The organism is Negadavirga shengliensis, from assembly GCF_042652345.1.
GTDB lineage: Bacteria > Bacteroidota > Bacteroidia > Cytophagales > Cyclobacteriaceae > Negadavirga > Negadavirga shengliensis.
In genome coordinates this window covers 115344-230686 of record NZ_JBHSJJ010000005.1, presented here as the reverse complement: position 1 = coordinate 230686, position 115343 = coordinate 115344, and the positions used below count along the sequence as shown (strand labels likewise).

The 115343-nt window shown below is 44.4% G+C and carries 96 protein-coding genes (2 of these 96 cut by a window edge); 35 read left to right on the top strand and 61 right to left on the bottom strand.

Translation table 11 applies throughout. The features are described from left to right. The 4 genes in view from ACFPFU_RS10930 to cas6 (ACFPFU_RS10915) are tightly spaced (at most 7 nt apart) and all read right to left on the bottom strand, a layout consistent with a single transcriptional unit that may run on beyond the window. A protein-coding gene (locus tag ACFPFU_RS10930; protein WP_377064402.1) for a hypothetical protein crosses the window boundary here: on the bottom strand, positions 1-244 show its 5' portion. The gene continues 1076 nt to the left of window position 1, outside the view; only the first 244 of its 1320 coding nucleotides appear in the window; the start codon lies at positions 242-244; its stop codon lies off the left edge, out of view. Continuing rightward, a complete protein-coding gene (gene cas3, locus ACFPFU_RS10925) occupies positions 241-2388 on the bottom strand; it encodes a CRISPR-associated helicase Cas3' (protein WP_377064400.1) in 2148 nt (715 codons plus the stop codon). Before cas3 ends, ACFPFU_RS10930 begins: the two co-directional genes overlap by 4 nt. A 3-nt stretch (positions 2389-2391) precedes the next feature. Then, positions 2392-2973 (bottom strand): hypothetical protein, encoded by a 582-nt coding sequence (locus ACFPFU_RS10920; RefSeq protein ID WP_377064398.1) that lies wholly within the window; start codon positions 2971-2973, stop codon positions 2392-2394. A gap of 7 nt (positions 2974-2980) precedes the next feature. Next, entirely contained in the window at positions 2981-3637 is a 657-nt protein-coding gene (gene cas6 / locus ACFPFU_RS10915) for a CRISPR-associated endoribonuclease Cas6 (RefSeq protein WP_377064396.1), read from the bottom strand. Between the two features lie 178 nt (positions 3638-3815). Between cas6 (ACFPFU_RS10915) and ACFPFU_RS10910 the strand changes: the two genes are divergently transcribed. Continuing rightward, positions 3816-4097 carry a hypothetical protein gene (locus tag ACFPFU_RS10910; protein WP_377064394.1) on the top strand — a complete coding sequence of 94 codons (282 nt, stop codon included), beginning with the start codon at positions 3816-3818 and terminating at the stop codon, positions 4095-4097. Between the two features lie 32 nt (positions 4098-4129). Further along, positions 4130-4300, top strand: a complete 171-nt coding sequence (locus tag ACFPFU_RS10905) for a hypothetical protein (RefSeq protein ID WP_377064392.1) — start codon at positions 4130-4132, stop codon at positions 4298-4300. 126 nt (positions 4301-4426) lie between these two features. On the opposite strand, the gene cas6 (ACFPFU_RS10900) is transcribed toward ACFPFU_RS10905, so the two are convergent. Further along, entirely contained in the window at positions 4427-5221 is a 795-nt protein-coding gene (cas6, locus tag ACFPFU_RS10900; RefSeq protein WP_377064390.1) for a CRISPR-associated endoribonuclease Cas6, read from the bottom strand. A gap of 416 nt (positions 5222-5637) precedes the next feature. On the opposite strand from cas6 (ACFPFU_RS10900), the gene ACFPFU_RS10895 reads away from it, so the two are divergent. The 10 genes from ACFPFU_RS10895 to ACFPFU_RS10850 all read left to right on the top strand — a co-directional run bounded on the left by ACFPFU_RS10895 (position 5638) and on the right by ACFPFU_RS10850 (position 20910). Beyond that, positions 5638-6390: a GntR family transcriptional regulator gene (locus ACFPFU_RS10895; RefSeq protein WP_377064388.1), complete on the top strand. Its 753-nt coding sequence runs from the start codon at positions 5638-5640 to the stop codon at positions 6388-6390. A gap of 72 nt (positions 6391-6462) precedes the next feature. Next, entirely contained in the window at positions 6463-7401 is a 939-nt protein-coding gene (locus ACFPFU_RS10890) for an ROK family protein (RefSeq protein WP_377064387.1), read from the top strand. Further along, entirely contained in the window at positions 7402-9162 is a 1761-nt protein-coding gene (locus ACFPFU_RS10885) for a class I mannose-6-phosphate isomerase (RefSeq protein ID WP_377064385.1), read from the top strand. It abuts the gene before it with no gap. Positions 9163-9237: 75 nt separating this feature from the next. Further along, complete coding sequence (locus ACFPFU_RS10880; RefSeq protein WP_377064383.1) at positions 9238-10632, top strand: sugar porter family MFS transporter; 1395 nt, start codon at positions 9238-9240, stop codon at positions 10630-10632. Next, positions 10625-10780, top strand: a complete 156-nt coding sequence (locus tag ACFPFU_RS10875) for a hypothetical protein (RefSeq protein WP_377064381.1) — start codon at positions 10625-10627, stop codon at positions 10778-10780. Before ACFPFU_RS10880 ends, ACFPFU_RS10875 begins: the two co-directional genes overlap by 8 nt. A 49-nt stretch (positions 10781-10829) precedes the next feature. Then, the gene (locus ACFPFU_RS10870) at positions 10830-12017 is read left to right on the top strand and encodes a DUF4185 domain-containing protein (protein WP_377064379.1); all 1188 of its coding nucleotides are present in this window, start codon (positions 10830-10832) and stop codon (positions 12015-12017) included. A 400-nt stretch (positions 12018-12417) separates the two neighbouring features. Next, positions 12418-15585, top strand: coding sequence for a SusC/RagA family TonB-linked outer membrane protein (locus ACFPFU_RS10865; protein ID WP_377064377.1), 3168 nt, complete (start codon positions 12418-12420; stop codon positions 15583-15585). Between the two features lie 27 nt (positions 15586-15612). Beyond that, a complete protein-coding gene (locus tag ACFPFU_RS10860; protein WP_377064375.1) occupies positions 15613-17082 on the top strand; it encodes a RagB/SusD family nutrient uptake outer membrane protein in 1470 nt (489 codons plus the stop codon). Between the two features lie 81 nt (positions 17083-17163). After that, positions 17164-18006, top strand: coding sequence for a hypothetical protein (locus tag ACFPFU_RS10855; RefSeq protein WP_377064373.1), 843 nt, complete (start codon positions 17164-17166; stop codon positions 18004-18006). A 162-nt stretch (positions 18007-18168) separates the two neighbouring features. Continuing rightward, complete coding sequence (locus tag ACFPFU_RS10850; protein WP_377064371.1) at positions 18169-20910, top strand: GH92 family glycosyl hydrolase; 2742 nt, start codon at positions 18169-18171, stop codon at positions 20908-20910. On the opposite strand, the gene ACFPFU_RS10845 is transcribed toward ACFPFU_RS10850, so the two are convergent. The 6 genes from ACFPFU_RS10845 to ACFPFU_RS10820 all read right to left on the bottom strand — a co-directional run bounded on the left by ACFPFU_RS10845 (position 20907) and on the right by ACFPFU_RS10820 (position 28522). Continuing rightward, the gene (locus ACFPFU_RS10845; RefSeq protein ID WP_377064369.1) at positions 20907-22064 is read right to left on the bottom strand and encodes a DUF4221 family protein; all 1158 of its coding nucleotides are present in this window, start codon (positions 22062-22064) and stop codon (positions 20907-20909) included. The genes ACFPFU_RS10850 and ACFPFU_RS10845 overlap by 4 nt on opposite strands. Before the next feature lie 374 nt (positions 22065-22438). Next, complete coding sequence (locus tag ACFPFU_RS10840) at positions 22439-24586, bottom strand: prolyl oligopeptidase family serine peptidase (RefSeq protein ID WP_377064367.1); 2148 nt, start codon at positions 24584-24586, stop codon at positions 22439-22441. Between the two features lie 426 nt (positions 24587-25012). Next, positions 25013-25774, bottom strand: coding sequence for a copper resistance protein NlpE N-terminal domain-containing protein (locus ACFPFU_RS10835; RefSeq protein ID WP_377064365.1), 762 nt, complete (start codon positions 25772-25774; stop codon positions 25013-25015). A gap of 281 nt (positions 25775-26055) precedes the next feature. Continuing rightward, positions 26056-26301, bottom strand: a complete 246-nt coding sequence (gene atpC, locus ACFPFU_RS10830) for an ATP synthase F1 subunit epsilon (RefSeq protein ID WP_377064363.1) — start codon at positions 26299-26301, stop codon at positions 26056-26058. 57 nt (positions 26302-26358) lie between these two features. Next, positions 26359-27861 (bottom strand): F0F1 ATP synthase subunit beta, encoded by a 1503-nt coding sequence (gene atpD / locus ACFPFU_RS10825; RefSeq protein ID WP_377064361.1) that lies wholly within the window; start codon positions 27859-27861, stop codon positions 26359-26361. A gap of 184 nt (positions 27862-28045) precedes the next feature. Beyond that, entirely contained in the window at positions 28046-28522 is a 477-nt protein-coding gene (locus tag ACFPFU_RS10820; protein WP_377064360.1) for a C40 family peptidase, read from the bottom strand. A 273-nt stretch (positions 28523-28795) separates the two neighbouring features. On the opposite strand from ACFPFU_RS10820, the gene ACFPFU_RS10815 reads away from it, so the two are divergent. After that, entirely contained in the window at positions 28796-29041 is a 246-nt protein-coding gene (locus tag ACFPFU_RS10815) for a hypothetical protein (protein ID WP_377064359.1), read from the top strand. A gap of 9 nt (positions 29042-29050) precedes the next feature. On the opposite strand, the gene coaE is transcribed toward ACFPFU_RS10815, so the two are convergent. The 7 genes from coaE to ACFPFU_RS10780 form a co-directional block, all read right to left on the bottom strand. After that, positions 29051-29659: a dephospho-CoA kinase gene (gene coaE / locus ACFPFU_RS10810; protein WP_377064358.1), complete on the bottom strand. Its 609-nt coding sequence runs from the start codon at positions 29657-29659 to the stop codon at positions 29051-29053. Then, positions 29652-30617 (bottom strand): YbbR-like domain-containing protein, encoded by a 966-nt coding sequence (locus tag ACFPFU_RS10805; RefSeq protein ID WP_377064356.1) that lies wholly within the window; start codon positions 30615-30617, stop codon positions 29652-29654. The genes coaE and ACFPFU_RS10805 overlap by 8 nt, the downstream gene beginning before the upstream one ends. A gap of 12 nt (positions 30618-30629) precedes the next feature. Then, on the bottom strand, positions 30630-30950 hold the full coding sequence (gene yajC, locus ACFPFU_RS10800) for a preprotein translocase subunit YajC (RefSeq protein ID WP_377064354.1): 321 nt from the start codon (positions 30948-30950) through the stop codon (positions 30630-30632). Between the two features lie 2 nt (positions 30951-30952). Further along, positions 30953-31495 carry a DUF1573 domain-containing protein gene (locus ACFPFU_RS10795; protein WP_377064353.1) on the bottom strand — a complete coding sequence of 181 codons (543 nt, stop codon included), beginning with the start codon at positions 31493-31495 and terminating at the stop codon, positions 30953-30955. Positions 31496-31736: 241 nt separating this feature from the next. Then, complete coding sequence (locus tag ACFPFU_RS10790) at positions 31737-32045, bottom strand: YtxH domain-containing protein (RefSeq protein WP_377064351.1); 309 nt, start codon at positions 32043-32045, stop codon at positions 31737-31739. 14 nt (positions 32046-32059) lie between these two features. Then, positions 32060-33244 (bottom strand): transcription antitermination factor NusB, encoded by a 1185-nt coding sequence (nusB, locus tag ACFPFU_RS10785; protein WP_377064349.1) that lies wholly within the window; start codon positions 33242-33244, stop codon positions 32060-32062. 149 nt (positions 33245-33393) lie between these two features. Beyond that, a complete protein-coding gene (locus ACFPFU_RS10780) occupies positions 33394-34494 on the bottom strand; it encodes a Glu/Leu/Phe/Val family dehydrogenase (protein ID WP_377064347.1) in 1101 nt (366 codons plus the stop codon). A 142-nt stretch (positions 34495-34636) separates the two neighbouring features. On the opposite strand from ACFPFU_RS10780, the gene ACFPFU_RS10775 reads away from it, so the two are divergent. Then, a complete protein-coding gene (locus ACFPFU_RS10775; RefSeq protein WP_377064345.1) occupies positions 34637-36433 on the top strand; it encodes an ABC transporter ATP-binding protein in 1797 nt (598 codons plus the stop codon). A gap of 183 nt (positions 36434-36616) precedes the next feature. Here ACFPFU_RS10775 and ACFPFU_RS10770 read toward each other — a convergent pair whose 3' ends face one another. Both ACFPFU_RS10770 and ACFPFU_RS10765 read right to left on the bottom strand, forming a co-directional pair. Continuing rightward, the gene (locus ACFPFU_RS10770) at positions 36617-39004 is read right to left on the bottom strand and encodes a ribonucleoside-diphosphate reductase subunit alpha (RefSeq protein WP_377064343.1); all 2388 of its coding nucleotides are present in this window, start codon (positions 39002-39004) and stop codon (positions 36617-36619) included. Between the two features lie 30 nt (positions 39005-39034). Further along, entirely contained in the window at positions 39035-40015 is a 981-nt protein-coding gene (locus ACFPFU_RS10765; RefSeq protein WP_377064341.1) for a ribonucleotide-diphosphate reductase subunit beta, read from the bottom strand. 612 nt (positions 40016-40627) lie between these two features. On the opposite strand from ACFPFU_RS10765, the gene rplU reads away from it, so the two are divergent. Both rplU and rpmA read left to right on the top strand, forming a co-directional pair. Then, entirely contained in the window at positions 40628-40939 is a 312-nt protein-coding gene (rplU, locus tag ACFPFU_RS10760; protein ID WP_377064339.1) for a 50S ribosomal protein L21, read from the top strand. A 28-nt stretch (positions 40940-40967) separates the two neighbouring features. After that, positions 40968-41228: a 50S ribosomal protein L27 gene (gene rpmA, locus ACFPFU_RS10755; RefSeq protein WP_377064338.1), complete on the top strand. Its 261-nt coding sequence runs from the start codon at positions 40968-40970 to the stop codon at positions 41226-41228. 166 nt (positions 41229-41394) lie between these two features. Here the strand turns inward: rpmA and ACFPFU_RS10750 are convergent, their stop codons facing one another. Further along, entirely contained in the window at positions 41395-42564 is a 1170-nt protein-coding gene (locus ACFPFU_RS10750; protein WP_377064336.1) for a baeRF7 domain-containing protein, read from the bottom strand. 137 nt (positions 42565-42701) lie between these two features. On the opposite strand from ACFPFU_RS10750, the gene ACFPFU_RS10745 reads away from it, so the two are divergent. Continuing rightward, positions 42702-43010: an HPF/RaiA family ribosome-associated protein gene (locus tag ACFPFU_RS10745; protein WP_377064334.1), complete on the top strand. Its 309-nt coding sequence runs from the start codon at positions 42702-42704 to the stop codon at positions 43008-43010. Positions 43011-43039: 29 nt separating this feature from the next. Here ACFPFU_RS10745 and ACFPFU_RS10740 read toward each other — a convergent pair whose 3' ends face one another. The 6 genes from ACFPFU_RS10740 to lipB all read right to left on the bottom strand — a co-directional run bounded on the left by ACFPFU_RS10740 (position 43040) and on the right by lipB (position 48754). Beyond that, on the bottom strand, positions 43040-43669 hold the full coding sequence (locus tag ACFPFU_RS10740; protein WP_377064332.1) for a rhomboid family intramembrane serine protease: 630 nt from the start codon (positions 43667-43669) through the stop codon (positions 43040-43042). Positions 43670-43676: 7 nt separating this feature from the next. Then, entirely contained in the window at positions 43677-44663 is a 987-nt protein-coding gene (locus ACFPFU_RS10735; protein ID WP_377064330.1) for a polyprenyl synthetase family protein, read from the bottom strand. Next, positions 44656-46815, bottom strand: coding sequence for a ribonuclease R (rnr, locus tag ACFPFU_RS10730; protein WP_377064327.1), 2160 nt, complete (start codon positions 46813-46815; stop codon positions 44656-44658). The genes ACFPFU_RS10735 and rnr overlap by 8 nt, the downstream gene beginning before the upstream one ends. Before the next feature lie 66 nt (positions 46816-46881). Continuing rightward, entirely contained in the window at positions 46882-47613 is a 732-nt protein-coding gene (locus tag ACFPFU_RS10725; protein WP_377064325.1) for a 3'-5' exonuclease, read from the bottom strand. A gap of 6 nt (positions 47614-47619) precedes the next feature. Continuing rightward, on the bottom strand, positions 47620-48021 hold the full coding sequence (locus tag ACFPFU_RS10720; RefSeq protein ID WP_377064323.1) for a hypothetical protein: 402 nt from the start codon (positions 48019-48021) through the stop codon (positions 47620-47622). A gap of 4 nt (positions 48022-48025) precedes the next feature. Then, positions 48026-48754: a lipoyl(octanoyl) transferase LipB gene (gene lipB, locus ACFPFU_RS10715; RefSeq protein WP_377064321.1), complete on the bottom strand. Its 729-nt coding sequence runs from the start codon at positions 48752-48754 to the stop codon at positions 48026-48028. Positions 48755-48878: 124 nt separating this feature from the next. Here lipB and ACFPFU_RS10710 point away from each other — a divergent pair, with 124 nt between their 5' ends. Next, on the top strand, positions 48879-49235 hold the full coding sequence (locus ACFPFU_RS10710) for a YraN family protein (RefSeq protein ID WP_377064319.1): 357 nt from the start codon (positions 48879-48881) through the stop codon (positions 49233-49235). Here the strand turns inward: ACFPFU_RS10710 and ACFPFU_RS10705 are convergent. Next, positions 49232-50086, bottom strand: a complete 855-nt coding sequence (locus ACFPFU_RS10705) for a toxin-antitoxin system YwqK family antitoxin (RefSeq protein WP_377064317.1) — start codon at positions 50084-50086, stop codon at positions 49232-49234. The genes ACFPFU_RS10710 and ACFPFU_RS10705 overlap by 4 nt on opposite strands. 538 nt (positions 50087-50624) lie before the next feature. On the opposite strand from ACFPFU_RS10705, the gene ACFPFU_RS10700 reads away from it, so the two are divergent. Together ACFPFU_RS10700 and ACFPFU_RS10695 are read left to right on the top strand one after the other, a co-directional pair. Continuing rightward, positions 50625-51827 (top strand): pyridoxal phosphate-dependent aminotransferase, encoded by a 1203-nt coding sequence (locus ACFPFU_RS10700; RefSeq protein WP_377064315.1) that lies wholly within the window; start codon positions 50625-50627, stop codon positions 51825-51827. Positions 51828-51885: 58 nt separating this feature from the next. After that, the gene (locus ACFPFU_RS10695) at positions 51886-52593 is read left to right on the top strand and encodes a glycosyltransferase family protein (protein ID WP_377064313.1); all 708 of its coding nucleotides are present in this window, start codon (positions 51886-51888) and stop codon (positions 52591-52593) included. A 3-nt stretch (positions 52594-52596) separates the two neighbouring features. Here ACFPFU_RS10695 and ACFPFU_RS10690 read toward each other — a convergent pair whose 3' ends face one another. Then, complete coding sequence (locus ACFPFU_RS10690) at positions 52597-53391, bottom strand: glycosyltransferase family A protein (RefSeq protein WP_377064311.1); 795 nt, start codon at positions 53389-53391, stop codon at positions 52597-52599. Between the two features lie 687 nt (positions 53392-54078). Between ACFPFU_RS10690 and ACFPFU_RS10685 the strand changes: the two genes are divergently transcribed. The 4 genes from ACFPFU_RS10685 (at position 54079) to ACFPFU_RS10670 (ending at position 62026) form a co-directional block, all read left to right on the top strand. Continuing rightward, complete coding sequence (locus tag ACFPFU_RS10685; RefSeq protein ID WP_377064309.1) at positions 54079-55068, top strand: DUF4421 domain-containing protein; 990 nt, start codon at positions 54079-54081, stop codon at positions 55066-55068. A 491-nt stretch (positions 55069-55559) separates the two neighbouring features. Next, positions 55560-58991, top strand: coding sequence for a SusC/RagA family TonB-linked outer membrane protein (locus ACFPFU_RS10680; RefSeq protein WP_377064307.1), 3432 nt, complete (start codon positions 55560-55562; stop codon positions 58989-58991). A gap of 34 nt (positions 58992-59025) precedes the next feature. Continuing rightward, a complete protein-coding gene (locus ACFPFU_RS10675; protein WP_377064305.1) occupies positions 59026-60684 on the top strand; it encodes a SusD/RagB family nutrient-binding outer membrane lipoprotein in 1659 nt (552 codons plus the stop codon). Between the two features lie 85 nt (positions 60685-60769). Further along, positions 60770-62026 (top strand): hypothetical protein, encoded by a 1257-nt coding sequence (locus tag ACFPFU_RS10670; RefSeq protein WP_377064303.1) that lies wholly within the window; start codon positions 60770-60772, stop codon positions 62024-62026. A gap of 75 nt (positions 62027-62101) precedes the next feature. On the opposite strand, the gene ACFPFU_RS10665 is transcribed toward ACFPFU_RS10670, so the two are convergent. After that, positions 62102-66079 carry a hybrid sensor histidine kinase/response regulator transcription factor gene (locus ACFPFU_RS10665; protein WP_377064301.1) on the bottom strand — a complete coding sequence of 1326 codons (3978 nt, stop codon included), beginning with the start codon at positions 66077-66079 and terminating at the stop codon, positions 62102-62104. A gap of 326 nt (positions 66080-66405) precedes the next feature. Here ACFPFU_RS10665 and ACFPFU_RS10660 point away from each other — a divergent pair, with 326 nt between their 5' ends. The 8 genes from ACFPFU_RS10660 to ACFPFU_RS10625 all read left to right on the top strand — a co-directional run bounded on the left by ACFPFU_RS10660 (position 66406) and on the right by ACFPFU_RS10625 (position 80123). Continuing rightward, complete coding sequence (locus ACFPFU_RS10660) at positions 66406-69504, top strand: SusC/RagA family TonB-linked outer membrane protein (RefSeq protein WP_377064299.1); 3099 nt, start codon at positions 66406-66408, stop codon at positions 69502-69504. A 19-nt stretch (positions 69505-69523) separates the two neighbouring features. Continuing rightward, complete coding sequence (locus tag ACFPFU_RS10655; RefSeq protein WP_377064297.1) at positions 69524-71050, top strand: RagB/SusD family nutrient uptake outer membrane protein; 1527 nt, start codon at positions 69524-69526, stop codon at positions 71048-71050. 100 nt (positions 71051-71150) lie between these two features. Further along, positions 71151-72164: a glycoside hydrolase family 43 protein gene (locus tag ACFPFU_RS10650; RefSeq protein WP_377064295.1), complete on the top strand. Its 1014-nt coding sequence runs from the start codon at positions 71151-71153 to the stop codon at positions 72162-72164. A gap of 24 nt (positions 72165-72188) precedes the next feature. Next, positions 72189-73349 (top strand): glycoside hydrolase 5 family protein, encoded by a 1161-nt coding sequence (locus ACFPFU_RS10645; protein ID WP_377064293.1) that lies wholly within the window; start codon positions 72189-72191, stop codon positions 73347-73349. 156 nt (positions 73350-73505) lie between these two features. Continuing rightward, positions 73506-76355 (top strand): family 43 glycosylhydrolase, encoded by a 2850-nt coding sequence (locus ACFPFU_RS10640; protein ID WP_377064291.1) that lies wholly within the window; start codon positions 73506-73508, stop codon positions 76353-76355. Positions 76356-76632: 277 nt separating this feature from the next. Continuing rightward, the gene (locus tag ACFPFU_RS10635; RefSeq protein ID WP_377064289.1) at positions 76633-77775 is read left to right on the top strand and encodes a glycoside hydrolase family 43 protein; all 1143 of its coding nucleotides are present in this window, start codon (positions 76633-76635) and stop codon (positions 77773-77775) included. 40 nt (positions 77776-77815) lie between these two features. Further along, positions 77816-78874, top strand: a complete 1059-nt coding sequence (locus tag ACFPFU_RS10630; protein WP_377064287.1) for a glycoside hydrolase family 43 protein — start codon at positions 77816-77818, stop codon at positions 78872-78874. Between the two features lie 58 nt (positions 78875-78932). Further along, complete coding sequence (locus ACFPFU_RS10625; protein ID WP_377064285.1) at positions 78933-80123, top strand: glycoside hydrolase family 18 protein; 1191 nt, start codon at positions 78933-78935, stop codon at positions 80121-80123. A gap of 342 nt (positions 80124-80465) precedes the next feature. On the opposite strand, the gene ACFPFU_RS10620 is transcribed toward ACFPFU_RS10625, so the two are convergent. From ACFPFU_RS10620 to ACFPFU_RS10515, 22 genes are all read right to left on the bottom strand, one after another. Further along, positions 80466-84314, bottom strand: coding sequence for a hypothetical protein (locus ACFPFU_RS10620; RefSeq protein WP_377064283.1), 3849 nt, complete (start codon positions 84312-84314; stop codon positions 80466-80468). A gap of 126 nt (positions 84315-84440) precedes the next feature. Next, the gene (locus ACFPFU_RS10615) at positions 84441-84908 is read right to left on the bottom strand and encodes a JAB domain-containing protein (RefSeq protein ID WP_377064281.1); all 468 of its coding nucleotides are present in this window, start codon (positions 84906-84908) and stop codon (positions 84441-84443) included. Between the two features lie 267 nt (positions 84909-85175). After that, positions 85176-85553, bottom strand: coding sequence for a hypothetical protein (locus ACFPFU_RS10610; RefSeq protein WP_377064280.1), 378 nt, complete (start codon positions 85551-85553; stop codon positions 85176-85178). Between the two features lie 51 nt (positions 85554-85604). Beyond that, the gene (locus ACFPFU_RS10605; protein WP_377064278.1) at positions 85605-86672 is read right to left on the bottom strand and encodes a DUF932 domain-containing protein; all 1068 of its coding nucleotides are present in this window, start codon (positions 86670-86672) and stop codon (positions 85605-85607) included. A gap of 439 nt (positions 86673-87111) precedes the next feature. Further along, positions 87112-87360, bottom strand: coding sequence for a hypothetical protein (locus ACFPFU_RS10600; protein WP_377064276.1), 249 nt, complete (start codon positions 87358-87360; stop codon positions 87112-87114). A 41-nt stretch (positions 87361-87401) separates the two neighbouring features. After that, the gene (locus tag ACFPFU_RS10595; RefSeq protein WP_377064274.1) at positions 87402-88226 is read right to left on the bottom strand and encodes a hypothetical protein; all 825 of its coding nucleotides are present in this window, start codon (positions 88224-88226) and stop codon (positions 87402-87404) included. Between the two features lie 2 nt (positions 88227-88228). Beyond that, a complete protein-coding gene (gene traN, locus ACFPFU_RS10590) occupies positions 88229-89095 on the bottom strand; it encodes a conjugative transposon protein TraN (protein WP_377064272.1) in 867 nt (288 codons plus the stop codon). A gap of 29 nt (positions 89096-89124) precedes the next feature. Beyond that, on the bottom strand, positions 89125-90420 hold the full coding sequence (gene traM / locus ACFPFU_RS10585) for a conjugative transposon protein TraM (RefSeq protein WP_377064270.1): 1296 nt from the start codon (positions 90418-90420) through the stop codon (positions 89125-89127). Positions 90421-90461: 41 nt separating this feature from the next. Beyond that, the gene (locus ACFPFU_RS10580; protein ID WP_377064268.1) at positions 90462-90722 is read right to left on the bottom strand and encodes a hypothetical protein; all 261 of its coding nucleotides are present in this window, start codon (positions 90720-90722) and stop codon (positions 90462-90464) included. A gap of 7 nt (positions 90723-90729) precedes the next feature. Then, the gene (gene traK, locus ACFPFU_RS10575; RefSeq protein ID WP_377064266.1) at positions 90730-91347 is read right to left on the bottom strand and encodes a conjugative transposon protein TraK; all 618 of its coding nucleotides are present in this window, start codon (positions 91345-91347) and stop codon (positions 90730-90732) included. Positions 91348-91366: 19 nt separating this feature from the next. Continuing rightward, positions 91367-92374: a type IV secretion system protein gene (locus tag ACFPFU_RS10570; RefSeq protein WP_377064264.1), complete on the bottom strand. Its 1008-nt coding sequence runs from the start codon at positions 92372-92374 to the stop codon at positions 91367-91369. Positions 92375-92385: 11 nt separating this feature from the next. After that, entirely contained in the window at positions 92386-93009 is a 624-nt protein-coding gene (locus ACFPFU_RS10565; RefSeq protein ID WP_377064262.1) for a TerB family tellurite resistance protein, read from the bottom strand. 17 nt (positions 93010-93026) lie between these two features. Continuing rightward, the gene (locus ACFPFU_RS10560) at positions 93027-93668 is read right to left on the bottom strand and encodes a hypothetical protein (protein WP_377064260.1); all 642 of its coding nucleotides are present in this window, start codon (positions 93666-93668) and stop codon (positions 93027-93029) included. Next, complete coding sequence (locus ACFPFU_RS10555) at positions 93658-94335, bottom strand: conjugal transfer protein TraI (RefSeq protein WP_377064258.1); 678 nt, start codon at positions 94333-94335, stop codon at positions 93658-93660. The genes ACFPFU_RS10560 and ACFPFU_RS10555 overlap by 11 nt, the downstream gene beginning before the upstream one ends. Next, entirely contained in the window at positions 94332-96833 is a 2502-nt protein-coding gene (locus ACFPFU_RS10550; protein ID WP_377064256.1) for a TraG family conjugative transposon ATPase, read from the bottom strand. Before ACFPFU_RS10550 ends, ACFPFU_RS10555 begins: the two co-directional genes overlap by 4 nt. Beyond that, entirely contained in the window at positions 96830-97147 is a 318-nt protein-coding gene (locus tag ACFPFU_RS10545) for a DUF4133 domain-containing protein (protein ID WP_377064254.1), read from the bottom strand. The genes ACFPFU_RS10550 and ACFPFU_RS10545 overlap by 4 nt, the downstream gene beginning before the upstream one ends. 77 nt (positions 97148-97224) lie before the next feature. Beyond that, positions 97225-98052 (bottom strand): hypothetical protein, encoded by an 828-nt coding sequence (locus ACFPFU_RS10540; RefSeq protein WP_377064252.1) that lies wholly within the window; start codon positions 98050-98052, stop codon positions 97225-97227. Between the two features lie 79 nt (positions 98053-98131). Further along, positions 98132-103630: a helicase-related protein gene (locus ACFPFU_RS10535; RefSeq protein WP_377064250.1), complete on the bottom strand. Its 5499-nt coding sequence runs from the start codon at positions 103628-103630 to the stop codon at positions 98132-98134. Continuing rightward, the gene (locus ACFPFU_RS10530) at positions 103630-104079 is read right to left on the bottom strand and encodes a DUF1896 family protein (protein WP_377064248.1); all 450 of its coding nucleotides are present in this window, start codon (positions 104077-104079) and stop codon (positions 103630-103632) included. The genes ACFPFU_RS10535 and ACFPFU_RS10530 overlap by 1 nt, the downstream gene beginning before the upstream one ends. Positions 104080-104094: 15 nt before the next feature. Further along, the gene (locus ACFPFU_RS10525) at positions 104095-104427 is read right to left on the bottom strand and encodes a DUF4134 domain-containing protein (protein WP_465263030.1); all 333 of its coding nucleotides are present in this window, start codon (positions 104425-104427) and stop codon (positions 104095-104097) included. 109 nt (positions 104428-104536) lie between these two features. Continuing rightward, positions 104537-104971, bottom strand: a complete 435-nt coding sequence (locus ACFPFU_RS10520) for a hypothetical protein (protein ID WP_377064246.1) — start codon at positions 104969-104971, stop codon at positions 104537-104539. A gap of 140 nt (positions 104972-105111) precedes the next feature. Then, positions 105112-105573 carry a hypothetical protein gene (locus tag ACFPFU_RS10515; protein WP_377064244.1) on the bottom strand — a complete coding sequence of 154 codons (462 nt, stop codon included), beginning with the start codon at positions 105571-105573 and terminating at the stop codon, positions 105112-105114. 214 nt (positions 105574-105787) lie between these two features. On the opposite strand from ACFPFU_RS10515, the gene ACFPFU_RS10510 reads away from it, so the two are divergent. Continuing rightward, positions 105788-106387 (top strand): RNA polymerase sigma factor, encoded by a 600-nt coding sequence (locus ACFPFU_RS10510; RefSeq protein WP_377064242.1) that lies wholly within the window; start codon positions 105788-105790, stop codon positions 106385-106387. A 9-nt stretch (positions 106388-106396) separates the two neighbouring features. Here ACFPFU_RS10510 and ACFPFU_RS10505 read toward each other — a convergent pair whose 3' ends face one another. The 9 genes from ACFPFU_RS10505 to ACFPFU_RS10465 all read right to left on the bottom strand — a co-directional run bounded on the left by ACFPFU_RS10505 (position 106397) and on the right by ACFPFU_RS10465 (position 113534). After that, the gene (locus ACFPFU_RS10505) at positions 106397-107062 is read right to left on the bottom strand and encodes a nitroreductase family protein (RefSeq protein ID WP_377064240.1); all 666 of its coding nucleotides are present in this window, start codon (positions 107060-107062) and stop codon (positions 106397-106399) included. Next, positions 107062-107661: a 7-cyano-7-deazaguanine synthase gene (locus tag ACFPFU_RS10500; protein ID WP_377064238.1), complete on the bottom strand. Its 600-nt coding sequence runs from the start codon at positions 107659-107661 to the stop codon at positions 107062-107064. Before ACFPFU_RS10500 ends, ACFPFU_RS10505 begins: the two co-directional genes overlap by 1 nt. Beyond that, on the bottom strand, positions 107648-108859 hold the full coding sequence (locus tag ACFPFU_RS10495; RefSeq protein WP_377064236.1) for a PfkB family carbohydrate kinase: 1212 nt from the start codon (positions 108857-108859) through the stop codon (positions 107648-107650). The genes ACFPFU_RS10500 and ACFPFU_RS10495 overlap by 14 nt, the downstream gene beginning before the upstream one ends. Further along, positions 108856-109182, bottom strand: a complete 327-nt coding sequence (locus ACFPFU_RS10490) for a hypothetical protein (protein ID WP_377064234.1) — start codon at positions 109180-109182, stop codon at positions 108856-108858. The genes ACFPFU_RS10495 and ACFPFU_RS10490 overlap by 4 nt, the downstream gene beginning before the upstream one ends. 3 nt (positions 109183-109185) lie before the next feature. Further along, entirely contained in the window at positions 109186-110022 is an 837-nt protein-coding gene (locus ACFPFU_RS10485; protein ID WP_377064233.1) for an 8-oxoguanine DNA glycosylase, read from the bottom strand. After that, positions 110022-110222: a helix-turn-helix transcriptional regulator gene (locus ACFPFU_RS10480; protein WP_377064231.1), complete on the bottom strand. Its 201-nt coding sequence runs from the start codon at positions 110220-110222 to the stop codon at positions 110022-110024. The genes ACFPFU_RS10485 and ACFPFU_RS10480 overlap by 1 nt, the downstream gene beginning before the upstream one ends. A 422-nt stretch (positions 110223-110644) precedes the next feature. Next, positions 110645-110905 (bottom strand): hypothetical protein, encoded by a 261-nt coding sequence (locus ACFPFU_RS10475; RefSeq protein ID WP_377064230.1) that lies wholly within the window; start codon positions 110903-110905, stop codon positions 110645-110647. Between the two features lie 306 nt (positions 110906-111211). Continuing rightward, positions 111212-111487: a hypothetical protein gene (locus tag ACFPFU_RS10470; protein ID WP_377064229.1), complete on the bottom strand. Its 276-nt coding sequence runs from the start codon at positions 111485-111487 to the stop codon at positions 111212-111214. Next, positions 111474-113534, bottom strand: a complete 2061-nt coding sequence (locus ACFPFU_RS10465; protein ID WP_377064227.1) for an AbiJ-related protein — start codon at positions 113532-113534, stop codon at positions 111474-111476. Before ACFPFU_RS10465 ends, ACFPFU_RS10470 begins: the two co-directional genes overlap by 14 nt. A gap of 28 nt (positions 113535-113562) precedes the next feature. On the opposite strand from ACFPFU_RS10465, the gene ACFPFU_RS10460 reads away from it, so the two are divergent. Together ACFPFU_RS10460 and ACFPFU_RS10455 are read left to right on the top strand one after the other, a co-directional pair. Next, complete coding sequence (locus ACFPFU_RS10460) at positions 113563-114594, top strand: FecR family protein (protein WP_377064225.1); 1032 nt, start codon at positions 113563-113565, stop codon at positions 114592-114594. 346 nt (positions 114595-114940) lie between these two features. Next, positions 114941-115343 carry the 5' end (the start) of a SusC/RagA family TonB-linked outer membrane protein gene (locus ACFPFU_RS10455; protein ID WP_377064223.1) on the top strand. Its footprint extends 3044 nt past the window's final position, so 403 of the gene's 3447 nt are visible here — the first part of the coding sequence; its start codon is at positions 114941-114943; the stop codon falls past the right edge of the window.

Below are 115343 nucleotides of genomic sequence, written 5' to 3'. Positions count from 1 at the left end.
CCTTTCCTGCTTTTTCATAAAGCGCTTCAAGTTTTTCAATCCGTTCTTGTTCATTCAGTAAATGAGGCTTTTGTCCGGACTTCATCTGGACAAAAGGCGAATTTGTGACCCATTGCATGTATTTAGAGTGGTTATAAAATAATTCCCAATATTCTTTCTCGAAGAATTCTTTCGGGGAATAGTATTTCCTGTACTTTTCGTTATAGGCACTCAAGAATGTTTTTCCAACTACTGAGGTGATCATAACATTTGGTTATTAGCGTTAAAATTTGATTCACTGACTAATTTTAAGTCCAAGCCTGATTCGAAGCTGTACGCTTCGTCAGGTATAATGAAGGGGCGGTTGCCTTTTTGCGATTGCCTCATTTCCCGAACACTGAAGTACCTCACGGGTATCTCCATGTTTAGCCTCGTTTCAAAGTAAGAGTTATCATAGGCCTCCTCGTCACCCTCGGTGATGCAGGAAACGGAATCGATATCAAGCAACTCAAAAAGAATCGATTTACTCCTATGTGTTAACAGATCAATATGGACACTTCCATCCGCTTTGAAAATTGCATGTTCCTCTATGTTCATAAAATCTATCTCAGGGAAAACCTGGTCAATCTTCTTCTGCAGGTGCCGTTCTTTTAATACTTCTCCATCAGGAAGCACTTCAAATGTCCGGTTCAGTACCACCAGGTCATAGGGTTTGGCTTCGCGCTCATTTTCAGGTGGAGCGACGACATATACTGGCTTGGTTTGCCCGATAGTTTCTTTGGATCGTTTGCGGTTGATACGGCCAAACCGCTGGATCAACGCATCGATGGGAGCGCATTCGGTGATCATCACATCAAAGCTGATATCCAGGCTCACCTCCACTATTTGAGTGGACACAACGATACAGGCCTTATCGCTGGTGTTGAACCGCCCAATATGGTTACCCTCTTCATCCAGACCTATCAATTCCTTTTCTTTTAAATTTCTGTCCCCTCGTTTAAAACGACTGTGCAATAGCAAGATATCAATGTTTGAATATTGCTCGGTTAGTGAGCGATAAACCTCCTGTGCCTTCGCTACTCGGTTACAAACTATCAGTACCTTTTCTTTATCTGCCACAGCCTGATCTATCACCGTATCTGCCACTGCAAAACTTTGTACTTTGTGCACGATATGTCTGTCAAACTGATCCATTTCTTCATCTGAAAGTTTGACTTCCTGTACATCCTCCCCCAACAAATCAAGGATTTTCTGGTACAGTGTAGAAGGCATAGTGGCGGTACCGATGTGTATGCGGCAACCAATGGATTGGAGAATTTCCACAAGTTTTAAAACGATGGCCTGAGAGACGCCTGTGTAAGTGTGTATCTCATCCAGAATGATATCACTACCTTTCAAATCGAGCAGTAGTGACTCAAAGCCTTTCATTCCAAAAGCAATGGCAGCCAATTGATGCGGAGTAAGTATCTTGATAGAGGAACCAAACAGCGGCTGCAATACGGCTTCTTCTTCCAACCCATTTCGTTTCACCACGCTGGAAGATGCATGTAATACCCGTATGTCCAAATCAGGGTTTTTGTCTTTCAGATCTTTCGCTATCCGCTTGTACATCGCATTGATGGAAGCCTGAAAAGGCAGGGTATAGAAAACCCTTCCATGGGTACGTTTGAAAAGGAAATCTGTCTTGCCCGCTCCCGTACAAGCTACTACCAGAGTATGTTTTTTCCCCGAAAAGGTAACTTTTTGCGAGAGCGGGTAAAGTTCATGAGCACGGTTGAAAAAACGGAGGTCCGGAGTTTTGAATGTCCTTGTGAGGCTATGGTCGGTCTGATGGATCAACGCGGATGCAAAATGATCCGCTCCCATCAGAAGTCCCCGCCACGCTGAATAGCCCCGCTCTTTGGTCTTCCTCTTACAATAGCGAATTACCAGAGCCAGATTGTCTCTGGCCATTTCCTCATCAAATGAAGAGCAGACTATGCCCATTTCGTTCAAAAGATCAAAAGCTTGGGGACTCCATATTTCCCATTTTCCAATATGAAAATCTTCATAATCGTACCCATCTTCTAAATCGAGTAACCCTTTTCCCCCCGCATCCCGGCGAACAGATTTATGGTGTCCCACGACCATTTCGATCAAAGCCTCATAATCAGCTTCGGGGAAGACTGATAAAAAAAGAAGGGAAGTGATTTCATGACGAAGCACAGTACCGTTGCTGTCTTTTTCTTTCAGCCGCTTCTGGAATCGTGGGTGAGCTTTTCCAATATCATGCAGTATTGCACCTTTGAAAGCCAACTGTTCATCCATATTCAAATGTCTGGCAAACGTCTGAGCAGCACTGGCCACATGCAACAAGTGATCCTTCAAAGGCGTCCATTCAGGGGCGGATTTGGCAAAGAGCTGTTCCATTGGTTAAGCGTTTACTGGTTGTCCAACTACTCTAATCCATCCATACATCGGCTGAAGGTTTGTTCTATGGTGTCCAACTAAAAAGGATCTGTCATTTTTTTCAAAAACGAGCTCGTAGCCAGAGAAGAGTTCTTCATTGTTTTCGAATTGATCTTTTGTGGATTCAATTATTTCATTTGGAAAAAGGATATCTTCATTCCGGCACAGACATACATGCTGTGAGTATGCTGACTCGGCCTCCTTCATTGAACCAAATGCTAGATGTAAGACCGGGTTTTGCAATATTCCACGTTGTAATACAGCAGTTGGTCTATCAAATAGAAATTGTTTTCCCTTTCGTGTTGAATTCCACCCTCTAGTTTGAATTACTTCTTGCTGATTGGTGATCTGGTCGTATGACAATCGGTGTCCCAGTATTTTTTGGATTCCCGAAGACGTAATAAGAAACGGAAACAACTTCTTTTCGATCCCTTCCACAATCGAAGGCGTCAGGAACTGTTGACTAAAAGTTTCACTGTCTCTAACGGCTGTCCAAGGCTTGATAAAACCAAATGGACCAGCGTACTTTACAACATAGTATTTCATTTCAAAATCATTTTAAAGCGCCAAAACCTATTCCTGTACTGTTTCCAATCCCAACATTCCAGGCAAAGGCTATTTGCTCCGAAGTTCCTTCTATAATCACAGGACAATAGCTTGCTTTGCAAGCAATACCATTATAAACAATATGTTTCGTTTTGGGAGAGGGGTATGATCTGTCAAAATAGACCTGAACCCCTTTATGGGAAACACCTGCTTTCTTCATTTTGGTCTGAAGTGTATGCGTCATTAACAGATCGGTTTCCTCAGTATCAAAAAGGTAAAATTTTATTTTTCCCGCTTCAGCTCTTTTTACGAAAATCGGACTGGCCAAATAGAATTTTTCTTTATGGGCAAATTTTGGTTCCTCACAAATAGATATACTTTCCACTGCCATTCCAAAATTGACCTCGGGATCTTTCTGAATATTCCTAATCAGAATTTTTAATAATGCAAGGTCGAAGGCAGCAATATTCCAAGTCGCTCCGTTTCTGAATTCCAACCCTCCTTTTACTCCTCTTCCCCCAATTAACCAAGAAAGGGAATAAAGAGATGTCTCATCATGAATTTGATTTTCTCCAAGCCACTTGTGAAATGTCCCAACGAGATTCCTTTGATAATTATATGGAACCAAACTGGTGTTGGGGGTTAGATGAATTATTATTTTCATTGTATTTCCTTTAGTACTGTAAGTTGTACATTTAAATTATACATTTTTATTTATATTTACAATTGAAATCTAAGGGAATTGAAATTTAGTACTGTAGGTTGTTGAAAAACCTTTAATCGCACCAATCTGGATTTCCCAGGGGGCCAACCCCCTGGTTCTATTTGAAAATCAATTTGATATGGATATTGACTTGGATTTTTCTGAACTGTACCACAATAGAGGAGATTACCCGGATAAAATTTCCCAAAAAGAGATATTGTCTGTTTATACGAACCCCAAAAGCAGGATACTGGAGCTAGACGGTTATCCCAAAACTGAATTGTTTCATCTGATATGTGGTTATGGGCAATCCAAGCGGATTCTATTGATGGCCGGAAAATTCGAAAACAACAGGATAAAAGTTTTACAGGTAAAAGTAGCCGAAGAAAATGAGATAGAAAGATATTATTGTTCTCGCTAGGCTTTGCATCATTTTTGTATATTTGAATTATCATGATCTCAAAAAAGGAAACAAAACATAAAAACAATTCCGAAAATCCGTTTGTAAACGCTTTCTCCAAAGAAGAAAAGGAGAAGGTATGGGATGATTTGAAAAACAAGGCTAAGCCTGTCTCCCGAAAAGAATTTTTGAGAAAATTGGACAAGTTTAAAAAAGGGAAGTAGCTGCTTCTGCTCATGTCTTTTGTTGAAGAATAAAAGTCTAAACTTAAGGAAGAGATTAGATCTTTCAAGAATCCAGTTTTTTCCAAAAACGAATAATTCCTTGTTATTTGAAGCAAATTCATATTGTTAACTATCTTCAAATTCCCTCACCCCCACACACCCAAACCCCTGACTGTTTAAATGGCCGAAGCCGGCGTGGTAGCCGATTTCGTGCAGCTCCACCGGGGCGGTGAGCTCAAATTCATACAGGTAACCTACCAACTGGCTCTCCCCGGGAGTGTGCTGCTTGATCCTGACGCCGTTTTTGTAGATCTTTCCCCGAGGTACCATTTGGAAAGCATCCGTGTCCATAGTCAGCCCGTCTTCCCCCATTCCCGCCAAGGCCCCGGCCTTGGAGACCAGATTCCGAAATACCAATTCCGCATAGGCTTCATCACCTGGATGCAGATAATCCTCGCCACCGTCGGGCCGCTTCCGCCTCACAAAAACGGGCGAAAGGCAGCGGTACCGCATGGTTTCCCGGAACAGCGGGGGAGCCGTGGCCTCTATATGGCTCACCCTGTAGGACACCCGGCTGATCCTGTCGCCCAGCTCAAGCTGCTGGTCGATGAAAATGCCCCTGACAAATTCCTCCGCAGCCCGGTCCATCAAAAATCCGATCTCGAAGCTGGCACCACCGCCGAAATGCTCGATCCGTCCGGCATCCCGCACTACCCTGTAACCGTTGAAACCGATCCTGGAAAACGTAAACAAACGGAAACGCTTCCCAAAGGCCAGGTAACCCTCCCGGTGAAGGAAACCACTGAAGGCGCTGTCGGCCCTGTCTATGATTTTGTAGATCGCAGAGGATAGTTCATACTGATAATTGATAGGCAAAAAACTGCCCTTACCCTGCCGGGTCAAGTGAATCCTGAATCTCATAAAATATACCCTTTAATCCCACAATGCGTGTTGCCCCTTTCACAAAAGATGTAAAAAAGGAAAGCAATCTCCGGCAACCCTTGCTGCCCTAAACCGATAGTCAAAAAAAGGTGGCTGTCTTCTGACTTACTAAATTAGTGAATCAAAATTTCCCAATCAATACCCTGATCGGGGTATTTTTTTTGCATTTTTTGTCGGTTCATCCCTTTTTTGGGAACAAAGCGCGTCTACGGCAAGCCATGCCGGAAACGTAAAAGAATCCCCATAAATACCTGATAACCAGGTATTTTGGTGTCCGTCAACGTCAATTCAACCTTCCGCTCCTTCTATTCAGTCGAATCAGGAAGCGTTCAGTAATCAAGGCCGGAGGGATCAAAAAATGATAATATTGGGTTTTTTTATAAAAGTTCATATGTTTGAACAAAAATACCTACACCTTGAAAGATTTGCAGATAGACCACTTCAGTGCGGTTCCCCTCCATGTACAGGTTGAACAACTCCTCAGGGAGATGATCAACAGTCCGGAATACCAAAACGGAAAACTGTTGCCCAAAGAAACGGACTTGGCCAAACGGCTGGGGATTTCCAGAAACACCATCCGGCAGGCTACCAACAAGCTTGTTTACGAAAACCTGTTGGTCAGAAAAAAAGGAGTCGGTACAAAAGTCGTCAAGGGAAATGTTTCCACAAAACTGGACAATTGGTTCAGTTTCTCCCGGGAAATGCACAAAAAGGGTATCGACTTCAAAAATTACAGGGTGAACAGCGAATGGGTTGTTGCCGACAATGAAATAGCCACGGCATTGGGCATCAAACCCAAGACAAAAGTGTTGAAGCTGGAAAGGCTGAAAGGCTTTAATGACGGGCCTTTTGTGCATTTCATCTCTTATTTTCACCCCAGGGTGGGACTGACAGGCGAGGAAGATTTTTCGGGATACCTGTATGATATATTGGAGAAAGACTACCACACCATACCTTCCGTCTCCAAAGAGGAAATTTCCGCCATCCTGGCAGATGAAAAAATCTCCGGTATACTCGGGCTGGAAACCGGGGATCCGGTGCTGTTCAGAAAAAGAATCGTCTGTGATCCGGGAGACCGGCCATTCGAATATAACCTCGGATACTACAGGGCAGACCGTTTTAAGTATACGATTGACATAAAAAGATAATTTTTGTTTGACCCTATGGAAATATTATTTACTTTCGAAAAGTAATATGTTCATACATACCAACATGTTAATATGAGTTGTACAGTCGGAGTGGATATGGGTGGCACCCGGATCAAGATTGGCCTGGTTGAAAATGGAAAAATCCTCCATGCCACGGGCATAGATGTCCATTCAGCGCTGCTTGAGGACCACCTGATTGACTTACAGGATGCGATTCAGTCACTGCTGTGCCATACCCCAAGGCCGTTGCAGGGCATAGGCATTGCCTTTCCCAGTATCGTGGACAGCGTCAATATGAAAATACTGTCCCGCTATACGAAATATACCGATGCCCACGAAATGGATTTATCCGCTTGGGCAAAGCGCAATTTTGGCGTGCCCCTGATCCTAGAAAACGATGCCCGCGCAGCTTTGATAGGCGAGTGGCAATATGGAGCAGGCATGAACTGTAATGATTTGGTTTTGATCACTTTGGGCACGGGCGTGGGATCTGCCGTGATATTGGACGGAAAGCCGCTGAGGGGCCGGCATTATTTTGCGGGAAACCTTGGGGGCCATATGACCATCAATTTTGACGGCAACATCTGTAACTGTGGTAACATTGGCTGCCTGGAATCAGAGGCATCTACCTGGGCTTTGGCGCGGAAATTTGGTACGGGAAGCAGCCTTACAGGACTCAAAAGTTTCCCCCCATCGAAGCTGGACTTCGAATATATTTTTGCATCGGCAAAATCCGGCGATGCGCTGGCCCGCGGGATCAGGGATGAATGCCTAAAAGCATGGTCACTTTCGGTGATCAACCTCATCCATGCCTACGATCCTGAAAAAGTTGTCATCGGCGGCGGAATCATGAAAAGCAAGGATGAAATTTTGCCCTTCATCAGAGAGATGGTTACCAAACATTCCTGGTGCAAAAACGGTGACATCAAAATCGTCTCGGCGGGACAGATAGAATATGCAGGCATCCTGGGAATGGCGTATTTGGTAAAAGCATTAAAAAACAACAGATAGATGATAAAATCGAATTTTGATAAGTTCCCGGTTATAGCAGTCGAAGATCAGGAAGACCATTGCCATACAGGCTGGGACAAGATTTGTAAGGCCATTAACGAAAAGATCATTCATAAAAGGAAAACCAGCGGGAAAGTGCTGCTGATAATCGATTGCTATCAAGGGGTGTATCACGAAGACCTGGCATCAAATTTTAGAGAAAGGTTGAATTATAATCATTTCCTCCATACCCATGATATTTTTAAAAGCGAAAAGGACATCAGGGAAATGATCCATCCCGACCTAACGGACGACCGGATTTTTGGAAGGATAACCTCGCTTGATATTCATGATTACTTCAAAGCACCGGCATTTGAAAAGGCCAGGGCGAACGTCGCTGGTTTTGACGGAACAATAGTTATCTACGGAGAGGGCGCAGCAGCGATTGCCGGGCCGGGGGATATCCTGGTTTATGCTGATATGGCCCGGTGGGAAATCCAGATGAGAATGCGCAGAAACGAAGTGGACAATCTTGGGGTAAACAACAGAAAAGATGAGTTTTCCCTACAATACAAACAAGGCTATTTTATCGATTGGAGGGTTTTGGACAAACACAAACAGAGTTTGATGGACAAATGGAATTATGTTCTGGACACCAACAACCGTCAAACGCCGAAACTGGCTCCTGCCGACGCAGTGATGAAAGGCCTTGAAATAGCCTCCAAGAGCCCCTTTAGGGTGGTGCCCTTCTTTGATCCCGGGCCTTGGGGCGGGCAATGGATGAAAGAGGTATGCGATCTGGACCGGTCGGCTGAAAATTATGCCTGGTGCTTTGATTGTGTGCCGGAAGAAAACAGCCTTTTGTTGAAATTTGGAGAGCTTGTTTTTGAAATACCCTCCATCAACCTTGTATTTGCACATCCTGAAAAACTGTTGGGAAAACAGGTTCATCAAAGATTCGGAAAAGAGTTTCCCATAAGGTTCGACCTCCTGGATACCATTGACGGGGGTAATTTGAGTCTTCAGGTGCATCCCACAAGGGAATATATTAAGCAAAAGTTCGGACTCGAATACACCCAGGATGAAAGCTACTACATGTTGGACGTCAAAGATGATGCAGTGGTGTACCTCGGCCTCAAGGAAGGTATAGATCCTGATAAGATGATCGATCAACTGGAAAAAGCCCAAAACGGCAGCTCATTCGACGCGGATGGTTTTGTCAATAAGTGGAAAGTGAACAAACACGACCATGTCCCCATTCCCGCCGGCACGGTGCATTGCTCTGGAAAAAACAGCATGGTGCTGGAAATAAGCGCAACACCGTATATTTTTACCTTTAAACTCTGGGACTGGGACAGACTGGGACTGGATGGCAAACCCAGGCCCATCCACATCAATCATGGAAAGCACGTGATCCAATGGGACCGGACTACCGAATGGACAAAAAAGAACCTGCTGAATGGTGTGGAAAAAATAGCCGAAGGAGATGGGTGGGTGGAAGAAAAAACCGGGCTTCACGCTTCCCAGTTCATTGAAACCCGGAGGCATTGGTTCACCAAGAAGGTGTACCACGATACCGGGGGAGGTGTGAATATCCTCAACCTGGTCGAGGGCCGGGAAGCCATTGTGGAAAGCCCAACGGGTGATTTTGAACCTTTTGTGGTCCATTATGCAGAAACATTCATCGTCCCGGCAGCGGTGGGTGCCTATACCATAAAGCCACATGGGGAATCCGAGGGCCGGAAGTGTGGTACCATCAAGGCTTTTGTTAGGATCGAATAAATAGATGACAAATTTCTGAAGAAAATATTCTGCTATTTATACCTGAGCCAGTATAACCCTTAATGACCTGTACCCATGAAAATCGAAGAAGCGAAAGCACCTGAGTCCACCGCATCGAAGAAGACCCGTTTCAAATTTGTCATCATGGTCTCTTCCGTGGCGGCATTTGGGGGCCTGCTGTTTGGCTACGACACGGCCGTGATAGCAGGTGCCATAGGTTTTTTACAAACCAAATTCGGACTCAGCGCCACCATGACGGGCTGGGCAGCATCCAGTGCCATTTGGGGCTGCATCCTGGGCGTGGTAAGCGCAGGTTACATGAGCGATGCGGTGGGGAGAAAAAAGGTGTTGATTCTAAGTGCCATCCTGTTCGCTGTTTCGGCTGTGGGCTCGGCCATTCCGAACAACCTCACCCAATTTGTCATGGCCAGGTTTATTGGCGGAATCGGTGTGGGCGCCGCTTCTATCCTCTCACCGCTTTATATAGCGGAAATTGCCCCTGCCGATAAGCGGGGCTTTTTGGTCACGCTGTATCAACTGGCCATCGTCATTGGCATCAACCTGATTTATTTTATCAATCTGAAAATCGCGGGGCTGGGAGATGAGGCCTGGAATGTGGAATATGGCTGGCGGTACATGCTGGGGTCGGAAGTTATTCCTGCCTCCCTGTTCTTTTTCATGCTCCTTTTTGTTCCCGAAAGTCCCCGTTGGCTGGCCAGCAAGGGAAAAACGCAGCCGGCTCTGGCTATTCTGGAAAGGGTGAATGGAAAAGAACAATCCCTCAAGGTACTGAAAGACATCCATGACGCGCTCAAAGAAGAAAAGGGAACCATAAAGGAATTGTTTTCCAGAGGATTGAGAGCCGCGCTTGTGGTCGGAGTGGTACTGGCCCTGTTTTCCCAAATCACCGGTATAAACGCCATCATCTACTACGCCCCGGAAATACTCAAAAGCATCGGCCTCGGCAGGGATACCGCTTTAATGCAGACCGTCATCGTCGGTGTCACCAATACCTTGTTTACTTTTGTGGCAATAGCTTTCATTGACAAATTAGGAAGAAGGACGCTTTTAATGTGGGGCGTATCGGGCATGATCATTTGCCTGTTTGCCATCGGCACGCTTTTTTACCTAAACTGGAGCAGTGGGCCTTGGCTATTGATTTTCATCATCGGCTTTATTGCTTCATTCGCCTCCTCGCTCGGCCCCATTCCCTGGGTGATGATATCGGAAATATTCCCCACAAAAACCCGGGGGATCGCCATGTCTTTTGCCACGGTGATTTTATGGATCGGGGTTGTTTTGATCACCCAGCTCACACCCATGATGCTGGAAGGTATGGGTGGAGCCTTTACCTTCTATATTTTTATGATCAATGCCGTTGTATTGTTGGTCTTTACGTATCGATTGATACCGGAAACAAAAGGCAAAACCTTGGAAGAAATTGAAAAAAGCTGGAAGAAAAATGGCTAGGCTAAGCGATATATCGAATGACTGGATGCGCTCTTTGTGGGGCCTGTTCCTCTTCATGATCTCTACCTACCCGGCTTCTTCCGAAGTGACGCTTCCAAAGTTATTCGGGGACAGGATGGTGCTTCAGCGGGAAAGGCAACACCTATGAAAGAAAATTTGACGCAACTAAACCCAGATTTTGACAAAAACCGGAAAAGATGAAGAGACTAATTATCGCCATATCGGCTTTGACGCTAGGCGCATATGCCTGTAATCACAACAAATCCCAAGATATAAATACCGGGGCCAGCGAAAAAGAATTACAATTCACGGTGGAGGAAGCGCCCGACTGGACGGCCTTGTTCAAGCGGGATTCGGGTTGGTTTGGCGGTGACGGGATTTTTGCCATTCCACTGGATGGGAAAGAAAATTTGGAAGAAGGCGATACCGCCCGTAACCTGTTTGTCTTCAGTGATACCATGTATGGACTTATTGAGAACGGGGAACTGCAGGAAGGATTTACCATGGTCAACAACAGCATTGCCATTCTGGAAGGACATGAACCCGATCCTTCGAAGATAAAATTTGAGGTAAAGAAAAACCAAGACGGTCAACCGGCTTCCCTGTTTGTTCCCCGCACCCTTGCCTCAAAAGAAGGGGACTACTTTTGGTTGGGGGACGGCTTTGTCAATGCTGCGGACAACGCCCTTTATCTGTTTGCCTATCGCATTGTAAATGTGCCCGAGAAGGAAGTGTTTGGTTTTGAAGAAGTGGGAAATGTCCTGATCAGAATCCCCTCAAACAGTGCCTATCCATTTGAGGAAATGGACCAATGGGATATCCCTTTTCATGCGGATGGACCAAAGGCTTCATTGGGTGTGGGAATTTACGTGAATACCACTCAGGCCAATGCTCCCGATCCCGACGGCTATATCTATATTTATGGTGTCCGGGGGATGGAAAAGGAATTGATAGTGGCCCGTGTGGCACCTGAAAAGATGACGGCCATTGAGGAATGGAAATTTTGGGACGGGGAAGAATGGACTTCGGAAAGTGATCGTGCAGCGGGGTTGGGCACGGGTGTCTCGAATGAATTGAGCGTCTCCCCCATCGGTGACGGAAAATACGCCCTCGTTTTTCAACAGGGAACATTGTCCAACACAGTGGCCATGAGGATCGGGGAAAGTCCCATTGGCCCGTTTTCGGAAGATATACCGCTCTGGGACTGTAAAGCCGACCTGGAAGGCAGCCAGTTCTTTGCCTACAATGCAAAAGCTTATCCCAGCCTATCCAAACCCGGCGAGCTTTTGATCAGCTACAATATCAATTCCTTCGATTTCTTTAATGATATCAAGGCTTATCCGAATTTATACCGGCCAAGGTTTATCCGGGTAAAGTTTGAATGATTTGATCAGAATTTTCTTTTTATAAAGAGAATAATATACTGTAACACTGACAAAAATCAGATATATAGCCATTAAAAGACAGTATATACGGACAAAGTTTCGGATATGCATTCAGACATAGAAAATAATTAGGTTTTCGTTTTATTCTATTGATTTTTTTTGCATATTTGATTGTCCATATGTATGAACATATTAAAAGATTACCGAAGAGAATAAACCCGTAGCCGAATGAATGCTCACCAAAAAATCGTAAGGAAGTGGTTTTGCCCACCTTAGTGGACTTTTTGCAGCGATTTAAGACCCAATCGGGAATCCCCTGTCTCTCAACACCATGATTTCAATTTCATTTAAAATTTGTATGAACATATGAACAAACTATGTCTAAGATAAATACAATGGTATGGAAAAGCGTTTTATACTGAAACTGTACTTTGCAGTGGGGTGCCTCTTTCTTTCGGCGGCTAGCCACCTGTCTCAGCCTGTTCTGGCCAGGGCTTTGGATGTGGGGCTCCTTGAGCAAAGTGAAAGGACCGTTCAAGGGAAAGTGACCACTTCAGAGGGAGAGGCTTTGCCCGGCGTTAGCGTGATGATCAAGGAAAGCTCTTCCGGCACAGTCACCGATGTGGAAGGAAATTACAGGATGAATATTCCGGACCAAAATGCCATACTTGTATTTTCCTATATAGGGTACAAGTCAGAGGAAATCGCAGTAGGGAATCAGGCCACCATCAACGTGTCCCTCTCCCTATCCGATGAATCTTTGGATGAAGTAGTCGTCATAGGTTACGGATCGGTCAGGAAATCCGATCTCACCGGATCGGTCGTTTCTGTAAAAGAAGATGAACTGAAAGCCATTCCTGCCACGACCTTTGATCAGGCTTTGCAGGGAAGGGCCGCGGGTGTGCAGGTGGTTCAGGCTTCCGGAACCCCGGGTGGCGAGACCAATATCCGCATCAGGGGGACCAGTTCTATCAATGCCAGCAGCGAGCCGCTATACGTGATCGATGGCATGTTGATCAACAGCAACGGGGATGAGATGTCCATCGGTGGCCGCGGACCACGGATAGGTGCTTTGGCCACGATCAACCCCAGTGAAATTGAATCCATAGAGGTATTGAAAGACGCTTCCGCTACCGCTATTTATGGCTCCAGGGGAGCAAATGGCGTCATACTCATCACCACAAAAAGGGGAAAAGAGGGAGTGGGGACTGTCAACCTGGAAAGCTACTACGGGGTACAGCAAGTCTCCAGAAAGCTGGACCTACTGGATGCCAGCCAATTTGCCCAACTGGTCAATGAAGCCTCGATAAATGCCAACCGGAATCCTGTCTACGTAAATCCCGCCAACCTGGGAAGAGGTACGGACTGGCAGGAAGAACTTTTCCGCACCGCTCCCATTACCAGCCACCAGCTTTCCTTTACGGGAGGGGATGAAAGGACCAAATACGCTGTTTCCGGTGGCTACTTTAACCAAGACGGGATCATCATTGGCTCTGATTTCGAGAGATACTCATTCAGAACCAACCTGGATAGGGAAATCAGTAAGAAATTAACGGTAGGAACAAGTTTGTCCTACAACAATATGGCTTCCAACGGTGTATTGACCGGGCCGGGCCAAATTGTTCCGGGCGTCATCACCAATGCCCTTCAGTTCAATCCCGTCCTGCCGGTGTATGACGCCAGTCGGCCAGGCGGCTATACATTCCAGCATGATAGGAAAGACGCCGTGGCCAATCCAGTGGCCGAGGCAAAGGAATACCAGGCGCTTACCCAATCCTCCAGGGTACTGGGTAATTTTTATGCCAATTACACCTTTATGGAAAACCTGGAATTCAGAACCAGTTTCGGAATTGATGCTTTACACACGAAATCCAACACCTTCGGCCCAAATTTTCTTAAAAGGACAGAAAACAGCAAGGGTGAAGCTTCGGTCAGCGCGCTTCAGGCCATGACCTGGCTCAATGAAAACACGCTCAGCTATAAAAGGGAAATCAATGAAAACAACCATTTCGATGTGCTTTTGGGATATACCATGCAACATTTCAGAAATGAATCGGTCAGCGCCGTGGCATTTGATTTCCCGGATAACCGAACAGGATATCACAATTTGGATGCGGCATTGAATCCTCAGCGACCAACCAATATGGAATCGGAATGGAGTATGGTCTCTTATTTGGGCAGGGTCAATTACACACTAAACGACCGCTACCTTTTCACCCTTTCCGGCAGAATAGATGCTTCGTCTAAATTTGCCACGGGCAACAAATACGGCTTCTTTCCTTCGGGGGCTTTTGCCTGGCGGGTATCGGATGAGCAGTTTATGGCCGATGCCGGCTTTGTTTCTGACCTGAAGTTGAGGGCCAGTTACGGCCTGATAGGCAATCAGGCCATTCCGCCCTATCAGTCGCTGGCTTTGGTCGGGCCATTCGGCCAGGGGGTATTCAACAATCCCACTGGAATCCCGGAGGTCATCGCCGGCCAGGAACCGCTCTCCTACCCCAACCGGGACCTTAGGTGGGAAAGCACGGAACAGGCCAACCTGGGGCTGGACTTGGCAGTGCTGGACCACAGGCTAATGTTTACCGCGGAGGTATACCACAAAAACACCTTTGATCTTTTGCTTTCCACGCCTATTCCTTATACCACCGGGTTTGGCAATACTTTGCTTAACATCGGCAACGTGAGGAACCGCGGCCTGGACATAGAGGTCAGATCTGTCAATACTACCGGAAAGCTGGCTTGGAACACCTCCCTTAACTTTTCCATCAACCGCAACAGAATTCTCAACCTTGCCCGGGAAGAGGACATCCTTCTGGGCGTAGGGGGCAATATCCTCCGGGAAAATGAACCTATCGGCAGCTTCTATGGATATGTATTCGACGGGATTTTCCAAACCGATGAGGAAGCCCAAAACAGTCCGGTGCTGAGAGGGCAGGAACCCACTTCTCCGAACCCTGCGTCCAGGGCCCAGGCCGGTGATCGCAGGTACAGGGACATCAGCGGTCCCAACGGTGTTCCTGATGGTATCATCGATGAATATGACCGGACGATCATCGGATCCGCAGAGCCGGATTTTATCTGGGGGATCAACAACGATTTGACGTATAAAAATTTCAATCTGAGCTTTTTCTTTCAGGGTTCACAGGGTAACCAGATGGTCAATATGAACCTGGTCAATTTGGAAAATTTCAATGGACAACAAAACCTATTGGCAGAAGCCGGGCTTAACAGATGGACCCCGGAAAATCCCAGCAACCGCTATCCGCGAGCACTCTCGGATGGCAGCTTGGATAATGTCTTTTCCTCAAGATTCGTGGAAGATGCTTCTTATATAAGACTCAGGAATGTGATGTTGAGCTACAACTTCCCATTCGGTACCCTGTCAAAAATCGGGGTAAGGAACCTTAGGGTCTATGTCAGCGGAACCAATCTTTTGACTTTCACGAAATACAGCGGTTATAACCCGGAAGGCAATGCTTATGGTGCCACTACCAACATCGTGGGTGTGGATGACGGAATCTATCCCTTGGCCAAAACCTATATCATGGGATTAAATTTTGGCTTTTAAACGACTACCTATCGAAATTAAAGCAAAATGAAAAAATCAATCATATCTTATATACCGGGGGTTTGTTTAGTGTGCCTGGGACTATTGGTAGCTTCATGCGAAGGCTTTCTTGCGGAAAACCCCAAAAACCGGGTGGACATTAGCAATTATTACTCTTCCGAGCAGGACGCCATTGCCGCAGTAAACGCCATCTACGCCTACCTGGGCTCATACGACGCTTCCGCGGGAAACACAGCGGGCATTTACCACAGTACCTTTTGGGTGACTCAGGGGCTTTCTTCCGACGAAATGAACAACAACCAGCTTGGTGCGCTTCACTTTGACCAGTTGGAGACCTTCACCCACAACTCGGAAAACGCGGCTTTGCTGGAGATCTGGCGAATGCATTACAAAACCATCTACATGGCCAACATCGCCATCGCCAGGATCCCTGATATCAACATGAATGAAACCTTAAGGACCAGATTGGTGAACGAGGCGAAATTTCTGAGGGCTCTGCTGTATTTCAATCTGGTGAGGATGTTTGACAGGATACCTTTACTTGTCAACGAGACAGAGCCGCTGACACCCGAGGCGGCCGAAACATCTGCCATATACGGAAAGATCCTCCAGGACCTTACCGATGCGGAGAACCTGCCGCTGAGTTACTCCAGCGGTGCCGGAAGGGGACGGGCCACCTCAGGTGCGGCCAAGACCTTATTGGCCAAGGTTTACCTGACTTTGGGCGATTACGGAAAATGTGCAGAAAAAGCAGCCGAGGTCATCGAATCAGGTCAATATGAATTATGGGAGGACTTTTCTGAGGTGTTTCGATATGCCAACAGAGGAGGGAAAGAGGCTGTTTTTTCCGTTGGGTTCGGAGATGCAGGAGGGGCCATTTCTTTCTGGGAAGTAGGCCAGTTCAATGTAAGACTGCTACCCACAGAACTGTCATCCGGATTTTCCAATATCAGCAACACCCAGGGCTGGCAAGTTGCTACCCAGGATCTCTACAATTCCTATTCTCCACAGGATACCCGGAGAGACGCGACTTTCATGATCCAGTTTACCAATGAGGAAGGGGCGGTTGTAAGTTTGGATAAAATCTACTTTCAAAAATACTGGGATCGCGAGGCCAATCCCAACGCCGGCGGCTCTGAAAATGATTTCCAGGTATTGAGGTATGCGGATGTGCTTTTGATGTATGCGGAAGCATTAGCGGAATTAGGGGATTTTACAAATGCCAACAACTACCTTAACCGTGTTCGCAACAGGGCCGGACTTCCCGGTCTGACCATCACCAATATAGCGGATTTCAAAGAAGCTGTCCTGTTGGAAAGACGAAAAGAATTCGCAGTAGAGGGACACCGTTGGTTTGACTTGGTGAGGATGGGCAAGCTGCAGGAAAAAGTGCAGCTCGCAAAAGAGGTGACCCCAGGGGCTGATTTTAACCTTTTTCCCATTCCATTGAGAGAAAGGGATCTGAATCCAAATCTCCCCCAAAACCCGGGGTTCTAGGCAAAATGATTTGTCTTAATGCAAAAGAGATATAAAATGGCGATGAGCAGTATAGCTCACTCTTAAAACGATGATACATCAATGGAAACAACTATTCAATACATCAAATATGGCCTGCTCTCGGTTTTGATGACGGCGTTTATCGCCTGCGAGGACAAAGACGAAGATCTCTCCAACGATCTGGTGATAAACCTCTCCGCCACACCGGCTCCCGGACAGCGACAGTTCAGGGAAAGACTCCAGTCCGGAGACGAAGTGAATGTGGAAGTGGATATAAGCTCCCGGGCAAGTTTGACTGAATTTACCATTGCCAAGACAGTTAACCTTGCCTTGGATCCGTCTTTTGGGAACAACGGGGTATTGACCGTGGACCCGGGATCAGGTACCTCCTTCCAATACCCCTTCTATTATGTACCTTCGGTAGAAGACGTCGACCAGTTAGTGGGGTTTACCTTCAAGGCGTCTAACACAAATGGGGTCAGTCAGGAAAGTGATCTGACCTTGGTTGTAACCCTTTCCCCTAGAGACAACCTGACGAGAAGGCGCTGGCTGTTACGATCCGTGCTGCATGTGAACAATGAAGAGCATCCAAACAAGGAGGAAATAAAAGACTGCGAAAAAGACAATTCCATGTTGCTCAATGAAGACGGTACCATGGCGATGGATTACGGGGAAGATACCGGTGCGGGGGATTGTTTGTTTGATGGGTTCACCGTTTACCAAAGTTGGCAACTGACGGAAGACGAGCAGTTCTTCATCAGGGAATCTTATGGTATATTCTCTCCCGATGTAATCGTCACGGATACTTTAAAAGTCAGGACGCTGACCGTGGACCGGCTTGCCTTGGAAGAGGAGGTGGACTTATCCGCTTTTGGGCTGGGTATAGAGACTTTTCTCTGGATATATGATGCTGTGCCGCGGTAACTATTTGTCCAATGACAACCTGATTTTGTTTGAATTTCAGCATAGAAGGTCATAAAGGGAAAACAGCCATTCCTTTGGACCTTCTATGTTGCGAAGATTAACTTCCTGGAGTCGTGTCAAAGTCGGTACGACACCTCTGGTAATACAACAACATTCTTAAACATGCACTACCTAAAATATACCGCATCCTGTCTGTTCTTTATTCTCCACGCTTTTTCCTCGATAGCCGGCCCTGATAATATTGCCCCGGAAGCAAAAGTGACCGCCTCCAGCATACTGGACGAAGGGTATGCTGCGGAAAACGTGGCTGACGGTGTTATCGGGATTTTGGGTCAGGGTGAATGGGCATGCAAGGGAGATACTACCGATTGGGGATATATCCGTTTTCCGTGGATACAACTGGAATGGGAAAAACCCAGGAAAGTAAACCGGATTGTCTTGTATGACAGGACTTCTGAAAAAGACCACATTGCCGGCGGCAAATTGTTGTTCAGCGATGGCAGCATGATCTGGGTACAGGAAATTCCCAACAACGGCACGGGAAAATCCATAGCATTCGAACCCAAAACCATTAGCTGGGTAAAATTTGTGACAACTGACGGAAAAGGAAAAGACCTCGGCTTCTCAGAGATAGAAGTCTTTTCCGCACCCGATGAAAACTCCGACTTTGTTTCTTGGGTAGATCCTTATATTGAAACCAACAGGGGAAGGTATTTCTTCTTTATCCCGGGTCAGCGTCCGTTTGGGATGATAGGCGCGGCTCCCCTTACCAGAAACAAAAACCAAAATGGAGGAGGTTACAACTACAACGAAAATGAGATTCTGGGCTTTGAGCAGATCCACGCCTGGATGCTTTCCGGCATAGAGGTGATGCCCATCAGAGCGAATGTTGACCCTACTTTGGGCCAACAGGGCTGGAAGTCCCGGTTCTCCCATTCGGAGGAAATTGTGCAGCCGGGTTATCAGCGGGTACATTTACAAGACCACGCCATTTGGGTGGAGTTTACAGCCACCGAAAGGGTCAGCTTTTATCGCTATAGGTTTACAAAAGATATGGAGGCTGCCATACTGACCAACCTCGGCGGGTATGTTGGAAACAGTACCATGAAAAATGCCAGGGTAAGGAAAATCAGCGACAGGGAATTTGAAGGCTCCTTTAGTTCTGTAGACCGTTATTGGGGAGGGCCGAAGGAAATCGAGGTCTTTTTTGTGGTCCAGTTCGACGAGCCATACAGGGGGTTGGGCGGTTGGAAAGGAAAGGAACTTTTTACCGGAATAGAGGAGATTTTGGGAGACAGCTTAGGTGCCGTGGCCCAATACGAGGTTAAGGCCGGTGACCTGCTACAGATGAAAATAGCCATTTCCTATACAAGTGTGGAAAATGCCCGGGAAAACCTCCAGGCCGAATGTACTTCATGGGATTTTGATAAGGTGAGAAGTGAGTCCCGGGAAATATGGAATGACTGGCTGAGCCGCATCAAAGTCGAAGGCGGAACCGATGCCCAGAAAATCAAATTTTATACGGATCTGTGGCACGTACTGTTGGGACGCCACAAAATCAATGACGTCAACGGGGATTACCCGGACAGAACCGAAGGCCGGAGGGAGGGCAATTTCACGGATGCGGTTTTCAAGGTAAAAAAATTGCCAAAGGATAAAGAAGGTAATCTTTTGTACAACATGTATCAAACCGATGCCTGGTGGCTTACCCAATGGAACCTCAATGTGCTGTGGGGTTTGGCCTGGCCGGAGGTGATGGACGAAATGGCAGCCTCCATGGTACAATATGCCCGGAATGGCTACTTGCTCCCCAGAGGCCCCGTGGGAGGAGGTTATTCCTATATCATGACGAGTTGCCCGGCCACCAACCTGATCGTCAGTGCCCACAAGAAGAAGCTATTGACCAAAGTACCGGAGGATCTTGCTTATAAAATGGTCAGGCAAAACCATTTACCCGGGGGAATGTTGGGAGCGCATGAAGATATCGACTTTTATACCGAAAACGGTTACTGGCCCGGGAATGCGGGCATCACCATCGAGGCGGCGTTCCAGGATTACGCGTTGGCACAAATGGCTAAAAGTCTGGGAAAAACCAAAGACCATAAGTTCTTTTTGGAACGCTCAGGGGGATGGAAGAACCTTTTCCACGAGGACCAAAAACTGCTTTTCCCAAAAGATAAAAACGGCCAGTTCATGCATACCGATCCTTTGTCCGGCGCGGGTTGGGTAGAAGCCAATGCCTGGCAAGGCACCTGGGGGATATCCCACGGGATAGGGGAACTTGTCCAGCTAATGGGAGGGGCGGATATATTCTGTGAAAAGCTGAACCATGCGTTTGAACAGGCAAAAGAGAGCGATTTCGTATTTGCGTACAACGAAGGTTATGTCAGCTATGCCAACCAACCCGCTTGCTCCAATGCCCATGTTTTCAGCTATGCCGGCAAGCCCTGGCTTACGCAGTATTGGGTAAGAAGGGTAAAGGAACAGGCTTATGGAGGCATCACACCGGATCTGGGATACGGCGGACATGATGAAGACCAGGGGCAAATGGGCGGGATGAGCGCATTGATGGCCATCGGTCTGTTCAATATTCAGGGGAGCGTCTCAGAAACCCCGATTTATGAAATTACCAGTCCTGTTTTCGATAAAGTAACCATCCAACTGGACGAAAAGTACTATGCCGGCAAGCAGTTTGAAATCATTACCTATGACAATTCAAAGGACAACCTGTACATCCAAAAAGCGGCACTGAACGGGCAGGCTCTTGATAAATTCTGGTTTACGCACGAAGAATTCGCTAAGGGTGGCATATTGGAACTGTGGTTAGGTTCTGAACCCAACAAAAACTGGGGGATCAAAGACCTGCCTCCCGGAACAAACGGGGCAAAATTCGACCAGCACTAAATCCCCTCAACACTCAACCTCACAAACCCCATCTCATCCTCGATATTCTCAAATATCCAGATTTTGCCGTCTTTGACGAAGTGTCTTGCAGGGCGTTTGTCCAGCGCCGGCACCAAAGACTCCGCCACTTTGTTCAGGTCCTTGTCGAAAACAGTGATATACACCTTGGCTCCTGAGGCAGAAGGCAAGAGTTGATTTTCGGGCCGTTCCGCCGAATCATCGAATTCCAATGTCTGGGAAAGCCGGTAATAAACCTCATTTTCCTCATCCCAAACCAAGCGGTGAAAACCTATTTCGCTCTGGATTTTTCTAAAGAGGCTTTCCATTTCTTTCATATCACCCACCTGGGCAGGCGGATTGCTGGCTTTTTCATTTGCGGTCAACTCGTTTTCGTAGGTGTACAGGTTTATGGCATCGGTCGCAGGGTCCAGGACATACAGTTCATTTGAAACATCCACTCCAATGATGATTTTGCCACCGGTATAGTTGATAAACTTTTCGGAGCCCATGCCAAACCCCCTCTGTCCATCGTTGAACTCTATTTCATATTTTTTGCTCTTTTCAAATAGGGGGACCTCTATTTTTTTAAAAAGATTGTCTTTGAGGTCCAGCTTGACCAAAGCCGTGGACTTTTCCTGCCAGTTGGAAACCAGCCCGTAAAAAACATCGGAGTGGCCCGGGACGGAGATCACCTCGGTCAGGAAATCCCCCTCAGGCATCATATCCCCTTCTTTGCCTACCTTTTTAAAATCAAATTTGCGGATTTTTTTGGCATCCCATCCGAAAAAACCATCCTGTTCGTAGCTGCTCATCAGAAGGGTGTCATCATTTATCAGAAGGAAACGCCTGAAATAATTACCCACCCCGTCAGGCCCTTCTTTGGAAAAATTGATCTTTTCTTCAAATGCGAGCTCGTCCAGATTGATTTTCTCTATAGCAAAATCCGTATGGTTGAAATTGTACAGATGGGTTTTGCTCGTATTCAACTGGGAATGGTACAAACCATAATTGACGAAAAGAATTTCCTGGCCGGGATTGACCATTACCGTGTCCAGGGAAAAATCCAGCCTGACAAGGTCCGATGAGAGGTTTTTCCCTTTGCTTCCGCATGCCCAAACACCCAGCAATATCCCAATGAGAATAAAATATTTCATGATGGAAAACAGTTAATGAGACTAAAAAAATAGGTGTTTATTTTTAGAATATAAAACTTTTGGTGTTAAAAAATGATAAAAAGTTAAAAATCAATAACCAAGTAACCATTATTGTGTTACACCTGCTTTGACGTATGCACAGATCAGCAGGAAGAAAAAAAGTGAATATCCAAACGAAGCCGTTCAATTAGATGGTCCCTTCCATAAAATCAGTGCCAATTAGTGCAGACCTGCCCGGACTTGCTTCGGGATTAGTGGACATCACCTGCCTGCCCCGAAGCCGCACGGCGGGCAGGGAGACAGGTCGGTGGAATTCCTAGCTGCCCTCGTGGCACAACAAACTCTTTGGTCAACCCGGAATTTGATCCCTGACATCAGTTGCCCGATCCGGGTTCTACACCCATATTATAGAAAGTAAAGGCGAAGATATCGGCTTGCTCCTCGATGATCTTTGAGGTGGGTTTGCCGGCGCCATGACCCGCGTTGGTTTCTATGCGTATCAGGACGGGGCTCTCGCCTTGATGGACATCCTGTAACCTCGCTGCAAACTTAAAGGAATGGGCAGGAACGACCCTGTCGTCATGGTCTGCTGTGGTGACCAAAGTGGCGGGGTATGGGGTTCCCTCTTTCAAGGCGTGGAGGGGAGAGTAGCTTTTCATGTACCGGTACATTTGTTCTGAATCATCGGCGGTACCAAAATCATAAGCCCATCCGGCTCCCGAGGTGAACTGGTGGTAACGGAGCATGTCCAACACCCCCACGGCGGGCAGGGCCACACCGGCAAGGTCCGGTCTTTGGGTCATGGTAGCCCCCACCAGCAATCCCCCGTTGCTGCCTCCCCGGATGGCGAGATAATCCGGGGAAGTATATCCCTCCGCGACGAGGTATTCGGCCGCAGCGATGAAATCATCAAATACATTTTGTTTGTTGAGCTTGGTGCCCGCCAGGTGCCATTTTTCGCCGTATTCCCCGCCGCCACGCAGGTTGGGAACTGCATAAATGCCGCCGTTTTCCAGCCAATAGGCATTGGTGATGCTGAATGAAGGTGTAAGGCTGATATTGAACCCTCCGTATCCGTATAAAATAGTAGGATTCTTGCCGTCCATTTGCAGACCCTTCTTGTGCGTGATCATCATGGGTAACCTGGTGCCGTCTTTGGATTGGATGAAGACCTGCCTGCTCTCATATTCCTCAGGGTCAAACTTCACCTCAGGCTGTATGTAAAGGGAGCTTTCCCCCTCTTCTATATTGTATTTATAAATGGTACCGGGATGGATATAGGAGGTGAAAGAATAGTACAGGTGATCCTCAAAACTCCTGGCGGAGAAGCCGGAAGCGGTTCCTGGCCCGGGAAGCTCGATGACCCTTTCCTCTTCGCCATTATAACTGTATTGACGCACCTCTGTCAGGGCATCTATCAGATAGGATGCGAAAAGTCTGCCCCCTCCTTTGGAAATGCTGAGGACATTTCCGGTTTCCGGAATCAGCGTCGTCCAATTTTCGGGAGCGGGTTGTTGCACAGGAACTTTGACCAGCCTTTTGTTGGGTGCATCCAGATTGGTTTCAATCAAAAAATGACCTTGATGGTGGTCCACCACACGATGGGTATTGTCCATGGTTTCCACGATGGGCAGGATAGGAGCATTTTTTTGGCCAAGCGCCTGAAAGTACAGCGCGTTGCCTGTGGTGCTGTTGGCCGCAGAGATGATCAAATATCGCTGGTCTTCTGTGACCCTCGCACTTACATACCTCCGCGGATCCTCGGGGTTGCCGAATATCAGTTCATCCTCTTCCTGGGAAGTACCCAGACGATGAAAATACAACAGATGATGGTTGGTCAATGCCGACAATTTGCTGCCGTCGGGTTTTTCATAGGTGCTGTAATAAAAGCCTTCCTCACCCCTCCAACTGATACCGGTAAACTTGGCGTCCGCTATTTTGTCCTCAAGGAGTGTTTTGGTGTCGGCATCCATGACATAAATATCCCGCCAGTCGGAGCCTGCCACAGATACGGCGTAGGCGAAAAGCTTGCCATCCTCTGTAAAAGCCGTACCCGCTAGGGAAGTGGTGCCATCCTCAGAAAGCTTATTGGGATCCAGGAAAAGCTCTTCTTCACCCTTTTCACCCTTTTTTCTGTACAGCACGGATTGGTTTTGAAGGCCGTCATTTTTGTAATAGTAGGTATACTCTCCTCTTTGGAAAGGGGCACTGATTTTCTCATAGTTCCACATGTCCTCCAGTCTCTTCCTGATGTTTTCCCTAAATGGAATCTGCTGGAGATAGTCAAAAGTCACCTCGTTTTGCGCCTTAACCCAGGCTTTGGTCTCTTCGGCATAATCGTCTTCCAACCAACGGTAAGGGTCAGGGACCTCCTCTCCCCAGTAGTTATCTATATGATTGATTTTCTGGGTTTCGGGATAGTCCACGGAAATGGGTTGGAATTTTGCTGATTGCTGGCAACCCAAAAAAGGAATAAACAGCAAATAAATGGGAGCGCGCGAAAAAGGGAACGATCTTATCATGGAAATCATATGTTGGTTTCAATCCCCTAAATACCGATAAAAAATGTTTTGGGTCAAGTATTGGGACCAGCATTGCAAAGAAATCGCTTTCTACTACAGCAAATCGAGAGACCCTTCTAGTGTCATGTCACACGTTGATTGACGCTTCCCTTCGCTCACCCCTCAGTCCCCTAAAGGGAAGACAGCGCGCGGGGTTGCTCCGCCACGGCGGAGATAGGGGTGCGTTGGGAATCCGTCAAGGTAGACGTGACACAAACTAGGGCTAATATCGATTATTTCGCAGTCGGACCCATTCAACCCCTCGAAGGATTTTGCCCTAAAGCGATTGCCTGGAACTTGGAAAGGGTGAAAAAACGGCGTAAAATCCCAAAGCCGCCAAGTAAAGCCGGTCTAAAATTGTGAAATGATGGCAGTGCTATACCTCGATTATTCCTCAGCTGTCCAGCGCAGCAGGACCTCCATCTCCATGCTCTTCATGGTGAGTATTCCCTCTTCAATGGTATAGTTATCTGTCATCTCCAGCATCTGAAACACCCTGTCTTCCAGATCTCCTAAGCCCCAACATAATTTTTGAGTTCTCACCAACCTTTCAAATTCCAGCTTATTCCCTTCTTTTTGTTCATATTGTCCAAAAAACTGATTACATCCTCCAAAGCCACTTACGCGGTTCTCATCGGCATCGAATTGAATGTAAATGCCATGCTTGCTCTGATCTGTATACTTTCCCGCCAGGTCTTTCAATATCCACTTTACGTTGGTGAGCGGATCATTCTTTATATCGCTGGTTTTTTCAAGGATGTATTTATCGGCTAATGGGCCGGTGATCCTGCTTCCTTTTTTATCCAGTTGAAACAGGCGGTTTTCGCCTACCTGGTATTGGTTTGGGCCGTTTTCCATCCCGCTTAATGTGATGATGCTACCTCCTTCGTTCCATTCAAAGGTTCCCTCGGATGTATAGGTTTGGTCACTTTTTCCGAGATACTGTGTTTGGATAGAATACGTTTGCTCTCTGTCCAACCGGATGACAGTGGCTATCCCCTCGCAATCTGCACAGGGGAGTGTCCCTTTATAATATCCTTCCCAGTCCAGAGAATTGGCACTTGTGTGGCCGTCGTAAGTGACGGCTGATTGGGTTTGGCAGCCCCAGAGGACACAACCTGCAAGAAAAATTAAAATCACTCCTTTCATGTGTTTACAATTTGTTTTTCAGCGCTCACATGCTTGCGCGCCATGATGCACTTCAGCATGCAGGCATGGCATCTCGCATGTTTTCCCCCCCGATAGCTATCGGGGCATCCCAGTTTGTGACGTTTTCGTCATGCTCGGTTTCATGACTTTCGAAAATAAAGCGAAACACCGTTACCTGTGTTTTAAACGAAATAAAACCTATTTTGTTAGTGGCAAGCGGCAGAAAACAAAAAAAGGCCTGACAATCATTCATCAGGCCTTTTCCAAGTTGGGCAATCCGTTTACGAAATGACTTTCTCAGCCAAAACGATGATATTATTGTCTTTTACTTCCACTACTCCGCCGTCCACTATGAGGGAATGCTTTCCAGTGGCAGTGGTATAGGATACCGCGCCTTTGTCCAATGCGGACACAATAGGGGCGTGGTTTTTCAAGACCTGAAAGGATCCGTCCGCACCGGGAAAGGTGGCTTCGGAAACCTCCCCTTCAAAAACTTTTTTATCCGGAGTTATGATTTCTAAATGCATATGCTCAAATTAACCATGGCACGAATATGTGAAGGGTACCATGTGAGTTTTCTAACTTTATTGGACTTCCGCAAGCATTTTTTCGCCTTTTGCAATGGCATCCTCAATGGTACCTACCAGGTTGAATGCGGCCTCAGGCAGGTGATCCAGCTCACCGTCCATGATCATATTAAAGCCTTTGATGGTGTCTTTGATATCCACCAAAACTCCCTTAAGGCCGGTAAACTGCTCAGCGACATGGAAAGGCTGAGAAAGAAACCTTTGAACCCTTCTTGCCCTGTGTACCACCAGCTTGTCCTCTTCCGAAAGTTCTTCCATACCCAGGATGGCAATGATATCCTGAAGTTCCTTATAACGCTGCAGGATTTCTTTTACCCTCGTAGCGCAGTCATAGTGCTCATCCCCCAAAATCCCCGGCTCCAAAATCCTGGAAGTGGAATCCAACGGATCTACGGCTGGATAGATCCCCAACTCAGCTATTTTTCTCGAAAGTACCGTAGTGGCATCCAAGTGGGCAAAGGTAGTGGCCGGCGCAGGATCCGTCAAGTCATCCGCAGGCACGTAAACCGCCTGTACCGATGTAATGGATCCATTTTTGGTAGAGGTGATTCTCTCCTGCATGGCTCCCATTTCTGTGGCCAAAGTAGGTTGGTACCCCACAGCGGAAGGCATCCTTCCCAAGAGGGCCGATACTTCAGAACCCGCTTGGGTAAATCTGAAGATGTTGTCGATAAAGAACAGGATGTCCTTTCCGGCACCTTCACCCTCACCATCACGATAGTATTCTGCCAGGGTAAGACCTGTTAGCGCTACGCGGGCACGGGCTCCGGGAGGTTCGTTCATCTGTCCGAAAACGAATGTGGCCTTAGAATCCTGAAGCTTGTCAATATCTACTTTGGAAAGATCCCAGCCCCCTTCTTCTTCCAGGGAATGTACAAAGTCATCACCATACGTAACAATGCCGGACTCGATCATTTCCCGGAGAAGGTCGTTTCCTTCCCTGGTTCTTTCACCTACACCCGCAAATACGGAAAGACCTGAGTAAGCTTTGGCGATGTTGTTGATCAACTCCTGGATCAATACGGTTTTACCCACACCTGCACCTCCGAAAAGACCGATTTTACCACCTTTGGCGTAAGGTTCTATCAAATCAATTACTTTGATACCGGTATAGAGTACTTCAGTTGAAGTGGAAAGGTCTTCGAATTTAGGTGCTGAACGGTGGATCGGCAACCTGTTTTTGGTTTCAGGCTGGGGCAGACCATCAATGGCTTCCCCTACCACATTGAATAACCTTCCTTTGATGGCATCTCCAGTAGGTACTGAAATGGGGGCTTCGAGATCCAGTACATCCATACCCCTCACCATGCCCTCGGAAGAATCCATGGCTATGGTCCTCACCCTATTTTCCCCAAGGTGTTGCTGAACTTCCAGAACTACTTTCTGGCCGTTTTCTTTCGTGATCTCAAGTGCATCAAGGATATTCGGCAATTTACTTCCCTCAAAGGAAACATCCACTACAGGACCAATTACCTGAGTTATCTTACCAGTATTCGCCATTGTTATATTTTAAGATGAAAAGGAACTATACTTTTTAATTCGAGTGCAAAATTAGTTAATATTGATTAATACCAAAGGATGTTTTAAAAATTAATCCACTTTGGCTCAATTTTTTATCACACAGCCAATTGCTGAGGTTGTTTTGGAACATAATTATGTTTTTAGGCTGGAAAAACGGATTTTTTCAGAAAAAACGTCTTGCTCTCACCAGCTTTTTTGACCAATAAGAAGACTGAATATTATCCTCAGTCACCCCAAGGGAGGTGGAGGCATGGATGAAGTACACTCGGCCGAGGCTTTTGTCCGTTACGATACCTGCATGGGTTACTTTTCTCCGTTTTTTACCTGTGGCAAAAAACACAACATCCCCTTTTTGGAGTTTTCGTTTGGGCACATTTTTTCCGATCTTGCTTTGCTCCTCGGATGTCCTGGGCGGTACGAAGCCGACACTCATAAAAGAATGGTACACCAGTGCAGAACAATCTATACCTGCTCTGCTGCTGCCTCCATACCTATAGGGGGTACCGTGAAACGATTTGGCGGTATTTACTACCTGTTGGACATTCTGATTGCGGATTTTTCTGGAAGATGAGCACGAGGAAAATGAAAGGACAATACATGAAAAGAATATCCAAATAACAGGATTCAGTTGATATCGCATGCACATATTCATTTTAAAATTTGCTCAATTATAAAAAGTATTGTCCATCAAACAAAGTATTCATCCGGGTTTGGTTCATAGCGGTGCTGAATATATAACGGATAAACTTCAATTAACGGAAATATTGATTAATTTTATTTTTGTTTTTAGGTTGAAGCAATAGATACCTTATGGATATAGGGAAAATATTCTTCACTTTGGGCCGTTGGCTAATGGAAAAAGGAACTGCATGGTTTCGGGTTAAAGTGAATTGACAATCAGGAAAAAATAAAAATGAGTAAAGAGGACTTTAGAAAACTTTCTTTGCATAAAAAAATACACAAACTGTATACGGAGGGTACTTTTGTGGTAGGAATCAGGTACTACGCCTACAAAATAAACCTATACCTTCTTGAAAATGAATACATTGAAGTGTTTTACAATCACAAACACGACCGGATTGATAAAATTGATTTTTTAAACCACCACCACTCCAGGATGAAATTTTACCTGGATCAGATCAGCTTAACTGAAATTTAAGCATTTCCCTTAACGGGCAAGGGAGGTCAGTTCCTTGTGGATTTTCAATACCTGTGGAATCACCATGTGGTGGTTGTAATTCTTGATAATGTAATCTGCAAGCCCGTTTTTAACCTTGTCGGGGAGCTGTTTCTGGATAATTTGACGGACCTGATCCTCATCCCTTTGCGGATCTCTTGTCAATATCCTGTTGATCCGGATGGCTTTAGGGGCAGTGACATTGATGGTCCGGTCCAGTTTTTTATAAGACCCACTCTCAAAAAGCAGGGCCGCCTCTTTCAACACATAAGGCACATGCTGCTCAAGCGCCCACGAATTAAAATCATCTCCCACCATCGGGTGTACCAACGCATTGATCAGAGAAGTTCTTTTTTCATCTCCAAAAACGTGTTGGGCTAGGTATTTTGTGTTCAGGCTGCCATCTTCAAAATAAGACGCCTCTCCAAAATGGGATTTGATTTCTTTTTGGAGCTTTGGATGGTGCTGCATAAGCCACTTGGCACGGTCATCGGCATAATAAACCGGCACCTGAAGCACGGAGAAAACCTTGGAAACCGTGGTTTTTCCAGCCCCTATCCCCCCTGTAATCCCCACCAGAAAAGGTTTTTGGTTATTCATAGACCAATTTAAATTTGTCCGGGTCAAACCGGACCTCCTTTATAAAAGCCGGGTTGGCGTTAAGGGAAACGGCCACGGTGCTGTCCCCCCTGTTCCTGTTGTTGAAATTCAATACAGCCCGCAGGTCAAGTTTTTCCAGATCTTCCAGCCTTCTTTCATCCACCAGATAAGTGACGCGAACCACAGAATCCTCCTCCTCTGTACGCACGTTGGCTGGAAAATAGACCTTATTGACCTTCAGCCATTTTTCGATTTCCAAAAAGGCGATCACCTCAAATTCCACGTGGACCGTTTCTTCTTCGAGGGTCAGGAATTTTCTTTGGTCCCGGCCCAATTGTATAGGCAACAACTTGGAGAAATCCGCTGTAATGTTTTCTTCCCCGAGCTCCACCAGGATCCTACCTTCCAATTGCTGGATCACTGAAATGGGGCCTCTTACCGAAACAGCAGGCGGGTCTATTTTGATGTCAGAGCCGAACGCATGGTTGCTGGCCAGGGTGGTTGCTGTTGTGTCCACCTGAAGGTCAATCTTTCGGGATACTATTTTGTCTATTTTAAAATGAACGGTATCCTCAAAAACCCCCAATAGTTGGGTGGGAGCGATCCGTTCCGCAAGTTCCCGCTGAAAACTGGCCGTAAGCAGATAAGACTGACGGGAAGGGTCTTCCAGTTCGATCACAAAAGGAGTTACATTAAACTGAAAATATTTCCTCAGCAGATCCCAGCCGTTACCGTGGATCTCTATTTTAACATGTGGGGGGAGCTCCTCCACCGCCATGTATTCCTGCCGGTCATATGAAAAACGTATGGGTTGGTTGACTACTGTGGTGTAATCATCCTTGTTCAACGCGTTCAAAACCCAAAAAGTGGTAGCTGTGATGACACACAAAACTACCACTTTAATATTCGAAGTCCTTTCAGGCTTAAGTTTTTTGAAATATTTGCGTAATGTACCCAAATGTACAGTTGATTATTTGGTTTCGTTGGCCTTTTTGGTGTAATCCAAGGAAATGGCAGATTTTTCCACTTTTATTTTTAAACCCTTATCCAATTCGACAATCAGCTGATCGCCCTCAACAGCATAGACCTTACCATGAATGCCGCCAACGGTGACTACCTGATCCCCCTTTTTTATTTCGGAAATGAATCTGGTGGTTTCTTTTTGTTTTCGCTGTTGCGGTCTGATCATGAAAAAGTACATGATCAAAATGATACTTCCGAAAAGGAAAACCTGACCCATGATGCCGCTGCCTGCACCGCCGTCAGCTTGTAGTAATATGAAATTGTACATTATTATCTTTTTACTGGTCCTAGTGAAGGTTTACTTGCTGAAGCTGTTTTTTGGTTTACGGCACCTTTAAGCCTTAATCTTGTTACGTTGGGCGATGTGTTGGCCTGAATGGTGACGGTCGGACTTTGGGCACCGGATTTTCCGGCAGAATTAAAAACAACCTTTACAAACCCCTCTTCTCCGGGTTTAATCGGTGTTTTGGTCCAGTCGGGGCTGGTACAGCCACAAGATGCCTGGATATTGGAGATGACCAAGGGTGCCTGTCCAGCGTTTTTGAATGTGAACAGATGCTCGACCACTTCTCCTTCCTGTATGGTACCAAAATCAAACTCGGTCATTTCAAATTCAAAAACGCCCAGCGAACCCGGGTCGGCAGGCTGCACATTTTGGGTGTTGGAAGGTGTTACTACTTGGTTCTGTTCCAGCTGGGAAATCTTCTGTTCCAGCGCCAGGATTCTGTCGTCTTTTTCATCACCTTTTTCGCTGCATGCCGCAACCAAAAAGAGCAACGAAAATGCCCACATCGGAATGATTAAATATTTCATATGTTTATAATTGTTTTTTTATCGGCCATATAGCTTGTCCCGAACTGATTCGGGAGAACCACCACTGATAATCATTTTCCTGTATATCAAGACTCGACATGGTGGTTTCATCTGTTTATAATTTGTTTAACGGTCAGAAAGGGTTTGTTTTCATAAACAAAAAAACAACCCGGCTGGATCCTTTCAGGTTTCTCTTGAGAAATATACTAAAAGGACTCCTTTCTCATCCATATGGAAAATTTTAATTGTTGTTATTTTCTTTATTGATCTGCTCAATGAGTTTGTTTACATCATTAAGCAGATTTTCGGCCTTCGATTTGGCTTCAGTAATGACTTTGTCTCCCTCTGATTTGGCGACATTATCAGGAAGGTTTTTGCCTTCCATCAGTTGGTTGATGAGATCTTCCAACTCCCCTTTGTATTTGGTCAGCCGGTAAGACAGTTTGTCCCTTGTATTATTGCCGGAATCGGGCGCATATAAAACCCCCAATACGGCTCCTATACCTGCTCCCAATACAAATGTTAATATTGAATTGCTTCTCTTGCTCATTGTTGCACGATTAATTATTTGTTATCAATTAAACCCCTACCGCTTTTACGGATTTTTCCGCTTTCGGTTAACTCCTTTGAGATCGTATCCAGCAATCCATTTACAAACTGTTTGCTTTTAGGGGTGCTGTAGGTCTTAGAAATATCAATGTATTCATTGATGGTTACTTTAATCGGAATACTCGGGAAATTCACCATTTCGGTCAAGGCCATCGTCAGGATCACCTTGTCGGTCAATGCTATCCTTTCCACATCCCAGTTGCTTGCTTTTTCAGCAATCAGATCACTGAATTCCCTCTCCGATTCTATGGTCAAGTTAAATATATTTTGGAAGAATTCCTTATCCTCCTCCCAGTTTATGGCAATGTCCGGAAGCAGATCGTCCTCAAGATCCCGGTCCCCGTCGATATGCTTCACCACTTTCAATGCCAAACTTCTCACGATGGGTTTGTTTTCCGACCAGTTTAAATCCCTGTCCTGAAAGAAACTCAGAATGGGATCGCTTTTAAAAACCACTTTTTTTAAGAGAATCTGCAGGATTTCATTGTCCTGCTCGAGGCTTGGGGCTTCTATCTTGCTATAATCCTGATAATCTTCATTGGTTTTCACCAATTCCCTGTACCATTCTTTGATCTCCTGTTCCAGGTCGGTGATATCCACATGGAACCTGGCGCATGCCTTTTCAAAGGAATGGTTGGCTGCGATAATTTCCAGTACCTGGTTTTTACCAAGATTAAATCCTGTGTCGGTATACGTAACAGCCTGTTCGGAAAGTTTTCTTTTTTTATGCGACTCCTGCCGGACATGATTCCTGAACCCAATCAGGATTTTAACGGCATATAAATATAATCCCGGGATATTCTCCACCGCATTGACCATGTTTTTCTTCAAAAACTCCCGGTCTTTTTTATTGGATTTATGAAACAGGTCCATTGCCCTGATGGCCACGTCACTGATTTTTGATGCATCTTCTCCACTTGTCGCCAAAACCTTGCCATCGATGCTCTCCGAAAACAAGCGAATACAAGTCTCCGCATTTTTTTTCAACAGCACTTTGTCCTGTACTTCCATACTGTTCAAATCCGGCTGGAAAGCTTCCCTGATGTAGTCATGTGCAAGATTGAAATTGGATAATTTGCACTGCTGATAAGCGTACAGGGTTTGGAACGCCTTGACTCTGAGTATTCTTCTGTTTAACATTACCTGAAATTAAAGAACTTACATTACAGAGGTGATGGTGTACGGCAATCAACTTTGAACACCAAAACCAAAATTTTTTGCAAATTAATAAAACTACCTGCAAAGGACAAATTCCCCCGAGAGGCAAATCAACGATGAGACCTTGAAAATCAGTAAGAAAGTTTTACTTTGGTTATGGAGGAAATCCTCTCCAACGCCATCTTCAATGCCGTCTGCTGTGGGGTTTCATTTTCCCTGTAAGCGGTGTGAAGGACTTCGAGACAGGTGGCATAAATATTTTCGGCTTGTTGGTAGGCAAGTTCTTTTTTATAACCGCCCTGATACTCGGCATACACATTGATCAGTCCCCCGGCATTGATAAGAAAATCCGGCGCGTACAAAATACCGTAATCCAGAAGCATCTGGCCATGCCGTTCCTCATCCTTCAGTTGGTTATTGGCGGCACCGGCGATAACGTCACATTTCAGCCGCGGAATGCTCTCGTCGTGAAGAACGGCACCCAACGCGCAGGGGGAATAAATGTCCATGGGATAATCATAGACCTGGTTTGCGGCCACTATTTCTGCTTTGCTCCATGAAACCACTTCTGACAGTTTTTTCTGGTCAATGTCCGAAATGGCAATGACGGCATCTTCCTTTTTAAGGTATTCTACCAGATGTTTTCCCACCTGTCCTATTCCCTGCACCAATATTTTCTTGCCGCTCAGGGTATCGCTCCCATAAGCTTTCCGGGCGGCGGCTTTTATTCCCATATACGTACCATAGGCGGTTACCGGAGAAGGATCACCGCCTCCGCCTTTGATTTCGGGAAGCCCGGTTACATAAGAAGTTTCCATGGCGATATATTCCATGTCACGGGTTTTCATGTTGACATCCTCGGCAGTGATGTACCTGCCGCCCAGACTGTCAATAAACCTCCCCAACCTTCGCAGGTACGCTTCTGTTTTCAGTTTGGGATCGCCGATAAGCACCGCTTTTCCCCCTCCTATGTTCAGACCGGAAATGGCGGCCTTGAAAGTCATTCCCCGCGAAAGCCTCAACACATCTGTAATGGCCTCCTCTTCGCTGGCATAATTCCACATCCTGGTCCCCCCAAGCGAAGGGCCAAGGACCGTGTTGTGAATGGCTATGATTGCCTTTAACCCTGTTGGTTCATCATAACAAAATACAAGTTGCTCGTGACCCATCGACACGATCTGCCCATAGATGGACCCTTCCTGGATTTTTTCCTCTGTTTTGATACCCGCCATTGAACTTTGATGTTTAGAATATGTTATATTTGAAAGCTGGCAACTAATGGATAAAGCAAAATTAAATGTTTTTACCTTGCTTTGCTAATGCAATATATAATATATTATAAAAGATTATGTGTTATAAATAGTTTTTTATTTCGTGAAGCCTCTCTGGAGATTAAATAAATATTTATACAGGTATAAACTTTACCTGATTTTAGGTATAATATTCACTTTTATATCCAATATTTTCGTAATTATCCCGGCACAATTGGTGCGAATAGCCATTGATTATGTGGTGGAGAGTTTTAGTTTTTACAGGTTGTATGAGGGCAGCCCTTTCAGTGAGGAGGCCAGGTCGGTCTTTTTGAAATTCATATTGGTGTTCGGGGTTTTGATATTAGGGATGGCCTTATTGAGGGGCTTTTTTCTTTTTCTGATCCGCCAGACCATCATAGCCATGTCCCGGCACATTGAGTATGACCTTAAAAATGACATTTACAGCCATTACCAGCAGCTTCCCCTGGATTTTTACAGGAAGAACAGTACCGGGGATCTGATGGCCAGGATTACAGAGGATGTGAGCAAGGTGAGGATGTACCTCGGCCCGGCCATCATGTATGGGATCAACCTCCTGATCTTGTTTCCGATGGTAATCGGGTACATGTTTTCTGTCAATGTACCGCTGACAATTTATTCATTGCTCCCGCTGCCAGTGCTGTCACTGAGCATTTATGTGGTGAACAATATGATCAATGAAAGGTCGGAGAAAATCCAAAGGAGCCTTTCGGAATTAAGTACTTTTGTTCAGGAAGCTTTTTCAGGGATCAGGGTCATTAAGTCGTTTGTGAGGGAAACAGACAGTGGGCGGGATTTTCATAAGGCCAGTGAGGATTACAAGGACAAATCGATCCGGCTCACGCTCGTGCAGTCGCTTTTTTACCCTTTGATCCTGGCGTTGATCGGGCTGAGTGTCATCATCACCGTATATGTGGGAGGGATTCAGGTGATAGAAGGTGCCATAGGCTACGGCGTGATAGCGGAGTTTATACTCTATGTCAACATGCTGACCTGGCCGGTAACTTCATTGGGATGGGTGACGAGTATTGTGCAAAGGGCCGCGGCTTCCCAAACAAGAATCAACGAATTTTTGGATGAAAAAAGCGATATCAAAAGCTCCGAGCACCTCGATACGGTTATTGACGGCAGTATAAAAGTGGAAGACCTTACTTTTGTTTATCCCGATTCGGGCATTAAGGCGTTGGATGGCGTGAGTTTTGACGTGGAGGCCGGACAATCTCTTGCCGTTATCGGTACCACAGGCTCCGGGAAATCCACCATCGCCAACCTGGTCATGCGGATGTATGATGCCACTTCGGGCAAAATATACATCGACGGAAGAGATATCAAAACCTATGATATAGCGGCTCTCCGGGAGCAGATAGGATATGTCCCTCAGGATGTGTTTCTTTTCAGTGATTCCATCACCAACAACATCGGATTTGGGCTGGGGGAAATTACAGATCAAACGGTGATTGAACAGGCGGCAAAGGATGCCGATGTGTATGACAACATCATCAACTTTCCCCATGGTTTTGATACACGGCTGGGGGAACGGGGGATTACCCTTTCCGGTGGACAAAAGCAACGGGTTTCCATTGCCAGGGCGGTGGCCAAGGCACCGAAAATTCTGCTGCTGGATGATTGCCTTTCTGCAGTGGACACAAAAACGGAGAATGCCATCTTAAATGCGCTTAAAGGCATCATGGAGGGGAGGACCTCCATTATTATTTCCCACAGGGTTTCTTCTGCAAAATTGGCCGACATCATTATTGTTCTGGATGATGGCAGGATCATAGAGAAAGGTACCCATGATGCATTGCTGGAAAGAAAAGGCGTTTACGCTGATCTTTATGAGAAACAAACCCAGCAGGCCAAAGAGGTGGAAGAGGATTAAGGGGGATTTTTTCACATAAAAAAGGGCTGTCTCATACAGCTTCGAGAAAAAGGGTTGAACTGAATGCTGTTCGAAATCGAGTTAGGTAAATAGGATCTATTTTAACGATAAAAACAAAAAAAGAGGCTGTTTCGCTTTTGGGACAGCCTCTTTACGGTAATGTTTATTTTAATTTGTCAAGAATCAACTGCCGCACATTTCACAATCGTCCGGATTGTCCAATGAACAGGCGATGGCTTCCTGGTTGTGTTTCTTGAGGACTTCCACGGACTCATCCTTTTGATTAAGCTGCGATTTGTCCACCGTAAACTGGATCGCGCTGCTGGCTGCTTTTGACCTGAGGTAATAAATACCGGTTTTCAGCCCTTTTTTCCATGCATAAAAATGCATGGAAGTCAGTTTTCCGAAATTGGGTTCCTGAAGAAACAGGTTCATGCTCTGGGACTGACAGATATAAGCTCCCCTATCCGCCGCCATATCAATAACGATCTTCTGGGAAATTTCCCATACGGTTTTATAGAGGTCTTTAAGGTTCTGTGGCACTTCCGAAAGGTTCTGCACGGAGCCGTTGGCAGCAACCAGCCTGTTTTTCATGTTTTCGTTCCAGATGCCCAACTGAATGAGATCTTTCATGAGGTGTTTGTTTACCACAATGAATTCTCCGGAAAGGGTCCTCCTGGTATAAATGTTTGAGGTATAAGGCTCAAAGCATTCGTTATTGCCCAGGATCTGCGAAGTTGAGGCCGTAGGCATAGGTGCCAATAACAAGGAATTTCTGATTCCGTATTTCTTCACTTTCTCCTTGAGTGCGTTCCAGTCCCATCTGCCTGATTTTGGCCTTATGCCCCATAGGTCAAACTGAAACAGTCCCTGTGAGACAGGTGACCCTTCATAAGTCTCGTAGGTACCTTGGGTCTTGGCAAGCTCCATGGACGTTTCCATGGCCGCGAAATAAATGGTTTCAAAGATATCCTCATTCAACGCTTTTGCCTCTTCCGAATCAAAAGGCATCCTTAATTGGATAAAAGCATCGGCAAGCCCCTGCACCCCCAATCCAATGGGCCGGTGTCTGAAGTTTGATTTCCGGGCCTCGGGTACCGGATAATAATTGATATCGATGACTTTGTTCAGGTTCCTGGTGACAACTTTGGTGACCTCATACAGTTTTTCGTGGTCGAACTGTACCTTGCCGTTCTTGGCCGGTCTTACAAATTTTGGCAAGGCGATCGATGCCAAATTACATACGGCCACCTCATCAGGGGAAGTATATTCGATGATCTCGGTGCACAAGTTGGAAGATTTGATGGTCCCCAGATTCTTCTGGTTGGATTTTCCATTGGCTGCATCTTTATAAAGTATATAGGGAGTGCCGGTTTCTATTTGGGATTCGAGCACTTCAAACCAGAGTTCCTGGGCCTTGACGGTTTCCCTCGCTCTGCCCTCCTTCTCGTATTTTTCATACAACCTTTCAAATTCGGCACCATGACACTCCGCCAAACCAGGTGCTTCATTGGGGCAGAAAAGAGACCACTCTTCATTGGCCTCCACCCGTTTCATGAACAGATCAGGAACCCAAAGTGCGTAAAAAAGGTCCCTCGCCCTCAGCTCTTCCTTACCATGGTTCTTTTTTAATTCGAGGAAATCCTTGATATCCGCGTGCCATGGCTCCAGGTATATGGCAAAACTCCCCTTTCTTTTCCCGCCACCCTGATCAACATAGCGGGCAGTCATGTCAAAGTTTCTCAACATGGGCACAATCCCATTGGATACACCGTTAGTGCCCCTTATATAGGAACCTTTTGCCCTGACGTTGTGAATGGAAAGCCCAATGCCCCCCGCAGACTGGCTGATTTTAGCGCATTGCTTTAAGGTGTCATATATGCCGTCGATGCTATCATCCTTCATGGTCAATAAAAAGCAGGAGGAAAGCTGCGGTTTCGGTGTACCGGCATTAAAGAGAGTTGGGGTGGCATGTGTGAACCACTTTTGGGACAGCAGGTGATAGGTTTCCACAGCAGCTTCGATATCTTCCTTATGAATACCTATGGCCACCCGCATCAGCATGTGTTGCGGTCTTTCCACTACCTTACCGTCCAATTTTATCAGATAGCTCCGCTCCAGGGTTTTAAAACCAAAAAAATCGTAATCAAAATCCCTTTGATAATCAATCACCTCATCCAATCGGGCTGCATGTTGTTTCACCACACCATATACATCCGGAGCAATCAGGGCAGCATTTTCCCCTGTTTTGGGATTGATATAGGTATAGAGTCTTTTCATGGTATTGGAAAAAGACTGGCTGGTGGTTTTGTGGAGATTGGATATGGCTATCCTGGCCGCAAGAATGGCATAATCAGGATGCTTTACCGTCAATGAAGCGCAGACTTCGGCTGCAAGGTTATCCAATTCGGTAGTGGTCACACCATCATATAACCCGTCTATTACTTTTTTTGCTACTTCTATCGGTTGTATGTATACCGAATCCAATCCATAACAGAGATTTTGAATCCTTGTCGTGATCTTGTCGAATCTTACCGATTCTCTTCTGCCGTCTCTTTTGATTACTAACATGCTGATAAATGAATTAGGGTGGTGAAATGATTAAAAATCTTCTTCTATCGAGAATTTTCCGGAACCTGGAGAATCCTTGGTTTTCATGACGCCCGCCTTTTGATAATCCCCAACCCTTTTTTCAAAGAAGTTGGTTTTTCCCTGCAAGGATATCATGTCCATGAAGTCAAACGGATTGGTGCTGTTCCATACTTTTGAGCAGCCCAATTCCACAAGCAGCCTGTCGGCCACAAATTCTATGTACTGACACATCAAATCCGCGTTCATACCGATAAGTCTTACGGGCAGCGCATCTGTGACAAATTCTTTTTCTATTTCCACAGCATCCTTAATGATCTCAGTGATTTTTTCCTCCGAAAGCTTATTGGCCACATGCTTGGTATAAAGATGGCAGGCGAAGTCACAATGCAATCCCTCGTCTCTGGAAATAAGCTCATTGGAAAAGGTAAGTCCCGGCATAAGCCCTCTTTTCTTCAGCCAGAAAATAGAACAAAACGAGCCGGAGAAGAAAATGCCCTCCACAGCGGCAAAAGCTATCAGGCGTTCCTGAAAATTCCCTTTATCTATCCACCTCAAAGCCCATTGCGCTTTCTTCCTCACACAGTCAAGGTGCTCTATGGCATTGAAAAGCCGGTCCCTTTCCTCCGCATTCTTTATATAGGTGTCGATCAATAAACTGTAGGTCTCGCTATGGATGTTTTCCATGGCTATCTGGAATCCATAAAAAAACTTGGCTTCCGTATATTGAACCTCGGCTACGAAATGTTCAGCCAGGTTTTCGTTGACGATGCCGTCACTGGCAGCAAAAAAAGCCAGTACATGGGAAATAAAATGCCTTTCCCCATCACTAAGGTTTTTCCAATCATTCAAGTCCTGCCCCAAGTCAATCTCCTCGGCAGTCCAAAAGCTGGCCTCTGCTTTTTTGTAATATTCCCATATATCGTCATGCTGGATAGGGAAAAGTACATATTTGCTGCTGTCTGCTTGTTCTAAAATGGGTTCTGGTTTCATCCTCCTATGCTTTAATGAATTCTAAAATATATTTTACATCCCGTCAAATGCCTTTGCTGTTTGAATGGATTTTTTTTCAGATACTAAATGTATTTTTGCTGTTCCTCTTTTTTATGATCGCTTAACAAATATGGACAAGAAAAATGAAAAAGAAAAGGCAGGCGGTGGTTAAAACTTTGAAAAACTGACTAGAAGTCAAATAAATATATTTTACTAAAAATGAACATTTTACGATATATGATTTCAACTTTAACTTTTACGTTTTTTTGTTGGATAAGGCATGGAGAGATTTTTTTAAAAAGTTAAAAATAATTTAAAGTTTTAAAAACCTGAATTTTTTTGACCAAAAGTCAATTATTTTTCATAAATAGTACGCTGTTATTTGTTTATCTGATTGATTTACAATTGTTTATGATAAAACCTACTGCGTCATATTTTTTTCTATAGGTTGATAAAACCCCATATAAATGTAATTTGCATTCATGAAAAAATATTTCACTAAGAAATGTATTGGGGAGAATCAGTATAAATATGGCACTTATATTTTATCATTATTAAAAACTTACTTATATTTGCACCTCATTTTGATAAATCGATTTATATCAAACCATTATGTACGCAATAGTTAATATTTCCGGAACGCAGTTCAAAGTAACAAAAGATCAGCAGATCTTTGCACCAAAAATGCAGGGAGAAGTTGACGCTTCCGTTGAATTCGATCAGGTGCTTTTGGCAGAAGACGATGGCACCGTATCGATAGGGGCTCCTCTATTGGAAGGGGCAAAGGTCACTGGTAAAATCATAGACCATGTGAAAGGTGACAAGGTAATCGTTTTCAAAAAGAAAAGAAGAAAAGGCTATAAAAAGAAAAACGGTCACAGACAGCAATTCACAAAAATTTTGATTGAAAACATTGTATTATAAGGTCTTCCGACCATAAAAGTATTAAGTTATGGCTCATAAAAAAGGTGTAGGTAGTTCCAAGAACGGCAGAGAATCAGAAAGTAAACGACTTGGCGTAAAGAAATTTGGCGGTGAATCCGTCATCGCCGGTAATATCATCGTAAGGCAAAGAGGAACCAAACATCATCCAGGCAATAATGTAGGTCTTGGCAAAGACCACACTTTGTTTGCTTTGGTAGATGGCAAGGTGAGTTTCCAGAAAAAATATGACGGGAAGTCCTATGTAAATGTGATCCCGGCAGATGCCTGATACTTCACGGACTTCAGGAATAAAAAAAGGCCTTTATAAAAAAAGGCCTTTTTTTATTATAAAACTATCTTAAAATAAGAATCCCTTCCCCCGTTTCGCCAAAAAAGCGTTTTACCAGAACGTCATTAACTTCTTCACGTTTTTTTACAACGGTCACGCAGAAACCCTAGATTTCATACCTTAATATACCGGCTATCTGGCTTTCGCCGGGCATTTCTTCCGGCTCCAGAAAGTATACTTTCCCCTTGTTTTCCAGCACCTTTACCGCAGCCAGGTCAATGAGGCAATGGTTTTCCCCGGTGGGTTTTTCATCAAACACTATCTTGTAGTCCTCTTCGACGAAACCGCCCCACACATGTTTATGATCGGTACTGACAAACAGGGTTTCTACTCCACCTACAAAGGATGCCTTGATCAGTTTTGCACGGTCATTGGAAAGGGCAAGTCCTTCTGCTTCCTTCTGGGTGTACATTTCCTTTCTTTTTTTGCTCTCCGATGAAAAATAGGGAGCAGCTGCATCCCAGGCTTTCGCATGCAGTTCCCTGGCATCATCACCGTTATAGGCGCCGCTAACATGTCCATCCAACAGCGGTTTGTATTTTGAGGCTTGATGGAAGAGAGGCACCAGATAATCCACTCCAGCCACCATCAGTGGAAGGGGATGTTCGTTGAGTTTCGGCTCCAGCATATCGGTCATCCTGTGAAAATAATTCAGAATGGTCACTTTTTTTTCCTCGTCAGAACCCTCACCGTGTCCGTGGAACATAGCACCGGCCTGGCCTACTCCTCCCTGGCCCTGCAAAAACTGTTGGTTTTCATCCAACTCCTCTTCCCCGGTGAAAGAAACCGCCACCTCTTCCGCATCGATGGTTATCTCCTGTATGGTGTTTCTTGTGACTTCATAGAGTCTGATCCTGTCCAGGTTCAACAAGAGCAAATAAAAATGCCCATCATCATTCAGTTCCGGCATCAGGGGCAACAAAAATGGCCGTGTTCCAACAAAATGGATGCTGTTCTCTAATTTCAGCGGCAAACGGTAGGTGGTCAATTTCCCGTCCGCGATGAATGAAGCCAGCATGTCGGCATTATACTTCCAGAATTCGTAATCTGCCAAGAGATTGTGGCCTTCCTGCAATAACGTTTCTATCTCTTCCTCCTCCATTTTATACCTTTCCCTGAGGGTGCATTCTATCTCACTCAATTGGTTTTTTAAATGGATCTTATCGGCTTTATAACCGTCGGTGGTTTGTCGGCTTGTCGGTGAATAAATAGAAATAACCGTATTCCCTTTCATTTGGGCCAGGTTTTTGAATGTATTTAAATTGAATGATTCCATAGGTAAAAATTTTAGATTTACTTTCGTTGTTGTCGAGGGTTACCGTGGCATCACGGTAACTTGTCGCGCTCAACTGAAGAAAAGCTCAAAAACCTTGCCTTAAATCCTATACATATTCACCTATAATATTTTAAACTATGAACTATACAGAGAACTACCGGGGTGTCAAAATTGATGTACAGTCGGTCAACTTGGATATCAGTGAAGTGGTCCAGAAGGAAATCAGAACTTCCATAGATAAGCTTTCCAAATTCACCCAGGACATTAATGCCGTTGACGTTTATTTTAAGACGGAAGGTACCGGCGGGACAGCCGTGAGCATAGTGGGGATGCGCGTAGGCATCCCCGGGCCGGATGTGTTTGCCGAAGAAAAGGGGCAAAACTGGGTCCCCTTGTTAAAGGACGTGGTGGAAAAATTGATACGGCAATTGAAGAAAGGGAAATAGGGGGTTTTTCCCCCTTTCACAGGGATACTTTAGAACGGACTGTACCCTTTGATATCATTCCAAAAATGAAGGGCATTTTCAGGCGATATGACCAGGATGATCACGATTCCAAATAATGCCCCGTAAAAGTGGGCATCGTGGTTAATGTGGTCATTGGACAGTTTTCCTTTGTAAAAAGCGTATCCTAAAAACAACAAGCCCAGGACAAATCCTGGTAGGCAGAAGATGCCGAAGATGCAGATATTAGACAGCGGCGTCAGGATAATGCTGGCAAATACCGTTGCAGCAGTACCTCCTGATGCCCCTAATGCATGATAGTTGGGGTTATGTTTTTCTTTAAGGTAAGTCGGAATATCTGAAACAATTATCGCCGCAAGATAAAATCCAAGGAAAACGGCTATTCCTGTGATTCCACCAAATACATAAGCGAAATATCGTTCCACTATATTTCCGAAAAAATAAAAGGTGAACATGTTAAAAAGCAAATGGGTCCCGTCTTTATGAATAAAACCTGACAGGATAAATCTGCTGTATTCTTTTTTATGGTGTACAAGGTAGGGCGTGAAGAGGCTCCTGTCGATAAACGGAGGGTTTTTCCACCCATAATAGGACACAAGACAGGTCAGAACGATTAAGATAATGGTAAACGACAGCTCCATAGACAACCTATTTTTCCCTGTTTACCAGATTATGGGTAAAACGCCAAAGCAACTTCAGGTTTTCTGCGTTTTTGATATTCAGTGCGGCGAGTTGGTCAAATCCGCTGTCAAAATAGGATTTCATTTTCTGTTCGGTGAGCTTTTTGATGTTGAGCTGGTCGTAGATTCTTGTGACGGTCCCCACTTTTTCTTCCGGGTCGAAGTTCTTTGATCTGAGCCAATGGTTGAGTTCCCTGGCCTGCCCGTCTTCAGCCGCTTCCAAGGCTTTTATCAACAAATAAGTCTTCTTATTGGATAAGATATCGCCGCCCACCTGCTTTCCAAATTTGCTTTTGTCCGCGTACACATCCAATAGATCATCCTTCAGCTGAAAACCGATTCCGATGTTGACGCCGAAATCATATAGTCTTTCACTGTCGCCGGCCGGCGCACCGGCCAGTAGCGCCCCCAACTGCAGTGAAAAACCCAGCAATACAGCCGTTTTCAGGCGAATCATATTCAGGTATTCCTCTTCTGAGACTTTTTCCCTGTTTTCAAAGTTCATGTCAAACTGCTGGCCCTCACAAACTTCCGCTGCTGTCCTATTGAACCGGGCAAGACATACCGCAAGCTTATCCTCCTGGATTTCCAACAGCATTTCATAGGCTTTGACCAACATGACATCTCCGGAAAGGATGGCTGTGTTGGCGTTCCACTTCTTATGAACCGTCGGCTCCCCTCTTCTAAGAGGGGCATTGTCCATGATGTCGTCATGCATCAACGTGAAATTGTGAAACACCTCGACAGCCACAGCAGGTGTCAGGACTTCTTTGTAATCATCACGGTAAAGTCTGTAAGCCAAAAGCGTGAGCAGCGGCCTGATCCTCTTGCCGCCAAGCTCCATTAGATAGGATATCGGCTCGTAAAGTTCTTCGGGTTGTCCCCCAAAGTTCAGTTTTTCTATATGGTTTTCCAGGTCCTTTTGAATCTCCCTGAGCAATTTTTCATTAATCATTATCTACAAATTCCAGATCGATGGTTCTTCTGTCTATATCAGTTCGGGTAACCCTTACCATAACCTTGTCCCCCAATGTGATTATTCTTTTGTTTTTTGAACCGATGAGCCGCATGTTCTTCTCATCGAAATCATAATAATCATCGGAAATGTCCTGTATCCTCACCATCCCTTCACATTTGGTCTCGGTGATCTCCACATATACGCCCCATTCCGTAACCCCGGTGACAATCCCCTCATAATCCTTTTTCTCTGCCAGTTTCATGTATTCTACCTGCTTGTATTTGATAGAAGCCCTTTCTGAATCAGCAGCTCTCTTTTCCCTCTCTGATGAATGGATGCATCGCTCTTCCCAAGCCTGGTTCTCCGGCGGCTTGCCGCCATCCAGGTAGTGCTGTAACAGGCGGTGTACCATCATATCGGGATACCTCCTGATAGGAGAGGTGAAGTGGGTATAGTGTTTAAAAGCCAGGCCAAAGTGCAATTTGGGTTCCGTGGTGTATTTGGCTTTTGCCATACTGCGAATGGCCAGTTGCTCCAAGACATTCTGTTCAGGTTTCCCCTCGATTTCGTCCATGAGTTTGTTGAGGCTTCCCGATACTTTCCGCTCGTCTGTTACCTGGATTTCATGACCGAATTTCTTGGCAAAATTAGCAAAAGTGTTGAGTTTTTCCAGGTCCGGATAATCATGGGTCCGGTACACGAAGGTGCTTTTGCCTTTGTTTTTGTTGTAAATGAATTCCGCAACGGTCCTATTGGCCAGCAACATGAACTCTTCTATCAGTTTATGGATATCTTTTCTTTCTTTGATAATCAGTCCCAAAGGCGTACCTTTTTCATCCAACTGAAATTTAACCTCCACGGTTTCAAAATTGATCGCTCCTTTTTTAAAGCGGAGTTTCCTTAGTTTTTTAGCCAGGTCGTTGAGCTGCCGAAGTTCTGCATAAAAATCCCCCTCACCCTTTTCCATGTTCTCCTGCGCTTCTTCATAGGCAAAACGCCTGTCAGAATGGATAACGGTTCTTCCTATCCAGAATTCCTTAACGTTTGCCTCGCTGTCCATTTCAAATACACAGGAAAAGGTAAGCTTGTCCTCATTTGGCCGGAGGGAACAAAGTCCGTTGCTGAGCCTTTCGGGCAGCATAGGAATGGTCCTGTCCACCAGATAAACCGAAGTCGCCCGGTTGTAGGCTTCTTTCTCAAGGAAAGTCTTGGGATTTACATAATGGGTCACGTCGGCAATATGTACCCCTATTTCCACATTACCGTTGTCCAGCATTCGGTATGAAAGGGCGTCATCAAAATCCTTGGCATCGGCCGGATCGATGGTAAAGGTGGGAATATCCCTGAAATCACGTCTTTCTTTGGTCTCTTTGGGAGTGATCTGATCGCTTATCGCTTCCGCTTCAGCTATTGCTTCTTCCGGATAGTCAAAAGGTAATCCGAATTCCGCCATAATGGAATGGATCTCCACCTCGTGGTCTCCGGCGGTCCCGAGTACACGCAATATCTTGCCTGTGGGGCTTTTGTCGTCATCCCTCCATTCGGTCAGTTTCACCACCACCTTTTGGTTGTGTTGGGCTCCCAACAGGTCCTGTTTTTTTACAAAAATGTCATGATGCATTTTTTTGAAGTCAGGCACCACAAAAGCGAAACGGGGTGATATTTCCACTCTTCCCACAAATTCATCCCTGCACCTTTCGGTTATTTCGAGGACCCTGCCTTCCCTCCTGCCGTGCCGGTCGCGTGTTGGAGAAACCATTACCCGCACCTTATCCCCGTCCAAGGCATGTTTCAAATCAGCTTCCTTAACCAATATATCGTCCTCAAGCTTTTCTTTATCCTCCGGAATGACAAAGGCAAACCTGGGGTTTACGTAATCTACCTCGCCGATTACAAATTCAGGTTCCGCACCTGAAGAAAACAGGTTTCTGGGACTTTTGGATACAGCGCCTGACCCCTGAAGCTTTTGGAGCGCTTCAGAGAGGAGTTTTTTGGAAGGGGCATCCCTTAAGCCCATCTTTTTAATGAGCTGTTTTTCCGAAAACTCTTCACCGAAGTTGTTTTCTAAAAATTGCAGCAGTTTTTGGTGCAGGCTTTTGCTGACATTCTTTTTATCTCCTTTGTGTTTACGCTCTTTTTTTCTTGCCATAAAAGTTTCTAAATATCCATAAAGATACTGATAATATCGCTGATTTTAAGAGGCAGGGGGATTATCTTACCCTGCTTCATCCAGATTGGTGATCTTAAAATCCATGTCTGCCGGTAACCCTTGATAGGCCAGGAAAACCCTCGCGGTTACCTCTACATCCCTTAAACAATATTTCCGGATTTCTTCCAGCCCATTATGGTGATAATAAGTTTCATTAACCTTGCTTCCGTCAATATCATCCTTTGAACTGGGGATGTCGAATACGGAGGCCAGAAGTTCCAGCCTCGTGTAATGCTTGTAATCACCGAACTTCCAGAGCTCCAGGGTGTCAAGGTGCCGTATCTCCCATGGTTTTCTGCCAGCCAGCTGCAAAACCTCCGGCAAGGGGATTCTGTTGATCAACATCCGTCTACAAATGTAAGGAATATCAAATTCCTTGCCGTTATGGGCACAGAGTATCCATTGCCTTTTTTCGAGCAGTTCCCGAAACTCCCAAAGGGTGTCATGTTCCGATTCAGCCGCAAAGGACTTGGTGCGGTATTCCAAACTCTCCTCCCCTTTCCGGTAGATGAAAAATCCCACTCCGATACATACAATTTTCCCAAACTCGGCATAGATACCTGCTCTTTCAAAATACAGGGATTGGGGGTCGGTGACCTCTTCAGGTTTGATTTGCAGGGATTTCTTTGCCCATTCCTCCTGCAACCGTGTGGGAAGTTCCTCCAGTTTTTCTGTTTGGGATGCCGTTTCTATATCCAAAAAAAGGACATCATTGAGGTATTCTAAAAAATCCGCCATAAGCTTTCATGCATGTAATACACCATATAGGTCAAGTTCGGGAATATAAGATAAGTTTTCCTCCCGCATACTGCCTTCTACAAAGATAAATTTTTTATCGAATATCTGATCCAAAATATAATAGCTGACCCAAAATTCATTGTTCAGACTGAACAATTGCGGATGGATAGGTTCTATTCTGGCCTTGCTTTCCGGAGCCAGTTCTTCTATCATGTGCCGCATGACGGAAGTTTTTTTAGGGATGCCGTCGATTTCACCGTAACCTCTTGAAGTGATCAGCAAAGTTTTGAGGGAAATCAGGTTTTTATTGATGATGTATACTCCCCAGGTTTCCTCTCCTTCAGCCGTCTCGTTGGCTATCGCCAGTTTCACTCCAGTAACGGGATGAAATTCTATATCCTTTCTCATTTTTTCAATAGTTGGGTTCTACCAATTCCATATCAAAAAGTCTGGTAAGATGTTGCTTTAATTTGGCCTTTACTTCTTTTTCATCCACCTGACCTCCCAATTCAAGATGCATAGAAGTTACCGCCTTATCAGTAATACCACACGGAACAATATGGCCAAAATAACGGATATCCGCATTGATGTTGAAGGCGAAACCGTGCATGGTAACCCACCTGCTTGATTTTACCCCCAAGGCACATATCTTCCGCGGGTTTTGCTGTTCCACATGATCGAGCCAAACCCCCGTAAGCCCTTCGATCCTTCCGGCCGCGATCCCATATTCTGCCAAAGTCAGAATCACCGCTTCCTCCAAATACCGAAGATAGAGATGGATGTCGGTAAAAAAATTGTCCAGATCCAGAATGGGGTACCCTACCAACTGACCAGGACCATGGTAAGTGATGTCTCCGCCCCTGTTGATATGGTAATAGGAAGCACCGCGCAATTTGAGGCCGGATTCGTTAAGAAGAAGGTTTTCTGTCTTTCCGCTTTTCCCCAGCGTATATACGTGGGGATGTTCCACAAAAAGCAGGTAATTGTCGGTCAACCTCTGTTGGGTCGGTGGCAGGCCTCGATTATTGATTTTAATATTTACTGTATCGGCAAACAACTTTTCCTGATAGTCCCAGGTTTCTTTATAATCTTTTTGGCCTAAATCCTGAAAAATTACTTTTTTATTTATATTTTGATTCACTGTTTTTGAGTTAGCTGCTTTGGTGGAACAAGCTTTTTTGGCTGGTAGTTCTTTTTTGTAATCAAGTAGGGCTTTTAAAGTAAATAAAGCAAGATTTTAAACCAAACTATTTTTTGTTTATTTGATGGCGAAACACAACGACATCGGTAAAATTTCCGAGATACTGGCCATGGAATGGCTGGTATCGAAAGGCTATGAATTTCTTGAGGCCAACTTCCGGTATAAACATGCTGAAATTGACCTGATCATGAAACACAAAGGCATCATGATCTTTGTAGAAGTAAAATTCAGAAGCGGGACCGGCTACGGTTATGCGGAAGAATTTGTGGATTATCGCAAAAGACAACTGATCATCAGGGCTGCGGACCATTATATCCATGCAAAGGATTGGCACAATGACATCCGGTTCGATATAGTGGGGGTATACAAGGACAAATGCGGGAATGTGGCCTATAAGCATTTCGAAGATGCTTTTTACTAAATATCATTTCTGTAGATCAGATTGCCTTCCTTGTCCCATTCCGCCCTGATATAAGGCCTGAAACCCTTGGTAAACGGTTCATCTTGGTATTTGATCTCCCGCTTTTTGACCGTCTTGTCACCATTGGTGGACCAATATTCCGTCCATAACCCTACTTTTTCGCCAAAATGGTACTCCCCTGACACGGCAACTTGTCCATCCTGGAAAAAGTGGAAAAAATTGCCTTCTTTGAGATCATATTCTATGGGGGTAAGCTTTTCTATTTTTCTGTCTCCCCTGTTGTAATAGGTCACCCTCGATTCTTTTGGCCAACCTTCTGAATAATGGGCTTTGTTGATCAAAATGTTTTTACCGTCATAAGTCATCCATCGCCCATGTTTTGCGCCATAGTAATACATGCCCGTTTCGACGACGTTATCTCCTATCCGCCTTTCATATGGCCCGTGAAGCAAATAACCTTTGGAAGAATGATAACCACTATTTTTGATGGCTTTGTTCTTGCTGTCATACCAGTATATATCCCTGATATAGGGGTCCGCCGGTTTGTCTTTCAAGACAAAATGAAATACCTGATACGTCACTTGCTCCCTGAAACTGTGACGGATGATGTTCTTTTTTGTCTTCTCCCCAAAAAAGATATTCTTTTTCTTCCTTTTTTTCTTTTTCTTCTTATCCTTCTTTTTCACCTCGTCCTCCGGGTCTGAAAAGAGGAGGATCGGTGTAGACGTGGGAAGCAGCCGGTTTTTCACTATACCTGAAGAATCAGGGTCTGACAGTTCAGTTTCCTGACCATATGTCCTGGCCCCTGTCCATAAAACAAGTAAAAACAAAACAATAACTTTTGTTTTCATGTGTTTATATATAATTGATTTTCAGAATTCACATAGCCTCTCCCGAACTTGATTCGGGAGAATCTCGCATGATTCCCCCCCCCGATAGCTATCGGGGCTATCGGGGCTATCGGGCCATCCCCTTGCCTGCGGGCCGTACTGCCCTTCGGCAGGCAGGTCTGTGTGGCGATCTCGTCATGCTCGATTTCATATTCTGACTAACGTATATACCTCATTTTTATTTTTGCGGGAATTTTAGCCGAACCCCTTGCTGCTAATGGCAATGGTTAATGCATACCATATCCATGATTAAAGGTGTTTCAAGCGGGTTGAACGCCTGATAGACTTCCCCCGATTTTAGCTCAACCATCCGGCGGTTACCGATGAATATTGTTGGTTCAAAACAGGGTAAAGATTTAGGATTCATAAGCTTTATCCTTAATTTTGCAAAATTAAAAAAATTAAAGGAATGCACCGTCCAAAATTAGTGTAAACTGAATATAACAGGCGCATTCCATAAAACACTGGTTGTATAATTGAAAAACAAATAAAACGGTACATGAATTCCATTCTATCTGATCGCATTAACAACATGGAGGAGTCGGCCACACTGGCTATGGCAAAAAAAGCCAGAGAACTCAAATCCCAAGGAGTAGATATCATCGGCCTGAGTCTGGGCGAACCTGATTTCAAAACCCCGAAACATATTCAAGAAGCAGCCAAAGATGCCATTGATGAAGGAAAGTACTTCTCATATCCGCCCGTAGCGGGCTACCAGGATTTGAGAGAAGCCATTGCCAAAAAGTTGAGGGACGAAAACCATATTGCTGAGGCAAAAGCTGAAAATATTGTTGTTTCGACAGGAGCAAAGCACTCCATCGCCAATATATTCATGTGTATCATCAATGAAGGAGATGAAGTGGTGATTTTTTCTCCTTATTGGGTGTCTTATTCTGAAATCATCAAATTGGCAGGCGGCGTGCCGGTGCTGATAGAAGGAAACCTGGAAAACAACTTCAAAGCTACTGCAGATCAATTAAGGAATGCCATCACGGATAAAACCAAGGCGGTGATCTATTCCTCTCCGTGTAATCCTTCCGGGTCTGTGTTCAGCAAAGAAGAACTGGAAGCCATTGCCGCCGTAATTAAAGAGAAAGAGGACATCATCGTCGTGGCTGATGAGATTTATGAACTGATCAATTTCACGGGCCAGCACGCGAGTATAGCCGCCTTTCCCGGGATGTTTGAGCGGACCATTACCGTCAATGGTTTTTCAAAAGGGTATGCCATGACCGGATGGCGTGTAGGATATATCTGCGCGCCCGTAGCCATTGCCAAAGCCTGTGAGAAAATCCAGGGGCAATTTACTTCCGGAGGAACGGGCATCGCCCAGCGCGCCGCATTAGCAGGTCTTACCGGTGATCAGACACCTTCGAAAGAGATGGCTGAGGCTTATCTAAGAAGAAGGGATCTGGTGCTGGAACTTTTGAGGGATATCCCTGGGATTAAAACCCATGTTCCTGAAGGCGCTTTTTACTTCTTCCCCGATGTCTCCGGTACTTTTGGTAAATCTTATGGAGACCAGAAAATTGGGAACGCGGACGATTTCTGCCTTTATATTTTGAACGAGGCCCATGTTTCCTTGGTGACAGGTGCCGCTTTTGGCGCTCCCGACTGTGTCAGGCTGTCTTACGCCGCTTCTGAGGAGGAGTTGAAAGAAGCGCTCAAAAGGATCAAAACCGCTGTAGAAAAACTGAAATAAATTGATTTCCCGCATTGACCTGGCATGTCAATGCGGGTTTTTTTAAAAGCTACCGCCCATGCAGGCAATTGTGGTAACACCCGTAAAAGATGCCCTTAAGGCAACCTTGCAAACCATCCGCGCGATTTATCAATCCGATACCGATTTTTCTTATATCGTTTTTAATGACAACAGCACAACCGAAACAAGGATTGCGCTGGAAGCGGAGAGCAAGAGGTTGGGCTATGAGCTGATCCATCTGGAGGACATCACCGAAACACCCTCCCCCAATTATAAAACCGTACTTCAAATAGCCCAACAAAGGGCGGTCGCTCAAAAACTGCCGTTGGTGATCATAGAGTCAGATGTCACCATACAAACAGATACTTTGAGACGCCTGCTTGAGTTTAACGGTGGCCAAGTCAATCCGGGGCTGGTCGGCGCCATAACGCATGATGAAAGAGGAGAAATTAATTTTCCGTACCTAAAATTCAAAGACCAACAAGGGGCGGCTATAAAAACCAACAGGAGCCTTAGTTTTTGTTGTACCCTGCTTTCTCTTGGATTTCTGGAGAAATACGATTTCAGGGGGCTGGACGTATCAAAAGACTGGTATGATACCCACATATCGCATAAAGCCACAGAATTGGGCTTTGATAATTTCATCCTTATGGAGGTACCGGTGATTCATCAGCCTCATGCCAGTAGACCATGGAAGATGCTTAAATACAAAAATCCCCTGCTGTATTATTTTAAGAAATGGTTTTTAGGCAAGGATAAGATATAAATATCAGCGATCGGGCTGTTTCGGAAGCAATCCAAGCGTCTTGAGGAACAGGTTGATTGGTTTTGACCAGGTTTTGCTTTTTCTGAGCGGTCCATGGAGATGTTCGTAGATAAAATCCCTGTGTTTTTTATTAATAAAGTCCACGGTCAGATCCCTTCCTCTTTTGGTGACACTTTTTCTTCTGGACTGCTTCCTTATCCGGTAGAAGAACCCGGTTATTGGCAGTCTGACTACTTTACCGCCATCCTTTAACATAGATATCCAAAATTCCCAATCTTCAAAACCCCATGTCATTTCTTCTGCATAGCCCCCACATTTTTGCCAATCAACCTTTCGATACATGGCAGAGACAAAGATCATGTTTTTCCTGGCCAGCAATGGCGGACTGTAGTCAGCTAATTTCCAATCTTCTTCCTTGTTACCGAATTTCCTGGCATGACAGTACACCACTTTCACTTTCGGATCCTTTTCCAGCACTTCCACTGCTTTTGCCACATAGTCTTTAGAAATGAGATCATCTGCATCAAGGGGAAGAATGTATTCGCCCGAGGCGAGACGGATGGCCCGGTTTCTGGCTACCGAAGGGCCGCTATTCGGTTGTTGGTGCACCACAATTTGCGGATGACTTTCGGCAAAGGAACTACCGATTTTCACTGATTCATCTGTGGACCCGTCATCTACAATGATCATTTCAATGGCCGGATAGGTTGATTGGAGGACAGACAAAATGGTTTCCGACAGGAATTCTTCCTGGTTGAAACATGGTGTAATGATGCTTACCAAAGGCAGTTGCTGCATGGGTCGTTATTCAAAAATTTCCCCGGTAAAATTAATTTTATTTTTGCTACGGATATATTTTTTTCGCCATTACTTGAAACACTTCATCAACGAGTTTGTATTCATATGAATATTTTAATAAAAAATTATTTTATGCTTATTCTATAAAAGTTAACGCCTTACATTATAAGAATATTTTCTTTGTATTACTAATTCGTTAATTGATTTAAATAATATTTTAAAGCAGTTTTCGAAATAGAATAATTTTATAAAATAATGGTTAATTATATAAAATTATTCTACATATTCTTTTTTGAAACAGAAATTAAAATTTTCAGTGAAATGGATAATATTTTATAATTTTTATTTTTGAAGAAATTTAGTTCATTTTTTTAAGCTATAGTAGGAAATAAAAGATTGGGATTATTTCACTAATTTATCGAAAGATACCGAGATAAATATTTTGTATATTTATCTTAAAAATGCTTACATTTGTTGCGGGTGATTAAGCAACTTTTTCTGCTTTATCTTTTTCTCATGAGTATAATGGAGGTTATTTCGAAATCATTTTTACTAACCTCCTTTTATTTCTCAGATACTTACTTAAACTTTCTTATGCCATATCGTATACTCGCACAGGGCTTTAGATTATACAGCATGTTTTTAAGGTTTTGTTTATGCATAGCATTATTTTTTTCTGCACAAATTATGGCAAGAGCACAGGGAAATTTGGACAGCACGGTCTATTATCAGGAATTTCCGGACCAATTAACCGGCAGGTATTACTTTTCCAGAAAATACACCGGAATGAGATTTCAGGACAAATCATCCGGGTTGAACCTGTTGTTTATGCCCAATTCAACCCTGAACATGGGGGTTGGTGCCACCTACAGCAATCTTACTTTGAATTTGGCGTATGGGTTTGGTTTCCTTAACCCGGACAGGGGTCGGGGAGAAACCAACTACCTGGACCTCCAGGCACATGTTTACCCCAAAAAATGGGTTATCGATTTTTTCGGACAGTTTTATCGGGGATATTACATCCATCAGGGTAAGCCGGAAGACCTCGATATGGCAGGAACCTACCTGAACCCTGATATGAGGGTCCGTAAAATAGGGACTTCTGTACAGTACCTTTTTAACCATGAAAAGTTTTCCTACAGAGCGGCTTTTTTACAAAACGAGTGGCAAAAAAAATCGGCAGGCTCCCTATTGGCAGGTTTTGAAATATATGGCGGTGAGGGAAAAGACGAAGAAGGGGGCTTTATCCCCTCCTCATCTTTGGTCGAGGGGCAAGCCAACGTAGAAAGCGTGCGTTTTTTTGAATTTGGTCCCAATCTGGGCTACGCCTATACCTTGGTGATCATGAAGCATTTTTTTATAACGGTCTCCGCGTCCTCCAATCTGTCCGTGGGCTTCTCTGAAGTGAGGGATGACAGTCAAAATACGCGGACACAATGGGGAGTGAGCCCCAATTATTTTTTGCGGGGCTTTGCCGGGTATAACTCAGACCGGTGGTCCGTCAATGCCAATTATGTCTATAATCAAGTGAATTTTCCGGATGCTTCCGGGTACCGAACCTCCATGATGACCGGCAATTACCGGTTGAATTTTGTCTACCGTTTCACCCCAGGATCCGGTCTCAAAAAATATTTGCGTCCTATCGACAACATTAAAAATAAATTAGGGCTGAGATAACCGCCACTTTTTGTCTCTTTCCTATCAACCTGAGCTTCTGATTATCCAAGGTTTTAAACAGTAGGAAGACCCGCGCGGGTGGAACTAGGGTACCCGGGGAGGGAAGACCCCGATGCCTGTGGGTGGGATTTTACAGGATTTTGACATTAGTTTTTGCGGGAACCAAGCAAAAACCATGACAAAATCCCCATAGGAATTGAAGATCATATGCAGTAACCTTAATCGAAACCAAGGTCATCATTTTCATTACCCATTACCTCAAAATAACGCTTGAAATAATCAGATAGAGGGATAGCATAAGCTACATTTTCTTATCAGAACATGGTTTTGTTAATATTTTTTCAACAGAATAGTAATTTACGCGATATACTGATTCGGTATCTTATAATGTTTTTATCCGAGTAAGCGAAATTTAAATTTTCCTTTAATAGTATGTTTTTAATAAACTAAAGTATATAAGATAGTTACGTTTAAACGATAAAAACAATCTTATGGGGCAATGTTTTACTTCAGTTAAAAAGTGTCTCCTCCTGGGTACGCTGGCTGTATTGCTGGCTACGTGCATTCCTGACGCCATGGCGCAGGCACGGAGGGTCACGGGAAAAGTTACTTCAAAAGAAGACGGGTTTGGGATACCCGGAGTCAATGTATTGATCAAAGGAACCCAAACGGGGACAGCTACCGATGCCTATGGGGATTTTTCCCTGGATGTTCCAGACAATGAGGCCGTGCTTATATTTTCTTATATAGGCTTTGAGTCCGTAGAAGAACAAGTAGGGGCCCGGTCAGTGATCAACCTGGAGATGATGCCTGATGAATCGGCTTTGGGAGAGGTGGTGGTTACGGCATTGGGTATCAAGCGAGAGGAAATCTCTCTTGGCTACTCCATTGAGCGGGTAGGTGGAGAGGAAATGACGCGGGTGGCCCAGGAAAGTTTCCTCAATGCCATGTCTGGAAAAGTAGCGGGGGCTACCATCAGTACGACCGGTGGCACGGGCTCATCGGTCAGCATGGTGATCAGGGGCGCCACTTCCTTGAGCTCAGACAATCAACCCCTATTTGTGGTAGACGGCGTGCCTATAGCCAACACGCTGAACAATGTGACCTCCATCGGCAATGATAACAGGGTCGACTATGGCAATGCCATCTCCGGACTTAATCCTGACGACATCGCCAGTGTGACGATCCTGAAAGGACCGAGTGCGGCGGCATTGTACGGTTCGCGGGCCGGGAACGGGGTGGTGCTGATCACCACCAAAAGCGGACAAGCGGACAGGATGACCGTGACCGTGACTTCCAATACCGTATTTGATGTTCCCTTCAAGTACTTAAAATGGCATTCCAAATTTGGATCCGGCCAGTTTTCGGCCATCCCGCCAGACATTAGCGGGACACCCCTTTCCAATCCCTTCGGCGCATTGGTGCAGGAAAATATCAATGCAGCCTTTGGCGCGGAGTTGGATAAGGGGTATCATGCGGTCCAATGGAATAGCCCATTGGATGAAAACGGCAGGCCAATTCCCACGGAGCTTGTTTCTTATCCCAACAACATTCAGAATTTTGTGCAGACGGGAATTACCACGTCAAACGGGTTTTCCGTTTCCAACAGTTCCAACATGATGAATTACAGGATTTCCTATTCCAATATGCAGAATAGAGGAATCATACCCAATTCTGATCTTTTCAGAAATACCTTGAATTTTAATTCCTCGGTGAAAATGAATGAAAAGCTCAGCTTGAGCACGAATGTGGATGTAAGCAGGAACAACTCTAACAACCGTCCTGCGGGTGAAAGGGGTGCTAACCCTTTGCAATGGGCCTACAACACCTCACCTCATGTCGATATTTTGGACATGAGGGATTATTGGCTCCCCGGTCAGGAAGGATTAGAGCAAAAAACCGTCGATGCGAACCAGCCGACGAGAGTTTACAATAACCCTTACTTTTTGGCTTATGAGGTAAACAACAGCTTCGTTAGGGACCGGATATTCGGCAACATCAAAGCGGATTGGCAAATCTCTCCCAGCTTTACTTTTTTTGCCCGGTATGCGTTAGACGCATATCATGAGTCGAGGGAAAGCAAAATAGGCAGAAGCTACAGCCTGGAACCCGAAGGCGCCTATGGCATTGTCAACCTGCATGGATTTGAAAGCAATGCGGATTTTTTGGCAAGCTACAGCAAGGACATCGGGGATCTTAGCCTGAATGTGTCCGGAGGCGGCAATATCCGTTATCAGAACGGAAAAAATATGCGGACCGCATCCAAACCCGGAGCAGGACTCATCACTCCAGGGGTATACACGGTTCAGAATATAGCGCCGGATAATATTGATTATTTCAATCACCGTTTTGAAAGAGGCATTCATAGTTTGTACGGCCTGGCAAATTTGGGTTTTAAAAACATGCTTTTTGTCGACCTGACAGCCAGAACAGACTGGGCCAGTACTTTGCCGGGAGCGGAGCCCTATTTTTATCCATCAGCGTCGGTCAGCTTACTGGTAGATCAGATGATCGACTTGCCTACCCAATTCAGCCTTGTAAAGCTAAGGGGAGGGTATGCTTCGGTGGGCAATGATGCTGAGCCTTACCAGTTGATCGCTGCACTTGCCAATGCGGGCGCATGGGGGAACGTGCCTAGGCTCACCCTTCCCGGCACCCTGTTGAATCCCACGCTTAAGCCGGAGATCGCTACTTCTTACGAAGGCGGGTTGGACCTGCATTTATTTAACAATAGAGTCCGTTTCAGTGGCACCTATTACATGATGCAGAACAGAAACCAAATCTTCAGTACGGGCATACCTCCTTCTACAGGTTATACCGCCAAGAACATCAACGCAGGTCTGTTGGAAAGCCGGGGCATTGAACTTACCCTGGGAGCAAATGTAGTGGAATCCAGAAACTGGCGGTGGAACATGAATTTTAACCTTACCAGGAACAGGACGAGAATTCTGGAATTGGCAGATGACCTGCCTTATTATACGCTGTGGACAGATGCCCGGGGCGGTGCGTGGACTTATGTGGGAGAAGAAATAGGCGATATTTATGATGCAGAGGTAGTGACTGTGAAAGATCCCGAATCTCCTTATTACGGGTTTCCCATCCTTGACCAAAATGGAAAATGGCAAGACATCGACGCGGTGAACAGCAGAAACAAGATCGGGAATTTCAATCCCAGGTTCATCATGGGCATGCAGACTTCCCTTTCTTATAAGAATTTCCATCTGAACATGACCTTTGACTGGCGGAATGGAGGCCAGTTTGTTTCGCAATCATACAGGTTTGGGGAGGAAAACGGCCGTTCCCAATTATTTTTGGACAAGTTGATTAATCCGGGAGAAATGGAAGGCAGGGAGCTGCGGGATTACTTGATCGCGAATAAGGACAATATGATCCTGATCAATGGCAACAATTTCCCGTTGGTAGGTGGTCCCACGCCTGAATATGGGGGGTATCCTTTCACTTATGGACCTTATACCCTGCCCTACGGCGGCGTGTTCATTCCGGGAGTTTATGCCACCGCATTTGACGCTGAAGGCAACCCTACCGAATTTGCTGAGAACCTCGGGGAAAATATCGGGCAGCCTGGCGGCACACTCACGCTTCCCTATGCAGGCAGCACGGCATGGAGTTTCGCCAGGGCCTTTCTGTATGATGCTTCATTCGTCAAACTGAGGGAGATTTCCTTGGGATATGATCTTCCCAGGCGATTTGCCAGCAGCTTAAAAATGCAAAACCTGAATTTTTCGGTCTACAGCAGAAATATAATCCTGTGGACGGCTGCCAAAATCAATGTAGATCCGGAGATGGCATTCCAGCCTCAGGCGGGTGTAGAGGCAGGTACCCAGTTTAAGCAAGGTATAGAACGGTGGAATGTAATGCCGTGGGTGATGCCGATAGGTTTTAAAGTGAATGCCACATTCTAACAACCAATGTTTTGGAAATAAAACAGGACAGAAAATGAAGACTATGAAAATATATTCACTGATACTAAGCCTTGTTACGGTGGGGATGTTCTCCTGTCAGGATGCCCTGATGGAAATGAATGTTAACCCAAACGAGGCCGATCCCGAAACCGCCAATCCCAATTTGGTGCTTTCAACGGTACTGACAGAAGCAGGAAAAACCATTGTGAACCTGGGCTATCAGGATATTGCCGGCGTGATGCAGCACACCCAAAAAGATGGATGGGCCGGTGGACATAACCTGTATGACTGGAACAGAAACAACAGCTGGGCAGGATACTATGCGATCTTAAGAAACAACCAATATGTTTACCAAAGGGCGGTTGAACTGGATCAGGAATTACATCAGGGCGTGACTTTGGTGATGAAGTCCCTGATGTTTGGTCTGATTGCGGATTTATGGGGTGATGCCCCTTACTCCCGGGCTTTGCAGGGAGCGGAAGGTACGCCCGAAGGTACCTTTCCGATATTTGATTCGCAGGAGGATATTTATCGTGGAGTAATAGAGGATCTGGAGCGCGCCAATCAATTGCTTTCCAGGCCCAAAACGGAATACAACAGCACGATAGAAGGCCCGGATGTCTATTATAACGGAGATCCTTCTAAATGGCGAAAAATGGCGAATTCCTTGAAACTGCGCTATTATATGCGGGTTTCCGCCAAGCTTCCAGATTTTGCGAAACAGGGGATTGAAACCATCTTGGCCAACCCTGAGCAATATCCCATCATAAACAGTCCAGGAGATGATGCCACCATGGGCTTTGCCGGTATAAGCAACGACACCAGCTGGCCTCAAAACACGCGCTATGACGCCAGCCAAAGCAATTATAGACGGATAAAAATGTGCGAAACCCTCGTAGAGGCCATGAGGGCAAAAAATGATCCCCGGCTGGGCGTGTGGGCCAACAGGGTGCAGATACCTTTGGTGGTGGACGGGGATTTGCCGCCTGGAACTGATCGGATCGAAAACAACAGAAGGTTGCTTTCACCGGACATTCTGGAAGAAAGAAATATCAATATCAATGACATCAGCCAGAATGAAGACTATGTAGGGATACCTCCGGGAATACCCGGACCCCAGGTATACAATATGAGTCCCGATGCCAACCAAGCCTCATTTAATCCCCATGTTTCCTGGGTAAATGACATTTATCGGGAAGCCAACGGCCCCTTGCTCAGGGCCAGGATCATTTCTGCTTCAGAGGTGAATTTTATACTTGCTGAAGCCGCACTAAACGGATGGTCCGTGGGCAACACCGCGGAGGCTTATTATAATGAAGCCATTAAGGCATCTTTCACTACTTGGGGATTGGCAGATCACTATCCTGCTTATATGCAAGAGGAGCTGGTAGTGTTTGACGGGACTTTAAGACAGCTCATAGAACAAAAATGGATCGCCTCTTGGACGGCGGCTGCTGAGGCATGGTTTGATTTCAGACGGACCGGCTATCCCGAGCTGAAAGCCGGGCCGTTTGCCATCCGATCGGTGCTTCCGGTGAGATATTATTACATGATAGACGAAAGAAACCTGAACGCAGCCAATACAGAAGCAGCTATGGCCCGTCTGGAGCAGACCAGCCATTCCGAAGTGGATGGTCAGAACAGCGCCTGGTCCAAGCCCTGGGTCATCCAGGGCACCGGAAAACCTTGGTAGGATAAATACAGGAAACAGGAAGGGCGGTAGAATGCTGCCCTTCCTGTTGCTTTTCACTAATTGTTGTCCCAAAACAGGAATATCCATGAAAAAGATTGTTGTCACGATTGTTTGTTTGTTGGTTTTTATAAACCCCGGATTACCGCAGGATTTAAAAGTAGGGGTGGCCTACCGGGTGATCACGCCTGAGCCCTTGCTGCCGGTTTCAGGTGGGGTAGGCATACCTAAGGAAAGTCTGGAAAAAAAGGGTGATTTGTTTGCCAGGGCCGCTGTATTTGAAGAAGGTGACGAAAGGGTAGCCATAGTGGTCGTGGATAACCTTGGCTGGCCGGCGGCGCTGGGAAACCGGTCCAGGCAACTCATCAAAGGTATCAAGCCCGAGAATGTGCTGATTGCCGCCACGCATACACACAGTGCGCCGGATGCCTATGCATTTACAGATGAAAAGGGAAACCACAAGGCGGATCTGGAATATCTCGACTGGTGTGTGAAGCAAATTGCTGATGCGGTAAACGAAGCATTGGGAAGTCTCCAGCCAGCGGCTTTGAAAGTGGCCATGGGGAAAACACAGGGGAAAATCGCCTATAATTACTATGCTCCAATGTTGTATGACCCCAGGTGTGGCGTGATCCAGGCAGTGTCGAAACAAGATACAACGAATACCATCCTGACCTTGGTGAATTATGCCATTCATCCGGAGGTAATCGGTTCATCCCGAGGTATTCTCAGCCCGGATTTGTGCGGACCACTATACAGCAGAATCGAGGAAAAGTCAGGTGGAATGGCCATGTTTGTCAACGGGGCTCTGGGAGGTATGGTGACCGCAGATAACCGCAGAGAGGAAGGTCAGGAAGCCAATGATTGGGCGGAATGCCAGCGTATTGGAAACCTGCTGGCAGATGAGGCACTCCGTATCGTCAAAGATGCACCGGTGTTGGAAAAAGCCAAAGTGTATGTCACATCAAAGACCATAGCGCTTCCTGTGGAATCTGAAATGATGAAATTCATCCTGACAAACTCTCCTCTTCAGCACGCCAGGTCCGGCACCGATTCGGTACCCACGCAGTTGAACCTGATTAATTTGGGACCTGCCCAGATGGTAACCATTCCCGGAGAAGCATTGCCCAATATCGGTTACTACTTGAAACGTAAAATGAAAACAGCGTACCCGTTTTTGCTGGGACTTTGCAATGACGCATTCGGCTACCTGCTTACCGAGATAGACTTTGACAGTTTTAAAAGATACGAATACATCACCAGAACCAGTTTGGGCGAAATGGCCGGAGAAGTTTATATAAAAGAGATTTTAACGCTTGTCGAAGAGAGTCCCCGGGCTAAATAATGGTTAACCGGCCAAAGATTCGGTTTGGCGGTGTGTCCGCCTTTGCTAAACTTTCATTAAACAAAAGACCGATGCTCAATTGATCAATTTTCTTTTCGAACTGGCATATTCGGATGGCTTCATCCCAAACTGTTTCAGGAAATTTCTCCCGAAGCTGGTTTGGGAATTGTAGCCGACAATACTGGCTATTTCATATATTTTGTAATTGTCCTCTGCCAGGAGCTCGGCTGCCTTTTTTAACCGCGCCAGATTGATCAATTCATTGGGCGTCATGTTTGAAATGGCCTTGATTTTCCTGTAAAGTGTGGGTCTGCTCATGTTCATGATGTCAGCCAAGTGCTCGACATTCAAATCCGTGTCCGCGATATTTTTGTAGATGGCATCATTCAGCTCTTCCAGAAAAGTCTCGTCGGCTTTGGAATAGGCTATGCTTTTGATATGGGCCAAAGGAGAGGTGGAGAAAAAGTCTTTGATTTTGTTTCTGTTGGTCAAGAGATTGGCTAACTGCACCCTGAGGTGTTCTATGGAAAACGGCTTTTCCATATAGGCGTCCGCCCCTGATTCCAGTCCTTCTATTTTTGCCTGCAGGTTATTTTTAGCGGTCAAAAGGATTACGGGAATATGGCTGAAATCTATCGTGGATTTGACCGTTTTACACAATTCTATCCCATTCAAATTGGGCATCATAATGTCGCAGACAATGAGTTGGATGATCTCTTCATTCAATATCTCTAAGGCGATTTTTCCATCACCCGCCTTAAAAATAAGGTATTCATCGCTTAATTCATTGGCAATGAACTCCAGCATTTCCACATTGTCCTCCACAATAAGTATGGGCGTTTTGGACCCTGAAAAGTTCTCCTCATGTTTAATATTGATGGCTTCCGCTTCCAGTTTATCAAACAATTTATACTCTTTATCCTGATGCAGGGGCAACTTCAGGACAAATGTATTAAGGTTGTCTTCCGGCAGTTTCAGTTCAAGGGTTCCGTTGTGCAACTCTGCCAAAGATCTTGACAAAGGCAGGCCTATTCCAGTTCCGGGTTTGTTTTCTGTCTTTGGGACCCGGAAAAAGGGGGTGAATATTTTTTCCCTGACCTCCGGCATCAGTAGGTGTCCGTCATTCTTTATTATGATTCTGAAATACTGGTCGGTGTCTTCCAGGGCTGGCAAGCATATCTCCACTTTATTGTCCCCATATTTCAGCGCGTTACTAAAAAGATTGCTTAGAATCTTGGTAAGGGCTTCACGGTCTACGTAGGCATAAATGGGATCACTTGGAAGCTGTAGCCGGAAATCAAAGCCATTTTGTTCAGCTGTTGGTTTAAACCTAAGGTAGGTTTCTCTAACCAAGGCTTTAATATCGGTATGGGTAAAGCTAAGGCTGAATCCTTTTGTTTCTGTTTTTCTGAAATCAAGTAACTGGTCAGCCAGTTCCAGGAGCCGGCTGGTGTTCTTATTCATGATGCCGAGATTGTAATGGATTTCAGGGATATCCTTAGTGATTTTGATCACTTTCTCAAGCGGTCCCTTTATAAGGGTCAGCGGCGTACGGATTTCGTGAGCGATGTTCGTGAAAAACTCGATTTTTGCTTCATAAAGCTCTTTTTCCTTTTCATTCTCCAGCAATTCGATTTGGCTTTTGTTTTTCTTTTCCAGTCTTCTGTGGTAGGAAAGCAAAAGGTAATAGAGCACCAAAATTATAACGGCGACATATAATAAATAAGCCTTTTGACTGGCCCAAATGGGCGGCAGAATCTCAATTTTCAATTCTCTCGGACTTTCGTTCCATACCCCGCTGCTATTGGGTGCTTTTACCTTAAAAATATATTCCCCGGGAGGCAGCTCGGTAAAAAACACTTTCCGGTTGGTTTTCAAAAAAGTCCAGTCCTTATCCAGCCCCTCCATTTTATAGGCATATTCGGTCATTTCAGGAGTGGCATAGCTAAGTGCGGCAAAGTCCAGACTAAAAGAGGATTGGTCATAGTTTAATGTGATTTTGTCGGTGGAGGTAATGGATTGCTCCAACGGGGAATCCTCTTTTCCCACAGGCAGTTCCTGGTTATGGACTTGGATGCCGGTTATATAGACCGGGGGAACATGATTGTTTTGGATAAATTCATTTTGATCAAACCTGATTAAACCTTTTACCGTGCCAAAGTACATTCTTCCATCCGCGTCCTTGAAGGAAGAACTGTAGTTCAATTGGTCGCTGAGCAACCCATGGGCTTTGGTATAAACATTAATTTCTTCTGTTATGGGATCAAAATGAACAAGCCCTTTAGAAGTACTTACCCACAGTTTCCGGTCATCATCCTCCAACATTCTGTAGGTTACATTGCTGGGAAAACCGTTATGGGTGGAATACCGGACAAAATGCTGCCGCTCCCGGTCATATTGATGCAAGCCATCATTGGTCATAAACCAAAGGTTATTGTTGCTGTCTTCATAAATGCCGTTGATGGCGTCACTGCTTAAACTGTTTTTGTCTCCCTTTCTGTTTCTAAAAGACCCTTTTTTGCTTGTTTTGGCGTCATAAAAATGAACCCCGTCCCTATAGGTCCCGCCCCAAAGCACCCCATGGGAATCTTCCAGGATGATGGTATAGTGAAAGGACTCCGGAAATGCAGGATGTAGATTAAAATCATCGGATTCATCTGAATATTCATAAAGCCCGGCTGAAGTCGCCAAATAAATCTGTTTGGAAGGAGTCTGTAAAATGGAATAAATAAAATCACTGTTCAGAGAAGTGGTACCGATCGAATAGTGCCGGATCACCTTCCCGGTGTTAATATCCATGATGTCAAGCCCCTTATGAAAGGTGCCCACCCAAAGTTCATCCCCATTGATCAACAGCCCATGAACATTATAATGTGAAATATCTCCTTTATTCCCTGACGGCCTGAAATTCTCAAACTTCTCTTCTTTGGGATTAAATTTATTCAATCCGGCATCTTCTGTTCCAATCCATAAGTTCCCGTACTTGTCCTGACAGATCTCCCGGACCGCATTTCCGCTTATAGAATTTTCACCTACTTTGGGAAAAAATTTTTCAAAAGCGGTGTACTGTTTCGGATAATAGTTGATCCCTCCAAAATAGGTCCCTGCCCAAATCCCGCCTTCCTCATCGATGGAAAGGGTATACACGGCATTATCTGTTATGGAATAGGGATCATTATAACTTTTTCGGAGGATATCGACAATGCCTTTTTTTTCATCATAAATGTAAATTCCTGATTCAGTGGCTATCCAATATTCACCATCCGTGTCTTTCACAAAATCCCTGACGAATAAGCCGGAACCGTCCATGTCATGGGACACAATATCTTTGTATTCTTTTTTTTCAGTGTCAAACAACTTTACGCCCTGACTTTGGGTGCCCACCAATATGGACTTCTGCCCTGCTGCATATATCTTTTCAATCCAGTTGGTGGATGTGGGCGGGGAATAGTCAAAGAGGTCATACCCCACAAATGAATCCTTATGGCGGTCATATAAATTAATTGTTCCGGAAGAGGAAGAAACCCACAATGCCCCGTCTTCGGTGGTGCATATCGAGGTAGCTTTAAAAAAATCGGCCTGCTCATACACTTTCATCAGGTTATTGCCTTGGTTATATTGACACAAAGTATGCCCGGCGATAAACCAAAGGTTTCCTGCATGATCCTTATTTACATTTCTCACATAGCTATCGGCAGTTTCTTCCAAAAGGCTGAATGTTTCACTCACCTCGTCGTAGGAAAATAGCCCTTTATCTGTTCCTACCCACAGCTTCCCTTCATTTTCACAGAGGCTCAGGATAAAATTGCTGCCTATACTGGTGGGGTCATCCGGTTCATTTCGAAAAATCTTAAAAGCATACCCGTCGAACCTGTTCAAACCGTCTTTGGTGCCGAACCAAAGAAACCCATGCTTATCCTGTAAAGTAGCCATGACAGAATTATGGGACAACCCCTTTTCCACCTGATAATGCTGAAAATAATAAGACTGCCCCTTCAGAATCAGACTCAGGAGCATGCATAACCCCAGTGATATGATGGCTTTGTTCCTCAAGATGCTACAGCTTTTACGCTAAATTAAGTTAAACATTCTACAAAACGTATCAAATTGTCTCCATTTTGTCTCATTCATCCTCCATTATGGTTAGTGGAAGATAACATTGAGACAAATTGAAGAGATTATGATAAGGAGAAATACGATCCCGGAATCTATTATAATTAAGTTTATCTAAGCGGAAGATGATAAACCTTTCCGGTTGGATCATTCGGGAATTTCTTCTTTTGCAGAGCGGAAGCAGGTATCGGAGAGCCGGATACTAAAACATAAACTTTGGCATAAACCGATAATATCAACACAAAATAACCAAAAAATACGACTGTATGAAAAAATTATTTATTTACTATTTAAGAAAGTTGAGCCTGATATTGGGTCTATCTTGCCTCTATTTCGCCGCATGGGCAGGTAATGGCAATGACCTGGATTCAGATGGCAAAGCAGACCATCCGTTGGCGATGGGGAAAACGGACGTAGATGCAAAAAATCAAATGGCGATCACCGTCACGGGAACAGTTGCTGATGAGGATGGGGTTGGCCTGCCCGGCGTCACGGTTCAGCTAAAAGGAACAAGCATCGGTGTAGTGACGGAAATTGATGGTACCTATCGTATAGACATACCCGATGGACAGGAAGGAGGCATCTTGGTCTTCTCTTTTGTGGGGTTTGATACGCAGGAAATCCCGATCAATAACCGGTCCGTGATCAACATCCAGCTTCAGGAAGACCTGCAGTCTCTGGACGAAGTAGTGGTGGTAGGTTACGGTACCCAGCAAAAAAAGGACCTCACCGGGGCGGTATCGGTGGTGAGATCGGATGAAATGCAAAAAAGGCAGGCCACTACCGTGGGCGAAGCTTTACAGGGCTTGACTACGGGGGTAAATGTGCGGGGCGGCGGCCAACCCGGATCAGAAGCCAATGTGCAAATACGCGGCCTGAACAATTTTAGTGGCGTCAACCCGCTCTATGTGATAGACGGGATGATCACCACCGGAAACCGGGATTTTAATCCCAATGATATAGAATCCATTCAGATATTAAAAGACGCTTCAGCAGCAGCCATTTATGGATCGAGGGCCGCAAACGGCGTCATCATCATCACCACCAAAAGCGGCAAGAAAGGGCCCATGAAGGTGGATTTTTCTGCCAGAAGCAGTTTACAGGTGATCCCGCGATATGATCTCGCCGGAACGGATGAGTTTGTCCGCCTTAACAACATGGCCTATGATAACGCGGGGCGCGAGCGACAAAACCTGGACACCTCCATCCATACCGACTGGCAGGACGCTGCATTTAGGACAGGAGAAATGCACGATTATAATCTAAGCTTCTCAGGCGGGAGTGACAATGGCAGCTACATGGTTTCTGGAAATTACTTTGGGAACAAAGGTTCCGTGGTCGGCACGGGTTTTAATCGTCTGAGCTTGCGGGTAAATACGCAGGGTTCGAAGGGAATTTTCAGCATCGGCGAGAACCTTGCCATCACCAGAGCCCATTCGGACGAAATGGCAGGCAACCCGATCAGGGATGTCACCCGCTTATTGCCTACTATTCCCGTATATGATGAAAACAACCCCGGTGGTTACGGTTACGGCAGCCCCAACAGGGGAAGCACTTTCGGATCTAATCCTGTAGCCATTGCTGACCTGGAAGACCGGCAAAATGAGAATATCCGGATACGAGGCAATCTTTGGGCAGAACTACAACCTATTCCTTCCTTAACTTACCGGACTAATTTGGGTCTGGACGCCAGCAGTGACAACTTCCGCTACCTGCGTAAAGAAGGGAACTGGACACAAAACCAGCCCTATGATCCTGCCATCTATAATGAAAACCGGGCCGGGTTTACCGATGTGCTGGTCGAAAATACCCTGGCATTTGAAGAATCATTTGGCCGGCATGATATCCGGGCCTTGGCGGGCCAAACTTATCAGCGTATCCAGTACTCCCAGATATGGGGAACCAAACGGAATATTCCCAGCAATGCCGCCGGGCAATACTATAACGTACTGGATCAGGGGGATGACCCACAGCTTGGCGGATACCGTCAGGAAGCCGTTTTGCTTTCCTATTTGGGAAGGATGGAGTATAGCTTTGCAGACAAATACCTTGTAAATGCCGTGATCAGGAGAGACGGGACTTCCAGGTTGGGCGTGGGCCAGCGGTGGGGTACTTTTCCATCCATCTCCGGTGCCTGGCGGATCAGCGAGGAGAATTTTTTCAATGTCCCCCACGTCAATGATTTTAAGTTGAGGGCCAGCTATGGAAAACTCGGGAGTAGTAATATAGGCTATTGGGATCATCTGAATTTGATCAATATTTTCCCGACCATCGTTATGGGTTCGGGGGGCGAAGAACAAATCCTGCCCGGCGCCACCCAGGTAAGGCTCGCCAATCAAAATCTGAGATGGGAAATTCTTACTCAGCAAAATTACGGCTTGGACGCAGGTCTGTTTGAAGATAAATTAACCCTTACCGCCGAGTATTTTATATCGGTAACGGATGATGTTTTGACCAATATGCCCATTCCCAGAACTACGGGTCAGGACGGTGCCGATCCTGTGGCCAATGCAGCCTCTTTAAAAAATTCGGGATTTGAGTTTACCGCAACTTTCAGAGAAGTAAAAAAAGACCTGAGCTACTATGTCACAGCCAATGTGACTACCCTTCGCAATGAGGTGAGGTCCTTAGGGTACGGCAGAAATGACATCTATACGGGAAATACCGTAACAGAAGTGGGCCAACCTATAGGGATGTGGTTTGTATTGGAAACTGACGGGCTATTTCAGAGCATGGAAGAAGTGAATAACCATACCAATTCACAGGGCGTGGTCATCCAACCCAATGCACAGCCAGGCGATATCCGGTTTGTGGACCACAATGACGATGGGCAGATCACCAACGAAGACAAACTGGTACTTGGCAACCCATGGCCGGACCTGGAACTCGGTTTGAATTTTGGGGCCACTTACAAAGGGTTTGATTTTACCATGCAATGGTTTGGTGCATTCGGCGCCACCGTTTACAATGGGTACAGAAGTCTGGTGGACCGCTTCGATGACAACAGCAACTACCGGAGTGGCATACAACCCTGGACTCCGGAAAATCCAAACACGGACTTCCCCCGGGTCGTTGCAGCGACCACACTCAATTCAAGGGGGGACACGGACCGCTGGCTGGAAGACGGCAGTTTCATGAGGCTGAAACTCATCAGTATAGGTTATTCTCTTCCGGCCCCATTGGTCAACAGATTGGGCTTCACCAATGCCCAAGTCACGTTGTCAGGCCAAAACCTGCTTACCTTCACCAAGTACCAAGGCTTGGATCCAGAGTTTGCCAACAACAATATTTTTCTCAGAGGCTTTGACAATTATGCTTTCCCCAATTTGAGGATGTACACCTTGGGCTTACAGTTAGGTTTTTAAGATGCTAACCGAAAAAACAATGAAAAATCTACTTAAAATACAGATACTATTGACAGTAATGCTGGTATCATCCTGCAGTGAGGATCTGCTGGATGTGCCTAATCCGAATACCCTGACCGCAGATGAGTTTTGGCAGTCCGAAGAGGATGCGAGACTTGGGGTTAATGCGATATATGCCATGTTTTATAAACCCGGATTATGGTCGAGGTGGATATACTTCAGGTTGGACCTTACTTCTGATGAAGGCTTTAGTACAAGCCCTTGGCTGGAACTTGGCGACTGGACCCGGTTTCAGTATATCAACTATAATTTTTGGGAAGGAAATGTCCAGACTTGGAGAGATACCTACAAAGCTGTCTGGAGATGCAATCAAGTACTGGCCAATGTTCCTGATATTGAGTTTACCAACCCTGAAGAAAAAGAAAGGATTTTGGCTCAGGCCAAGTTCTTAAGGGCATTGCATTATTATTATGCGGCCATCATGTGGGAGAATATCCCCATTGTACTGGAGCCATCTTCTCCTGAGGATTTGCCCGAACAGCGACCATTGGAGGAACTTTGGGAACAGATAGAGCTTGATTTGACAGAAGCACTCGCTGTGCTTCCCGTTGAATGGGATGCCGCGAATGTGGGCAGACCGACAAAGGGGGCAGTAAATGCTTTCCTGGCCAGAACCTATATGCAGCAAAGAAAATGGCAGGACGCCAAGCAGGCATTGGATTACTTCTTTGTTGGAGAAGGTACGGGAAAATATAGGCTGGTGCAGAATTTCCAGGATAATTTTACCCACTACAATGAAAATAATTCCGAGTCAGTATTTGAGATACAGTTTTCTGATGTCAACAAAGGCGGTGATGGGGAAGGCCCAAATGCCACCATGAGCACCAACCGGCCCCAGTTTTTTGCGCCGAACGGCATCGGCTGGGCAGATGGCCAGGCGAGGCCATGGATAGTGGATGAATTCAAAAAAGAATTGACCACGGACGGAGAACTTGATCCACGCCTGAGGTATACCTTGTTTTATCCTGATTTGGAAGCAGATTTTGGTGACAATGTTTATGGTAGGTCCTGGAATTGGGGAAATAATATTTACTTCCGCAAATACGCCAGGGATTACTTTAGGGAGAATGAAGACTACTTTGCCCAAAACAATTTCAGAATGGTTCGCTATGCTGATATCCTGCTGATGTATGCAGAAGTCTTGAACGAACTCGGACAGACCGCCGAAGCGTACGCATATGTAGACGAAGTCCGGGCGAGGTCAAACATGCGGCCCCTTGCGGAAGCCTATCCACAGATAGGAAATGATCGCATGGCTTTCTTGGAGCGGTTAAAAACAGAGAGGACCCTGGAACTGTTCAGCGAAAGTGTTCGGTGGCCTGACCTAAAAAGGTGGGGTGATCTGGAATCCCAAGGGGGTGTGGATCAGATAGCAGTAAGAGACCCTGACTTTAACAACTATATTGTGGGAAGAAGCATCCGGCTTCCCATACCTCAAACTGAAGTGGAAAACAATCCTAATCTCAATCAAAATCCCGGATATTAAATTTAAATCCTGTAAAATCAACAAGTCTTATAGAGCCGGTTTGGAGAAACCGTTTCTATAAGACTTGCCTTTAGAAAACACCTATAATATCCATAGCATCATGACATATAAATCCTACATGGTTTTCTTTCTTAAATCTCTCTTGATCACGGCCGTTGCGATAGTACACACCGGCGTTAAGGGCCAAGCGCCTGAGCTTGGGAATAAATCAGCGGATACCCATTCTATATTCCTTGCCGATCCTGCCATATTCGCTTATGAGGGCGTTTATTACCTGTATGGCACCAGCGGGCATGACCCCGATCAGGGCTTTGAGGTATTTATTTCTGATGATCTGCAATCATGGAAATCCCCGGAGGAAGCCCAAAACGGTTATGCCCTCCGAAAAGAAGATGTTTTTGGGGATAAAGGTTTTTGGGCCCCCCAGGTGTTTTATTACCAGAAAAAATTTTACATGGCCTATACGGCCAATGAACAGATAGCCATCGCCATTGCAGACAGCCCGCTTGGACCTTTCAAACAGGAAGAGAAGATAGCCTTATCCGCACCTGTGAAGCAAATTGACCCTTATATCTTTATGGATGAGGATGGAAAAAAATATTTATACCATGTCCGGCTTACGGAGGGGAACAGGCTGTTTGTAGCGGAGATGGAAGATGACCTCTCGGCCATTATTCCGGAGACGCTCCGGGAATGCATCACTGCTGAAGAGGATTGGGAAAACACGCAAAATGTACCCTGGCCTGTAGCGGAGGGGCCCTCTGTGATTAAGCACAAAGGTCTTTATTATTTTGTATACTCTGCCAATGATTTTAGGAATCCCGATTACGCCGTGGGTTATGCGGTTGGTGAAACCCCTTACGGACCCTGGAAAAAACATCCTGATAATCCCATCCTCAGCCGAAAAGATGTTCTTCAGAACGGTTCAGGGCATGGGGATTTTTTTCAAGATGATAACGGAGAATATTATTACGTCTTCCATACCCATTATTCAGACGGGCAGGTCAGGCCCAGGCGAACCGCAGTGGTCAAAGCCAAATTCGAGGCGTCCGCTGCCGAAGACCTGCTGAAAATGGATAAAGAAAGTGTGGAATTTCTTCAGAAAATAGATTAACAACAAATATCAAATCAATACAACATGAACTTATTAAAAAGCGTTTTTTTTGCCGTACTTGTTTCTTTTGGGTTTCAGTACTGCTCATCACCGGCCAAACACGAAGAGCAAACCACCACAGAAAAACAGAGCGCGACCGAATTATGGTCCAAAGAAAAAGCCAACGAGTGGTATAAAAAGCAGGGCTGGCTCATTGGAAGCAACTATAATCCCCGAACGGCCATTAACCAGTTGGAAATGTGGCAGGCCAAGGATTTCGATGCCGCGACGATAGCTGAGGAGCTGGACTGGGCACAGGAACTGGGGATGAACACCATGCGCGTCTATCTGCATGACCTGCTGTGGGAACAGGATTCAACCGGCTTACTGGAAAGAATGGATGCTTTCCTCGATATCGCGGAAGAAAGAAACATCAAGCCCCTCTTTGTTTTTTTTGATTCCTGCTGGGATCCTTTCCCGAAGACAGGGGACCAAAGAGACCCCAAACCACATCTCCACAACTCCGGATGGGTACAAAGCCCAGGATACCATGCCTTAGAGGACACCACGCAATATCCCCGTCTGGAAAGGTATGTAAAAGGCGTGGTGAAAAATTTTGCCGACGATCCGCGGATCCTTGGCTGGGACATATGGAATGAACCGGACAATGACACCGGAACATCTTATAGCAAGGTGGACCTGCCCAATAAGGAAGTTTATGTTTTGCCTTTGTTACAAAGTGCCTTCGAATGGGCCAGGTCATCCAACCCTTCCCAGCCTCTGACCTCCGGTTTATGGGTGGGGGACTGGTCCAGCCATGAAGCTTTGACCGATCTTCAGAAAGTCCAGGTGGAGCAGTCAGACATCATTTCTTTTCACAGTTACGATGACCCTGATGAATTCGAAAAACGCATCAAATGGCTGCAGCGCTATGAGAGACCCCTCCTATGCACAGAATACATGGCCCGCCCCAATGGCAGTACTTTTCAGGGATTTTTACCTATTGCCAAAAAACACAACATAGGTATGTACAACTGGGGATTTGTAGATGGCAAAACCCAGACAAAATACCCTTGGGATAGCTGGCGGAAGCAATATACCGCCGAGCCGGAGCTTTGGTTTCATGAAATCCTCCACCCTGACGGCACACCCTACAAACAGGAAGAGGTGGACCTTATCAAATCAATGACCCAGGCCGGCGATTAGATGACGGGCATGTGGTTGCCCACTGCTTTGCCGGTGCTTTTCCCAAGACCATATTGGCAGCGGGCAATCCTTTTTTCCACCAAAATAACCATCACCTACCATGATAAAACGATATCATTGCGGAAACCTTGATTTGAAACAAGAAAACCTGATGAAATGGGATGCTTAGTAATTAATAACAACCGCCTTAAAAAGTTGCATTCCGCACTTATCCCCTTTTGGCTGATATTTTACTGTACGGATGCGTGGGCCCAGCAGTCGTCGCATATTGACAATCCTGTGTTGCCGGGGGTGGCCGATGCCGGGGTGATCAGGTATAATGGGGAATATTACCTTGGCGGGGTGTTTACCAAAGGCAGTTTTTACCACTCCAAAGACCTGGTCAACTGGGAAGGGCCGGTGCATGTCCTGAGCATGGACAATGAATGGACAGAGGGGCCCTCTGCCGGAGATGGTCAGATCCATGCCAATGACATCAACTATATCAACGGCAAATTCCATCAGTATTGGTCAGTAAATTATTGGGGCAAAGACCGGCATGTGGTACATATAGGCCATGCGGTGGCCTCCCAAATAACGGGGCCTTATGAAGAACCTGTAAAGGACCATTGGCTGGATAACCGGATTGATCCTGCACTCTTTAGGGATGATGATGGGAGTCTGTTCCTCTACATGGTAAAATTCACAGACGGGAATGCCATTTGGGCCAGGCCCATGCAGGATCCCTGGACTTTTTCAGGCGACCCCACCTATTTGTTTGCTTCCTTGCCGAACACCTGGGAGACGATGGACAACCGGGTTGCAGAAGGTCCCTGGGTTTTCAAACACCGGAACCAATATTACATGATGTACAATGCCAACCACACCTCGCCCAGATGGGGCAATTACATGTTGGGAGTGGCACAAGCGGATGGCCCCTTGGCATTCAACCATGCCAACAAATATTCCCATCCGGTGGTGAAATCCAATCAGGAAGACCTGGAAGATCTTTATGTGGATTTGTTGAAATATTCGGCGGATGACGAAGAAAATTTTCAGTTCACTACATCACCTCCCCTCAAGAACTGGAAAGACCCTGATTTTGATGACGCGGTATGGGAAACGGGTAAAATGGGTTTTGGCTCGGATAAAATCAAAAACTCTACGAGCCGGCAGGTGAAGACAGATTGGAAAGCAGAGAAAATATGGTTACGGAAGTCTTTCCATCTGCCCAAGGACGATGCCGGCAACCTCCTGCTCCGGATCCACCATGACGGCGCTACACGGGTTTTTCTCAACGGACAACTTGTTTATGAGAAGGACGGCGCAGATTACACCACCTGGAGTCTGGATGAAACAGCGAATGCCTTTTTAAAGGATGGAAAAAACATTCTGGCAATAGAAAGCGCAAAAGGACAAAGGACAGGCTTTTTGGATGTATCCCTCTTTGACATCGGGGACCAGCAGGGAGATGATATTCTTTATTCCCCCGGCCAACCGAATATTGTCAGGGGCCCGAATGGCTTTGAATGGTGGCTGGTGTACATGGCCAATAAAAACAGGGAAAGAAGGGGACAATACATCAATAGGGTTCATTTTCATGACAAAAAGCTCACGGTGGACGGTATAAGCAGCACCCATACCCCCGGTCTCCATCCGCCACCGGCCCGGCCTACCTTTTATGACTTGTTTGACACAGAAAATGAGGATTGGAGGAATAAATGGGAAATGACAACCGGGGACTGGCAACCTGAAAACGGGGAACTGGTACACCAAAGCAACAAACCTTCCGGGGCGTTGGTCCAAAGCCTCCCAGCCAGCAATTACCTGTTCGAGGCCAATATCAAAATGAGCGGGAATGGAACCGGAACCGCCGGCATTTTTGCCTGGTGGGAAGATGAAAACAACTGGCTCAAGGTGGAATTGGATCCGGACGAAAAATCTTGGGCTTACACACGTATGGAGGCCGGAGAATCCATCAAGGCCTCTTTTCCATTGGCAGAAAATTTCGCCTATCAGGCTTACCACAACCTGAGAATATTTAAAAACGGGGATTATTTCTCTGTACAGCTGGATGATTTGCCGGCCCCGGAAACCCCTGTCATTCCCATTGGCCGACCCTTGGGGAACGGCAGGCCTGGGCTGGTTTCGGAAAGGCCCGGAACTGCCTATGATGGCATCATTTATACCATGGGTTGGGATGAGTTTGATGAAAATATCGGCGGATGGGTAACAGCGGATGGCGACAACGCCGACTGGAGCATTTCAGAAACCGGGATCAGTCCAACCGACCCATCAGGGAAAAATGCTGTTTTCAAAGGAGATGTTTTGGAAGGATATGAATTCAGTTTGCAAATCACGGGCGAAGGTCAGGAAGGCAATGCCGGCATCTACCCCGTTTATTTGGATGAAGAGAATTACATTAAAGCTGTTTTTGATTATGAGCACCTGAAATTCCGTATCTCCGGAAAGGAAAACGGCCAAGCCATCGAACCCCGGGATCTTTCGGTTGAGGGGCAACAGAGTCACTATACAGATATCAAGTACACCGATTTTATAGAAAAGCATTTTAATTTTGATTCTCCGGTTTATCTGGACGGTCTCAGGTTAAGTAAAAAACCGCATTATAACCGGGAAATCCATATAGAAAACATGCACCAAAAAGTGAATATTTATTTTAAACAGGAAAACAAATGGTACCCGCTTGAAAATGCCCGGCAGTGTCTTTCGACCCATCCCGGTTTTGACGCCATCACCTTTGACCCTATATGGGCAGAGGGACTGAAATTTGTGAACAAAGAAGCCGAAGACCAAAATTTCTACATCAACAAAATCTGGATCAACCAATTGTTTCAGAAATCATACCATGTAAGGGTCCGCAGAACATCCGATAAACTCGTCTTCTGGGTTAACGGCAAAGAGATGGCACAGATCCCCCATCAATTTGCTGCTTCAAAAGTGGGGCTTATTACCGAAAACGGCATAGCAAACTTCAATGGAATTTCCCTCTATCACTTGGGCGAATGATTGAAAAAAAAAACAATTTTATGAAACCAAGCATGACGGAAACAACGCACAGTGGGATGATTATAATAGGCTTGGTTCCCCCGGATCAAGTCCGGGACAGGCTACCCCGACCTACGGTACGGGGCAAGTTATGACCATTAAAAAAACAAAATATAAACAGATGAAATCGAGCATGACGAAGTCGACACACAGTGGTATGCCCCGATAGCCCCGATAGCTATCGGGGGGGGAAAACATGCGAGATTCCATATGACAATTAAGGAACAATTATAAACATATGAAAACAGCATTTGATATTACTGGTTCAAAGAAAATGACGAGCATACCCACAGGGATTATGGCGATATTTTACCTCCTTTTCTGTATGTGCTTCACTGCAGGGCTGAATGGATGCTCTGATCCCAATACCCTCAATGAAAGCGAAGAAAAAACTTTTGTAAACCCGATAGCCGACGGAGCTGACCCATGGGTGATTGAAAAAGACGGCTACTACTATTATTGTGGATCTAAAGGAAATGGCATATATATATCCCGGTCCAAAAAACTTACCGAACACGGCGAAAGGATTACGGTATGGCAAACCCCGGATGAGGGATGGAACCAAAGCAATGTATGGGCACCGGAATTACATTATTTTAACGGACGATGGTATATTTACTATGCTGCCGGTGAAAAACCCGGGAGCCCCTTTATTTCCCAGCGGTCAGGCGTGTTGGAATCCACTTCGGAGGATCCCTTTGGCCCTTATGAGGACAAAGGAATGCTTTATACCGGGGATAATATAAAAGACCCCGCTTCGGTAAAATGGGCGATCGATCTCACACCGTTTGGATGGAACGGGAAGCTTTATGCCATTTGGTCGGGCTGGGAAGAAAACAGGGACACTGACAGAACGCCGCAGCACCTTTATATTGCCGCCATGAGCGACCCTAAAACCATTAGCAGCAACAGAGTGAAAATCTCTTCGCCAGAGGCTTCCTGGGAAACCGGTGGAGAATTGGATTTGAATGAAGGCCCACAAATATTAAAAAACCAGGATCAGGTCTTTATAATTTATTCTACCAGAGAATCCTGGCTAAAAGAATACCGGCTGGGACAGTTGGCTTTAAATGATCCGGGTGCCGATCCCATGCAGCCTGAGAGCTGGAAAAAATCCGGACCGGTATTCCAGGGCACCGATCAGGTTTATGGTGTGGGCCACTGCAGTTTTGCCAAGTCCCCGGATGGGAAAGAAGATTGGCTTCTCTACCACACCAAAAAATCCACGGAGCCAGGATGGGACCGCGATATCCGACTCCAGCCCTTTGGCTGGAAGCCGGATGGTTCTCCTGATTTCGGTACTCCCGTTCCTGCCGGAAAACCCCTCAAAGTGCCCTCCGGCGAAGAAAACTTGCCGGAAGAATCACAGGACCACGGATGATCAAAAAGAGGTTGAGGGTTTGAATTCTATAAAGCACGACATGACGGCAAGAAAGGCCAATCTGCCACTGATAGGGATGATGGTCCTTGGCTTGGTTGCTTGTCAGCAGGGAAGCCACAAGGAAAAAGACAAGGTAAGTGAGTCCACTACATTTACCAATCCTGTCTTTGACGAAGACTTCGCGGATCCTACGCCGGTAAAGGCCGGAGACGGTTATTATTACGTGTATGCAACCAATAGCCAGGTGGATGGCGAAACCATACACATCCAAGTGGCTAAATCAAGTGATCTGGTCAACTGGGAAAGAACCGGGGACGCGTTACCGGAAAAGCCAAACTGGGCAGATAAGGATTTCTGGGCACCCCATGTGCATTATGACCCTGGTGAGCAGCGGTATTACCTCTACTATTCCGGTGAATCCATTGACGGCCAGTATGGCAAATGCTTGGGCGTAGCTACTTCCAATAATCCGGCAGGCCCCTTTAGGGATAAAGGGGAACCGCTGTTGTGCGGTGATGGCTTCATCAACATAGACCCGATGAGCTTTGATGACCCCGTCACCGGAAAGAAATATTTGTACTGGGGGTCCGGATTTGAAGCCATCAAAGTACAGGAACTGTCGGATGACCGCTTAAGTTTTAAGGAGGGGAGTGAACCCATTGATTTGATAAACCCAATAGCGGATGAAAGCCCTGACAACTATCAAAGGCTGGTGGAAGGCGCTTGGGTGGTATACCGAAACGGCTACTATTATCTTTTTTATTCGGGAGACAACTGCTGCGGAGAGCAGGCCCATTATGCCGTTATGGTAGCGAGAGCGGAACACGCCACAGGACCTTTCCAGACCCTCGCCGAAGCAACCGGCAGCGAAAACAGTGTGATCATGGAACGGAGTGGCCGCTGGATTGCTCCGGGCCATAATTCCCTGATCAGGGATGATGCGGGACAGGATTGGATATTTTACCATGCCATAGATTCCCAAAAAGGAAGTGGAGGGAGAATGATGCTGATGGATAAAATCACCTATGAAGACGGCTGGCCGGTTATTGCCAATGGCATGCCTTCAGAAAAAAATATACCAGGACCCGTAATAGAATAAAGGATTTATTTTATTACCCGCGAAATGGTTATATTTATTTTCGAAATAACCTGTACTTATGAAAAAATACGCCCCATTAATCTCAGCACTTTTAGTTGTTTCAATTCACGCCTGTACCACCAGGGCCAGCCTGCCAGAGGATAAGGAACTTAATGTAATGGCTTATTATTATGCGGGATGGAAGCAGCACGATGTCGAAAAACTTCAGCTTGACAAGCTAACCCATATCATTTATTCGTTCACCGAGGTGATTGACAATGAAATGAAATTCAAAAACGACTCTTCCGCCCTCGTGCTGAAGAATCTTCTCGAACAGCGGGAACGTCATCCCCATCTGAAAGTGATGATTGCCTGCGGGGGCTGGGGTGGATCGGGAGGTTTTTCGGACATGGCCAGATCGGAAGAAAACCGCAGGAAATTTGTCGAAAGCGCGGTCCGGTTTTTAGAAGAATACCAATTGGATGGGCTTGATATCGACTGGGAGTATCCGGGCATGAAAGGCATCGGCAATCCTTTTATTCCGGAGGACAAGGAAAATTTTACCGCCCTGATGCGTGAGCTGAGGGAGGGAATGGATAAACTCAACGACAATCTGATTTTGACATTCGCCGTTGCGGGATGGGAAAGGTTTTTTGACCATGTGGAACTGGACAAAGTGATGCCATATGCCGATTATATGAATATCATGTCATACGATCTGGCCGGGGGAGGGGACAGTTACACCTCCCATCATACCAACCTGGGTTGGGTAAAGATGGAGGATATTGAGGGAACCCCGGCTGCGGACAAAATCAGGGAAAGGGGTGATCTGACCAAACCGTTTTCCGCAGAGAAGATCATTGCCTATTGCATGGATAAGGGGATTAAAGCCGAGCAGATCGTTATTGGAGCGGCTTTTTATGGCAAGGGCTGGATAGGTGTCCCTCCCGACAACAACGGCTTGTACCAGCTCAACAAAGGACAGTGGACAGGAATGGGAAGTTATGCAAATCTCAGGCAGAATTTTGAGGATAAAGGCGGATTTGTCAGGTACTGGGATCCGGTAGCCAAAGCCCCTTATTTGTATAATCCTTCCGACAGCATCTTTATTTCCTATGAAGACACGGTTTCGATCCGGCTCAAAACCGATTTTGCCCTCAAAAATGGCCTTGGAGGCATCATGTTTTGGCAGCTAAGGGGCGACACCGATAAAAAAGGCCTTTTGGATGCAATCTACGCGGAGAAAATGAGGGTAATGTCGGGAAAATAGCTGGTCACGGGCTATGCACCTTTTGTTCACTCCGGTGCGGAGAAAATAAAAAAAACCCTTCAAGCTTTTACGCCTGAAGGGCTGTCTCTGTCGGGGTGGCGGGACGACCACCCTATCCTGTAAATCTCTTTTTATCAACTACTTAACAAAACAAGTTCCAAGTAGTTCACCGTTCAGTTCTCATTTTTTTTGAACTGGTTTGAGTGCCGATGAACTTGATAACTTCTTAGACAAATATACGAAAAACACTTATTAAACTGGCATCAAAAATGAACAAATACTCCGTTTCATCCAGAGGAATCAATCACTAATTTGATATCAAAACTGAGTTCTTAGCAGCCATTATAAATATGTTTCTTGATCTCTATTCCTTTCACGTTTTATTTGTTCATCAATATTATCCAAGTTTCCCATAACCCACTCTGAAACTAATTGAATTTCATGATTTTTTATACTTAAAAATAATTCCTTCTGAGCCTCTAGTAGTGGAACCAGTGATCCGGTCCATGAAAATGTTCCCATATTTGAATTTAGGCTTATTAGCACCTCTTTTATATGTCCAAAGTCATCAATAAGTCTTTTAGCGTAAGGATGCCATTCGGTATACTGGTTATTATTTTCAGCATATATTGGAACCAACTCTGCAAGCCTTGCAGGGGCTAATGGCTTTTTAGTACTACACCAATTAAATATCTTTTCTATATCGCCATCGAACAATATACCTACACTTCTCCTGCCGACACCTCCAATACGGGATCCCAGTATACTTTTCAATCCATAAAATTTAACGAAATCATCTTCAATATAAAGTAGTGCATTTGATAAATCAGTCCACACTGATTGGAAATGAATTTTCATAAGTACTTCATAGATTCTTTGGAAATCACTATCTGATGAGAATACCATGTTATCCCTTGAAAATGAATCAATGATTAATTTGTTTATAAAAACAGCAAACTCTGTTTCATCTTTATGGTTTAGTATATCACATATAGTTTGTGACCACCTGTATCCATCAAGCTGGTGTTTTGCTTCTTTGTTGATTCCAATAGTATAAATACATTCTTTAAAAATCGGGATCAATTTATTTTTAATTTCTTCATTATGAAAGCCAAGACTAAAAAACATATCAAATACTAATTCGTATCCCTCTTTCCCGTAAGAAAAAAGTTTTTTGCTAAATTTTTCCAATTCCGAATAGTCAAACTGACTAAGTGAATTGGCATGTGTGAAATATTGAAATCCTGATAACTCACATTTTCCTTTATCTATCAATTCAAATAGCAATTCAAAATATTTCCATCCTTCAGGGTCAGAAGCCAAAAAAGAAAACAAGAGATAATTTAAATCTTCATCCTCTTTCAAGGTATGATAAAACTGACTCTTTTCCTCATCATTTAATTGAGTTGCAAAACCTATAAATGCCGTAATGTTTCTATCTTTAATATTGATTTCTTTTATTACGCTTACCGAATCTTCCAGAAAGCTCATTACTTTTAATTTATCTCCTTCAATCAACTCATAGACCCTCCGCCCAAAATAAAAAGAGAATATCACTTGTCGTGAGAATATTATGGGTAAATTCTCTTCCCATGACAATTCTTGACTAATGAATTCGTCTGCAAGATTAATAACAGCATCTTTGATGCCTTCACTTGAATAATCCTCAGTTTCTAAATAGTACGAATTTGAAATATTGACATACTTTGACTGAAAATCTTTTTTAGTCATTTTGTCAATCAGTAATTCAATTTGTCCGAGTTCCTCGACATTTAGATTTGTTTTTTCATATTTAAATGCTTCTTTTAAGCCTTTTAATCCCTCATCCCAGTCATAGTTCTTGATTTCTGCAACTTCAACTATATACTTTAAAATAATTCTCGCAAATCCTGCATTGGAAATGGAGCGAATACTGTTAGCGATTATGTCACATACCTCGTCTTTGAAGTGTTCTTTAGACTTAATTATAGAAACAAGTTTGAGCAGGATCCTATTCCAATATGTGCTTACTTCTTCCCATGATGGTTGATAATCTAATAATTTCATGGTACCCTGTTGCTCAGCTCCTCCGGTTCTTGAGAAATGACCATAACTCAAACCGGATGCCATTGCTTTGATTGCCAATTCATAATACTTGGGTTCGTTTTTGTCCAACCCCCACTCTATGATTGCCCATCTTTCATCTAAATTTGCTTCAGTCCCCGGGAGCAATATTTTGAATAACTGTATAAATTGTCCAGTAGCGTTATTTGCCCATGTTTCATTTTCAGCGACTGCAAATGAAAACAGGGTTTTAGCACCCGCTAAAAAGGTTCTTCTATCAAAACACAATTTTTCAAGCACCCATACGATGTTACGTCTACCTTCATCAATTTTATACAATTCTTCAGGTGGTAAAGAAAAAATTCTTGTGAAATTTTTAGCCACAGCAATTGGATTCACTTCAACAAATGAGCGGAAGAAGCGTGAACCCAATTCGGTATTTAAAACTTCCGCATTATCGAAAGGGCCATTAGGCCCCGCTATTTTCTCAATTATTTCTTTGGCTTTTTCATTATATCCTAAATATTTCATTTGTTCTGCCATTGCTTCAGAAAGATTTTTTCTATCAGGATTATCAAGTTCAGAGATACTATTGATAACCTGCACCAATCTTTCTGGGGTACATGGTTCTAGCCATTCTTGAGCTAAGTACATTGCCAAAGGGAAAGGTCTCATCCCAATAAGCCTCCCTTTTCTTTCAAAAATTTCTCGCTTTAAATAATGACTACATACTTCATAAAACTTATTAACAACAATCTGATCACCAATCTCTAAACTTGTTATATTATTGTTTTTTGCAATAAACTCAAGTTGGCTTTTTAGTTCGTCTTCATATCCGAAATAGTTGAAAATCGAACATGATCGAAGAATAGTTCTCCAAGTCTCTTCCTCTCCTTTTTTTCCAAGTAACTTATCTAACAAATCTTTATCATCTAACCGTCCGACATACTTTTCTCCCTCTTTCATGCTTTCACTAATTAGGACGGCCATTAAAGGAATCCCTTGTGAAAACTCTTTTATTTTGGAAATAGTATCTTCACCTAATATTGCTAAGTCCTCTTGTAGGATATCATTAACAACTGAGGATAAATCTTCCTTCTTGAAGAGAATATAACTTACCCCGTTAATCCTATCCAATTCAAATTCTTCAGGGTTTGAATCTATTGTAATCAGAGAAAGTGAGTTGTTATCATTGTTTATTAAAGGTAGGAGTCGACGATGCAGTGATTTTGAACAATTATCAATAATGATGACTTTATCCTCTTTATCCTCGGACAGTTTTGAAAGTATTGAGTGATAATTAACTCCCTCATTTACATTACAATCTATATATAAAACTTTGTTTTTCATCGGCACACCATCCACATTTTGTTCTTCTGTCTCTCTGAATGCTTCAAGTACGATTCGAGTTTTACCTAAGCCAGAAAGGCCAAGTAGTCTAATGCTCTTAGTATGTTCATTTATGCCTGATTTAATTTGAGATATAGTATCAACGATTTTATCATTGGTACAAAACGCTTTGGAGGGAGCATTGTAATCTAGCCAACCATTCCATGTTATGAAGGGCAAATACTTTTCTTTCTGATGTCTTAGAACGTGCAGAACAACTTCCTCTACTGCGCTGCAAAATGTGTTAATAAGTTGGTTTTTAACCTTCTCAATATCTTTTGTTCGCTTTGAATAACTGTACTCTATTGGAAAACGGAGATGGCGTAAATCAAAAGGAATATTCTCAGGATTATTATTTGGAGAGCCATAGATATTATTCAAAACACCAATGATCCTTTCATTTCCTAGCGCATTTTTTGCTACACCATGCTCATTGAGTACGTTATTGTTCTGAAAAGGCTTAAATGGATCTCCCATCCACTTTCTAATACCTTTTTTCCAATTAGGAATATGGTTTACTACAGAAAGATCTGCAACAAAAATATCACAGTTTGGTATTCTCAGGTCAGTTATTGTTGAAGCAACTGAAGGAGATCCTGGTTCATCCCGAACTCCCTCAAGTACTTTAAAATTGATACCTTTATAATCTGGTTTTCTATTAAGTTTTTTTGTTGCTTTCTCAAGGCAATTAAGAATAAAATTTTTATTGTACTTCGTTTTTGTTGAAGTTTGCCATGAGTAAAATATTTTTATTTCCATTTTAAAGATATTTATCGTTCAATTTTGACTAGATGTGAAAGTGTAAGTCTCCCATATTTGAATATGCAAAAGACAAATGTAGTATCCATGATCCAATCTAGTTTTTTTATTCGACCAAAAAAAGGGCTATAATAGCCCTTCATCTCTAAAGGAGAAATACCCTTCGCTGGTAACGATCAGGTGGTCTAAAAGTTGAATTTTAAGAATCTCACCTGCTTTTTTTAATTCACGGGTAAGAGTCTTGTCCTGTTCACTTGCCTTAAGTACTCCCGAAGGATGGTTATGGGCTACAATGATGGCGCACGCATTGGCCTTGAGGGCTCCCGCATAGACAACTCTGATATCCACATACGTTCCTGCAATCCCACCGGTAGAAATATCAACAATCCCAATGACATGATTCCCCCGGTTGAGATACATCACTTTGAACTGTTCCACAAATTCAATTTTATCACTATTCCAATTTTCCAAAAGGATAGTGTTTGCATCTTTTGATGAAGCGATTTTGGGTCGTTCAGATGCTTTTACATTGGTTTTGTATACCAATTCTATTTCAGCAACATTTGAGACAATAAGGTTTTTTGAAGTTTCCATAACAATTCGTTTTAAAGATTAGAAATTAATTATGGTACCTCCTCTGGCTTAGGGGAATAGAGCCCAAAAGGAAACGGAATAAGTCCCGGAGGGTGGACAGGCTGAGGAACGAGGCATGGCCATTATGCCGTAGTCTTTTGGAGCGCTCAGCACCCCTAAGCCGATATTTGTACTGGAATTAATGAGAAGAAAAAGAAAAGGTCATTTTGTAGGAATCAGGAACTTGAGACCATCTTAAAACTAAATGTTGCAGATTGTATCTTCAGGTTAGGTAAAGTTGAAAAGCAGGTCTACCGCTTGTTTGAATTTTGGATTTTTGCTTTTTCGTTCTGCATATTTTACCGTGCAATCGACCGAAAAAAATGCCCTGTATCCTTCAAACAGGTGTATGGAGAACAGCTCGCTTTCGCTTGCCAGTCTGTCTCCAAACTGTAGGATTGCCTGTTCTATGGATTTTGACTTATGCCTCCAAAAGGCGAAGGTAAACACGGGGTGATCCCAGCTTTCACTGATCTCTTGCTCCTGTTCTTTGAAGATTTGGCATGTATCATTTATAAAGGTTAAAAGGCCTGGTATTTCGTTTGGAAACAGCTTGTGAAGCAGTTTGGCCTTATCCACGTTTGTCATATTTTCAATTGATTTCATATTCGTTTGTTTTAAAGCCAAAGGGGGATTTCTCCCCCTTTGGCTGTTGGGTTAGTTCATGTGAAATACATCTGAGCCTGATTTGGCAAACCCGTTGCAAAGCCTGAAGGCCTCTTGGGTACGCAGTTTTGCCGTTCCTTCCATGATGGAAACAAACTTTGCTTCCCCGTCTTTGAAGTTGGCCACGTTCTGGAAATACCCACTTACAGCGTTAAAGGCTCCAAACAAGGTTCCTTTGGTTGTATCCAACTGTTGGGTATCATCTGCCATAGCGTATTCAAAAGCGCTTTCACAGGTATTTTTGAAACGGGTGGACAATTCGTCCCATTTTCCCTTTTCCAGTTTTTGCAAGACTTCTTTGGAAGGTACCAATGCCATTTGGATGAGCTTCTTTACTTCGTAGTCTGTGATGCGAACTTTTGCCCAATGATTAAAAATCGCATCCATGCCATTGGCGAATTGGTTGGATATACCCATCAGTTTGTGAGCCTGCTCCAGTCGCTCCTTTGCCGTGGCGGTATGACGGATTTTCACGCAATTCTGCATGTTTTTTAATGCAGCATTGAGGGTGTTGTTGCATACCACACGAATAGGCGTAAAACAAGCTTTGATGCTGCCAAATCCGTCGTGGGAGGCGGTTAGCAAAAGGTACTTCTCGATCAGGTCATCATTGCCGACCCTAATATAACCGGGAAGTTTGGCGGTGATAAATACCCTTTCGCCCTTCCCCAAAGCACCTGCGGTTTCGTAATGGATTCCCTCACCACCACCAACAATGGCATCAAAAAAGGAGAAGATATCCCAGTTTTGTACGACCTCGTACCCTCTCCCTACCACTCCCAACACCTGCTCTGTGTCGGTACGTACCGTGGCATAATACCCCGGAACCTCCAGTTCGGGAATTTTGATGGTAATGTCTTCATCTGCAATTTGGTTTTCGTTGTCATAGGTGAACAAGTGTCTTTTTTCGACTTCATAGTCCAGTCCTGCAAACCGGATGGCATCCGCACTTGTGGGGCAATCTTTTACAATTCGTCCCAACCCGTGCCACGCCCTTTCACGGACACTAAAGAAACTGTGTTTTCCGGTTTTGCTGTTGAAATTGATGTTATGTGACATAAGCAAACAGGATTTTCGCTTGTATGCCGCAGACCTGATACTGCGGTTTTTGTTAATAAAAAATTAAAAAACTGCTACACGGCTTCGCCTTCTGCTAACCGTTAAGCAGCCAAAATGCGGTGCGGTGGGAAAGCGGGCAAGGCTGCCAGAGAAAATACTACCCCGTAAGGGTGTGGAGATTTTCTCTGGCACCCACAGGGCTTGGCCTTGCCGCAGGCGGTGGGGGCATACCTTTGCTGCAACGGTTGGCAGTAGGCTCAAAAAAAGTTGTTTTTACAGTTCTTTCCATTTGCATATCTATAACTGACACCGTTAAGGATTGCAGTGGAAATCCTTCGTGAGAAGATTGGAACGGAAAGCCTGACCTGCCGAGGCAGGTAACGGCCAAAAAAAAAGCCCCAGAAGGGACTTTTTGTTGATTAATAAAATGAAAAGAGGATTATATGCTCTGCCCTTTTTTCGAGGACTTTTTCTTTTTCACGGATGGTTTGTTCCATATTTTTCCGGGAACTTTCTTGCTTTCTTTCTCGGTTTGGGATTTCGCTTGATTGGACTGATCCTTTTTCTTTATTCCTTCAAACAGCGCATCCGCAATATCCTCATCCCTTTGGGTATGATAAAGCAAGGGGTTTAGGTCAGGATCCATCCGGTTCTCTTCCTCCCAGTAATGTTCAAACTGATTTTCCATTAATCAAAGGTTTAAGAATCATTATTGACAATCAATCAGGACTATATGCCTACCCCTTTCTTCTTTGAAGGCTTCTTTTTGACAGAAGACCGTTGGTTAACCTTCGGGGCAGTCTTTTTTTTTGAGCCCTCATCGTTTTTCTTTTCCTGCTTTGCAGGTTCCTGCTTCTGTCCTGTTGACTGCTTTGTCCCCGGATGTTCCATTTTGACTTTCAGGTCGTCTTTGGAAATTCTCTTGCCTGCCTGGTCATAGAAGTTCAGGGTTTTATATTGTGGATTCGCCTCCACATAAATCCTTTCCTTTTTCCCATCCATCTCCATGGCCACACCATGTCTGTTGCCTTTTTGAAGGGATTTTTCCAGCCACTCACCTTGCCTTTCGTCAAGCTTGACAGGAAGCTGTCCGATCAGGTCTTTTAGGTTGTAACCATAATTTTCATGGTACTGATTGACGGTGTAGTTATTATTCTTGTCCTTTTCCTTCAGGTCGAGTTGGAGCCATGCCTGATAGGAATGCCCCTCTTTATTGAACAAGGTTTTGTTGACCGCCCGCCCTTGCAGGAGGTTGAATGCTTCCTTAGCGGAAATATTCTGGTTTTGGTAAAACGTGTGGTTTACGGCAGCCCCGTTTTCCATTGTGGGATTCAACGTCACATCCGTTTTGTTGAAGAAGTACATTTCGGACGTATCGGACTTGTTGAAATGAAGGTTGAAATCCACTTTGCTGCCTTCAATTTCCATTGTCCGCTGCAACTGGAATTCTTTAAGCCCCTTTTCTATCTGCTTTTCCATTTCCTGTATTAGTTCGGGGTCAAAGCCTGAATATTTGAGCTTGTCTTTGAGAAATTCGAGATTCTTTTGTTCCATGATTATTGGGATTTTGATTGATACTCACTTACGGGCAAGGCTTTTAACAGGTGCTTGCCTTTGACGGACAGGGTCAGGTTCCTGTCCCCGTTCCGTTCAAATACCTGCATTATGAATCTTTTGCTGTCTGCAATGGTGAACTTTTCGAATGCAAGGACGATGGTATTGTTGTCCTTACCGGATACACCTTTTGTAAGTCCGGGATAACCGAATACCGGCACCATCTCCAATTCCCTTACCGCTGTTCTTTTGGTTTGTTTTGCATCCCGAATAAAGAAGCGCCACTGTTCGGTATTGAAGTCTATGCCTGAACTGTTGGAAATGAAAAGCTGAAAAAACATAACATCTTCGTGGATATATATCCCCTGAAGGGTGAGCTTCATGCGGCTGTTTTTGTCCCGTTTTCTCATGAAAGGGTTTTTTTCAGCTACTTTTTCAGCCATCTGCTCAACCTGCGCTTCGTTGAGAGAGATTTGGTCAAACAACATGGCTGTGGTCTCATGATGGTTCTGCAAGCCCATATCAATAACAGGGTTTGGAATCTGGTCACTGTAATTGACGGTAAAGTGATAAAGCTTACCATCAGCGGTGATCACGTTGAGGTTGCTTTCAGAGAAACCCTTTGCCGCCGCTTTTACCTTCAGCACATTTTGGGCTTTTTCGTCTTTTTGTGCCAGTATGTGACGACTTCCCCTGTCGGCACTTTGCACCGGGGAAGGGAAAATCAATACCGTTGTCTTTTCCCATCCTATGTTGAGTTGGTATGGCGTTATCAGTGCCTGATGAAAAAAAGACTGGCTTTGTGCTGATAAGGATAATGCGGATACAAGAGCTATCAGCAGTACGGAGAGAATGGTTTTTTTATTCATGGTCTTTTGATTAAGAGTTTTGGAGATTATTAATAGCGTTGGTTTTGGTCAACGAGAAGGACTGGATGGGTATCTTTTACCGTTACCCTTATAAGTTTGGCTTTTTTGCTGAAAAGCCCTTTGGCAGCCTCAATGCCTGCATTGGCGGCCTGAGCTTCGAGTGAAGGGTTGAAAGCCATAAACTGCGCTCCCTGTATGGCACTGGCGGTACCTTCCTTCACCGATTCTCGGGTAATCGCTCCCGGAATTCTTACCCCGGGTATGGCATCCAGATCGTAGACTGAAAGGCTTACCGGGAAGATTACCTCTCCGTGGCGTATGCCTTCAACCTCGACCTCCAACCTTTCCCCCTGAATGCCGCATGTGCCGAACACAAAGCTGCCGGAGGGTATCCGGGTTCCGTTGATATACACATCCCTAGTCAGGCGCATCTTTATCGTGGCGCCTGCTGTAAGTGTCTGCTCTCCGTGGATGACAGCAGGAACCGCAAAAATGTTATTCTCATCGGGGGTGGGTTCGTCTTCAAGACTATAAAAACCATTGGTCTGTGTTTTTTGGGTAAAAAGAGGGACTAATCCGTCCTCTTCCTTTTCATAATCGATGGTTTCCCGGCTTTTTTTGGGAATGCCTTGTGACTGCTTTGGTTTGCCATCGGCATGAATGGGAAATACCTTACCTTTGTTTTCAAGGGATTTTTCCCTAAGCCTATCCTTCACCCTTTCGGGATGCTGAACGTCCAAAATCTTTTCAAGCATGGCTTCAATCTGCATCATTTCCGGGTCTTCGGTATTGGGTGTTGACATGGTTTTCATCATGTTCTCCAACCTGTCAATGTCCCCGCTTAATTCAATCGGCACTTCCCTTTTCCTCTCTGTTTGCATACTGTGGGAAGGGATAGGGTCGGGTTGTTCCAACACCGCCTGAAGTTCATCCAATTGTTGCCTGATCTTTATCTCCTGCTCCTTCATCGGTGTGGTTTCAATGATGGTAGATTCCGAATGGTCTGACATTTCCAAATCCCGGCTTTCCTTTTCTTTTATTTGAAAGAAATCGGCATAAGGATCTTGGTTGTATTGTTTTCTCTTTTCGCTGGAATCCTTTTTCGCCTTTTCATAAATGGAAAGCTTGTCCATCGGCTTTTCTTCAATGTCCGGTGTGGGAAGTGTCCCAATAAGACCTGTGTTTTCTTCGATGTATTCCACAGTAGGATTTCCTCCTCCCAATGCCCAGAAGGTGGTTACAAGGAAAGGGAGTGCAAACAACGGGAGTACCAATAGAAACTTACGGTGTCGTTTAAATTTTTCGCTTTGGGGTTGTGTTTTCATGATATTTGAGGATTTGATTGATTGTTTAATAAGCTGGATTCTTATAGAATACCCATCGGGTTGATGGGTAACAAAACCCTGATGGGACTGCCTCCAAGTGCTCCAAACGCCCTGAGTAAGATGCAAAGCAGGCAGCCCGTGACCAGCAGGATGTAAAGGATCAGTAGCAGTTTCTTCTCTTTTACATTTAATCCGGCTTCTTTTTTTTGGAGGTAGGTCGTTATTCTTTTCTCAGTTTGTTTCCAAGGTGCCATCATCCTTGCAAAGAGGTCAGCCCATGGTATGATTGCTTTGTTTTTCATATTACAGTTACCGTTTGTTGATGTCTATATCCCGGTTTTCGATGACCTTCCATTTTTCGATCAGAAAACCGTGCGGATTGAAATCGGAGCGGTTGACATTTCTCAACCTGCCTTCCGTAATCAGCTTCCTTGTGACCACACTGGTTGACCGGATGATCTTCTGCGTGCCGTAATAGCGGAAAGAATAGGGATGGCTTTCCGTGCTGATCTTGATGCTGTCCATCTTTATGGTCTGGCTGACATTGCCAGATATTATTCCGGTGAAGTAGCCTCCTTCCTTCAGGTCACTGAATTGATTGGCAGCCGAGTTGTCAGCCAGACCGAGCGCCTGATTGATGTGACTTTCAATCACTTTCTCGTCCGGGTCAAGGGTGAAGAAATAATGGTGGAACATCTTCACGTGATCACGGGCTTCTACGGGAATGTTGTCTTTCCTTTCTGCCGAAAATGCCTCCAACGCCTTGTCATTGGCAAGAAGGTAAATCCGTTCCTGAGCCGTCAATACCATTTTAAAAGCCTGATATACGGTAAAACAGCAGATTCCGGCACAGGCAATGACCAGTACAAGAGAGAAGGTTTTAATGTGCCTGAATGCGGTGTCAATATTTTTGAGTTGTCTAAACATTTTTGCTTTGATGGTTATCTTACTTCATCATTCCTACTGCTGCGGAAGCCCCGGCACCTGCCGCACTTCCGGCCATTTTACTGGCTTTGTGCAGAATGCCGTCCCTGCTTCCTCCGCTGATGATGTAATTGGAAATGTTTGGTATGGTGGTATAGCCTATAATGGCGAGCAACATGAAAACCGAATAGGCCAGGCCGCTAAAGAAGTCTTGGGAAATCAGCGCCATGTTCTCGACGATCTTTGAGATGATGGCTCCAAAAATGTTGGCAATGGGGAGCCAGAGGTATACGTTAACATACTTGGCTATCCAGTTGGAAAGAATGTGCTGAAAGCCTTCGAACACAGAAAGTCCCAATACAATCGGCCCAAGGATCGTTAATATGATAAGATGAAAAGTCCTGATGGTATTGATACACAGGGCAGCGGATACGTAGAGCAGTTCCAACAGCCACCGGATGGCTGACAATGCCATGTTTTTCATTCCCACATAGAGAATTCTTCCACCCCAAGTGCCGCCGGAAAGGTTTTCATTGGCTTCCTGTTCTTCATACTGGTCAAGTTCAGGTTGATTTGCATGAGGCTGGTTTTCTATCGCCCAACGTGTATCCTCTTTTTGTTTATCAATATGCCACATGATAGCGTCGTTGCTATTGACTACCATGTTTTCGGTACCCCTGACCAATGGATTGAGCACTCCGTTCATCAATGCCATTACGGAAGGGAAAAGCAATATTGCCATACCGATCGCAAATGGCCGCAGCAGGGGATACACGTCAATGGGTTCTGCATTGGCAAGGTGTCGCCACACCCTTTGGGAGATAAACAACAGTGCGGCAAAACCCGCTATCACCCTACCCACTCCGATAAGCTGGCTTGCCAGAGGTATCATGTCGTCGTAGAGCCTTTGCAGTATTCCATGGAGCTGTCTAACGCTTCCTGTCAATCCCTGGGCTGATGCCTGTTCGGGGACAATCAACAGCAGCATAAGGGCAATTGCCGTAAGGCACATGGTTTTTCTTTTGTCCATCTGGTATTAAATTAAAGTCCGTATATCAATTTGAGTAGTTCGTGGTTGTCGCTGTCGTGCTTGCGAAGGTTTTGCAGGGCAGCCGTCTGTTTGTTGAACCCCCTGAGAAAGCTGAGCTTTTCGGTCATATCCTCATAAATCCGGTCAATTGATTTTAACCGTTCTGCATCGTTCATCCTTACCTGTCCGGCGGTAACGATCATGGTCAGCTCTTGGAGGTTTTGCAGACTCCGGGAAAAGAGTTGGCTGTATATTCTTCCGATGTAATTGATCTCTGCGGGGGTAAACTGCCCTCCCGACACAAAGACGTTATAAGCCCTACTGTATTCAGAGAGTATGGCCTGCTGTTGGGAGATGATATCAACTACCCGTTGGTATCTTCTTACGGAGGGACTGACAGCCATAAGGCCATCCAAAAATGTCTGGTGCAAACTAAAATTACCCTGGCTGATATCCTTTACGGCATTGTAACCGTTGGTTAGAATCGTGTATCCATCGTACATATTTTCCAAAATATTTTTCAGGGTGGCGAGTTTTTCGACATTGAGCAGAAGTTGTGCAGTTTCTTGCTCTTGTGCCTTTACCGGTTGGTAAAGGCAAAATACCATCAGGCATATCATCAGTATTTTTCTCATTGTTTGTTGTTTTTGGGTTAGTATAATTCTTCCAGAAACTGAATGGCATTCCGGTCATGCCTTCTCGATACCATCAGGGATTTTATCTGGTTGTTGAAGCGTTTGAAGAGAAGGTAGTTTTTCAGATAGTCTCTGTAGAGGTGGTCAATTCGTTCTATTCTTTCCGCATCGGTCATTTGCAGATTCCTATTGGACATTACATCCTGAAACTCCATCGACAGATTCCCCGCTTTTCTGGATACCTGTCGGTGTATATCCGAGATATAGCTTGATTCAGGTACTGTAAGGCCGGAATTGTTGGCCATGAAGACACTGATGGTCTGCCATTCTTTCAAAAACCGGTGTTGCATTCCGACAAAGTCCTCAACCCGCTGATGGTTTCTGACTTCGGGACTGACGGCATCCAGACTAAAAATATAACTTTGGTGGTCGTTGAACTCGCCGGATTTGAATCCGTGTATCGACCCCAGTCCGTTTTGCATAATGTCGTAACCTTTCTTTGATTGGGACAATATGAGTCTGTAGGCCACGACCTGTTCAACCAGATATTTGATCTGTGTTTCTTTTTGCTTAAACCATTCATCAAATTTCTGGGCGTGGGAAGACATTGAAGTTGCCAGCAATAGAACCACGGTGAGGGGAAGTATTTTAAAGCCCATAGATTTCCTGTATGATGTTGATGTTTTTAAGGTTTCCCCCTCTTTGGCTGTCCAGACCAATATTTTGGCGGTTGAATCTTCTTAGATCAGCCAGATTGTTACGGACATCCCGGTCAACCCGGTGAATGAGTTCCAGTCTTTCCGCATCGCTCATCTGTGTCCTGAATGAGCTGGCCACGATGTAAATCTGCTCCATGTTGTTGAGACTGGATTCAAGGATTTTAGTGTAGACATTTTCCATATACCGTATTTCCCCGATAGAGAAATACTGACTTTGACGCAGGAGATTCCATACTGTCTGGTATTCGTTTATCAACAAAGTCTGATTCCGGGCAATGTCACGGATACGCTGGTATTGGGTGATGATATTCTTGACCTTCCAGAGTTCATCGTAATAGTCCCCAAACAACTCTCTTTGTTTTTCTGTCCACTCGGAGATTTCATCCAGTTTGAGTTTGGAAAGTACATTCTCAATGGTTTTCTGTGTATTTTGTAACCAGATGGTATTGAGTTGAAGGCGTTGGATTTTCAAGTCCACCGCCTTAATTACCTTGATTATACCCTGCCTGATGATTTCTGCAATTACAGGATCAGCTTTGGCTTGTTGTGGAGATACGGTCATTGTCAGCAGCAATGCCAGCAATAGTGATTTTAGCTTTCTTTTCATGGGTTCGGATTTTTGGTTTTGCGCATATCGGAAGCCAGGGCTTTTATTGCGGCTTTCATGTCACCGCCAAACTTTTGGGTATATTCCTGGACTTTTACCTTTTCGCTTTCCTCAGTGGTGTAGGCCAGATATTCCTCAAGGGAAACCTCCGTGCGGTACACTTTGGACAGCTGCCCTCCAAGACCGATGAACACCTCTTTGTACATCCGTTCGGGGTCATTGGCCTTGTTGATGGACAGGATCAGGGATTTTTCCTTTTCAGTAAGCCCCAACAGTTCCTGTATTTGGTCGAACTTGTTTTGATATTTGCTCTGATCAAGGAGGATCTTGCAGTCGGAGTTGTTGATGATGGCCTGTTTGACCACAGGTGAGGAAATGATGTCCTCTACTTCCTGAGTGACTACGATGGCCTCACCGAAGAATTTCCGAACGGTCTTAAAAAGGTATTTGATGTATTCGGCCATTCCCTCTTTGGCGATGGCTTTCCACGCCTCTTCAATCAGGATCATCTTTCGGATGCCTTTGAGTTTTCTCATTTTAGAAATAAAAATCTCCATAATGATGATGGTGACAACCGGAAAAAGTATGGGATGATCCTTGATGTTATCGAGTTCAAAGACGATAAAGCGCTGTTGCAACAGGTTAAGGTTTTTGCGGGCATTCAGCAGGTAATCAAATTCCCCTCCCTTATAGTATGGCCTCAGGACATACAGGAAATTCTCCACGTCAAAGTCTTTGTCTTTTACCCTGTCCTTTTTGAGGGTTTCGGTAAATTCGTTTTGCAGGTATTCATAGAAGCTGTCAAAGCAGGGGAAAATGTCCGGGTGTTTTTCAAGCTTTTGATAATAGCCCGTCAGTGCATTGGAAAGGGCAACGTACTCGGAACGCTTGAACACTTCATCGTCTTTTTTCCAAAGAGCCAACAATAATGTTTTCAGGCTTTCCTTCTTTTCAGTATCCAAAACGGCACCATCTTCCAAATAAAATGGGTTGAAACGGATGGGGTTGTTTTCTTCATAAGTAAAATAGTAGCCATTTACCAGATCACACAGTCCCCGGTAGGAGTGTCCCACATCAACGAGAACAATATGGGTGCCTTGCTCATAGTAACTGCGTACCATGTGGTTGGTGAAAAATGATTTGCCGCTACCGGATGGCCCCAATATGAATTTGTTCCTATTGGTAATGAAACCCCTCTTCATGGGTTCATCGGATATGTCCACATGGACAGGTGTTCCATTCAACCTTTCGCCCAGCCTTATCCCTACCGGACTTAGGGATGAACGATAGGCAGTTTCCGCATTGAAGAGACAGGCTGCCTGCTCTATAAAGGTGTCAAAAGTGTCGTTGACAGGGATGTCCCCTGAGTTGCCCGGTATTCCTGCCCAAAAAAGCTGTGGCGCTCCACGGGTTTCGAGTTTGGGTACCGCATCAATCCTTGCCAGTGACGAGGACACCATGTTTCTAAGGTCTTTCAGGTTATCCCTTTCGTCTGTCCATACCAGTATGTTGAAGTGTGCTTTTACGGGCATCCTCTGCTGGCTAATTGCTTCGTTGAGGAAGTCCGATACAGCTTCCCGGGCGATGGCGTTTTCCCTGCTGTATGCTGACAGGGATTGTAACCTGAGCCGCTTGCTTTCAAGCTGTTTGAGGGTGAGTGCAGCATCGTCCACGATGACATACTGGTTGTAGATATGGTTGCAGGGAAGCAGATACCCCAAAGGCGATGCAAATGCGGTGGAGAAGCGTGTGCGGTCTGTGGAGTAACCTTCGTAGCCCGTGGAAGGACTGCAAGAGGATGGAAGGTCTTCAACGTCGGCCAAGGAAAACATCTGGCAATGGTTCTCGCCGATCTTCCATTCGGGTCTGAAAACGATGTCCTGTAATTCCGGAGCGTTGTCCTTCTCCAACAAATAGCAATACCTTTCGAGCAGTCCCGTATTGGATGCTGTTCCGGCCAGTTGTCCGGCATCCAGCGGGTTCAGGCTGACCATGCCGCAATCGGTAAGTATTCTTTTGAACTGGCCAATGGCATTGTCCAGTTCTTGATGTATTTGTTCGTTAAGGGTGTCTTCCGGTACGATACCCTTTCCAAAAAGGTTGGATACCGCCGATGTGGAAAGCTTGTGCCCGGGATGCCGTTGTGTGATATAGAGGTAGCATTCGTGTTCCAAAAACGGTCGCTCGTGGAAGAACCTATCGCTTGATGCGGACAGGAAAGATTTGTCGCCGTGCGAAAAGTCTGCTTTGAAACCCGTCTGAACAAACCAGTCCTGTTTGTGGAGAACGGAGTATTTTGGCAATACCTTGATGGCCTTTACCCAGGCCAGATGCAGGGTTTGGTAATCTTTCTCCGAAAGGGTGAATATTTCGGGAAGCTCCACCCTGAAAGCCGAGGTAATGTCGCCCTGTCTGGACAGCAGCAGGTCATTTTCGATCTTCCAGACCGGAAGAACCTTCTCCATATCCACGATTCTGTAGTGTGCGTTGTGTGTCATTGTTTTTTCCTTAGTCTGTAAAATGGCTTTCTGCTTCGTGATACCACTGCACCCGGGACATTCCTGAAGGCCATTTCTTTGAGCAGTCCGTGTCGTCCGTATTTTTTGCTCATGGAAAATATCTTGGTAAAAAGCAGGAAGCCTCCGCCTATGATGAGTGGAAAGAGCAGCAACAGAGGGAAACCGATAAGGTAAAGCACTGCAAAAGCGATCAGCAGCACCACCAATCCCACCCCCATATAGGCGATGTATTGGGCTTTGAAGCCTTTCAGTTCGATGGGCTTGTTGATTCCTTTGTTGATCTGGTATTCCATTGTGTGTTTTGATTTGTTTTCCCTTTTTTACCGGGACAGGTTTTATCTTCTCTTAATGGTAAGTGTCTCTTTGTCAATTATCCCATCCCTCTTCCTTTTCGTTTGTGAGGGGGTCGTCTTTTTTGTTGTTTTTCTTTTCTTCTTCCGGCCTGGTTTTCCCTGATCAGCTTTGGAACAAGTGTGTCCTGCCAGTCAATTACCCTTGCTGCAAAATGCCCTCTGATGGGTGTTTCTTTCAGACACATCTGCATTTCCAACCCATGCTGGCGAGCATAGCCAACCGGGTCTAATTGTTGTGCGCATGGAAATTCAATCAAATAAACCCCCTTGGGTATGGAGGTAATATTCCCAAAGTCCAGTTCATGGAATTCATGGGTTTGGGGGTTATAGGGGATTTGATAGGTTTTGCCGTCATCTGACAAATGGTGCTCTATTTCAGAAAAATTGATTCCCAATGTCGAGAAATCATCTTTGGGACGCAGACAATCCATAGGAATATCCACATAAAAAGTATGTCCCATGATGTCAACGGTGTTAAGTCTTCCTGATAACCGTTCGGCAAGTACCTTTTGGTTAACCATGACCTCATAATCACTCTTGTCCTTTATGTCCTGAACCCGATAACCATATTTCTGAGCCATTCCCTCTGGATCAAGCTTTGTCAATGGAGGGATCGTTATATCTAAAGTATCCTTTTCGGGTGTCCAACTCATGGCAAGATTTCTTGTATTCCTGTCAAATTCAAAAGCATATTCGTTTGCCCCATCATGTAGATCAAAGATGGATATGACATTTTCGGGATTTGCCTTTTCACGCAGTTCGTTTTTTTCTACATCCACCAAGAAGGCAGTTCCGTCAATTTTGGTGGTCGGTAATTTCCTTTCCTTGTTATTTTGCGTTTTCATCTGTATGCGTTTTGTCTCCACAATATTTCAAGGCAGTGGACTCTTGAGGAATTGTAGATGTTATATGTGCCAGTATTCCTCATATTTTAATTGCTGATTTGGTCGGCACTTTCTTCACTTTCTGCTTCTTACCGTTTAGACCGTGTCCATTAACCCGTTTTTTGACTGGAGGTGATACAGTCTGGGCCTGAGGTGTATCTTCCGCTACCTGCCCTTTTTGAATGTTGATGGCTATTTCCCTTTCCAGACTGGCCAATTCATTCTTCAGTTCTTTAAGCTCACCGGATTTTTCAAAGGGTTTTTGGGAGAGCCTTTCCAGGTTGGGAATTTCCTCTTCCAACTCTTTTTTCTTCTTTTCATATTGGGACTTGACAGTCCCAACCCTGTCGATGGCATTTAAAAAATGGCGGGCTGCCAGCTTCGGGTTATCGGTGTTGGGAACTCCTCTGTTGTGGGTGTATTTCAGACCTGTTTCCGGGCTTTCCAAATAGAAGCTGTTCGCATAGTTTGTGTACACTTTCCCCTCAACTTGATAAACCTGTTTTTGCCTTTTTATAAAGAGGTCAAACCCATAGAGTGAGCCTATTTTGGCATGGCCTTCCTCCCCCGATCTGGGTTTCCAATTTTGATGGAGATTGATGATATGCGCCCCTGTTTTTTCCGGCTTATCGGAATGAAAGCCCTCCAGTTTGATGGGATTGGATTTGCTCCCGTCCTTTTCATGCTTAAGGAGGTTGTGGTACTTCTTTTCGTCTGTTGAAAGTCTTCCCAGATTGTTATCCGTTTCATCCAGCGTTTCCCGAAGGAACCCAAGCTTCACTTTTGATCCGGCACATTCTTTCATATGGGCCGCACGAAGGCTTTCCAGTACGGCAACTTTCTTTTCCAGTTTTGATTTTTCCAATAATGAAGTGTCGCCTGAAAGGATAGCGATGTACTCCGAGAAATTCATTCCGTTCTGCTCATCTAAACTTCCCTCATCCAGTCTTCTGACCTGCAGGGAGCCGTTCTTCATCTGACTTATGAATGTCTGTTTGTTTTTCAACAGGTTGAATTTATAGTTGTCCAGAGATTGCTCCACGGCATACACAAAGCTCCTTACCTTATTTCCGTAGTGTTCTTTGGCAATCCAATTTCCCTGTCTGGCTCCTCTGCCACTTCGTTGTTCCAATTCCGAGGGCTTCCACGGAATATCCAGATGGTGCATGGCTACCACTCTTTCCTGTACATTGAGACCTGTTCCTGCCTTGTCGGTGCTTCCGATCAGTATCCTTATCTGTCCACTGTTCATCAACCTGAAAAGTTCAGCCCGTTTACGGTCTGACCACTGGTGGATATAGGTAATTTCATTTGCGGGAATACCAAAATCATTGACGAGTTTTTCCTTTAAGGCGTCATACACATTGAAGCCGTCCTTCGGCGTACCCGTATCTGAAAAAATGATCTGTGTGCCTTTATGGGGCATGCTCTCTCGGTAGATTTCTGCCACCTTCCTTGCGCAAACATTGACTTTGCTTCCGGGATGGTCTACATATTCCTCACCTACCAGTCGCATATCCAACGCCATCTTTTTGGCACAATTGGTGGCAATTAACATACGGGCTTTGTCTTCGGACTTAGAAAGAGGCGATCTCCCAATCAGAGTGGCATCCCCGGATTTTGCAAACTCCATCAACTTTCTAATAAATTCCTGTTGGTCTGGTGTAGGATTTATGTTGACCAGTTTTTCATTCAGTTCCGGTTTGTCCAGCCGGATATGTTTGGCGGTTTTGTAATCGGTGATCTCATTATAAAACATGGCCAGTTCGGGCACTTTGATAAAATGCCGAAACCGCTCTTTTGCGATAATCTGGTTGGTCACTGAAAATTCAAAGTCCACGGTTTTGCGGGCGAACACCGCTGCCCATGCATCGAAGTTTTCTATTTGTTGCCTTTTGAGTTCGTTGGGACGGAGGTATTTGAACAGCAGGTACATTTCCGTCAGGCTGTTGGAAATGGGGGTTCCGGAAAGGAAAGTGGCACACAGGTCTGATTGGAATTTTTCCTGCAATGTGCGGATGGCAAAAAGCATGTTCAAGGCTTTCTGGCTTCCCTTAGTGTTTCCAAGACCTGCCACCCGATTATGCCTTGTGGTGAATGTCAGGTTCTTGAATTTATGGGACTCATCGACCATGATATGGTCAATACCCATTGACTGGAAGTCAATGTGGTCGTCTTTTTTCTTTTCTATCCGCTGTATTGCCTCTTTGAGTTTACTTTCAAGGTTGGTCTTGCGGATTTCCAGACCTTTCAGCATCCGTCTGTTTACTTCCCCTCCAAGGTTGCGGATGGTTTCCAGATCTTTTTCCACATTGTCCAGTTCCTCACTGAAGATCTTTTGCTGGATTTCCGGCGATTGGGGAATTTTGCCAAACTGGTCATGGGTCATGACAACACAGTCCCAATCGTTGTTTTTGATCTCGTGGAATAATCGGAGCCTGTTGGCAGGAGTAAAATCATCAACAGTGGGAGCCAAAATACGGGCGTTGGGGTACGCTGTTGAATAGGTTTCAGCTATTTCACCAACGTTGGCTTTCAACGCCAGAATTACAGGCTTTTTAACTATTCCCAGACGTTTCATTTCACGACTGGCAACGATCATTGTCAGGGTTTTTCCCAAGCCCACTTCATGGTCGACCAACGCACCCCTGTTTTGAATGATCCTCCATGCAGCATTCTTCTGGGAACTGTACAGTTCTTCAATGTCGAGTGCTTTTTTGTCCAGCCCGGGAAATTCCAGATGGCTGCCATCATATTCCCGTAGGACATAGCAGTTATAGGTTTGATTATATAGCTGTTCGAGGTCTTTTTTGTCCGTTTCCGGTAATCCATTGAGCCATTCGGTAAAGTGGCTTCTGATGGACTCTACCTTCTGGTGTGCCAATTGGATGGCATCATTGTCGGGAACCCTAAGCGTTTTACCTTCGGCCAGTTCTATCTCATAAGTGAAAAACGGAGTGGTATTTTCAAGGGCATGCTCCAGAATGCTGTTGCCATACATGGTTTTACCATTCCGGGGAGTCACGGCAAATTCCCGCCATATCTTTATATTTCTACCCTGTGGGATTGCCCGGAAGGTGTCAAGGGAAGGAAAATATTTTACCGGTGTTTGGGTATCAAATAAATGGGAAGCAAACTTTGTATAGTATTCTTCCGGGATCCAACGCTCGCCCAGATTGAAATCCAACAGTTCAAAAGGAATAGGAGCGGGCTGGACATCGCTGATTGCCTTCAGGCTTTCCTGCAGGTGAAGGTTGTCGGGTTTTTTGTCAGCTGCCTTTTCTGCCGTTTTCAACTTTTCCAACACGTTGCCGGACAGGTAACTATCAGCTGTCTCCCATGTATCGTTGGCGGGATTGAGGTATATTTTGTGTTTTAGGGAATCCAGCACCTCATGGTTGTCCATCCCAGCGGCACTTTGGATAAAGTCCAGGTTTACCTGTCCGTAATCACTGAGGGAACGGGCAAGTGCGGCCAACGGATCATCGGTAGTGTAGCGGACGGATTTTTCATCAATGTCCGCATTGAAAACATCCGATTTTACAAACCTCTCTTCGTCCCTTCTTTCCAGCGAGGACAATATGATCAATCCATGTGATTTGTCTTCTCCTATAAGTGCCCTGTTCTCCTTCCGGTTGAGCTGTCCGAAATTTCTGTGAAAATCGTCATAAGCTCGGTTGAGGTCTTCGATTTGATCTCCTTTTTTTTCGGGAGACATTTCAAAATAGGTATCCCTTAGCCGGATGTATTTAAGATAAAAATCAAGGTTTTTGTCGGACTGCAACAAAGGCACGAAGGAAAGTGCTTGACTTCCGTTACCAGATGGTTCCAACCTGCCCGCCTTTCCATTCATTACTACCAAAGAACCCGGTTTGTGAAAGGGTTTGAGGTGATGGAAAGCAACCGGTTTGTCCAATATTTCCTGAAATGCGGTTTTAAGGCTTTGATCTCCTTCAAAAATATAGGTGTGGTCAAATTTCCTTAATTCGCCTGTGAGGTTTTGCAGTTCGTGGGGAAGCACAGCTCCATTCATCCAATTGGCAGAAAAGGATACTTCCTGAAGATTTGAGTAAAGTTTGTAATAGTATCTGGAATTGTTCAGAGAACGTGCGGCCAACAGTACTATGCTTTCATGGCCCGGATTGTCTTCTGTTTTGATCACCCCAAGCATTTTGACAGATTGCTTCTGAATGACCGATTCATCCAGGCTGTTTAGATAATCCATTGCCCGGTTGCTGCTATCGGCTGGCATGGCATCAAAAAGGCCAAGCTGAACACTTTCCTTTTTTTCTTTCACCTTTGGAGCGGGGGTGTAAGTGAGCTTTTCCCCTTTGTGTTTCTTTTGTTGGGAAGGCTCTGTCCTTAGCTGTTTCCCCAGAGAATTGAAGGCTTTTGCATTGAATCTTTCCTGAAAGTCTGTATTGAGCAGTCCGCTCAGTGTATCGCCTATATCACTGATATTCCCGGTCTGCCATACGGAAATATTGGCTTTCCCATATTGGTTCTTCCCGGGGCTTACTTCGTTGCCAACAATTCGTGAAGGATGCGATGCGATAAATTTATTCTGATCGAAATCCCCGAAGTCATTGTTCTTTTTGACCGTTTCCAGCAGGCTTTTTTCATCAACTGACAGCCCTTCTTTATTATCGTTTTTCTGGACAACCAAAAGATGGTTTGGTGCTTCTACATTCGCGGTTTCCTTCATCAGGTTGTCCGGCATAACCGACAGGCTGACAAAATCAGCTCTTTCGAAAAGGTGTTGCCGGGCAGCTTTGTTCGACGGGCTGTTCAAAAATGCATCTGTGGTAATATAGGCCATCAGGCCGCCGTTCCCCAGTTTATCCAGTCCTTTGGCGAAGAAATAATTGTGAATCTTGCCTGATAATTTCTTGTCGGGATATGCAGGGTCATACACCGAGAAATTTCCGAAAGGAATGTTGCTGACCACCAGATCATATTGCCCGTTTTCCGTATTGGGTGTATTTTCAAATGGAGTGATATTTACTTTGGCAGGTATCCCGGAAATCCTAACCTGTGCTTTTAGAATCAATCCTGCTATCCTATCTTTTTCTACTGCGGTTACGGAAGAAATGTCGGGAAATGCCCTGACAGCATCTGAAATAAATACCCCTGCCCCCGCACTTGGCTCGTAAAGGTTCACAGGCCTTACACCCTGACTGCTCAGTGCCTGATATAGAACTTTGGGGACAATTTCAGGTGTATAGAATGAAGTCAGTACACTGTTTTTAAGTGACTGTATTGCATCTTCGTATTCCGCATGGGAAAGGTTTTCTTTTAGCAGGGTGTTTAACTGCTGAATACTGTCGTACAGTTGCAAATCCTGTTTGGATGCGCCAAGGTTTTTCCAATCGTCCTTTTTATTCTCCAAATACAAGACGGCCTTGATTCCTCCAAATCCTGAATATGTCCTGAGGGTGTTGAGATCTTCTGGTTCAGGCTGTTTGCCATCCATGACAGCAAAAGCCACCCGAATGGCATTGATGTTTTCCTGTAGCTTGTGTTTGGGATTGTAGGCCATCAGTAATTTTCCTGTGATTGTTGCATCAGGTACTCGTGCAGGGTGCCGGTGACGGCGTAGTAGAGCTCCCTGCTTTCTTCAAATGGTCTATCAATATCAAAGGCATCAAAGACCTGAGCACATTCCCGGAGCATATTCAATACTTCCCATCGGAGAATTCCGTTGGCCTGAAACCTTAGGAAATCATTGCTGAATTCTTCCTCCAGTACATTCAGTATGTAGTTATAGCGGGATGGGGGAAATTCCCCCGCCAATGCATCCATGCATTTTTCCACAATGATGTATTCAGGTATCTTTTGACCTCCCAATTCTTCCATCAGAGAGGTAACCCCTTCCACCTTTTGCTCGATGAAAGCGGTTATCCCCTGGTCTTCCTGCAGATCATTCAGTAGATCAGGATGTTCTGACAGCAGATAGTTGTGAAGTTTTTCCTTCAGGATGTGTTTCATGAAATAACAGGGCTTTTACAGTCCGAAGAAGCTTGAAAGTACAGTGGCCACCAGTACCAGAAATATGCATGATCCGAACCATGCCGTGGCGACTTTCCCGGTATCATGGTCTCCACTGTTCCATTTGTTGTACACCTTAATAGCACCGATAAGCCCGACCAATGCGCCGATGGCATACATCAGGTTGATGGCGGTTTGGTAATAGGTTATGATGTGGTTGGTCGCATCAACTATCCCGGCAGTGCCGCTTTGGGAAAAGGCTTCTAAGGAAACCAGTACAGTGATGAGGGTAAGCAGAAACAGGAAATGCATGTTTCTTCCGGGACGGGTAGTGATGTTTAGTTTCATATTTTTTGCTTTAAAAGGTTATTTGAATTTCAGGTGTGTTTCGTTAATCACACTGGCTTTGATTAAGTCGGAATTTTTAGATTAGTTGTTAATTTGTCAGGCAACCTTGCTATCGGATCTTAAACCCTTTTTTTCGGGAAGAAAGCTGTTGTTTAGGCTTATTGGATACTTGAGCAAGAGCTTCTTTTACTGTCGGAACTGACCCTGTTGTAAGATTTTTCAGCTCCGATTTTTTCATTAAATGCCCGTAACGGTTTGTCCTTTTAATTTCCATTTTCTGTACATCGAATTTGCCGTCCTCATATTTTACCCACATATGGCATTCAACTTTTGGTTTGTCTTCGCTATTCCATTCGAGGTAAGTCCTTAATGACAGGCTATCAGAATACAGCGGTTTGTCTGTACCATTTTTACACGCCTCCAAAAATCTGCTGATGCTGGCTTTGATTTTGTCCGGATAGGCTCCTTCTGTATGGAAGTATCCATTATAGCTTTTATCCATCAGTGTTTTTGCGAATGTGTCTAAATCAAGTAACTGTTTCATCTGTTTATAATTTGTTTTTTTATGGTCACATAGCATGCACCGAACTTGATTCGGGAGAATCTCTCATCGTCAATAATCATCCCTTCCCGATTCTCGGGAAAGACTGTATGTGCCACTTGCGTCATGCTCGATTTCATAGATTATTTGCTTTTGTTGGGAAGCATATTTTCTATGATGGTTTTCCAGCGTTCTTCCAACTCCTCATGGGTGATCTCCAGACCGATCTTTTTGGCTTCGGCGTGGATACAGTTGTTGATGGCGTGCCTGAAAGCGGGTACTTTCAATCCCTTAAAAGATTCCAACTTTTGGGATATCTGAAAAAGCAGTACTTTTTTGTCCTTTGACCGGGCAAAGGCGGGGAATACTTTTTTCCTTAGTTCGGCATTGATCTGTTCGAGTTCCGCAAAGACCTCTGCAAATTCCGTTTCGGATAAAATGATCGAGGTTTGGGAAGGCTGTTTCTTGTTTCGCGAGGAAATTTTCAGTTCGAACATTTTGGAAAGCTCCTTTCCGAAATAGCGAATGGCTACGTAGCCGTAATAGAGTGCGAAGAAAATCCCCAGAGACAGAAAGAACTGCTCCCAACTGATTTGGTTGAACATAGTGAAGGGTTTTAATGAAACTTTTTTGGCATTTGAATGGGGACAAAATTCCGGGGATAGGAGCGATTTTTTTCACACCCTGATTTGGAAGTGGGTAAAATTCTTTGGGCAATCCGGCACTAAAAAAATTTATCCGAGAGTAAATTTTACCTGAATTGTTGATGCAAAAGCAACCACAATTATTATATTTATATCTGAAACCTAAAGAGTTAGCGTGAACAGCAAGCAGCCTATATCGGAAAAAGATTTGGTTATCCGGCTGAAAGCCGGTGATGAGAAATCTTTTGCACTACTGTATGATGCCTATAAAGGAAAGTTGTACGGCAACCTGCTCAGGTTGGTCAAGGATGAAGAAATTGCCAGGGAATTGATGCAGGATGTGTTTGTAAAGCTATGGCAAAAAAGAGATGAGCTTGACCCGGAAAAATCCATTGGGGCGTTTTTATTTAGGGTGGCGGAGAACAAAGCCATAGATTTTTTTAGGAAAGCAGCCCGGGACAGAAAACTTGAAGCCATGTTGGTCGCCGTTGCCACGGAGCACTACAGCCATATTGAAGAAGGGATATACCAAAAAGAGACGATGGCCAGCTTAGAGCAAGCCATCAAAAAGCTGCCCCCTCAAAGGCAAAGAATTTTCAGGTTGATTAAACTGGAAGGCAAGACTTATGATGAAGTCGGTCAGTTGCTGGGATTGACCCGTTCTACGATCAATGACCATATCGTAAAGGCTACCCGCTCTGTAAAGGAGCAATTGTTTCTTTCAGGGGATTTTGTCAAGGGGCTGGTTGTGGTTGCTTTTGTGGAGTTGTTGTGAGTTAATAGTTTATTTTCCGATTAAAATACCACCTCCTGATACCAGATTTTGTGTTCCAAAAAGTTTTTTAAATGAATCTGATGCCAACGTTCCAAGAGGACATGATTTGTAACCAAGATAAGTTGAAATTAGCTGGATACAATAAAGAAGTGCACCTGTATCTTTCCAGTATAAACTTTCCGGGTTTGTGTATTTTGAACTTGTTTTTTTGGTTTGGATTGAGAACCATATAAGGACAGCATCTTCTATTATGATGTTTTCATTGATGTCGTTCAAAAATTCACGTAAATGAGGCTCTTTTATTAATAACTCGCTAAGACTGTGATCAATTGGGTTGTAGTAAGATAAAATCCTTTTGTGTATTGTCTCCTCTGGAAGTGAAACTAACAAATCAACCGGATGTCTGGCCCCAGCAGATGGAGTAGTTCGCTTTGTTGTTATGAAACCACTGTTGTCAGCAGAAATGGAATAAACTTTAGTACAGAGATGTAAAACTTCAGCTATCTCCATTAAATCCAGTTTTGAAAACCCTGAATTCGATCTGCGAGAGAACAAAACATCTAAAAACTCTACATTTTTCTTTCGAAATGTGCGATCAAGTTTTTGTTTTTCTTTAATCGGATATTGATAGGGGATAAATCTATCAGGTTGGTCTTTTGGCGTTGGATCTTTCATTAGTCAATACCTAATTCCTGTAATGTAAATAGATACTTTTTACATCCATTGCAATTCATACACGGTGTATTCGATGTATGGCATGAGTGCGCCCACAGCAACAAAGAATTTGGGATGCCGGATTTTTGGATCAATTCCATAGTACTCATATCAATAGCAGGGGAACTAATGGATATATTTCCTTCCTGAAAACGTATGAGTTGGGACAAGTAATCATAAAATTCTATAGTACCGTCCCTATGAGAAGAATCTGTTTTTACAGACCCTACATATAATTCCATTACTCCAAAAGCTACGGCTTTCATGGAAGCCAACGTAACAAGTAATTGATTTCTGTATGGCCACCATTCTGTAACAGGAGCTACAGAAAGCGGTTCGTTGCCACTCATGTCACCTGATCCTAATGAAGAACAATCGACTTCAATTACATGATGTTCTATTCCTAAAAATTTTGATACTTCACGTGCTGCTTGTATTTCGGCAAGGGCAGGCTTTTGACCATAGTTTATAGTAAAAGCAAAAGTTGGTCTTTTCCAGTACGCCAGAGCGATGGAGTCCATGCCTCCTGATAGTAATATGCCTGTTTTAATGTGTTTCAAGAGACCAATAGGTTTTGTAAATTGCCGTGGTTAAGTCTTTTTCTATTATACAGCCGGATCCTTCGAGCATTTTTAAAGATTCCTCCCCTTCATTTTGAACAAAGGCGATGACTTTTTTCCCCTGCGATACAGCATACCCTACTTCAAATAGGGTTCCTGAGTCTAAACCATCAATTACTGCAAAGACAATTTCAGATTCATCTAATCCCTCTAAGTCTTTGACAACAACATCATTTGCTTTTCCGTGACCCACATCATGAAATGGTGAAAAGACTTTTAGTCCAAGACCTTTTAATATATTCCAGATTTCATTGATAAGCCACCTTTCGCTAAATGTAAAAAAGGGGCCAGCCAGATAAATTTGTCCATTGGGAACCTCTTGAACAATAAGCTCAGGAAATGAAAATGAATTTAGCTTGTTATAAATAGAAAGGTCTTTAGAGTTACAGTAAAGAGCTGTTGCCATGCTAGCCAAATTAGCACTTTTTAACAGATCTTGACCTTCAAACCAGTTTAAAGCAAAATAGGCTGAGAATACATCGCCCGAACCAATTGGCCATACTTTATTTGTTCTATAGACAGGAATTTTGGTAGGGGGATTTTTGATAGATTCAAACAAAAGTGCTCCTTGAGCACCCATTTTGATTATTAAAGCGAAGCAATTTTCTTTCTCAAAAAAGAAATCTTTAATAACCGATAAATCGTCACTCCCAGCTATTTTCTTTGCTTCTGAATAGTTAACCACATAGGTTAATTGGTTTGCATTAGAACCAGTTGAAGTAAATGTTTTAGGGTTTGCAGGTGACTGTGGGTCATAAACAACTTTTTCGGCTTCAATTTTAAAGGAAGCTTCTAAAAGACCAAAAGCAAGTACGTTTTGACCTTTTACATCCAACTGGATATCAACTTCACTGAACAGGTCTGGTCTTGGAGAAATGGAGGGAGTTTTTAACGGATGATCATATCTGAATTCCGGGCTTTTGAAAATCTCCGTACATTGAATTGATAAATTAGGGTATATTTTCTCGTAATAATTAAGGTGAGCACGTACTTCACTGTCTGCACATGTGTGAAAGATGACTTCTTCTGAGTTATCTTTTTCCAAAAGCAAGCTTACCGCCCGGAAACCTGAGCCAAAAATATTTTCCCAAATGGGTTCAAAACAAATTTCGGTATAAGTGCCCCCTACGATAATCATACCGCTCGAATTTGCACTTTACACTGACCATTTTCAATGGCTAAAACTTCAGCTTCATACTCAGTGCCTCCTATGATGCAATTGAGCAGCCTTATTTGTTCTCTGGAAACAATGTTTCCAGCAAGTTGTCCATTTTCATCATAGGCTTGGATAGGGCCTTGATCGCTGGCTGTTTGAATGGTCAATATGTCGCCCTTGTTCAAATTGCCAATTACCGATGCCTGAGGTGAAGCCAAATTAGTATTAATAACTAATTCCTGACAGTTTTCATTTTCATTAGGCCGGTTGATTGATGGCGATCCATCGTTGGAGTTTCCAGACATAATTCATTGTTTTTTTCGGTTATTATTGATTGCTTTTAGTGCTACTTTATTCGACTCTTTCATCTGTAACCACATCAGTGCATCCATTTTAGAAGGTTGAACCTCTAACTTTTTGCAAAAATCCAAAAAAATCTTTTCCAATATAAAATAATCCTTTTGAATATCAAGGTGATTGGAAATCAGACCCATCAATTTACACGCCCTGTGTATATGGACATCAATTATCGCTACATTCTCACTGTTTAGGAAATTGCGTGTTATCCATGATGCTGTTTTTGGACCAATGCCATTTACAGATATAAGCCATTCTCTAAAAGTTAAATCACAATAATACGGTATAGAATTCAAATCATCCCGATTTAAGAATTCAGAAATGAATTTGGCTTTTTGGTTCGGAAACCTATAATGAACCTTTTTTTGCTTGTTCGAAAACGGTTCTTTGAGAGATTGACAGATCGTGTCAAATGAAGCTCCTTTTTTAATTTGTCCTCTTTTCTTAAGGCGATCAAAGGCTGCTAATCCTATTTCAGATTTTAGCCCAAAACCACCAAGTAAACATGCGACCACTTCTTCCAGAATATTTTCACCAAGTCGATAATTGATGCTGAAATTATTGTCTTGGTTATGCATTAAATATTGGGCCTTCCAGTATGCGGGAGTAAACAGTTGGCTATAGTAACCCCATTTTATTCCTGAAAATAGTTCTATTTGGGGAGTAGGGATACATTCCAGCTCCTTGGCTAAATAAGGCCACATTACTGTCTCATCTATAATTGGTAGCTGTGATCGGTTGGATTGTAATTTCAAATTTAGTTGCATATTGATGATTTTTTGACTCATTAGTTAGATGATTCCAGTTGAAAAATGCTTTCTACAGGAACCTGAAATACTTGTGCAATTCTCAGCGCTAAATCAACAGAAGGTGTTTTTTTGCCTCTTTCAATGGAGTGTATGGTTTGTCTGGATACATTTACTTTTTTTGCCAGTTCTTCTTGAGAAAGCCTGAGTTTTGCCCGCTCCACGTGAATAGTATTCTTCATTTGATCCGATCCGACTATGTAGAAAATTGCTGCAAGACAAGTCGTTAGCTTTATTATTATGATTGCAAATATATACTAAAGTTTACCTATTGACAATTAAAGTTTACAATTGCTTTAGAAAAATGCAATTTCAAATTGGATTTCCTCTATAGTAAGTTCTGAAAAAATAATTATCAGTAGTGAATTTTTAGATTATGCAAGTGGTGGGAAATGGCAAGTGTATGACTGAATGAGTTCAGGCGAAGCAGAAACGAATGAAGGAATACTTTTGCCGTGCGGTGCCGGAAGTGGGTGAATGAATGCGTGAGGAACAAACGTCTGGAATGAACAGACTGGAGGGACATTGGAGAGTAATGGTCGTTTTGACTGTGCCATAGATTTATATCTTTCCAATAGGCATTATGTGGATATGTATTTTAAAATCAAGGGGTACACATATCAATAAAATCGGCACTTTCTATCAGTTTCTGTTGCAAAATTCCTTCCCAATGATTATGTCCAAATATTTGACGGTTCCTATCAATAGTACCTTTGATAACGCTTACAATTGTTGCAATAGGAAGTGAAGCTTCAAGCGAGCTAATAATGCTGTTTCTTAATTCAGATACGATTTCGTCACTTTTTCTACTAAATCTTTCTAGCAGATGCAGGCGAGAATAATGACTTTCAATTACTGAAAACAATCTTGCATCAATGTTTGCCCTTGAGTTATCTATATAAAATTTAGGACTTATGGTGTTTTCATCAAAATTAAGATCAACATATAAGAACTGAGTCTGGGGCAGTATATCGAGATAAAGGTTTAAGAATAATGCATTATTTTGGATTCTCCATGTTTCACTTTTATATCCATTACACTGCGAACAACAAGGAAACAGGTTTATTGGGTTTACGGCAAATTCAGCAAACTCATCTTTAGGAAGAATGTGATCGAAGGTGTTAACCTGATTGATTGTGCAGTTTTGGCAAGTATCTTGAATTCTATTTTGTTAATTAGTTGTCAGGTTTATTTTAAGGTCTTGAAAAATTTTTAACCTATATCTATAAAGGCTTAATAAATCAGCTTTTTCCTGATTGGAGTAACCACGACAACTTAATGAAGTCAATCTATTATCATCAAATAGACTTTTGTAGTCTTGAAAACATAATTTAATATCATCAATGAGAATTCCCATTCTAGATTTTAAAGCTTCTTCTCTCTTCTTTTGTACTATATCTCGAAAAAAGTCAAAAGTATCACCTTGATAGTGCTTAAGATTTCTCATTGTTAAATAAACTTGCTATAAATAATTTTGCATTCAAACTTAAAGGCAAATTGTCCGATTCAAGAGCTTGGGTTATTTCCAGAGATGACTTCCCGTTTGTCTTCATGTCCTCAATAATCTTTTTGTATTGTTTGGGGATTTCTTTGTTGCCAAATACCTCTTCCGTCAAAGTAGTCAGATTTTCCCCAAATGATTCAATGCCAATTTTTCTAATCGATGGAACATTATTGTGTCTTTCAATTATAAAGACATTTTTGGATAAAATGTCACGAATTATAAGTGGAGAATGCGTGGCTAATATACAGTAAGATTCAAATTGGTGCACAAGTTCATATATGGTATTTGTTAGCTGTGAAATTGCATTGGGATGCAAATGTGTTTCTGGTTCATCGTAAATCAATAGGGAATCATACCTGATATTTGCAACAATTTGTGTGATTATGTAAAGAATAATGCTTTGTCCTGAACTAAGCTTATTTCTTGCTTTTGAAAACTCTTTGATGTCTACTTCATATTCAGTGCCTTTTTCAATAATGAATTCAGATATAATATCTTCTTCAAGAAAATTCAAAAGTATTGTAATCCACTGTTGCATTCTGCCTAACTCCTTGATTTTTTTCCAAGAATGGTGGAATCTGTTTACAAGCCCACTATCTGAAATATCCTTTCCATCTTCATTTTTTAAACCGCAATAGATATAATTGAATGAAGCTGTTCTCTTAGGGATTTCAAAGGAGTCAAATGCACTATATGAAACAGCTATTACTTTACTAAATAACGGTACTTTTGGGATGAATAAATCAATATTCTTTTTTGAAATAGAGACAGGTAGTGAAGTTATAAGCTGGGTTTTTCCCGTGCCATTTCTGCCAATAATTGCATATACTCTATTGGGAAATGGATTGTCGCTATTAAACTGAAAATCAATGTCGATTGTCGAATCTGAAAACTTTGGGGTGAAAGAATATTTAAAGCTATATAGGTTTTTAAGTTCGTAGCCAAAGAGTTTATATTTTATTTCTCTTAATAGCCTTTCAACCTCATCGTCTCGAATAAGGGAATTTATAAATGTCCTATGATTTTCATACTTTTCAAGAATCTCTGGGAAAAAAGAGGCGTCCCTCAATGAATACAAAACACTTTCAAAATTCTTATCAAAATGTTCCTTTATATTGAAATAAAAACCTTGATCCTGACCTAGAGAGCAAAAACTATCTTCTAATTTTGTAAATTCTTTTGGAATGTTTTCAAAGGTATTGCTCTCTTCATTGTGCATTATTTTTGTTTTGCCAATGCTAAAACCTTCTTGATTTTCATCGTAGTAATACAGAAAAAACTCAGTCCATTTCCCATAATCATTCCAACGATCATTATATGCCAAAACGAATGAAGGGAATTTTGAAGGGGGAGAATGAGAATGGATTCTATTAGCCCACCCTTTATCTGGATGTACCACAAAAAAAGGAATCGAATTTACTTTTAATCCAAAAGGGATATCTTCAATTTCTCCCCTAGGCTTAACTCTATAAATCGGAAGTTGAGTTTCGACATCAAAGTCAGAAACAGATAAAAACAGATTTGCCTTTTCAAAGTAGGGATTAAGCAATAAAAAAAACTTTGATATTTCATCTTCATTTCGTCTTATTTCTGGCGAAATGACGGTTTCAACAAATAAAATAAAACTCTCATCATCCTTAAGTAAATTCAGTCTTTCATTAAAAAGATAATCGTAATTCCAGTCGTCGTTGTTTACTAAATGCTGATAGAAATCACCGTATGCATCATCAAAACGAGGATCTTGTGAAGGCATTGTTCTCAAATCCCAAATTTTAAGTATGAATTCGAGTATACCTTCTGGATTATCAAATCCCCCAAATGGAATAGATTGGCTAAGGATTGTTTTTAATATTTCCGATTTTAATTTAACCGGAACAATGAGCTTATCTGACATTGCTTTGTTTTCGTTACTATTAATTTGTTGAGTAGTAAAATCTCGACCAAAATAAGAAATATTTCCCACCCCCAGCAGATACACCTTCCTTCCCAAGCGTATTCAATATAAAGACAGTAAAATAATGGCTTGGGAAGATCAGGAACGACTTAGGGAAATATTCATCAAGTATCTGGACAATCAGTGTACCCCTGCGGAGATGGCAGAACTGATGGAATATTTCAGAGAAGAGGATAACCCCGAAAAGCTTCAGGAAATCATCAGACAGCAAATGGGGCAACCCGTAAACAAAGCTTTTGAGGACAGTCCGAAAGGGAAGGCTCTCTTTGATCATGCCTTTATGGAGATTCAGAACAAAATCTGGTCTGAGCAAGCACCTGAGACCAAAGTCAGAACTATCCATATCTGGAAGCGAATTTCCGTAGCTGCGGCCATAGTCTTCTTGATGGGCTTATCCTGGATATTCAGAGATACCCTGATAGATTGGATCATCCCGGTAGAGGTACAATATTTGGCTACGCAGACAGGGGAAAGACAACAGATCACCCTGATCGATGGCACAGAGGTATGGCTTAGCCCGGATAGTAGATTGGGATACCCTGAAAAATTCAAAGGAGACATCCGTGAAGTCATCTTGGAGGGAGAAGCCTTCTTCGATGTAGTCCCTGACTCGGCAAAGCCATTTGTTATTAGGAGCGGTGAAGTGAGCACGACCGTATTGGGAACATCCTTTAATGTGGAGGCTTACGAAGAATCCGATATAGCCGTTACCGTTCTTACCGGATCGGTATCCGTACTTGCTACGGACGTGGAGCCCATAAAACTCGCTCCACATGAACGGGCGGTATTCAACAGTACAGAGAAGTCCCTCATCAAAGAAAGCGCCCCGGATGCCGAAAAACTACTAGCACAAAGGGAAGGCATATTCGAATATGAAGGGACTCCACTGACAGATATAGTAAAAGACTTAAACAGGCAATACAAGGCCATTGTGAAATTGGAAGGTGATCTGGCAGAGCGTAGCTTTTACGGTATGCTTGATGCCAATCAGGGAATCACTGTTTTTCTGGAAAAACTGAGTCTCACGCTTGATGCCAAATGGCAACAGACAGGTGATCAGGAGTATATAATCAGCATAAACCCAGATATACAGTAAAGCTTTCTTCATAAGGTTAACGGTAGATTTCCGGTTAATCACCCCCAATAGGAACTGTCCGGGGTCATGCCCCGGCAGTTTCTTCACAATGCTGAAAATAAACAAGGAATAAAGCCCATCCTATAATTTGTATAACCAAGCTCAACTGGAAAAAGGAAGCCTCCCGAGTGGGAGGCGGGCTTTTAATTATAAACAATCCGCCTATGACAAATCCATGATCAAAAATCCTGCTCCCCACCCAATGAATGGGAAGGGAGAGGAAATTTAAGATAAATGTTTCCCCGGCTAAATGCCCAAGTCCGCAAAAACCAAGCAGAAAGCCGTCCACACTTAACAGACTAAAAGTATGAAAAAAATTCTACTTCACCATGCAGGTGGGGCAGACAGGACATTTTCCACGATCTCCTGTCCGGAATCCGACCTGCATCACCTAAACCCAGGCAGGGACAAAGCTTCCAGCCCATCCCTCACATCCATTATTACCAAGTTTATGAGATGGAGTGTCATTATAATCGGAATTATTTGCTGTACAGCCATCACCCTTATTGCCGGTGATGTAAAAGGACAATCTCCACTCGAAACAATAGTCACTGTCAACATCAAAAATGAGCCTTTGAAAGCTGCCCTTGATCAAATATCGAAGGTAAGTGGGGTGAAATTTATGTATAGCGATGCCATTGCTTCAAGTACGGTTAGAGTAAGCGTAGGTGCCGAGGACAGCCCTCTCAGGGAAGTGTTGGAGCATGTTT

Coding starts and splice junctions, on each gene's coding strand:
- cas3 (WP_377064400.1), bottom strand. CDS start 2,388: ATGGAACAGCTCTTTGCCAAATCCGCCCCTGAATGGACGCCTTTGAAG.
- ACFPFU_RS10920 (WP_377064398.1), bottom strand. CDS start 2,973: ATGAAATACTATGTTGTAAAGTACGCTGGTCCATTTGGTTTTATCAAG.
- cas6 (WP_377064396.1), bottom strand. CDS start 3,637: ATGAAAATAATAATTCATCTAACCCCCAACACCAGTTTGGTTCCATAT.
- ACFPFU_RS10910 (WP_377064394.1), top strand. CDS start 3,816: ATGGATATTGACTTGGATTTTTCTGAACTGTACCACAATAGAGGAGAT.
- ACFPFU_RS10905 (WP_377064392.1), top strand. CDS start 4,130: ATGATCTCAAAAAAGGAAACAAAACATAAAAACAATTCCGAAAATCCG.
- cas6 (WP_377064390.1), bottom strand. CDS start 5,221: ATGAGATTCAGGATTCACTTGACCCGGCAGGGTAAGGGCAGTTTTTTG.
- ACFPFU_RS10890 (WP_377064387.1), top strand. CDS start 6,463: ATGAGTTGTACAGTCGGAGTGGATATGGGTGGCACCCGGATCAAGATT.
- ACFPFU_RS10885 (WP_377064385.1), top strand. CDS start 7,402: ATGATAAAATCGAATTTTGATAAGTTCCCGGTTATAGCAGTCGAAGAT.
- ACFPFU_RS10880 (WP_377064383.1), top strand. CDS start 9,238: ATGAAAATCGAAGAAGCGAAAGCACCTGAGTCCACCGCATCGAAGAAG.
- ACFPFU_RS10875 (WP_377064381.1), top strand. CDS start 10,625: ATGGCTAGGCTAAGCGATATATCGAATGACTGGATGCGCTCTTTGTGG.
- ACFPFU_RS10870 (WP_377064379.1), top strand. CDS start 10,830: ATGAAGAGACTAATTATCGCCATATCGGCTTTGACGCTAGGCGCATAT.
- ACFPFU_RS10865 (WP_377064377.1), top strand. CDS start 12,418: ATGGAAAAGCGTTTTATACTGAAACTGTACTTTGCAGTGGGGTGCCTC.
- ACFPFU_RS10860 (WP_377064375.1), top strand. CDS start 15,613: ATGAAAAAATCAATCATATCTTATATACCGGGGGTTTGTTTAGTGTGC.
- ACFPFU_RS10855 (WP_377064373.1), top strand. CDS start 17,164: ATGGAAACAACTATTCAATACATCAAATATGGCCTGCTCTCGGTTTTG.
- ACFPFU_RS10850 (WP_377064371.1), top strand. CDS start 18,169: ATGCACTACCTAAAATATACCGCATCCTGTCTGTTCTTTATTCTCCAC.
- ACFPFU_RS10845 (WP_377064369.1), bottom strand. CDS start 22,064: ATGAAATATTTTATTCTCATTGGGATATTGCTGGGTGTTTGGGCATGC.
- ACFPFU_RS10840 (WP_377064367.1), bottom strand. CDS start 24,586: ATGATAAGATCGTTCCCTTTTTCGCGCGCTCCCATTTATTTGCTGTTT.
- ACFPFU_RS10835 (WP_377064365.1), bottom strand. CDS start 25,774: ATGAAAGGAGTGATTTTAATTTTTCTTGCAGGTTGTGTCCTCTGGGGC.
- atpC (WP_377064363.1), bottom strand. CDS start 26,301: ATGCATTTAGAAATCATAACTCCGGATAAAAAAGTTTTTGAAGGGGAG.
- atpD (WP_377064361.1), bottom strand. CDS start 27,861: ATGGCGAATACTGGTAAGATAACTCAGGTAATTGGTCCTGTAGTGGAT.
- ACFPFU_RS10820 (WP_377064360.1), bottom strand. CDS start 28,522: ATGCGATATCAACTGAATCCTGTTATTTGGATATTCTTTTCATGTATT.
- ACFPFU_RS10815 (WP_377064359.1), top strand. CDS start 28,796: ATGAGTAAAGAGGACTTTAGAAAACTTTCTTTGCATAAAAAAATACAC.
- coaE (WP_377064358.1), bottom strand. CDS start 29,659: ATGAATAACCAAAAACCTTTTCTGGTGGGGATTACAGGGGGGATAGGG.
- yajC (WP_377064354.1), bottom strand. CDS start 30,950: ATGTACAATTTCATATTACTACAAGCTGACGGCGGTGCAGGCAGCGGC.
- ACFPFU_RS10795 (WP_377064353.1), bottom strand. CDS start 31,495: ATGAAATATTTAATCATTCCGATGTGGGCATTTTCGTTGCTCTTTTTG.
- ACFPFU_RS10790 (WP_377064351.1), bottom strand. CDS start 32,045: ATGAGCAAGAGAAGCAATTCAATATTAACATTTGTATTGGGAGCAGGT.
- nusB (WP_377064349.1), bottom strand. CDS start 33,244: ATGTTAAACAGAAGAATACTCAGAGTCAAGGCGTTCCAAACCCTGTAC.
- ACFPFU_RS10780 (WP_377064347.1), bottom strand. CDS start 34,494: ATGGCGGGTATCAAAACAGAGGAAAAAATCCAGGAAGGGTCCATCTAT.
- ACFPFU_RS10770 (WP_377064343.1), bottom strand. CDS start 39,004: ATGTTAGTAATCAAAAGAGACGGCAGAAGAGAATCGGTAAGATTCGAC.
- ACFPFU_RS10765 (WP_377064341.1), bottom strand. CDS start 40,015: ATGAAACCAGAACCCATTTTAGAACAAGCAGACAGCAGCAAATATGTA.
- rplU (WP_377064339.1), top strand. CDS start 40,628: ATGTACGCAATAGTTAATATTTCCGGAACGCAGTTCAAAGTAACAAAA.
- rpmA (WP_377064338.1), top strand. CDS start 40,968: ATGGCTCATAAAAAAGGTGTAGGTAGTTCCAAGAACGGCAGAGAATCA.
- ACFPFU_RS10750 (WP_377064336.1), bottom strand. CDS start 42,564: ATGGAATCATTCAATTTAAATACATTCAAAAACCTGGCCCAAATGAAA.
- ACFPFU_RS10745 (WP_377064334.1), top strand. CDS start 42,702: ATGAACTATACAGAGAACTACCGGGGTGTCAAAATTGATGTACAGTCG.
- ACFPFU_RS10740 (WP_377064332.1), bottom strand. CDS start 43,669: ATGGAGCTGTCGTTTACCATTATCTTAATCGTTCTGACCTGTCTTGTG.
- ACFPFU_RS10735 (WP_377064330.1), bottom strand. CDS start 44,663: ATGATTAATGAAAAATTGCTCAGGGAGATTCAAAAGGACCTGGAAAAC.
- rnr (WP_377064327.1), bottom strand. CDS start 46,815: ATGGCAAGAAAAAAAGAGCGTAAACACAAAGGAGATAAAAAGAATGTC.
- ACFPFU_RS10725 (WP_377064325.1), bottom strand. CDS start 47,613: ATGGCGGATTTTTTAGAATACCTCAATGATGTCCTTTTTTTGGATATA.
- ACFPFU_RS10720 (WP_377064323.1), bottom strand. CDS start 48,021: ATGAGAAAGGATATAGAATTTCATCCCGTTACTGGAGTGAAACTGGCG.
- ACFPFU_RS10710 (WP_377064319.1), top strand. CDS start 48,879: ATGGCGAAACACAACGACATCGGTAAAATTTCCGAGATACTGGCCATG.
- ACFPFU_RS10705 (WP_377064317.1), bottom strand. CDS start 50,086: ATGAAAACAAAAGTTATTGTTTTGTTTTTACTTGTTTTATGGACAGGG.
- ACFPFU_RS10700 (WP_377064315.1), top strand. CDS start 50,625: ATGAATTCCATTCTATCTGATCGCATTAACAACATGGAGGAGTCGGCC.
- ACFPFU_RS10695 (WP_377064313.1), top strand. CDS start 51,886: ATGCAGGCAATTGTGGTAACACCCGTAAAAGATGCCCTTAAGGCAACC.
- ACFPFU_RS10690 (WP_377064311.1), bottom strand. CDS start 53,391: ATGCAGCAACTGCCTTTGGTAAGCATCATTACACCATGTTTCAACCAG.
- ACFPFU_RS10685 (WP_377064309.1), top strand. CDS start 54,079: ATGGCAAGAGCACAGGGAAATTTGGACAGCACGGTCTATTATCAGGAA.
- ACFPFU_RS10680 (WP_377064307.1), top strand. CDS start 55,560: ATGGGGCAATGTTTTACTTCAGTTAAAAAGTGTCTCCTCCTGGGTACG.
- ACFPFU_RS10675 (WP_377064305.1), top strand. CDS start 59,026: ATGAAGACTATGAAAATATATTCACTGATACTAAGCCTTGTTACGGTG.
- ACFPFU_RS10670 (WP_377064303.1), top strand. CDS start 60,770: ATGAAAAAGATTGTTGTCACGATTGTTTGTTTGTTGGTTTTTATAAAC.
- ACFPFU_RS10660 (WP_377064299.1), top strand. CDS start 66,406: ATGAAAAAATTATTTATTTACTATTTAAGAAAGTTGAGCCTGATATTG.
- ACFPFU_RS10655 (WP_377064297.1), top strand. CDS start 69,524: ATGAAAAATCTACTTAAAATACAGATACTATTGACAGTAATGCTGGTA.
- ACFPFU_RS10650 (WP_377064295.1), top strand. CDS start 71,151: ATGACATATAAATCCTACATGGTTTTCTTTCTTAAATCTCTCTTGATC.
- ACFPFU_RS10645 (WP_377064293.1), top strand. CDS start 72,189: ATGAACTTATTAAAAAGCGTTTTTTTTGCCGTACTTGTTTCTTTTGGG.
- ACFPFU_RS10640 (WP_377064291.1), top strand. CDS start 73,506: ATGGGATGCTTAGTAATTAATAACAACCGCCTTAAAAAGTTGCATTCC.
- ACFPFU_RS10635 (WP_377064289.1), top strand. CDS start 76,633: ATGAAAACAGCATTTGATATTACTGGTTCAAAGAAAATGACGAGCATA.
- ACFPFU_RS10630 (WP_377064287.1), top strand. CDS start 77,816: ATGACGGCAAGAAAGGCCAATCTGCCACTGATAGGGATGATGGTCCTT.
- ACFPFU_RS10625 (WP_377064285.1), top strand. CDS start 78,933: ATGAAAAAATACGCCCCATTAATCTCAGCACTTTTAGTTGTTTCAATT.
- ACFPFU_RS10620 (WP_377064283.1), bottom strand. CDS start 84,314: ATGGAAATAAAAATATTTTACTCATGGCAAACTTCAACAAAAACGAAG.
- ACFPFU_RS10615 (WP_377064281.1), bottom strand. CDS start 84,908: ATGGAAACTTCAAAAAACCTTATTGTCTCAAATGTTGCTGAAATAGAA.
- ACFPFU_RS10610 (WP_377064280.1), bottom strand. CDS start 85,553: ATGAAATCAATTGAAAATATGACAAACGTGGATAAGGCCAAACTGCTT.
- ACFPFU_RS10605 (WP_377064278.1), bottom strand. CDS start 86,672: ATGTCACATAACATCAATTTCAACAGCAAAACCGGAAAACACAGTTTC.
- ACFPFU_RS10600 (WP_377064276.1), bottom strand. CDS start 87,360: ATGGAAAATCAGTTTGAACATTACTGGGAGGAAGAGAACCGGATGGAT.
- ACFPFU_RS10595 (WP_377064274.1), bottom strand. CDS start 88,226: ATGGAACAAAAGAATCTCGAATTTCTCAAAGACAAGCTCAAATATTCA.
- traN (WP_377064272.1), bottom strand. CDS start 89,095: ATGAATAAAAAAACCATTCTCTCCGTACTGCTGATAGCTCTTGTATCC.
- traM (WP_377064270.1), bottom strand. CDS start 90,420: ATGAAAACACAACCCCAAAGCGAAAAATTTAAACGACACCGTAAGTTT.
- ACFPFU_RS10580 (WP_377064268.1), bottom strand. CDS start 90,722: ATGAAAAACAAAGCAATCATACCATGGGCTGACCTCTTTGCAAGGATG.
- traK (WP_377064266.1), bottom strand. CDS start 91,347: ATGTTTAGACAACTCAAAAATATTGACACCGCATTCAGGCACATTAAA.
- ACFPFU_RS10570 (WP_377064264.1), bottom strand. CDS start 92,374: ATGGACAAAAGAAAAACCATGTGCCTTACGGCAATTGCCCTTATGCTG.
- ACFPFU_RS10565 (WP_377064262.1), bottom strand. CDS start 93,009: ATGAGAAAAATACTGATGATATGCCTGATGGTATTTTGCCTTTACCAA.
- ACFPFU_RS10560 (WP_377064260.1), bottom strand. CDS start 93,668: ATGGGCTTTAAAATACTTCCCCTCACCGTGGTTCTATTGCTGGCAACT.
- ACFPFU_RS10555 (WP_377064258.1), bottom strand. CDS start 94,335: ATGAAAAGAAAGCTAAAATCACTATTGCTGGCATTGCTGCTGACAATG.
- ACFPFU_RS10550 (WP_377064256.1), bottom strand. CDS start 96,833: ATGACACACAACGCACACTACAGAATCGTGGATATGGAGAAGGTTCTT.
- ACFPFU_RS10545 (WP_377064254.1), bottom strand. CDS start 97,147: ATGGAATACCAGATCAACAAAGGAATCAACAAGCCCATCGAACTGAAA.
- ACFPFU_RS10540 (WP_377064252.1), bottom strand. CDS start 98,052: ATGAAAACGCAAAATAACAAGGAAAGGAAATTACCGACCACCAAAATT.
- ACFPFU_RS10535 (WP_377064250.1), bottom strand. CDS start 103,630: ATGGCCTACAATCCCAAACACAAGCTACAGGAAAACATCAATGCCATT.
- ACFPFU_RS10530 (WP_377064248.1), bottom strand. CDS start 104,079: ATGAAACACATCCTGAAGGAAAAACTTCACAACTATCTGCTGTCAGAA.
- ACFPFU_RS10525 (WP_465263030.1), bottom strand. CDS start 104,427: ATGAAACTAAACATCACTACCCGTCCCGGAAGAAACATGCATTTCCTG.
- ACFPFU_RS10520 (WP_377064246.1), bottom strand. CDS start 104,971: ATGAAACAGTTACTTGATTTAGACACATTCGCAAAAACACTGATGGAT.
- ACFPFU_RS10515 (WP_377064244.1), bottom strand. CDS start 105,573: ATGTTCAACCAAATCAGTTGGGAGCAGTTCTTTCTGTCTCTGGGGATT.
- ACFPFU_RS10505 (WP_377064240.1), bottom strand. CDS start 107,062: ATGAAAGATCCAACGCCAAAAGACCAACCTGATAGATTTATCCCCTAT.
- ACFPFU_RS10495 (WP_377064236.1), bottom strand. CDS start 108,859: ATGATTATCGTAGGGGGCACTTATACCGAAATTTGTTTTGAACCCATT.
- ACFPFU_RS10490 (WP_377064234.1), bottom strand. CDS start 109,182: ATGTCTGGAAACTCCAACGATGGATCGCCATCAATCAACCGGCCTAAT.
- ACFPFU_RS10485 (WP_377064233.1), bottom strand. CDS start 110,022: ATGAGTCAAAAAATCATCAATATGCAACTAAATTTGAAATTACAATCC.
- ACFPFU_RS10480 (WP_377064231.1), bottom strand. CDS start 110,222: ATGAAGAATACTATTCACGTGGAGCGGGCAAAACTCAGGCTTTCTCAA.
- ACFPFU_RS10470 (WP_377064229.1), bottom strand. CDS start 111,487: ATGAGAAATCTTAAGCACTATCAAGGTGATACTTTTGACTTTTTTCGA.
- ACFPFU_RS10460 (WP_377064225.1), top strand. CDS start 113,563: ATGGCTTGGGAAGATCAGGAACGACTTAGGGAAATATTCATCAAGTAT.